At 46.8% G+C, this 115,343-nt stretch carries 92 protein-coding genes and 1 pseudogene (1 of these 93 cut by a window edge); 42 read left to right on the forward strand and 51 right to left on the reverse strand.

What is annotated here, in order from left to right:
- Nucleotides 1–405 precede the first annotated feature (405 nt).
- A complete protein-coding gene (locus HPS57_RS06045; protein WP_172181188.1) occupies nucleotides 406–1,077 on the forward strand; it encodes a helix-turn-helix domain-containing protein in 672 nt (223 codons plus the stop codon).
- Between the two features lie 196 nt (nucleotides 1,078–1,273).
- Here the strand turns inward: HPS57_RS06045 and HPS57_RS06050 are convergent, their stop codons facing one another.
- Nucleotides 1,274–1,654, reverse strand: a complete 381-nt coding sequence (locus HPS57_RS06050) for a hypothetical protein (protein ID WP_172181190.1) — start codon at nucleotides 1,652–1,654, stop codon at nucleotides 1,274–1,276.
- A gap of 148 nt (nucleotides 1,655–1,802) precedes the next feature.
- On the opposite strand from HPS57_RS06050, the gene HPS57_RS06055 reads away from it, so the two are divergent.
- Entirely contained in the window at nucleotides 1,803–2,708 is a 906-nt protein-coding gene (locus HPS57_RS06055; RefSeq protein WP_172181192.1) for an IS982 family transposase, read from the forward strand.
- Between the two features lie 16 nt (nucleotides 2,709–2,724).
- Here HPS57_RS06055 and HPS57_RS06060 read toward each other — a convergent pair whose 3' ends face one another.
- Nucleotides 2,725–3,114 carry a hypothetical protein gene (locus HPS57_RS06060; RefSeq protein WP_172181194.1) on the reverse strand — a complete coding sequence of 130 codons (390 nt, stop codon included), beginning with the start codon at nucleotides 3,112–3,114 and terminating at the stop codon, nucleotides 2,725–2,727.
- A 700-nt stretch (nucleotides 3,115–3,814) separates the two neighbouring features.
- Between HPS57_RS06060 and HPS57_RS06065 the strand changes: the two genes are divergently transcribed.
- Together HPS57_RS06065 and HPS57_RS06070 are read left to right on the forward strand one after the other, a co-directional pair.
- Complete coding sequence (locus HPS57_RS06065) at nucleotides 3,815–4,192, forward strand: CidA/LrgA family protein (RefSeq protein WP_172181196.1); 378 nt, start codon at nucleotides 3,815–3,817, stop codon at nucleotides 4,190–4,192.
- A complete protein-coding gene (locus tag HPS57_RS06070) occupies nucleotides 4,173–4,871 on the forward strand; it encodes an LrgB family protein (protein WP_172181198.1) in 699 nt (232 codons plus the stop codon). Before HPS57_RS06065 ends, HPS57_RS06070 begins: the two co-directional genes overlap by 20 nt.
- A gap of 151 nt (nucleotides 4,872–5,022) precedes the next feature.
- Here the strand turns inward: HPS57_RS06070 and HPS57_RS06075 are convergent, their stop codons facing one another.
- The 16 genes from HPS57_RS06075 to HPS57_RS06150 form a co-directional block, all read right to left on the reverse strand.
- A complete protein-coding gene (locus tag HPS57_RS06075; RefSeq protein ID WP_172181200.1) occupies nucleotides 5,023–6,444 on the reverse strand; it encodes an aldo/keto reductase in 1,422 nt (473 codons plus the stop codon).
- A gap of 24 nt (nucleotides 6,445–6,468) precedes the next feature.
- Complete coding sequence (locus HPS57_RS06080) at nucleotides 6,469–8,001, reverse strand: 4Fe-4S binding protein (RefSeq protein WP_172181202.1); 1,533 nt, start codon at nucleotides 7,999–8,001, stop codon at nucleotides 6,469–6,471.
- Between the two features lie 27 nt (nucleotides 8,002–8,028).
- Nucleotides 8,029–8,790, reverse strand: coding sequence for a twin-arginine translocase subunit TatC (gene tatC, locus HPS57_RS06085; RefSeq protein WP_172181204.1), 762 nt, complete (start codon nucleotides 8,788–8,790; stop codon nucleotides 8,029–8,031).
- Between the two features lies 1 nt (nucleotide 8,791).
- Entirely contained in the window at nucleotides 8,792–8,983 is a 192-nt protein-coding gene (locus tag HPS57_RS06090; RefSeq protein ID WP_172181206.1) for a Sec-independent protein translocase subunit TatA/TatB, read from the reverse strand.
- A gap of 175 nt (nucleotides 8,984–9,158) precedes the next feature.
- Nucleotides 9,159–10,460 carry an acetylxylan esterase gene (locus HPS57_RS06095; RefSeq protein ID WP_172181208.1) on the reverse strand — a complete coding sequence of 434 codons (1,302 nt, stop codon included), beginning with the start codon at nucleotides 10,458–10,460 and terminating at the stop codon, nucleotides 9,159–9,161.
- Between the two features lie 39 nt (nucleotides 10,461–10,499).
- Complete coding sequence (locus tag HPS57_RS06100) at nucleotides 10,500–11,363, reverse strand: 4-hydroxy-3-methylbut-2-enyl diphosphate reductase (RefSeq protein WP_369811464.1); 864 nt, start codon at nucleotides 11,361–11,363, stop codon at nucleotides 10,500–10,502.
- 44 nt (nucleotides 11,364–11,407) lie between these two features.
- Nucleotides 11,408–12,505: a methylmalonyl Co-A mutase-associated GTPase MeaB gene (meaB, locus tag HPS57_RS06105; RefSeq protein WP_172181212.1), complete on the reverse strand. Its 1,098-nt coding sequence runs from the start codon at nucleotides 12,503–12,505 to the stop codon at nucleotides 11,408–11,410.
- Between the two features lie 64 nt (nucleotides 12,506–12,569).
- Nucleotides 12,570–13,640, reverse strand: coding sequence for a DUF1573 domain-containing protein (locus tag HPS57_RS06110; protein ID WP_172181214.1), 1,071 nt, complete (start codon nucleotides 13,638–13,640; stop codon nucleotides 12,570–12,572).
- Nucleotides 13,641–13,685: 45 nt separating this feature from the next.
- Nucleotides 13,686–14,630, reverse strand: coding sequence for a ribose-phosphate pyrophosphokinase (locus HPS57_RS06115; RefSeq protein WP_172181216.1), 945 nt, complete (start codon nucleotides 14,628–14,630; stop codon nucleotides 13,686–13,688).
- A gap of 120 nt (nucleotides 14,631–14,750) precedes the next feature.
- Nucleotides 14,751–15,359 (reverse strand): thiamine phosphate synthase, encoded by a 609-nt coding sequence (locus HPS57_RS06120; protein WP_172181218.1) that lies wholly within the window; start codon nucleotides 15,357–15,359, stop codon nucleotides 14,751–14,753.
- 164 nt (nucleotides 15,360–15,523) lie between these two features.
- Nucleotides 15,524–17,395, reverse strand: coding sequence for a YgiQ family radical SAM protein (locus HPS57_RS06125; RefSeq protein WP_172181220.1), 1,872 nt, complete (start codon nucleotides 17,393–17,395; stop codon nucleotides 15,524–15,526).
- The gene (locus HPS57_RS06130; protein ID WP_172181418.1) at nucleotides 17,343–17,666 is read right to left on the reverse strand and encodes a DUF8442 family protein; all 324 of its coding nucleotides are present in this window, start codon (nucleotides 17,664–17,666) and stop codon (nucleotides 17,343–17,345) included. The genes HPS57_RS06125 and HPS57_RS06130 overlap by 53 nt, the downstream gene beginning before the upstream one ends.
- A 101-nt stretch (nucleotides 17,667–17,767) precedes the next feature.
- Nucleotides 17,768–18,220, reverse strand: coding sequence for a type II toxin-antitoxin system VapC family toxin (locus HPS57_RS06135; protein WP_172181222.1), 453 nt, complete (start codon nucleotides 18,218–18,220; stop codon nucleotides 17,768–17,770).
- Complete coding sequence (locus HPS57_RS06140; protein ID WP_172181224.1) at nucleotides 18,207–18,482, reverse strand: hypothetical protein; 276 nt, start codon at nucleotides 18,480–18,482, stop codon at nucleotides 18,207–18,209. Before HPS57_RS06140 ends, HPS57_RS06135 begins: the two co-directional genes overlap by 14 nt.
- A 159-nt stretch (nucleotides 18,483–18,641) precedes the next feature.
- Nucleotides 18,642–21,455, reverse strand: coding sequence for a golvesin C-terminal-like domain-containing protein (locus tag HPS57_RS06145; RefSeq protein WP_172181226.1), 2,814 nt, complete (start codon nucleotides 21,453–21,455; stop codon nucleotides 18,642–18,644).
- A gap of 130 nt (nucleotides 21,456–21,585) precedes the next feature.
- On the reverse strand, nucleotides 21,586–22,128 hold the full coding sequence (locus tag HPS57_RS06150; RefSeq protein ID WP_172181228.1) for a 1-acyl-sn-glycerol-3-phosphate acyltransferase: 543 nt from the start codon (nucleotides 22,126–22,128) through the stop codon (nucleotides 21,586–21,588).
- Nucleotides 22,129–22,425: 297 nt separating this feature from the next.
- Here HPS57_RS06150 and HPS57_RS06155 point away from each other — a divergent pair, with 297 nt between their 5' ends.
- From HPS57_RS06155 to HPS57_RS06220, 14 genes are all read left to right on the forward strand, one after another.
- On the forward strand, nucleotides 22,426–24,069 hold the full coding sequence (locus tag HPS57_RS06155; protein WP_172181230.1) for a diphosphate--fructose-6-phosphate 1-phosphotransferase: 1,644 nt from the start codon (nucleotides 22,426–22,428) through the stop codon (nucleotides 24,067–24,069).
- Between the two features lie 102 nt (nucleotides 24,070–24,171).
- On the forward strand, nucleotides 24,172–24,978 hold the full coding sequence (locus HPS57_RS06160; protein WP_172181232.1) for a glycoside hydrolase family 25 protein: 807 nt from the start codon (nucleotides 24,172–24,174) through the stop codon (nucleotides 24,976–24,978).
- Entirely contained in the window at nucleotides 24,971–26,347 is a 1,377-nt protein-coding gene (gene mtaB, locus HPS57_RS06165; protein WP_172181234.1) for a tRNA (N(6)-L-threonylcarbamoyladenosine(37)-C(2))-methylthiotransferase MtaB, read from the forward strand. The genes HPS57_RS06160 and mtaB overlap by 8 nt, the downstream gene beginning before the upstream one ends.
- A gap of 39 nt (nucleotides 26,348–26,386) precedes the next feature.
- Nucleotides 26,387–27,403, forward strand: a complete 1,017-nt coding sequence (locus HPS57_RS06170) for a glycosyltransferase family 2 protein (RefSeq protein ID WP_172181420.1) — start codon at nucleotides 26,387–26,389, stop codon at nucleotides 27,401–27,403.
- 2 nt (nucleotides 27,404–27,405) lie between these two features.
- Nucleotides 27,406–28,284, forward strand: a complete 879-nt coding sequence (locus HPS57_RS06175) for an ABC transporter substrate-binding protein (protein ID WP_172181236.1) — start codon at nucleotides 27,406–27,408, stop codon at nucleotides 28,282–28,284.
- A 170-nt stretch (nucleotides 28,285–28,454) separates the two neighbouring features.
- A complete protein-coding gene (atpD, locus tag HPS57_RS06180; protein WP_172181238.1) occupies nucleotides 28,455–29,963 on the forward strand; it encodes a F0F1 ATP synthase subunit beta in 1,509 nt (502 codons plus the stop codon).
- Between the two features lie 12 nt (nucleotides 29,964–29,975).
- The gene (atpC, locus tag HPS57_RS06185; protein ID WP_172181240.1) at nucleotides 29,976–30,215 is read left to right on the forward strand and encodes an ATP synthase F1 subunit epsilon; all 240 of its coding nucleotides are present in this window, start codon (nucleotides 29,976–29,978) and stop codon (nucleotides 30,213–30,215) included.
- Between the two features lie 70 nt (nucleotides 30,216–30,285).
- Nucleotides 30,286–30,687, forward strand: coding sequence for a hypothetical protein (locus HPS57_RS06190; protein ID WP_172181242.1), 402 nt, complete (start codon nucleotides 30,286–30,288; stop codon nucleotides 30,685–30,687).
- Nucleotides 30,688–30,690: 3 nt separating this feature from the next.
- Nucleotides 30,691–31,731: a F0F1 ATP synthase subunit A gene (gene atpB / locus HPS57_RS06195; RefSeq protein WP_172181244.1), complete on the forward strand. Its 1,041-nt coding sequence runs from the start codon at nucleotides 30,691–30,693 to the stop codon at nucleotides 31,729–31,731.
- 146 nt (nucleotides 31,732–31,877) lie between these two features.
- Nucleotides 31,878–32,114, forward strand: coding sequence for an ATP synthase F0 subunit C (gene atpE / locus HPS57_RS06200; protein WP_172181246.1), 237 nt, complete (start codon nucleotides 31,878–31,880; stop codon nucleotides 32,112–32,114).
- Nucleotides 32,115–32,141: 27 nt separating this feature from the next.
- On the forward strand, nucleotides 32,142–32,663 hold the full coding sequence (gene atpF, locus HPS57_RS06205) for a F0F1 ATP synthase subunit B (protein ID WP_172181248.1): 522 nt from the start codon (nucleotides 32,142–32,144) through the stop codon (nucleotides 32,661–32,663).
- 10 nt (nucleotides 32,664–32,673) lie between these two features.
- Nucleotides 32,674–33,207, forward strand: a complete 534-nt coding sequence (locus HPS57_RS06210; RefSeq protein ID WP_172181250.1) for a F0F1 ATP synthase subunit delta — start codon at nucleotides 32,674–32,676, stop codon at nucleotides 33,205–33,207.
- Nucleotide 33,208: 1 nt separating this feature from the next.
- The gene (gene atpA / locus HPS57_RS06215; RefSeq protein ID WP_172181422.1) at nucleotides 33,209–34,792 is read left to right on the forward strand and encodes a F0F1 ATP synthase subunit alpha; all 1,584 of its coding nucleotides are present in this window, start codon (nucleotides 33,209–33,211) and stop codon (nucleotides 34,790–34,792) included.
- Nucleotides 34,793–34,838: 46 nt separating this feature from the next.
- Nucleotides 34,839–35,807 carry a F0F1 ATP synthase subunit gamma gene (locus HPS57_RS06220; RefSeq protein WP_172181252.1) on the forward strand — a complete coding sequence of 323 codons (969 nt, stop codon included), beginning with the start codon at nucleotides 34,839–34,841 and terminating at the stop codon, nucleotides 35,805–35,807.
- A 201-nt stretch (nucleotides 35,808–36,008) separates the two neighbouring features.
- Here the strand turns inward: HPS57_RS06220 and HPS57_RS06225 are convergent, their stop codons facing one another.
- From HPS57_RS06225 to HPS57_RS06240, 4 genes are all read right to left on the reverse strand, one after another.
- Nucleotides 36,009–38,648: a nucleoside hydrolase-like domain-containing protein gene (locus tag HPS57_RS06225; protein WP_172181254.1), complete on the reverse strand. Its 2,640-nt coding sequence runs from the start codon at nucleotides 38,646–38,648 to the stop codon at nucleotides 36,009–36,011.
- 47 nt (nucleotides 38,649–38,695) lie between these two features.
- The gene (locus HPS57_RS06230) at nucleotides 38,696–40,021 is read right to left on the reverse strand and encodes a DUF1593 domain-containing protein (protein ID WP_172181256.1); all 1,326 of its coding nucleotides are present in this window, start codon (nucleotides 40,019–40,021) and stop codon (nucleotides 38,696–38,698) included.
- An 8-nt stretch (nucleotides 40,022–40,029) separates the two neighbouring features.
- On the reverse strand, nucleotides 40,030–41,439 hold the full coding sequence (locus HPS57_RS06235; protein ID WP_172181258.1) for a DUF1593 domain-containing protein: 1,410 nt from the start codon (nucleotides 41,437–41,439) through the stop codon (nucleotides 40,030–40,032).
- Between the two features lie 250 nt (nucleotides 41,440–41,689).
- Nucleotides 41,690–42,064 (reverse strand): winged helix-turn-helix transcriptional regulator, encoded by a 375-nt coding sequence (locus tag HPS57_RS06240; RefSeq protein WP_172181260.1) that lies wholly within the window; start codon nucleotides 42,062–42,064, stop codon nucleotides 41,690–41,692.
- Between the two features lie 274 nt (nucleotides 42,065–42,338).
- On the opposite strand from HPS57_RS06240, the gene HPS57_RS06245 reads away from it, so the two are divergent.
- The 7 genes from HPS57_RS06245 (at nucleotide 42,339) to HPS57_RS06275 (ending at nucleotide 52,402) form a co-directional block, all read left to right on the forward strand.
- Nucleotides 42,339–42,749, forward strand: a complete 411-nt coding sequence (locus HPS57_RS06245; RefSeq protein WP_172181262.1) for a cupin domain-containing protein — start codon at nucleotides 42,339–42,341, stop codon at nucleotides 42,747–42,749.
- A gap of 409 nt (nucleotides 42,750–43,158) precedes the next feature.
- A complete protein-coding gene (gene galE / locus HPS57_RS06250) occupies nucleotides 43,159–44,175 on the forward strand; it encodes a UDP-glucose 4-epimerase GalE (protein WP_172181264.1) in 1,017 nt (338 codons plus the stop codon).
- A gap of 22 nt (nucleotides 44,176–44,197) precedes the next feature.
- The gene (tsaA, locus tag HPS57_RS06255) at nucleotides 44,198–44,911 is read left to right on the forward strand and encodes a tRNA (N6-threonylcarbamoyladenosine(37)-N6)-methyltransferase TrmO (RefSeq protein WP_369811457.1); all 714 of its coding nucleotides are present in this window, start codon (nucleotides 44,198–44,200) and stop codon (nucleotides 44,909–44,911) included.
- 40 nt (nucleotides 44,912–44,951) lie between these two features.
- On the forward strand, nucleotides 44,952–47,072 hold the full coding sequence (locus tag HPS57_RS06260) for a glycoside hydrolase family 127 protein (RefSeq protein ID WP_172181266.1): 2,121 nt from the start codon (nucleotides 44,952–44,954) through the stop codon (nucleotides 47,070–47,072).
- An 81-nt stretch (nucleotides 47,073–47,153) separates the two neighbouring features.
- Nucleotides 47,154–49,091, forward strand: a complete 1,938-nt coding sequence (locus tag HPS57_RS06265) for a right-handed parallel beta-helix repeat-containing protein (protein WP_172181268.1) — start codon at nucleotides 47,154–47,156, stop codon at nucleotides 49,089–49,091.
- Nucleotides 49,092–49,146: 55 nt separating this feature from the next.
- Entirely contained in the window at nucleotides 49,147–51,174 is a 2,028-nt protein-coding gene (locus tag HPS57_RS06270) for an alpha-L-rhamnosidase-related protein (protein ID WP_172181270.1), read from the forward strand.
- Nucleotides 51,161–52,402: a methyltransferase RsmF C-terminal domain-like protein gene (locus HPS57_RS06275; protein ID WP_172181272.1), complete on the forward strand. Its 1,242-nt coding sequence runs from the start codon at nucleotides 51,161–51,163 to the stop codon at nucleotides 52,400–52,402. The genes HPS57_RS06270 and HPS57_RS06275 overlap by 14 nt, the downstream gene beginning before the upstream one ends.
- Before the next feature lie 326 nt (nucleotides 52,403–52,728).
- Here HPS57_RS06275 and HPS57_RS06280 read toward each other — a convergent pair whose 3' ends face one another.
- The 8 genes from HPS57_RS06280 to HPS57_RS06315 form a co-directional block, all read right to left on the reverse strand.
- Nucleotides 52,729–53,166: a hypothetical protein gene (locus HPS57_RS06280; RefSeq protein ID WP_172181274.1), complete on the reverse strand. Its 438-nt coding sequence runs from the start codon at nucleotides 53,164–53,166 to the stop codon at nucleotides 52,729–52,731.
- 39 nt (nucleotides 53,167–53,205) lie between these two features.
- The gene (locus HPS57_RS06285) at nucleotides 53,206–53,460 is read right to left on the reverse strand and encodes a DUF2442 domain-containing protein (protein ID WP_172181276.1); all 255 of its coding nucleotides are present in this window, start codon (nucleotides 53,458–53,460) and stop codon (nucleotides 53,206–53,208) included.
- A 248-nt stretch (nucleotides 53,461–53,708) separates the two neighbouring features.
- Entirely contained in the window at nucleotides 53,709–54,251 is a 543-nt protein-coding gene (locus tag HPS57_RS06290; RefSeq protein ID WP_172181278.1) for a 2-oxoacid:ferredoxin oxidoreductase subunit gamma family protein, read from the reverse strand.
- A gap of 28 nt (nucleotides 54,252–54,279) precedes the next feature.
- Nucleotides 54,280–55,035: a thiamine pyrophosphate-dependent enzyme gene (locus tag HPS57_RS06295; protein ID WP_172181280.1), complete on the reverse strand. Its 756-nt coding sequence runs from the start codon at nucleotides 55,033–55,035 to the stop codon at nucleotides 54,280–54,282.
- 26 nt (nucleotides 55,036–55,061) lie between these two features.
- On the reverse strand, nucleotides 55,062–56,186 hold the full coding sequence (locus tag HPS57_RS06300) for a 3-methyl-2-oxobutanoate dehydrogenase subunit VorB (protein WP_172181282.1): 1,125 nt from the start codon (nucleotides 56,184–56,186) through the stop codon (nucleotides 55,062–55,064).
- 17 nt (nucleotides 56,187–56,203) lie between these two features.
- Complete coding sequence (locus HPS57_RS06305) at nucleotides 56,204–56,431, reverse strand: 4Fe-4S binding protein (protein WP_172181284.1); 228 nt, start codon at nucleotides 56,429–56,431, stop codon at nucleotides 56,204–56,206.
- Between the two features lie 33 nt (nucleotides 56,432–56,464).
- The gene (locus HPS57_RS06310) at nucleotides 56,465–56,644 is read right to left on the reverse strand and encodes a tetratricopeptide repeat protein (protein ID WP_172181286.1); all 180 of its coding nucleotides are present in this window, start codon (nucleotides 56,642–56,644) and stop codon (nucleotides 56,465–56,467) included.
- Nucleotides 56,645–57,661: 1,017 nt separating this feature from the next.
- Nucleotides 57,662–58,036: a RidA family protein gene (locus HPS57_RS06315; protein WP_135938969.1), complete on the reverse strand. Its 375-nt coding sequence runs from the start codon at nucleotides 58,034–58,036 to the stop codon at nucleotides 57,662–57,664.
- Between the two features lie 180 nt (nucleotides 58,037–58,216).
- On the opposite strand from HPS57_RS06315, the gene HPS57_RS06320 reads away from it, so the two are divergent.
- Both HPS57_RS06320 and HPS57_RS06325 read left to right on the forward strand, forming a co-directional pair.
- On the forward strand, nucleotides 58,217–58,534 hold the full coding sequence (locus tag HPS57_RS06320; protein ID WP_172181288.1) for a type II toxin-antitoxin system RelE/ParE family toxin: 318 nt from the start codon (nucleotides 58,217–58,219) through the stop codon (nucleotides 58,532–58,534).
- A gap of 10 nt (nucleotides 58,535–58,544) precedes the next feature.
- Nucleotides 58,545–58,877 carry a HigA family addiction module antitoxin gene (locus HPS57_RS06325; RefSeq protein WP_172181426.1) on the forward strand — a complete coding sequence of 111 codons (333 nt, stop codon included), beginning with the start codon at nucleotides 58,545–58,547 and terminating at the stop codon, nucleotides 58,875–58,877.
- Between the two features lie 187 nt (nucleotides 58,878–59,064).
- Here HPS57_RS06325 and ilvA read toward each other — a convergent pair whose 3' ends face one another.
- The gene (gene ilvA, locus HPS57_RS06330; RefSeq protein ID WP_172181290.1) at nucleotides 59,065–60,258 is read right to left on the reverse strand and encodes a threonine ammonia-lyase; all 1,194 of its coding nucleotides are present in this window, start codon (nucleotides 60,256–60,258) and stop codon (nucleotides 59,065–59,067) included.
- Nucleotides 60,259–60,650: 392 nt separating this feature from the next.
- Here ilvA and HPS57_RS06335 point away from each other — a divergent pair, with 392 nt between their 5' ends.
- The gene (locus HPS57_RS06335; RefSeq protein WP_172181292.1) at nucleotides 60,651–61,691 is read left to right on the forward strand and encodes a DKNYY domain-containing protein; all 1,041 of its coding nucleotides are present in this window, start codon (nucleotides 60,651–60,653) and stop codon (nucleotides 61,689–61,691) included.
- A 360-nt stretch (nucleotides 61,692–62,051) separates the two neighbouring features.
- On the opposite strand, the gene HPS57_RS06340 is transcribed toward HPS57_RS06335, so the two are convergent.
- The 4 genes from HPS57_RS06340 to HPS57_RS06355 form a co-directional block, all read right to left on the reverse strand.
- On the reverse strand, nucleotides 62,052–63,740 hold the full coding sequence (locus HPS57_RS06340; RefSeq protein WP_172181294.1) for a Na/Pi cotransporter family protein: 1,689 nt from the start codon (nucleotides 63,738–63,740) through the stop codon (nucleotides 62,052–62,054).
- Between the two features lie 274 nt (nucleotides 63,741–64,014).
- A complete protein-coding gene (locus tag HPS57_RS06345) occupies nucleotides 64,015–65,262 on the reverse strand; it encodes a phosphoglycerate kinase (RefSeq protein WP_172181296.1) in 1,248 nt (415 codons plus the stop codon).
- Nucleotides 65,263–65,452: 190 nt separating this feature from the next.
- Complete coding sequence (locus tag HPS57_RS06350; protein ID WP_135938973.1) at nucleotides 65,453–66,241, reverse strand: TIGR02757 family protein; 789 nt, start codon at nucleotides 66,239–66,241, stop codon at nucleotides 65,453–65,455.
- Nucleotides 66,242–66,277: 36 nt separating this feature from the next.
- Nucleotides 66,278–67,762: a tagaturonate reductase gene (locus HPS57_RS06355; RefSeq protein ID WP_135938974.1), complete on the reverse strand. Its 1,485-nt coding sequence runs from the start codon at nucleotides 67,760–67,762 to the stop codon at nucleotides 66,278–66,280.
- Nucleotides 67,763–68,187: 425 nt separating this feature from the next.
- Here HPS57_RS06355 and HPS57_RS06360 point away from each other — a divergent pair, with 425 nt between their 5' ends.
- Genes HPS57_RS06360 through HPS57_RS06375 form a run of 4 tightly spaced genes read left to right on the forward strand, consistent with a single transcriptional unit; the run spans nucleotide 68,188 to nucleotide 74,074 of the window.
- A complete protein-coding gene (locus HPS57_RS06360) occupies nucleotides 68,188–68,673 on the forward strand; it encodes an RNA polymerase sigma factor (RefSeq protein WP_135938975.1) in 486 nt (161 codons plus the stop codon).
- Nucleotides 68,658–69,347, forward strand: coding sequence for a PG0215 family putative anti-sigma factor (locus tag HPS57_RS06365; protein ID WP_135938976.1), 690 nt, complete (start codon nucleotides 68,658–68,660; stop codon nucleotides 69,345–69,347). The genes HPS57_RS06360 and HPS57_RS06365 overlap by 16 nt, the downstream gene beginning before the upstream one ends.
- A gap of 12 nt (nucleotides 69,348–69,359) precedes the next feature.
- Entirely contained in the window at nucleotides 69,360–71,198 is a 1,839-nt protein-coding gene (locus HPS57_RS06370; protein WP_135938977.1) for a hypothetical protein, read from the forward strand.
- A gap of 17 nt (nucleotides 71,199–71,215) precedes the next feature.
- The gene (locus tag HPS57_RS06375) at nucleotides 71,216–74,074 is read left to right on the forward strand and encodes a porin family protein (protein ID WP_135938978.1); all 2,859 of its coding nucleotides are present in this window, start codon (nucleotides 71,216–71,218) and stop codon (nucleotides 74,072–74,074) included.
- 53 nt (nucleotides 74,075–74,127) lie between these two features.
- Here HPS57_RS06375 and HPS57_RS06380 read toward each other — a convergent pair whose 3' ends face one another.
- The 7 genes from HPS57_RS06380 to HPS57_RS06410 form a co-directional block, all read right to left on the reverse strand.
- Nucleotides 74,128–74,691 carry a 6-pyruvoyl trahydropterin synthase family protein gene (locus HPS57_RS06380; protein ID WP_172181298.1) on the reverse strand — a complete coding sequence of 188 codons (564 nt, stop codon included), beginning with the start codon at nucleotides 74,689–74,691 and terminating at the stop codon, nucleotides 74,128–74,130.
- A gap of 1,076 nt (nucleotides 74,692–75,767) precedes the next feature.
- Complete coding sequence (gene rpsA / locus HPS57_RS06385) at nucleotides 75,768–77,540, reverse strand: 30S ribosomal protein S1 (RefSeq protein WP_172181300.1); 1,773 nt, start codon at nucleotides 77,538–77,540, stop codon at nucleotides 75,768–75,770.
- A gap of 201 nt (nucleotides 77,541–77,741) precedes the next feature.
- Entirely contained in the window at nucleotides 77,742–78,194 is a 453-nt protein-coding gene (locus HPS57_RS06390; RefSeq protein ID WP_172181302.1) for a hypothetical protein, read from the reverse strand.
- Nucleotides 78,195–78,218: 24 nt separating this feature from the next.
- Nucleotides 78,219–79,361 (reverse strand): cytochrome d ubiquinol oxidase subunit II, encoded by a 1,143-nt coding sequence (locus HPS57_RS06395; protein ID WP_172181304.1) that lies wholly within the window; start codon nucleotides 79,359–79,361, stop codon nucleotides 78,219–78,221.
- Nucleotides 79,358–80,926 (reverse strand): cytochrome ubiquinol oxidase subunit I, encoded by a 1,569-nt coding sequence (locus HPS57_RS06400; protein ID WP_172181306.1) that lies wholly within the window; start codon nucleotides 80,924–80,926, stop codon nucleotides 79,358–79,360. Before HPS57_RS06400 ends, HPS57_RS06395 begins: the two co-directional genes overlap by 4 nt.
- Before the next feature lie 66 nt (nucleotides 80,927–80,992).
- Nucleotides 80,993–81,205: a DUF4492 domain-containing protein gene (locus HPS57_RS06405; RefSeq protein ID WP_172181308.1), complete on the reverse strand. Its 213-nt coding sequence runs from the start codon at nucleotides 81,203–81,205 to the stop codon at nucleotides 80,993–80,995.
- An 88-nt stretch (nucleotides 81,206–81,293) separates the two neighbouring features.
- Nucleotides 81,294–82,460 carry an MFS transporter gene (locus HPS57_RS06410; protein WP_172181310.1) on the reverse strand — a complete coding sequence of 389 codons (1,167 nt, stop codon included), beginning with the start codon at nucleotides 82,458–82,460 and terminating at the stop codon, nucleotides 81,294–81,296.
- Between the two features lie 265 nt (nucleotides 82,461–82,725).
- On the opposite strand from HPS57_RS06410, the gene HPS57_RS06415 reads away from it, so the two are divergent.
- The 10 genes from HPS57_RS06415 (at nucleotide 82,726) to HPS57_RS06460 (ending at nucleotide 100,992) form a co-directional block, all read left to right on the forward strand.
- Nucleotides 82,726–82,941, forward strand: a complete 216-nt coding sequence (locus tag HPS57_RS06415) for a hypothetical protein (RefSeq protein ID WP_172181312.1) — start codon at nucleotides 82,726–82,728, stop codon at nucleotides 82,939–82,941.
- Nucleotides 82,942–84,412: 1,471 nt separating this feature from the next.
- Nucleotides 84,413–85,726 (forward strand): glycoside hydrolase family 43 protein, encoded by a 1,314-nt coding sequence (locus HPS57_RS06420; RefSeq protein ID WP_253946487.1) that lies wholly within the window; start codon nucleotides 84,413–84,415, stop codon nucleotides 85,724–85,726.
- A 6-nt stretch (nucleotides 85,727–85,732) separates the two neighbouring features.
- Nucleotides 85,733–86,683: an alpha/beta hydrolase gene (locus tag HPS57_RS06425; RefSeq protein ID WP_253946477.1), complete on the forward strand. Its 951-nt coding sequence runs from the start codon at nucleotides 85,733–85,735 to the stop codon at nucleotides 86,681–86,683.
- On the forward strand, nucleotides 86,680–89,103 hold the full coding sequence (locus HPS57_RS06430) for a glycoside hydrolase family 31 protein (RefSeq protein WP_172181314.1): 2,424 nt from the start codon (nucleotides 86,680–86,682) through the stop codon (nucleotides 89,101–89,103). The genes HPS57_RS06425 and HPS57_RS06430 overlap by 4 nt, the downstream gene beginning before the upstream one ends.
- 21 nt (nucleotides 89,104–89,124) lie before the next feature.
- Nucleotides 89,125–91,092 carry a glycoside hydrolase family 97 protein gene (locus HPS57_RS06435; protein ID WP_172181316.1) on the forward strand — a complete coding sequence of 656 codons (1,968 nt, stop codon included), beginning with the start codon at nucleotides 89,125–89,127 and terminating at the stop codon, nucleotides 91,090–91,092.
- A gap of 27 nt (nucleotides 91,093–91,119) precedes the next feature.
- Entirely contained in the window at nucleotides 91,120–92,781 is a 1,662-nt protein-coding gene (locus tag HPS57_RS06440; RefSeq protein WP_253946488.1) for a glycoside hydrolase family 43 protein, read from the forward strand.
- Nucleotides 92,782–92,862: 81 nt separating this feature from the next.
- Nucleotides 92,863–95,304, forward strand: a complete 2,442-nt coding sequence (locus HPS57_RS06445) for a glycoside hydrolase family 95 protein (RefSeq protein ID WP_172181320.1) — start codon at nucleotides 92,863–92,865, stop codon at nucleotides 95,302–95,304.
- 62 nt (nucleotides 95,305–95,366) lie between these two features.
- Nucleotides 95,367–97,865 (forward strand): glycosyl hydrolase 115 family protein, encoded by a 2,499-nt coding sequence (locus HPS57_RS06450; protein WP_172181322.1) that lies wholly within the window; start codon nucleotides 95,367–95,369, stop codon nucleotides 97,863–97,865.
- Between the two features lie 575 nt (nucleotides 97,866–98,440).
- Nucleotides 98,441–99,637 (forward strand): L-serine ammonia-lyase, iron-sulfur-dependent, subunit alpha, encoded by a 1,197-nt coding sequence (locus HPS57_RS06455; protein WP_172181324.1) that lies wholly within the window; start codon nucleotides 98,441–98,443, stop codon nucleotides 99,635–99,637.
- Between the two features lie 311 nt (nucleotides 99,638–99,948).
- A complete protein-coding gene (locus tag HPS57_RS06460; RefSeq protein ID WP_253946478.1) occupies nucleotides 99,949–100,992 on the forward strand; it encodes a Fic family protein in 1,044 nt (347 codons plus the stop codon).
- Nucleotides 100,993–101,476: 484 nt separating this feature from the next.
- On the opposite strand, the gene HPS57_RS06465 is transcribed toward HPS57_RS06460, so the two are convergent.
- The 9 genes and pseudogenes from HPS57_RS06465 to HPS57_RS06500 all read right to left on the reverse strand — a co-directional run.
- Nucleotides 101,477–102,940 (reverse strand): hypothetical protein, encoded by a 1,464-nt coding sequence (locus tag HPS57_RS06465; protein ID WP_172181326.1) that lies wholly within the window; start codon nucleotides 102,938–102,940, stop codon nucleotides 101,477–101,479.
- A 10-nt stretch (nucleotides 102,941–102,950) separates the two neighbouring features.
- Complete coding sequence (locus tag HPS57_RS06470; protein WP_369811466.1) at nucleotides 102,951–103,967, reverse strand: caspase family protein; 1,017 nt, start codon at nucleotides 103,965–103,967, stop codon at nucleotides 102,951–102,953.
- A gap of 591 nt (nucleotides 103,968–104,558) precedes the next feature.
- Nucleotides 104,559–104,717: pseudogene (locus HPS57_RS14605) on the reverse strand (WG repeat-containing protein); the annotation flags it as partial.
- Nucleotides 104,714–106,270, reverse strand: a complete 1,557-nt coding sequence (locus HPS57_RS06475; RefSeq protein ID WP_172181330.1) for a WG repeat-containing protein — start codon at nucleotides 106,268–106,270, stop codon at nucleotides 104,714–104,716. The pseudogene HPS57_RS14605 and the gene HPS57_RS06475, both read right to left, overlap by 4 nt.
- A complete protein-coding gene (locus tag HPS57_RS06480) occupies nucleotides 106,267–107,085 on the reverse strand; it encodes a hypothetical protein (protein ID WP_172181332.1) in 819 nt (272 codons plus the stop codon). Before HPS57_RS06480 ends, HPS57_RS06475 begins: the two co-directional genes overlap by 4 nt.
- A 247-nt stretch (nucleotides 107,086–107,332) precedes the next feature.
- Nucleotides 107,333–108,196 (reverse strand): DUF4384 domain-containing protein, encoded by an 864-nt coding sequence (locus tag HPS57_RS06485; RefSeq protein WP_172181334.1) that lies wholly within the window; start codon nucleotides 108,194–108,196, stop codon nucleotides 107,333–107,335.
- Between the two features lie 36 nt (nucleotides 108,197–108,232).
- Nucleotides 108,233–108,907, reverse strand: coding sequence for a hypothetical protein (locus tag HPS57_RS06490; protein ID WP_172181336.1), 675 nt, complete (start codon nucleotides 108,905–108,907; stop codon nucleotides 108,233–108,235).
- A gap of 930 nt (nucleotides 108,908–109,837) precedes the next feature.
- On the reverse strand, nucleotides 109,838–112,525 hold the full coding sequence (locus tag HPS57_RS06495) for a PD-(D/E)XK nuclease family protein (RefSeq protein WP_172181338.1): 2,688 nt from the start codon (nucleotides 112,523–112,525) through the stop codon (nucleotides 109,838–109,840).
- 59 nt (nucleotides 112,526–112,584) lie between these two features.
- Nucleotides 112,585–115,343, reverse strand: partial view of a UvrD-helicase domain-containing protein gene (locus HPS57_RS06500; RefSeq protein ID WP_172181340.1) — the 3' portion only. Its footprint extends 517 nt past the window's final position; the window shows 2,759 of its 3,276 coding nt (coding positions 518–3,276); its start codon lies beyond the right edge, outside the window — the gene reads right to left on this strand; its stop codon occupies nucleotides 112,585–112,587.

Here is a 115,343-nt window from a genome sequence, read left to right on the forward strand (position 1 = left end):
AAACAACAAGTGACAGGAAAGAACTTTTTCCTGCCACTTGTTGTTTTTATAACAATGATGTCTTGTTTTTGTTTCGCAGGATAGTTGAAAATTTATCGAATTCACGTCATTTGATTGGTTATATTAAGATTAAAATCTTTGTTTTTAGTGAAATACTTGTAGAATTACTTTTTGTACATAAATTAAGATGCGAAAACAAATTAAAACTATGGTTGTGTTGTGGTTTTATAGTAGTATTGTTGTTGAATTACATTAAACATCTATTTGTTATTTTGTTTTATATTGTAAAAACAACTATCTTTGCAGTGGATTTATAAAATTAAGTGTGACAATATTGAATAAAACATTAATAATAAGAGTGGAATTTATAGAAATTATTTGTTTAACATAATAAAAACATAGAAAATGAATTATAGTTATAATTATGCTTATTTGCAAGAATTCATGCAGAGCCATCACCTTCAGAAGAAAGATTTGCTGGAAGCATTAGGCTGCTCTGATTACACGTCACTAAATAAATGGCTTAGTGGAAAAGTTCCGGTTCATGTTACTGCCATGTTGAGGTTTTGTAACTATTACAATACACCATTAGCTGATTTTTTTGTGGACGAAGATGGATTGCCATGTGATTTTGAACCACGTATGCCCTCAGATAATGCACAACTACTCCCGACCGGTGGTTATGGTATGCGTGATGGAAGAGGGCGAGGGATTGTTGAAACAAAAATCACAGATCGTTCGATAAGAAGTTTTGAGCAGCAAAATGCAGTTGAAGAAGGGATTCTCCGAAAGGATGAACAGCTAAGTAAAAGGGAGGCTCTCTTGGCTGGTGGAATGATGCAGAATGCAAGAGTAGTGGGTTCTGGTACATCCGAACATAATCCGGAACAGGCAACTTCTGAAGCTATTCTTACAGCGGAAAATGAAAACGTTGAAGAAATCAGGCGATTAGAGAAAATGCAAAGAGCGAAAGTGGATGAAATAAGGGAAAGATACGACAAAGAGCGTGAGATTTTGCTTGCAATCATTGAGCAACAGCAAAAAGACATATCATCTCTTTTGCGTCAGAGATTATAAACGGTCTATTACTCTCACGGTATTATATACAGTCAAGAAATTGCACTTCTATCTTGAATGTATAACTCTTTGCCTTTTTCTATTTCATTTTTATCTTTTATAGTCAAACAGAATTGATTTGCGAAAATAATTGAAATATTATCGTTGATATTCAAATAATTACGCCTACGGATTTTTGCAATATATTTCTGTTTGACTATAATTTATCCAATTCCAAAGGAAGATTTTTACCTTTCGCCAATACGAATTTCCCGAGATCTTTTCGGCTCAACAATTCGTTAAAACCGTTGAATTCATTCCTTAATGCCTCGAACCCTTTTTGGTAATCATCATAGAATAGAACATCTGATAAATATGGAAACTCCAAGCAGATAACCAACAGTCTTTCTGTGGAAATCTTAGTGAGAATGTTTTCCGGTATTTGCAAAGAAGCAATACGTTCTTCAACCGAACTCATCTTTTCCCATTTGTCATCTCCCGGTTTCATGGGATATGTAAAATCCGTACTGCTTACCTTTTGGCTAAACGTACAAACGCCAACCATTGAGAATAAAATGATTAATAAAAACTGTTTCATATATCATCAAAATTACTATGAATATTTCTTTTTCTTAGATAAATAACGTGAGTTCGACGAAATTAATCGTCTGAAAAATTTGGTGAATAGCGGAAATTGTTGTAACTTTATAGTGCTCAAGTACAAAGAATTACAAACAATCTCCGCAATGTTCACCGAAGACAAAATTACAGAAATTTTCTTTATGGCAGATGAATTCTGCAAGTTTTTTAACATTTATATGGAAAAACATGCCATTAACGACGGTAAAAAACGCAGATATCACCGTGCAAGCACTCTTTCCGACGCTGAAGTGATGCTGATAGTGATACTTTTCCACAACTCCGGCTACCGCTGCATGAAGCATTTCTATGTTGAGCATGTCTGCCGTCACATGAGGCACTTGTTTCCAAAAGTTGTTTCCTACAACCGTTTCGTAGAGCTGCAAAAGACGGTTGCCATCCCGCTTGCCTTCTTCATAAAGAAAGTGCTTTTGGGCAAATGTACAGGCATAAGCTTTGTTGACAGCACGCCTCTGCGTGTCTGCAGGAACCAGCGTATACACATCCATAAGGTCTTCAAGGGCATAGCCGCACGAGGGAAATGCTCGATGGGGTGGTTCTTCGGGTTCAAGCTCCATCTGATATGCAATGAGAAAGGTGAGCTCCTTAACTTTACGCTCACACCCGGAGATGTCGATGACAGGAAACCGCTTGAATGCAAGTCATTTATGGAGTTTATATATGGGAAGCTTGTCGGAGACAAAGGGTATATAAAGAAAGAGCTCTTCCAAAGGCTTTTTGTGGACGGGATACAGCTGATAACGAAGCTGAAGAGCAATATGAAAGGAGCGCTGATGAGCGTGTCCGACAAGCTGCTTCTCAGGAAAAGGGCTGTCATAGAGACCGTCAACGATGAGCTGAAGAACATTGCGCAGGTGGAGCATTCAAGGCACAGGTCGTTCGGGAACTTTGTCGTAAACATGCTTGCAGCATTGGCGGCATACTGCTTCTTTCCAAAGAAGCCGTGCATCAATGTAAAAAGGACGATTGACACACAAATTGCCATATTCTAAATTCGTCGAACTCACGTTAAATACATTTCCAGTCTGTTACCGATTCCCAAAATTTCTCGGTATCAATTTTCGACCAATCGAATTGCTCACCTTTTGAATTGAAGGTAAAGCATGCTAGACACGAGGAGAATTCATCGTACACATAATATACGTCCTCTCCTTTCCAGTTGCCTTTAATTGCTGCCAAATCTCTTATGTCGTAAGATGCCCTACTGTCTATAAATTCCGAAAGCCATACGGGAAGGTCTGCGTTTGCAATATCCTGTTGAGGGGTATTTCTAATAGCCTTACGGACTATTTCTACCGGATCTGTAACCGTATTTTCCGTTCTTTCTTCGGCAGAGCATCCGGCTAATACGAGACTCAGAAGAAGCAAGATAGTTTTTGCAAATAAATTGATTTTCATAGGCTGATTGTTTTTTAATTATTAGTAATAGTTTAGATAAATAGACAGATGTCAAACCTGTGCAGTTATACAAAGTAAACCATTTCGCTTATCAATAATATGTTATGAAATGGCTTAAGTGATAAGTTCGGGTCAACCTTTGCCCCAAATCAATACCGCTGTATCAATATTTTGCTTCAAATTTAATAAATAATTTGTAATTACCAAAAAAAATAACGCAAATTAATAATATTTTAACACATAACTATTCTGATACAGTCTCTTTCCTGACTTTGTCACTCAAAAAAGTTTCAAAATGATTTGCTCTGATTTATACGAAACACAATGTTTGCTATATGTGAATATATATCCTTGATAATCAGGTTTTTGGTGGGATTGCTGCGTGTTTGCCTGTTGAGGTCAAATCTGGACATGACAAAAGGTTACCTTTTACCGTATGAAAGGTTACCTTTTATGATGCCTATGGTAACCTTTCGCAACACGAAAGGTTACCATAGGTTTTTCAGTGTGTGACTGTGGTGGGGTGGATTGTCTGTTTTGGTGGTATATTCAGTTTTGTAGTGTTAAATGTTTTTACAAATTGCGTTGTATGGCAGAAAATCATTACCTTTGCAAACTATTTGTTACGTTGCCTGTAATCTTTGGGGTGGCAGGCGTCCATGCGGACATTATTTCAGGAACAAAATATAGATTATTGGTTATGATTACACAATGTGCGGTACTGTTTGCCTTCCTTGCTGTTGGCGAACTCATTGTATGGGCTACCGGAGTGCCTGTCCCGTCTTCCATTATCGGTATGCTTTTGCTGGCTGCTGCTTTGCGTCTGAAGGTTGTGAAGCTGCGCCATGTTGAGGGAGTAGCGGATTTTCTTGTCCGCAATCTTGGTTTCTTTTTCGTCCCGGCAGGTGTCGGTGTGATGCGCTGCATGGGCATTATCCGTGACCAGTGGCTGCCTATCGTCGGTGCTACCGTGGTCAGCACGTTTGTCATTATTGCCGTCACAGGCTGGGTGCATCAGCTTGTGCGCCGCTATTTCTCACACATATCCATTCATGGTCATGGAATTTCTTCAAAATAAATATTTCCTTTTGGCACTGACTTTTGCCGCATTCATTGGAGCGCAATGGATAAGGCGGCGCACAGGTGTGGCGCTTCTCAATCCTATTCTTGTCGCTATCATCGGCATTGTTGCGTTCCTGCTCCTTACGGGCATAGACTATGACTGTTATGCTGAGGGCGGTTCGTACATAGACTTTTGGCTGAAGCCTGCTGTTGTCGCACTTGGTGTGCCACTCTATCGTCAGCTGGAGTCCATTCGCAAGCAGCTGCTTCCACTGTTGCTGGCGGAGCTGGCAGGGTGTGTTGCAGGTCTTGTGTCGGTGGTTTTGGTGGCCCGTCTGTTGCAGGCGACACCGGAAGTTGTCCTTTCCCTTGCCCCGAAGGCTGTCACCACACCGATTGCCATGGAGGTTTCGCAGACGATTGGCGGCATACCGGCATTGACGGCTGCCGTTGTTGTTTGCACAGGAATCTTTGGAAGTATGGCAGGATTCTCCATGGTGCGCATGAACCGCATCAAGAGTCCTATTGCCGGAGGGCTGTCAATAGGCACGGCTTCCCATGCTGTTGGCACTGCTGCCGCTTTTGAGCGCAGGGGCATGCGTTATGGAGCGTACTCCTCTTTGGGACTGACACTTAATGGTTTGCTGACTGCATTGCTTTCTCCGTTTATCCTTCCGCTGCTTGGCTATTGCTGAAAAACTGTATTTGTGATAAATAAATTGCTCGAAGAAAACAAAGAATCAAAAGAAATTGCTTCGCTATAAATGCGTCACCCGCTGTATGAAGCGATTCTTTTGGTTCTTTGCTTTATTCGAGCAATATTTGTATGGAGTAGGAATCCGCCTGTTAAAGTTTGTCGGAATAGCGGCGCACTTCCTCCGTAAACTTGTCTATGCGTCGCATTTCGGCAGGGATATTAATGCGCTGCGGACAATGCTCGTTGCACACCTTGCAGCCAACACAATGGTCTGCCTGACGGAGTTTCGGCACACTGCGGTCGTAGCCGATGAGGTAGGCACGGCGGTGCTTGGCATATTCCGGGTCTTTCTCGCCGCGGTTTGGCATTATGCCGTCATTGATGCACTTGTTGAAATGGCTGAAAATGGCAGGGATGTTCAGACCGTAAGGGCACGGCATGCAGTAGTTGCATTCGTTGCATGGTATGGTTTTGAGGTTGTAAATCTCGTCAGCGATGGACATAAGCAGCTTGTCCTCCTCCTTGGTGACAGGGTCAAGGGGTGAATATGTCGCGACATTCTCCTTGAGATGCTCCATGTAAGTCATGCCACTGAGCACTGTCAGCACCCCTTCCGGTGTGCCGGCATAGCGGAAAGCCCAGCTTGCGACGCTGTCTTCAGGGCGTCTTTGCTTGAGTTTCTTTGCTATGTATGTCGGAATGTTTGCAAGTCTGCCTCCGAGAAGCGGCTCCATGATGACGGCAGGGATGTTGCGTTTCTTCAGCTCTTCATAGAGATAGGATGCGTCAGTGTTGCGTGGGTTTATCTCGTCGGCATAGCTCCAGTCGAGATAGTTCAGCTCTATCTGCACGAAATCCCAATGGTACTTGCCCTCATCGTGCCATTTGAGGAGCATATCATATATTTTCACATCGCCATGATAGGAGAATCCGAGGTTGCGGATGCGTCCTTTCTTCTTCTGTTCCACCAGCCAATCGAGTATGCCGTTATCCATATAACGGCTGTTAAAGTTTGCAAGCGAGTCATCGCCTCCACCGATAGCATGGAGCAGGAGATAGTCAATGTAGTCCGTCTGAAGATATTTCAGTGAGTCTTCAAACATCTTTATCGATACCTCGCGTGGCCATGTCTCAGGGGAAAAGTTTGACAACTTTGTGGCAATGAAGTATTTGTCACGCTTGTGTCGCTTCAGTGCGATGCCGGTAGCGGCTTCGGAACGTCCCTGGCAATAGACAGGTGATGTGTCGAAATAATTGACTCCGTGTTCGAGAGCGTAGTCTATCTGACGGTTGACCATCTCCTGGTCTATGTCTGCATCACTGTTGTCCTTGAGTTTTGCGCCGTCGACGAGTGGCAGGCGCATCATGCCATAGCCAAGGATTGAGACCTTGTCCCCGTTGTTAGGGTTAGTCCTCATTGTCATTTCTCCGCGTGGCACCATGCTCTTGTCCGATGTTTTAGCCTCTGTTGCGCTGTCATTCTTGCCTTTGCAGGCAGCCAGCAGTGATGATGAGGCTATTGCCGTGCCGGAGAATATCTTTAAGAAATCACGTCGGTTTATGGTTTTCATTGTTGCTGTTGTTCGTTTGTCGTGTTATATTTCCCTATGTACCTCATGTCCTTCTACATAGATAGCCGACAGAGGGCGTACAGGGCAGAGGTTCTCGCAAGCGCCGCATCCGATGCAGACTGCCGTGTTGACAGCAGGGATTTTCAGCGTGTTCTTGTCGTCAGGGTCATCCTCCGGGTTGAGCGGCACCATTGTTATCGCCCCTGTCGGACAGTGGCGTGCGCAGTTTCCGCAGTCAATGCCTTCGCTGACAGGCAGGCAGTTCTTGCGAATCCATACGGCATGGCCTATCTGTATGGATGATTTCAGGTCTTTGCCTATCTTTGTTATTGCGCCGGCAGGGCAGAGATCGCTGCATCGTGTGCACTCCGGACGGCAGTAGCCGCGCTCGTAGCTCATGGTCGGCTGCATCAGTGTGGACAGGTTTGTGGAAGGGCGGAGGACACCATTCGGGCATGCCGAGATGCAGAGCTGGCATGATGTGCAGTGCTGTGCCATGTTCTTTGCCGAGAGAGAGCCCGGAGGTGTTAGCGGTGTTTCACGCTTCGGAGCCTCTTTGTCCTCTATCTCCGCCAGTCCGCCGTCAAGCTTTGCCTGTGCCGATGCTGTCGCTGCGGCTGTCGTTGCCATGGCGGAAGCGAGGAGGAATGAGCGTCTTGAGGTGTCCACGGTTTCTTTTTCCGTACTCTTTTTGTTTGTGTCAGGCTGTTCCGGGGTGCTTGCAGACTTTGCCTTTTGTGCTGCTTTATGTCCGAAAGTCAGTGCGTCATGCTTGCATTTGTCTATGCAGTCGCCGCATGTCACGCATCTGCTGTAGTCTATTTCATGGTTCTTGAAATCAATGCATGCCGCTTTGCAGTTGCGTGCGCACAGTCCGCAGTTTACGCATTTGTCACTGTTGAAGTGCACTTTCATGTAGGAATGTCGTGCAAAGATGCTCAATATTGTGCCCACAGGGCATATTGTGTTGCAGTAAGTTCTGCCTCCGCGCACTGCCAAGACTATGATAATGAGGAGTGTCGCTACAGCAATCCCTACCGTGACAGTGCTGCGCATCCACACTTCCGTAGAGTAGAAAGCGTAGCTGTCATAATGTTCGGCTACCATGGCAAGGAGGTTGTTGCCCCATTGCCATACAGGAAGGAGCAGGGAAGCTACCATTCTGCCATAGCTGCTGTAAGGGGCGAGGAGGGAAACGATGATGTTCACTCCGGCTAATGCTGAAGCGATGAAGACGAGAAGCATGGCATAGCGCAGGATTTTCTTCTCCGGTGAGTAGCTGAAGCGGTTGCGCTTCATTTTGCTTCTGCCTTTGGAGATGATGTCCTGAAGGATGCCAAGTGGGCAGATTACTGAACAGTAGATGCGTCCGAACACCAATGTCAGGGCTATTATTCCAATGACAACGCCGATGTTCAGTGCGTAGAATGCCGGCCAGAACTGTATTTTCGCCATCCAGCCGAGCCATGAATGGAGCGTTCCTGTAAAGTCAAGGAACAGCAGTGTGACGCCAATGAACATCACGGTTGCGAATAGGATTCTTGTTTTTCTCAGCATAAAAGTTTGTTATTCCTGTTTCTTAGTTTATGATTTTGTCATGCTTACAATGAGGATGCTTGCCTCATACAGCAGCCATATAGGCAGGCTGACGAGCGTAAGAGTGAAGATGTCGGAAGTAGGGGTTATGGCTGCCGCCACAATCAGTATTGCCACAATGGCATGGCGTCGGAAATGGCGCATCCATTCCGGGCGCAGCAGTCCCATTACGGCAAGCACCCAGCACACCACAGGCAGTTCGAACATGATGCCGAAAGTCAGTGTCATCATCATGAATGTGTCGATGTAGGAGCTGACAGTAAGCATGTTGTCAATGTCCGTGCTGACTTGGTATGTCCCAAGAAACCTTACTGTGAGTGGGAAGATAAGGGTGTAGTTGACTGCCATGCCTATGATGAACATGGCATAGCCTGACAACACAGCCTTTACTGATGCTTTGCGCTCGTTGGCATAGAGTGCAGGGGAGATAAAGCGGAACAACACATATATTATATAAGGTGACGCCACGGCTATTCCGGCGATGGCTGCCACTTTCAGGTGTATCATGAATTGTTCCGTCAGTCCTGTGTTTATGAGATGCAGGGTGAAAGGTTCTGCACCGAGAAGTCTGTAGGTGAGGAAATCCCCGTGCGACGGTGCGAGTACAATTCCGAACAGTTGGTCTTTCATGAAGAAAGCCATGACACCGCTTATCATTACCGCTGCGACAATCTTTATCAGGCATGACCGCAGTGCATCAAGATGTTCCCAAAACGATAGGTTGTCAGCGGGAAGGTCTTGCTTGCTCATTTCATTTCCCACTGTTTGCCTTTGTCGCCGCATCTTCTTTCTTGTCAGGCTGCGGTTCCTCTATTCCGTTGACGCCGTCTTTGAAGCTGCGCACTCCTTTTCCGAGTCCGCGCATAAGCTCCGGGATTTTCTTTCCTCCGAAAAGCAGAAGGATTACCAAGGCTATAAGAATGATTTCCTGTGTTCCAATCATGATGTTCTGTAGTTTTTAGTTGATGGATAGTTTTTTAATACATGGCTGCAAGACAGCCGTTTGTGTTTGCAAATTTACAAAAAAATACCCATATTACCAAAAGAATCAGTAATATGGGCAATTTTTCCGCCATTAAGTCAATGGTTTTATGAGTTGTTTGTCTGTTGGACGGGATTTATTTCAGATGTTTCTGTATCCATTTCATGTGTCCGTATTCTGTGGCATCAGATGTCCAATGCTCATTGACAGGAGTGATGAGCGCCTCTTTCTCGCATTTCAGCACATTGTACACAGCATAGGAGGTGGTAGGAGGGCAGGTGTTGTCGTTGTATCCCCATGTCATATAAGTAGGGCAAGTGATTTGGCGTGCAAAGTTCACGACATCGTAATAAGCCATGACCTTTATCTTTTCCGGTGTCAGCATTCCTTTCGCTTTTTTGAAATGCGGATAACCGCCTGTGCGTCCCTGTTCCGCATATCCTGCCATATCGGATAGGGCAGGGTGGTTTGCCACACACAGTGTCACACGTTTGTCGATGCCTGCTGCCACCATAGCCAGTGCGCCTCCCTGGCTTCCGCCCTGGAAAGCGACATTTTTTCCGTCCCATTCAGGCAGGGATGTCATGAAGTCTGTTGCACGGATGAGTGCGAGATAGACATGGCGCATGTAGTAATTGTCGCGGTTGTCGAGTCCGTTGTCAAGGTAATTATTGCCGTCAGTCTGGAAAGCTGACTGTATTTCCTTGAAAGTCTTCTCCGGAGTGCGTGGGTCTATGCCGTGGATTTCCATTTCAAGTCGCAAGAAACCGTTCTCCGCATAGTATTTGTGGCGTAGTGGTTCCTTGATTGTCTTTATGCCTGCTCCCGGAGGACAGATGCATATCGGGTGGCTGCCCTGTTTCATGTTGCGTGGGTATGTCAGGTAAGCATAGACGCTGTGCTTGTTGTCGACCTTGAGTTTGATGAGGTCACAAAGGATTTTGTCTGTGCAATATTCCTCCGCACGCTCACGAGTATAGGAGAGAGTTTGTTTGAGTGACTGTTTCTGTGCATCCCAGAATGACATGAAATCAGACGGTTCCTTTGTGTAAGGTGTGATTTTGTTGACAGAGAATCCCACCTTTATATGATGTACATAAGTCGTTCCGTCAATGTTTACAGCAAGGTTGAGGTCGCGGAATCCCGGTGTCTTGCGTGAGCCGATGTTAATGTTGCAGCGTCCGTTCTTCAGGTTTGCCGTGCCTTGCTTGTCTGTTTGGAGCATGTCATTGGACAGTTTCCAGCTGACTTGTCCGTCACGTGGTATGCCATATTTATAGAACTGCACCTCTATTGTGGCGTTCTCTCCACATTCATACAGCCAGTCTGCATGGTTAGGCACTGTCACCCAAAGATAGTCTGCACGGTAAGGATAGTTCTCGGCAGCAACGTTCAATGTGCCCACTATCAACAGGAGTGCAAGAATAAGTTTTCTCATTGTGTTATAATTAGTTTTGATTAGTGTTGGATTTGTGCCTTATGCTCTTTTCTTTATCTCTTCCGCACACTGCTCCATAAGCCATTTCGGCGTGCTTGTCGCACCGCAGATGCCAACGGAAGATACATTTTCAAGCCATTTGTCCTGTATTTCGTCCGGACCTTCTATGAGGAATGTGTTCGGATTCACTTTCAGGCATTCGTTGTACAGGACTTTGCCATTGCTGCTTTTCCTACCGGATACGAAGAGCACAAGCCCATGTTTCTTGGCAAATTCGCGTATGTTGTCCATACGGTTTGCCACCTGTCGGCAGATTGTGTCAAAACTTTTGAATGTGCATCCGCTTGCTATATGCTGCCGGCAGTATTCTATTATTCGCCTATATTCCCCAAGCGATTTCGTCGTTTGTGAGTATAGGAAAATGTCGCGGTTAAAGTCTATGGCAGAATCCTGCAATTGCTCGTAATGCTCTATGACGATAGCTTTGCCGTCAGTCTGCCCGACAAGTCCGAGAACCTCGGCATGACCGTTCTTTCCGAAGATGACAATCTGGGCGTTTGGGTTCTCTTCATGCTGTCGGCGTATGCGCCTTTGCAAGGCAAGCACCACGGGGCAGGTGGCATCGATTATCTCCACATTGTTCTTTTCGGCAATCATGTAGGTGCGTGGCGGTTCGCCATGTGCACGCAGCAGTACCCGGGCGTTATGCAGCTCTTGCAGTTCGTCATGCCCGATGGTCACCAAGCCTTTCTCTCGCAGCCTGTCACATTCCGTGCCATTATGCACAATGTCACCAAGGCAGTAGAGCTTTGTGCCCTCTGCCAGTTTCTCTTCAGCTTTCCGGATGGCAGTCGTCACACCGAAGCAGAAGCCGCTTCCGTTGTCAATCTCTATGTTCATGATTTGTTGATAAAGTGCAAAACTTCGGGCAGATGTCGGACAGGATGTTATTTCAGAGAATTGAAATACGTGTCAAGCAAATCGTGTGCCGCCTTGAAAGATGTCTTTTTCTGTGTCAGGACAGCATCCTCCGCAAGCTGTTTCAGTGCTTTTATTTCAGGATTTTGGTAGAAAGAGCGGCGGAGATACTCGTCGATTGTCTCGTACATCCAATAGCGTGCCTGCTTTGCACGGCGGTAGTCGAAATAACCGTTGTCCTTGACAAAGTCAATATATTCGAACACCATGTCCCACACCTCCTTAACTCCATTGCCGTAGAAACCGCTGTAACAGAGCACTTGCGGTGTCCATCCTGACTCCGGCTGTGGGAAGAAATGGAGGGCGTTCCTGTAGTTTGTGGCAGCCATGTGGCAGCGGTCGACATTGTCACCGTCGCATTTGTTGATGGCAATGCCGTCAGCCATTTCCATGATGCCACGCTTTATGCCTTGGAGTTCGTCGCCTGTTCCTGTCACTTGGAGCAGGAGGAAGAAGTCCACCATGGAGTGGCAGGCTGTCTCACTCTGACCTACACCGACTGTCTCGATGAAGATTGTGTTGAAGCCTGCTGCCTCACACAGCACAATTGTCTCGCGTGTCTTGCGTGCCACACCGCCGAGAGAGCCTGCCGACGGACTGGGGCGGATGAATGCGTCCTCACGTTGTGTGAGTTTCTCCATGCGAGTCTTGTCGCCGAGAATGGAGCCTTGGGAGCGTTCCGATGACGGGTCGATGGCAAGGACGGCAAGTTTTCCGCCGCGTGTGTCAAGGATGTGACAGCCGAAGTTGTCGATTGACGTTGATTTTCCTGCTCCCGGAACACCACTTATGCCGATGCGCACAGACTTGCCGCTGTAGGGCAGGCAGCGCTCGATGACCTGTTGCGCCTTCTCCTGATGGTCAGGTGCTTGGCTTTCAACAAGTGTCACGGCTTGTGACAGCATCGTTATGTTTCCCGCCAATATGCCATTGACAAGTTCTTCTACGGTATGTTCGTGGCGCTTGAATCGTCCCTTTTTGAGATAAGGGTTGACAGATTGCGGCTTTATGATGCCGGAATTGACTTGCAGTCCTGCATATTCGCTTGCGTTTTCTGGGTGTTCCATAACATTATAATTAGGTGTAAGTTTCTGTTCTCTTCTTCTGCTTTTTGGCAGAAGACACGATTCTTTATTCCTGTACCTCAATGATAACCTTCGGTTGTTGCGGGTCATTGGTAATCATGAGTATGCGCGGACGCTGCTTAATCTGCTTCATGGCATTGCCGTTGACAGTGATTTTCAGCTTTGCAGTCTCGCCCGGAGCTATCTTAGACTTGCTCAGTGAGACATTCATTCCTGCTGTGAACATCTGCAAAGCACTTATGATGAGTTCCTGCTTGCCAACGTTTTTCAGTGTGATGTCAGTCTTCAGTTTCTCCGGCTTGCCATGCATCTCTCTTTTCTTTATGACAGTCTTCGACAGTTCAAGTTGCGGAGCGTTGGCGATTATTGCTTGGTCTTTTGTCGGGAAAGCCGGGGTGAGTATGGCTGAAACCTGCAGTTCCTTGTCTGTAGAGATTTTGTCACCCGGTTGTTTGCCGAGATAAAGGGATGTTTGTGTGAGTCCCATGTCCCTCAACTTTGACGAAAGGAGCATGAAAGTGATTTCTCCGGCTTGGTTAGGGCGGAGTCTTGTCGGCGATACGTTCGCTTCAAGATAATCAGGAAGGTGCATCACTACAGGTTCGATGGTGCTGCCTGTAGTGTTGCGTATGTGCATCGTCAGTGTCGGCTGCGAGCCTTTGCTGACATCATCAAACTCAATCTCGTTGAGGTCCGTGCTGATTCCGCCGAGCATGTAAGGGTAGGAGCCGCTGAAATCCTGCACCTCGGTCACCACAACACCTTTTACAGTAAGCACAAGAGGCTTCTTCTGCCCTTCTTCATAAATCCATATCTCTTTCTGGAAATGTCCCAATTGCTTTGCGTCGTATGTCGCATCGACAACAAGTTCCTTGCCACCGGCAACCTTTGCATGTGAGGCAATGGCAGTCGTGCATCCGCATGAAGTCTCCACTTTTTTAATGGAAATTTGCTTTGATGACTTGTTTTTCAGCACGAATTTTGTGGTGACGGGAGTTCGGAACAGTACCTGTCCGCAATCGTATGTTGGGGTTGCGGTACTAAGTTTCTGTGCCATCACTTGTGTGACGGCACAGAATGCTATGAGATATAGGATGATATGTTTCAATTGTATCAAAGAATTTTGGTGTTGTTTTCCGGTGTGTCCTGCATACAGGAATCTTTAATTCTGTATGATGTACTGGTCGGAGATGCTCTCCTTGTCAAGGATACGGCGGATTGTCTCTGCAAACATGTCAGCGACAGACAGCTGCTTGACTTTCGCACAGCGCTTTGTGTAAGGGATGGAGTCTGTGAATACTATTTCCTCCAGTGCACTGTTCTGCACGCGTTCGCTTGCCGGGCCTGACATGACACAGTGGCTTGCTGTTGCGCGCACACTGTTGGCTCCTGCTTCGAGCATGATGTTTGCCGCTGCTGTTATTGTGCCTGCGGTGTCCACCATGTCGTCAACGATTACGACATCTTTGCCTTTCACATCACCGATAATCTGCATAGACTCGATGACATTGGCGCGTGCACGTGATTTGTTGCAAAGGACGAGCGGACAGTTAAGGTATTTCGCGTAAGTCTTTGCACGCTTTGCGCCGCCGACATCAGGAGAGGCGATGACAAGGTTCTCGAGATTCAGTGACTTTATGTAGGGCAGGATGACCGCAGAGCCATAGAGGTGGTCGACAGGGCAGTTGAAGAATCCCTGAATCTGGTCAGCATGAAGGTCCATTGTCACGATACGGTCGATGCCTGCAACTGTGAGCAGGTCGGCCACGAGCTTTGCGCCGATAGAGACGCGCGGCTTGTCCTTGCGGTCCTGACGCGCCCAGCCGAAATAAGGGATCACGGCATTGATGGTCTTTGCCGATGCACGTTTTGCAGCGTCAATCATCAGGAGCAGCTCCATAAGGTTGTCGGATGAAGGGAATGTGCTTTGTACAAGGAATACGTCGCGGCCACGGATAGACTCTTCATAGCTCACTGCAAATTCTCCATCGGAGAAAGTTGTGATAACCAAGTTGCCGAGCGGACAACCGAGACTCTGACAAATCTTCTCTGCAAGGTATCTGGTCGCTGTGCCAGAGAATACCATAAAGTTTTTTGAATCAGACATTTTGATTGTATAGTCGTTATGAAATGTTAGCGTATTGTGTGTGGGTTTTGCTTTTTTATGTTGCTTTTATTTTCAGCTTTTTGTTTCCGATTGTTTTTTTGTTGACGTAGTGGGCAACAACTATCTTGCCAGTTTGCGCAATCGTTGGAAATGCTGTATGACATCGTTGTAGTCCACTTGGCTGTGGATATCGAACCTGTTCCAGATGTCACTGCACAGTACCACTCCGCCAAATCCGGCATCATGTGCCCACCGTATATTGTCAGCATTCATGCCACCGAAGGCATATACGTGCTTGTCTATGAGTCCCTGACGGCTGGCCTCATAGATGGTTGATTCGGAAAAGCTTGGTTTGGAGCTGTTGTTTTGCTGCCTGTCGAAGATGTCATGCAGGAAAATATACTGTGATTTCTTCTTTGTCTCTTTCAGTTTTGAGAGGTCTGTGCAGCTTCTGGTCACCTTTCCGCGGTAGCCTTGCGGTACATCAGCGTCAGGGTCGTCAAGGTGTATTCCTGCAAGGTCAAACTCCTGCTTCATGTAGAAGTGCTCGTGTATGACGATGTTGCTGTGGTAATCTTCCGGTATGAGAGTCAGGAGACGCTCGAAATATAGCGGTGATGAGCCCGGCTTGTAGAGGTGCAGCGAATCGAGTCCCTCATCGAAAAGGGCTGTGATGATTCTGTCCTCCTCGATGAAGAATTGCGGTTGTGTTATTATGACGAGTTTCATCTGTCTATATAATTTTCTGCAAAGGTAAAGAAAAAACGGCAAACATCCAATAAACCATTATTAAAGTTTATTAATGTTTGCCGTTTTCTGCCACGTTCCTTTCCATGTTGGAAATCCTGTTTATTTCATTGTGCCACAGGAATTGTGCTGTTTTGTGGTTATTCTTAACGTTTGCCGTGTCGTTTCGGTTTGAATGGGCGTGCCGGCGCTGTCCCTTTGTACAGTGCTGCGATGAGGTCAGGGCGCCCCATGTTGCGCAAAGCCTGCTCGATGTTACGTCGTTCCTCAGGCTTGTACCAGAAGAAGAACTGCCGTTGCTGCAACTTCTCTTTCTGCGATTTGGCAGAATAGACAGGCTCGAGAGTGTACGGGTCGTAGCCGGTGTACCATGTTTCGGTGGCTATCGTCAGCGGGGTGGGAGTGAAGTCCTGTACCTGTTCCAGTTGGAAGTCCAAGCCTTTTGTTATCACGGCAAGCTCTGCCATGTCCTCGGTGTGGCATCCCGGGTGGGAAGAGATGAAGTAAGGGATAATCTGCTGGCGCAGTCCCTCTTCACGGCAGATACGGTCGAAGATGCGCTTGAAGTCGCGGAACTGTTGGAACGATGGCTTTCTCATCAGTCGCAGCACCTTGTCGGAAGTGTGTTCCGGTGCGACTTTCAGGCGGCCTGACACATGATTCGTGATGAGTTCGCGTGTATACTGCCGTGCAGCTTCGTTGGTTTTCTCGTCTTTTGAGTGGTGCAGCAGCAAGTCGTAGCGCACTCCGGAGCCGATGAAACTCTTTTTTACGCCCGGCAAAGCATCGACCGCATGGTAAATGTCAAGCAGTTTGCTGTGGTCAGTGTCAAGGTTCGGGCACACATTCGGGTGGATGCACGAAGGCCGTTTGCACGCTTCGCATGCTTTCCTGTTCTTGCCTGCCATGCCATACATGTTTGCCGACGGCCCTCCGAGGTCAGACAAGTAGCCTTTGAAGTCTGGATGCTCCATGACCTTCTTCACCTCACGCAGGATGTTCTCCTTGGAACGGCATGTGATGAATTTCCCTTGGTGTGCCGATATGGTGCAGAATGCGCAGCCTCCGAAGCATCCACGGTGGATGTTGACAGAGAGTTTTATCATCTCATAAGCAGGAATGCGCTTGCCTTTGTACTTAGGGTGCGGCATTCGTGTGTACGGCAAGTCGTGCGAGCGGTCAAGTTCCTCAGTCGTCATGGTAGGATATGGAGGATTGACCACGACAAACTTCCCGTCCACTTCCTGCAGCATGCGCTGCGCATGAATACGGTTGGACTCTTCCTCAATGTGCCTTATGTTCTCAGCCTGTGCGCGTTTGTTCTTCAGGCACTCCTCATGCGAGTGGAGCAGGATGTCGTCTTTCGTGATGCCGTCAGGGATTTCCTCCTTCCGGCATAGCACAACAGTCTGCGGAAGGTCCTTGATTTCGCTGACAGGAGTGCCGTCGGCGACACGTTTTGCCAGTTCTGTGCTGACACGTTCTCCCATTCCGTAGGTTATCATGTCGGCATCAGAGTCGCATAAGATGCACTTCTGCAGACGGTCCTGCCAATAGTCATAGTGCGTGACGCGTCGCAGTGAAGCCTCGATGCCGCCAAGAATGACCGGTGTGTCAGGATATAACTGCTTGAGAATCTTTGTGTAGACTATCGTAGGATATTCCGGGCGGCAGTCGTGCCGTCCGTCAGGCGAGTAGGCATCCTCACTTCTCAGGCGGCGGTTTGCTGTGTATTTGTTGACCATGGAGTCCATGCAGCCCGGTGAAATGGCAAAGAAGAGGCGAGGCTTGCCCAGCTTCTTGAAGTCGCGGAAGTCGCCGTGCCAGTCCGGTTGCGGCACAATAGCGACACGATAGCCTTCCGCCTCCCATGTCCTGCCTATTACGGCAGCACCGAAAGACGGGTGGTCAACATACGCATCGCCGGAGAAGATGATTATGTCGACATAATCCCAGCCGCGCAGTTCAAGCTCCTTCTTGGTCGTTGGTAGAAAGTCCGTCAGCATCATGTTCTGCATACAGCGTGATAAGGTTAGCGAGCCCGATTGCCTTCATGTCAGGATTGTAGATGACATCAAAGCAAAGGTCCATAAGATTCTTGTCCGAAGTCCCCTCATGTTCAAGGAGTGCGCGTATGTTCAGGCGCAGTTTGCCGAGCACTGTCTCGTCGACGATGCCGTTACTGTCTATGAGGTTGCGGAAAAGACTGTACTTTCTCAGTGTCGCAAGGTGCTCCGCTGTGATTTCAATGGTGCGTGTACCTTTGGCGTTGGCTATGATTTGCATAATGTGATGATTGTTTTCTGTTGGTTATGTTTCTTCGTTGTTTTATTAATAGATTGGGGCGTTAGGTTGGGTAATTCTGTTTGCTTGCATTCACACATTGAGGATTATTTAGCTTTCAGCATCAAATCAACAAAGTTTTGTGGTGATATTACCGTTATGCTGTCTGTCTTTTCGAAATTCTTGATATTATTTGTGACAAGGAAATTGCAATTGCATTTCAATGCCGTTTGTAGTTGGAAACTGTCTTCAAGGTCATTGAAAGCCATGTCATTAATGCCGTTGCGCAAGGCGGTTTCGTCAATCCCTGCAACAGTCATAGTGTCAAGAATGTTGGTTAGGATTGTCCGTATTGCTGAAACTTTATTGTCACCGAATATCCCATTTTTCTTTAAATACCTTTCCAAATAAAAGCTTGTTGTGTAAATGGTGGAGACTGATATGACGCAATCGCTTTTGCCGAAAGAGCGCAATATGGTCTTCACATGGTCAGAACCTTCTCTTTTGAGTAAGAGGTCAAGGATTACATTCGTGTCAAGAAACAGTCTAAATTTCCCCATAACGTTCGTTCATTATGTCTTCACGTGTAACCTTATAGTCCACACCATCGTCATGCAGTACCCCACACAATTGCTCTATGCAAGCCAAACGCTTTTCTGCCGTGCTTTTCTCAACTTCCGGTTCTTGTGAATCAATATTGAGCACAAGCCTTAATAATTTGTTGGCATAAGCCTCAATGGATTGCCGCTCACTCATTGCGCGGGCACTAAGTGCGCTCATGACATTGTTGTCAAGACGAATAGTTTTGTGTTTTGTAATCATAGTGTCCTGTTTTGAGATTTTCAATTGCAAAATTAATACATTAAATCGTGAATTCCAAACAATTGCGGATGTTTTTTTGCTTGCCTGACAGGCATGAACCATGTGGCGTGAATACTCGTTTCTTTGAGTGTAACTCTATGATTAAGCAGATGCAGCCCATCATTCTTTCTTTCCTCGTCTGAGGAAAGCCAGTATCTTTTTCATCAAAAGATTCCTGTTTGCGGCATCCTTCACGCATTCAAAAGGGAAGCCAAGTGCAAAGACCCGGTACGCGTCACCATCATAAGTCACAGAAGCCTGAGAGCCGGAAGCGTAGGCAAGGTACTTTTGGTCAGAGAGTGAGTCGGTGGAAAACAGGATGTCCGATGCCACAGAGGCATAATGCTTGTCGTTCACGTGCCTGAAGACGGACATTTGCATGCCGTTCCCAGAGACGATGTCCATTGGCTCGCTCTTGCGGAAAGGCAGTGAGTCGCAGTCCGTTCCGCCGTACATTATGTGGAGATTGTCGGCAAGCCATGCCTGCTCTTCCTCTTCCTGCATGTCCGAGGCGATATAGCTTCCGCTGAGGAACAGCCCTCCTCCGCGCTCGATGAATGCTTCGATGCCTTCACGCATTTGCGGGGTGAACGTCTTGTAGGTCAGGAGCGAATAACCGTCGTCCTTCTCGTTGCCAAAGAGGATGTCAAGGACGCTCACGCCGGTGATGTCCGTCTGTTGTGAGAAGCAATTAGAAGAAAGGCTCACAACGTTATATTTTCCTGCGTTCCTTACGGCTTCCGCATGGGCAAAAGCGTAGTTGAAGTCATTGCCGGCAGTGAAGCGTCCAAGCAAATCGTTGTTTGTGAAGCCAAGTCCTGTGCCTTTTCCTGCCTGCGTTTTGTCAAAGACCTGCTGATGGCCAATCCATGCAGGAGTCTTCCCGAGCGACAGTCCTACGTCGGCATCAAGGTCAAACCCGCAGATGCTGTCAGTCTCCACGACAGCCGGTGACGACAGTCGGTGGAAGGCGTTGACAATCATCACAGTCTCTTTCGCCTCAGGAGAATAAAGCGCGACAAGCTCTTCCGTCGGAAAACTCTCACCTCCGCTGTTGGCGGCAGTGAGGCGGAAGCGGTAGAGGGTGTTCGGTGACAGGCGGATTTTATGCTCTGTGCCTTTTATTATATGACCGTTGTCGTAGCCGGTTTTGTCAGTCCCTGTGTACAACACATAGGAGTCTGGAACGGCGGACGGCTCGAGGGAGTCGGTCTGCGCGCTCCACTTTAATGTCAGTTCGTCACCTTCCAGCGTGGCAGCAGAGAAATTCTGCGGAGTGAGTGGCTGCACGACAGCCTGCCTTCCGTCCCTTTCGCAAAGCCAGCGCAGTATGGTTTTGTAGATAGCGCGTGAAAGGACAAACTTGAAGTTCGGATCATGGCCGCATTTCAGGTCAGGGAAATTCTCGTGGGACATGGTCTCGAGTATCGCCGACGGCTGTGCCGGCAGGCGCGTCTCGCTGTAATTCTTGTCCCAAACCTCACGCACCACCCATTTTCCGAATGCCTTGTTAAGGTCGTTCGACACACTTCTCAGCAGTTCGGTCGCAAAGTTTTTTGACACGGAGCGCGGCCTTCCGTCCGCTGTCTCCTTATTGTTGAAGTTTGTCGTGCATATTGTCAAAGTGCCGTAGTGCGTCGTGAAATCGCGCAGCCAGCCGGCATCGCTGTGTATGGCAAGCTGCAAATCGAGGGGCACATGCCCGAGATGAGTGTCGCCGCGCTGAAGGTTGATTTGCTGCAGCGGTGTCCCGTTGACGCTGTCAAGCACCGCCATGGCAGTCGAATCGATGACAGCTTCGGACAAACTGTCAGGGTATGCCGTGCCAAAGCTGTCGATGTTCGCCTTCGTTATGCTGTCAACGTACAGCCGTACAGCATTTTCGGCAAGCGTGAGTGAGTCGATGTCGAACACCGGATGCTGCGGAGTGGGGGATTCGATGGGGTTGGTGCACGAACCGTACGACAGCCAGTTGGAAGCCAGTGAACGGCAGTTGATGTCCTCACTGTAATCGTTTTTCCCTGTTTTTGTCATGTACATCGCCTTCGGCACTCCTGCAAACTGTGTGTAGTAGCGTGCAGCCTCCAAGGCACGCGGCAGTCCGGAAGTCTTGCCGCCACGCTGATGATCGCCCATACCGCCACCGAAGCGCACGGCGTCGGTGGTCACGACTCCCTTCTGCGCACTGCGGTTTGTCACACACACATAATTGTTTGTCGGAGCATTTGCCTCAAATTCAAAAGTGCCGAGGTACACCCATGTCGAACTGCCCATTTGCTGGTTGACACGGAACGTGGTGGCTGTCCCCCGGTGGCACACTATGTATTCGGCATCGTCTATCGACTCTTCCACCGTCTGGTAGCTGACATAGACGGCATATCGCCCCCTTTCGCGAATCTTTGGGAAATAGAAAGCTCGCGCCATGTCCGTCCCTGTCCCGGCAGTCGTCCTTGCCATTCTTGCCGTTCCTGTTGCAAAAGGGCGGTCACCGTCCTTGTAGCACATTCCCGTGGTGGCGAATCCCGGCAGCGGTGATGTCACCCAGCCTGCCTTTCCCGCACTTTCTGAGTATCCTGATTGCGGCATGTCGTTGTCGACGATGACCATGTTCGTCTGCCAGTCCCTCTCTCTCGGCACGAAAATGTTCGCTCCGGCGTTCTCGAGCATAGGGATAAGATAAGGATAGACTATGGATTGCGTGAAGACATCCTCGCATGTGCCGTAGAGCTGTGCCCTTTGCCATTCCCACCTGTCCCTGCTGATGTTGTAGTATCTGCCGTGGCTTGGCCAGACAGACAAATGTTTGCCTGCCAGACCGTTCTCGATTGTCGTCGCTTTGGATACGTTTCTGACCCACGGCTGCTGTGCGCTGACGGATAGTAATATGTTGATTAACAGTACAGTTAGTGTTATCTTTCGAAGCATTTCTGTCATGATGTCGCAAGTGCCTTTTTCCTCGGCAATGCGAAAGGTAACGTTTTATGTAGTGAAAGGTAACCTTTCGCATGGTAAAAGGTAACCTTTTGTTGGGTGAAAGGTAACCTTTTGCAAAGCCGAAGAGAAGCTATATTATGAAATTCTCGGGATGCTTGCCTTCAAAGGCAGTATAATAGCGTTTTATCTCCTCCATGTCCTTGTCGATGTCGCCCGATGGAATGATGGTTTTCGTGCATGTTATCATCCTTTTTCCGTAGTCCATGCCATAGAGGAGTATCGGCATTTTGGCTTTCAGCGCGATATAGTAAAAGCCCTTTTTCCATTCCTTTGTCGCGCTCCTTGTCCCTTCGGGAGTCACACAGAGCTTGAAGCTCTCCTTGCTTTTCGCCGTTTCGGCAAGAGTGTCGGTCATCGATGTGCTCTTCTGCCGGTAGACAGGGATGCCGCCCATGCTCCTGAACAAGATGCCGAGAGGCCAGAAGAACCACTCCTTTTTCATGAGGAAATTCGTGTGCATCCCTTCAGCCATGGCAAAAAGCTGCCCTATGATGAAGTCCCAGTTGCTTGTGTGCGGTGCGAGGCATATTATGTATTTGTCCGGATGCTCTTGGGTTATGTCCTTCTTCCAACCCATAAGTCCGTAGAGAATCCATTGGCAAAGTCTTTTCATGAGGTTACATTTTGTGCAAGTGCAAATTAGGGTTCAAAGTTATAAAAAATCTCTCAGATAGCCTAATTTGCAAATAAAAAAGTTTTATTTTGGATTTTTTTTTGCTGTTTGTTCGGTTTTTTGCCAAGAAATTGTTATCTTTGCAGGAGGAAAATGAGTATTGCGCCGGAACGCTGAGTGACGTTTTTGACGCATGGTTTTGCGCGTCGGGTGCCGGAGAAATCCTTTGCCGTTTGCTGCGCCCGACAAAGTTGTGATAAAGATTTCATACGATAACATAAACAAACAACAAGAACTATGGAAAAAAGTGCATTGCAGATTGCTCGTGCCGCTTACCAGCCAAAGCTCCCTGTGGCTTTGCGTGGCGCACTGAATGCTGTAGAAGGTGAGCCGACACAGTCAGTCGCTGACCAGGAGGAAGTAGAGAAACTTTTCCCTAACACTTACGGAATGCCATATCTTCGCTTTGAGCCTGTTGACGGCGAGATGAAGACACAGCAGATGAACGTGGGCGTTATCCTTTCAGGCGGACAGGCTCCCGGCGGTCATAATGTCATCTCCGGTCTCTTTGACGGTATCAAGAAACTGAATCCGGCAAACAAGCTCTACGGTTTCATCCTTGGTCCGAGCGGACTTGTAGAGCATAACTACATGGAACTGACTGCGGAGATTGTTGACGAGTACCGCAATACAGGTGGTTTCGATATTATTGGTTCCGGCCGTACAAAGCTCGAGAAGAAAGAGCAGTTTGACAAGGGTCTTGAAATTCTCAAGGCACTTGACATCAAGGCGCTCGTAATCATCGGTGGTGACGACTCCAACACTAACGCTTGCGTGCTCGCCGAGTACTACAAGGCTATCGATGCTGGTGTGCAGGTGATTGGCTGCCCTAAGACTATCGACGGCGACTTGAAGAACTCCGAGATTGAGACTTCATTCGGTTTCGATACAGCTACCAAGGTCTACTCAGAGGTTATCGGCAACATCATGCGCGACTGTAACTCTGCCAAGAAGTATTGGCACTTTGTCAAGCTCATGGGCCGTTCTGCTTCTCACGTCACACTTGAGTGCGCTCTTCAGACACATCCGAACATCACCCTCATCGGTGAGGAGGTTGAGGCTAAGAACCAGACTCTTGACGACGTTGTCACATACATCGCTGACGCAGTGGCTGACCGTGCCACACGCGGCATGAACTATGGCGTGGTGCTCGTGCCGGAAGGCCTTATCGAGTTTATCCCTGCCATCAAGAAGCTGATTGCGGAACTTAACGATATGCTTGCAGCAAACCAGGCAGACTTCGACCTCGTTGCCGACGATAACAAGATCAGCTACGTGCTGAAGCACCTCTCTGACGAGAACGCTGCTATCTTCAAGAGCCTGCCTCTCTCTGTTTCACGCCAGCTCGCCCTTGAGCGCGACCCACACGGAAACGTGCAGGTTTCTCTCATCGAGACAGAGCAGCTGCTCGCAGAGATGGTTGGCAAGAAGCTCGCTGAGTGGAAGAAGGAAGGTCTCTTCAACGGCAAGTTCTCTACACAGCACCACTTCTTCGGCTACGAGGGACGTTGCGCAGCTCCGTCAAACTTTGATGCTGACTACTGCTACTCTCTCGGTTTCAACGCTTCCATGCTTATCGCTGCAGGCAAGACAGGCTACATGTCTTCCGTTAAGAACACATCCAAGCCTGTTGACGAGTGGATTGCGGGAGGTATTCCTATCACCATGATGATGAACATGGAGAAGCGTAACGGCGAGATGAAGCCTGTGATACGCAAGGCTCTTGTGGAGCTTGACGGCAAGCCATACAAGTATTTCGTTTGCCACCGCACAAAGTGGGCTCGTGAGACCGACTTCGTATATCCTGGCCCGATACAGTATTTTGGTCCGGCAGAGGTGTGCGACCAGCCGACAAAGACATTGACTCTCGAGCACGAATAATCCTTTCGCTATAAGCATACATGACGCGCAGAACCCATCGTTTCGGGCTTGCGCGTCATGGGATGTGCAGTTTAGGCTGCATGAATTTCATAAACACGTTAAGTGGGAAAGAAAAGAACTACCAAAAATAAAAGAAAGCCACTCAGCCGCCATCCCAAATGGGTGTGGTGGCTGGGTGGCTTTTTGCTTGTGGCTGCCTACACCTGGGCTTTCTGGTATTTCTTCGTTTCTCCGACATCCTTCCGCTGGCAGGCGCTGTATGGTGATGCCAATTATCCGGAAGGTTATGAAATCCATGGCATAGATGTCTCCCATTATCAGGGAGACATTGACTGGGCGTTGCTCCGTACGGCGACCATCGATCGTTGTCCGGTGCGTTTTGTCCTCATAAAGGCGACGGAAGGCGCGAGCATTGTTGACGAGAACTTTGAAGAAAACTTCTTCCAGGCGCGTGAACACGGGTTCATACGTGGCGCGTACCATTTCTACAGCCTTAAGACTCCTGCCAAGCAGCAGGCGGAATTCTTTCTTGCAAACGTGCCGCTTGAAGCAGGCGACTTGCCTCCAATCCTTGATGTGGAGCATAAGGCGAAGGACCGTTCGGTGGAAGATTTCCAGCGCGATGTGCTGACATGGCTGCATACGGTGGAGAACAAATATCATGTCAAGCCCATTATATATACCTATTATAAATTTAAAGAGAAATACCTTACCGACGCGCGCTTTGACGATTATCCTTATTGGATAGCGCACTACTATGTCGACAAGATGCAGTACAAGGGCAAATGGAAATTCTGGCAGCATACAGATGCCGGCAGGCTGCCCGGAATAGAAGGTGAGGTGGATTTTGATATTTATAATGGGTCTTTTTATGACTTAAAGAAACTCTGTTTACCGGAAGATGACTGACAATAATATTTTCAAAGGAAAGAAAGCCGCATATTTCACGCTTGGATGCAAATTGAATTTTGCAGAGACATCGACATTCGCTGAGATGCTGGAGAAGAGAGGCGTCGTTACCGCCGCAAAGGGTGAGCAGGCAGACCTCTGCCTTATAAACACTTGCTCCGTGACGGAGGTTGCTGACCATAAATGCCGGCAGCAGATACATAAGATGGTGCGTAACAATCCCGGAGCTTTTGTCGTTGTGACAGGCTGCTATGCACAGCTTGAGCCGGAGCGCATAGCGGCAATAGAAGGTGTTGACCTTGTCCTTGGCTCAAACGAGAAGGCAGACCTGATGCAGTATCTTTCCGATGCGTGGACAGAGAAATCCGGTGCCGGCAGTGGTGAAGGGCGTGGCACAATTATCTCGGAGAACCTTCATCGCCACCATAGTGTTAAGACAAAGGACATCAAGTCTTTCGCTCCGTCATGCTCGCGTGGAAACAGGACACGCTATTTCCTTAAGGTTCAGGACGGATGCAACTACTATTGTACATATTGCACAATACCTTATGCACGCGGAAATTCGCGCAACCCTTCTGTAGAATCACTTGTGGCTCAGGCTCGTGAGGTTGCGGAAAGAGGAGGAAAGGAGATTGTACTGACAGGCGTTAATATCGGGGATTTCGGTCAGACAACGGGCGAGACATTCCTTGAATTGGTGAAGGCTCTTGACAAGGTTGAGGGCATTGAGCGCTACCGTATATCGTCGATAGAGCCGAATCTGCTCACTGATGAGCTGATAGAGTATTGTGCAGGCTCGCGCGCCTTCATGCCTCATTTTCACATTCCTCTGCAATCCGGAAGCGATGAAGTGCTGAGGCTTATGCACCGCCGTTATGACACGGCTCTGTTCCGTCGTAAGATAGAACTTGTAAAGTCATTGATGCCGGATGCGTTTATCGGTGTTGACGTAATGGTCGGATGCCGTGGCGAGACACCGGAATGCTTTGAGGAATGCTATGAGTTCATCAAGTCTCTTGATGTGCAGCAGCTTCATGTGTTCCCGTATTCGGAGCGTCCGGGGACTGCGGCACTGAAAATACCGTATGTCGTTGGGGATAAGGAGAAGAAAGAACGCTCACATCGTCTGCTGGAGCTGTCGGACTTGAAGACAGAGGCTTTCTATAAAGGCTTTATCGGAAGAGAGATGCATGTCCTTATGGAGAAAGCTCCGAAGGGTAGGGCAATGCACGGATTCACAGATAACTATGTCCGTGTGGAGATTCCTGCCGACTTAGCAAGGGATGAGTATGACAATGAAATCTTGAAAGTAAGGCTTGGCGGCTTTAACAGTGACAAGACTGCGCTGATGGCAGAGCTGCTTTCATGATAACAGTGTGTGTATAAATGATATGGAGGCTTTTTCATGATGAAAGTATCTGTTATAATCTTGAACTGGAACGGTGCTGCCATGATGCGCCGCTTCCTGCCTTCTGTTGTCGCTAACACCGACGGTGCGGAGATTGTTGTCGCGGACAATGGGTCGGATGACGACTCGCTTGCGATGCTTGCATCCGAGTTCCCGTCTGTGCGTGTGATTCGCCTTGACAGAAATTATGGTTTTGCGGAGGGCTATAACCGTGCTATAGATGAGGTGAATAGTGAGTATGTTGTGCTTCTCAACAGTGACGTGGAGACTCCGAAAGGCTGGCTTTCTCCTCTTGTTGAGTATATGGATGCAAATCCGGATGTGGCGGCATGTCAGCCTAAACTCTTGTCTTTCGCTGATAAAAACTCTTTTGAGTATGCCGGTGGGGCAGGCGGATTTGTTGACAGGTTTGGCTATCCTTTCTGCAGAGGAAGGCTCTTTGGTGTCGTGGAAAAAGATAATGGGCAGTATGATGATGTGTGCGACATACATTGGGCTACGGGCGCATGCATGATGGTCCGTAGAAAAGCCTATTTGGATTCAGGAGGACTTGACGCACGTTTCTTTGCGCATAACGAAGAGATTGACATTTGCTGGCGCATGCGCCTGTTCGGCTATCGTATCGTTTGCGTCCCGGGCAGCGTTGTTTATCATCTTGGAGGAGGGACACTTCCGCAAGGCAACCCGCGTAAAACATACTTGAACTTCCGCAACAATCTGACAATGCTTTACAAGAATCTGACGGACGCTTCGCTGAACAGTGTGATGAGGTGGAGGCTGTTGCTTGATTATGTTGCCATGTTGCAGTCATTGCTGAAAGGCAATATTGCGGATGTGAAGGCAATCCGCGCTGCACGCAGGGATTTCAAAGCATGGAAGAGTGACTATGCTCCTTTGCGTAAGGAAATACAGAAGCGCGCTCGCAAGAATGGCAAGGTATGTGATTCTTACACAGCTCCGTACTCTGTGATTGTGAAATATTACCTATTTGGAAAGAGATGTTTTTCTGATTTATGATAATGATGAAGATTAGTAAATTGATTATAGTGCAGAAACGTTTGCTTTATGCGCTACCATGCGTTTTAGCCTTGCTTGCCGTTTGGGGTGTTGCCAGTGTTGTTTCACAAAATGGTGAAGAAGGCGATGGCTCTGCCGTTTCCGACACTTGCATGACTGTTGCCGTTACCCCAACAATGGATTGCCTTCCGGTTTATGTTGCTGTAGAGACAGGCATTGCGGCGGAAATGGGATGTGATTTGGCTTTGCAGGAGCATACATCGATAGCCGATTGTGACACTGCGTTGGTTGGAGGTTCTGCATTCTGTGCGTCGACGGACAGTGTCAGGGCAGAAATGCTTTTGGCTGGAATGAAGAAAGGTGCGAAAGAAAAATATTCGATAGTCAGGAATCCGAACAGCTGTCTGTATCTTTTTGCAAATCGTAAGGTACGTGTGAAGAAGGCCTCTCAGCTGAAGGACAAGATGATAGCTGTGGATCGTAAAGGTGCGGATGGCATGATGGCTCAATATGTGCTTGACTCCGTGAAACTTGTTGATGATAAGGCGTTTCTTGTGAACATCCACAGTCTGAATGTACGTATGGCAATGCTTGCAAACAATACTATGGATGCTGCTGTGCTACCGGAACCACAAGCAACTGTTGCACGTAAGGTCGGGCATGTGAATCTGTATTCGGAATGCAGCCGTGGTGGAAAAGTGTATGGTGCTTTTCTTGTGAAGAAAGAGAGTAGGGAACTGTTTGCCAAAATCTATAACCGTGCTTGCGACTCCATAAACAAGAATGGAATAGCGCACTATGATTCAATACTTGTGAGAAGAATGGCAGTACCGGAAAAATTTTTGAAAGATATTCCAACAAGAATGTTTGTTAAATTATAAAAAAAAAATAATTTTATTTCTTGATTTGGATTATTTTTGGTATCTTTGCAGCGAATAAAACATATACAACACTCCCATTCAGACTTGTGGAATATTGCTTTCCTCCTGATTCTGTGCAGAGTGCGTAAGGTGAAAATAAATAATAAAAACAATAACTAAAACATTGATTTATGTCACAGGTTAATGGACGCATCTCCCAAATTATCGGTCCTGTTATTGATGTGTACTTTGACACTAAAGGGCAGGACCCGGAGAAAGTGTTGCCAAAGATTCATGACGCTTTGAAAGTGAAGCGCCCTGATGGCTCTGACTTGATTATAGAAGTTCAACAGCACATCGGCGAGGATACTGTACGCACTGTCGCCATGGACAATACTGATGGACTGCAGAGAGGGCTTGAGGCTGTGCCGACAGGTTCTCCTATTGTTATGCCTGCCGGTGAGCAGATCAAAGGTCGAATGCTGAACGTGATTGGTGCACCTATTGATGGTATGAAAGGACTTTCACAGGAAGGTGCATATCCTATTCACCGCGAGGCTCCAAAGTTTGAGGAACTCTCAACCTCAAAAGAGATGCTTGCAACGGGTATTAAGGTGATTGACCTTTTGGAACCTTATCTTAAAGGTGGTAAAATCGGTCTGTTCGGTGGTGCCGGTGTGGGTAAGACTGTGCTTATCATGGAGCTTATCAACAACATCGCCAAAGGACATAACGGTTTCTCTGTCTTTGCCGGTGTAGGTGAGCGTACTCGTGAGGGTAATGACCTTATCCGCGAGATGATTGAGTCCGGAGTTATCAAATATGGTGATAAGTTCAAAGAGGCTATGGCAGAAGGCAAATGGGATTTGTCTCTCGTTGACCCGGAAGAACTCAAGAAATCACAGGCAACACTTGTCTATGGTCAGATGAACGAACCACCTGGAGCACGTGCTTCCGTGGCTTTGTCAGGTCTTACCGTGGCAGAGGAATTCCGTGACCAAGGTGGTGACATCCTGTTCTTCATTGACAATATCTTCCGTTTCACACAGGCAGGCTCTGAGGTTTCCGCTCTTCTCGGACGTATGCCGTCAGCTGTGGGCTACCAGCCGACACTGGCATCAGAAATGGGTTCTATGCAGGAGCGTATCACATCTACAAAGACAGGTTCTATTACATCAGTACAGGCAGTGTATGTCCCTGCCGATGACCTGACTGACCCTGCACCTGCTACAACATTTACTCACCTTGATGCTACAACAGAGCTTTCACGTAGTATTGCGCAGCTTGGTATCTATCCGGCGGTAGACCCATTGGGTTCTACATCACGAATCCTTGACCCGTTGGTTGTCGGCAAGGCACATTATGATTGTGCCCAGCGTGTAAAGCAGATTCTTCAGCGTTACAAGGAACTTCAGGACATCATCGCAATTCTCGGTATGGATGAGTTGTCCGATGAAGATAAGCTGACGGTAAACCGTGCACGCCGTGTACAGCGCTTCCTCTCACAGCCGTTCACTGTTGCAGAACAGTTTACAGGAGTGAAGGGTGAGATGGTTTCTATCGAGGATACCATAAAGGGATTCAACATGATTCTTGACGGTGAGCTTGACGACTTGCCTGAACAGGCATTCCTTAATGTAGGAACTATTGAACAGGCTATAGAAAAAGGTAAGGCTCTGCTTGCGCAAGCACAGGAATAAAAACTCTTCGCTATGCTTACTCTTAATATCGTATCTCCGGAAAGGACAGTTTACAGCGGAGCGGCAGAGAAAGTCGTTGTGCCCGGAACATTGGGACAGTTTGAAATCCTTGAAAACCATGCTCCACTGATATCATCTTTGGACGAAGGCGAAATAAGGTATGTGACTGCTGATGGTGAATGTTCATTTACTGCAAAAGGAGGCTTTGTCGAAGTGAAAAAGAACAATGTGGATATCTGCGTTGAAATTTAGGAAGACGCTGTAAGGATTTCTGCATAGAATGTTCTTTTGAATGAAGACAGGTGAGAATGAAAACAAAGTGATGGATAAGAAAGATGTAGAAAAGGCATTTAAAAGATATATCGCACAACTCTTTGGCATTGTGGCTGCACTCTGTCTGCTTGCAGGAACTCTGATGTCATTAGAGGTTGTTGGTGATATTATGATGCCATTGACAGTCAGTTGCATATTCATGTTGGCTGTGGGAATTGTGATTTCTTTTGTTTGGAAGAAAGTTGCAATGTCAAGTCCGGACTCTTTGACAACATTCTTTACTGCGGTCTCAGGTTTCAGGATGCTTCTTGCCCTGATGACCCTTTTGGGATGTTACATTGCAGTCGGGCGTGACAATATGGACAAGTATGTGATTGTCTTCATGGTGTTCTACTTTGCGTCTCTTGCACATCACTCAATGTTCTTTGCGCATATTAACAATAAAAACTGAAAAATGAAACGTATCAAGTCTATACTGCTTCTTGCTTTTCTGCTTCTTTCCGTGCTGCCAATGAAGGCTAACGGAGGTGAGCAGAAAGAGGAAGGCTTGAATATTCCGGAAATTGTGCTTGAGCATCTTGCCGATGCTTACGAATGGCACGTTGCTTCTTATGAGGGAAAGCATCTGAGCATCCCATTGCCAATCATTGTGAGAAGCGAGCAAACTGGCGAATGGACGTTCTGCACAGCTCATAGTCTTCCTGAACAGTACTTTTTCAATGCTGACAGTCATGGTAAGATTTATGAAAAGCTGGCTGACGGTACAACTGTGCGCCCGATTGATTTGAGCATAACAAAGTCTGTTGCACAGATATGGATTGTCGTTATCGTACTGCTGACTGTCTTCCTCAATTGTGCAAAATGGTACAAAAAGCGGGATTGCAAAAGCGAGGCGCCACGAGGCTTCGTTGGAGCTGTGGAAATGCTTACAATGACAATACATGATGACTTGTGCAAGAGCTGTATTGGCGAGAAGCATTACAAGCCATACGCTCCATACCTCCTTACGGTCTTCTATTTCATTTTTGCAACGAACCTTATAGGGTTGATTCCTATATTCCCGGGCGGTGCCAATGTCACCGGCAACATAAATGTAACAATGTTCTTGGCATTGTGCACAATGTTGGTGATAAACGTTTTTGCTAATGCCCATTACTGGAAGGAAATCTTTTGGCCGGAAGTGCCGGGACCGTTGAAGTTGCTGATGATTCCAATAGAAATGTTCGGAGTCTTTACAAAGCCGTTCGCTTTGATGATTCGTCTTTTCGCAAACATGATGGCGGGACATGCTGTGATTCTCTCGTTCACTTGCGTCATATTCCTTGGCTGGTCAATGGGAGCGGCTTATGGTCTTGGATTGAACTTGTTCAGTGCTATGATGCTTCTGTTCATGAACTGCCTCGAAGTCCTTGTGGCATTTGTTCAGGCTTATGTGTTCACGCTTCTCTCTGCTGTGTTCATCGGGCTTGCTCATGTGGAGCACCATGAGGCGTAGTCGGTAATGTTGCCGGAAGAATAACAGTATTATCAGTATTGACAGTATTAACAATGTTGACAATACTGACATTCCTGACAATATTGACATCAATATAAAATAAGATAATAAATAAAAAACAATTAATAACTTAAAACTCAAAAACTATGATTTCATTATTAGTAGAAGGTTCTATTGCAGCTATGGGCTGCGGTATTGGTGCAGGTATAGCAACAATCGGTGCAGGTCTTGGTATTGGTAAGATCGGTGGCAGCGCAATGGATGCCATTGCACGTCAGCCGGAGGCTGCAGGAAAGATTCAGACAAACATGATTCTTACTGCTGCTTTCGTTGAGGGTTGTGCCCTTTTTGCTATCGCGGCATGTGCGTTCCTTATCAAATAATAAAGACTGATATTCAATTAGAAGAGAATGGATTTAAGTAATTTGCCTGCTATACTCACACCGGACCTTGGTCTGCTGTTCTGGATGATGCTGGCATTTCTTGTGGTCTTCTTCGTACTCGCCAAGAAAGGTTTCCCCGCCATAGTCAATATGGTAGAGGAGCGCAAGGCGTACATCGATGAGAGTCTGAAAAAGGCTCATGAGGCAAACGAGAAATTGGCAAACATCCAGGCGGAAGGCGAGAAAATATTGCTTGAGGCACGTGAGCGTCAGTCACAGATTGTGAAGGAGGCTCAGGCAACTCGCGACAATATGATAGCCCAAGCAGAAGTCAAGGCACGTGAGGAAAGCGCGCGCATTATTGCAGAAGCAAAAGCTCAGATTGAGTCAGAGAAGAAGAATGCCATCGCTGACATCCGTCAGCAGGTTTCCATTCTCAGTGTGGGCATTGCCGAGAAGATATTGCGCCAAAAACTTTCTGACGACAAGAGTCAGATGGCTTATGTTGACAAGTTGCTGGATGATGTTTCTTCTTATGCTAAACAATAAAAGATAGAGTATGGATTTAGGCGTTATTTCAATTCGCTATGCGCGTGCCCTTCATAAGAGTGCCGTGCAGACGGGCTGTGATGAGGATGTCTATAACGATATGGTGACTTTGGCCAGTGCGTATATGGACGTGCCTCAGTTGCGCCACACCATTGACAATCCTATGCTCCCACAGGAGAAAAAGGAAAGTCTGCTCAAGGCTGCTTGCGGTGCGAAACCGGCAGAATTGACAATGCGCTTTCTCAAACTCGTCTTGCAAGAGGGCAGGGAGACGGTGATGCAACTCATTGCCCAGTCATACATCACTCTATACCGCAAGCAGAAGAATATCATTCACGGACGTCTCATCACTGCCACTGCTGTCAGTCCTGAAACCGAAAACAAGGTCCGCCAAATGGTGGAGCACAGGACAAATGGCACTGTGGAATTCCTTACCGAGATTAACCCGGACATAATTGGCGGTTTCATTCTCGAGTATGATACTTACCGTATGGATGCCAGTGTGAAGTCAAGGCTTCAGAGCATCCTAAAACAATTAAAGTAAAATAATGGACAAGATAAAACCAAGCGAAGTATCTGAAATTTTGCTTCAGCAACTCAACAGCATCGGAGCCGAGCATAATTTTGACGAAGTGGGTACAGTGCTTACCGTGAATGATGGTGTTGCACGTATCTACGGACTCAACAATGCGGAGGCAAATGAGCTTCTTGAGTTTGAGAATGGTACGATGGCTATCGTGATGAACTTGGAGGAAAACAATGTAGGTTGCGTTCTTCTCGGTTCCACGAGCGGTATCAAGGAGGGAATGAAGGTAAAGCGCACAAAGCGTATTGCTTCCATTCGTGTAAACGACAATATGCTTGGTCGTGTCATCAATCCTATTGGCGAAGCCATTGACGGACTTGGTGACATTGACCTTACTGACGCTTACGAGATGCCACTTGACCGTAAGGCTCCGGGCGTTATCTATCGTCAGCCTGTGAAGCAGCCTTTGCAGACAGGTATAAAGGCTGTTGACTCGATGATTCCTATCGGCCGTGGTCAGCGAGAGCTTATCATCGGTGACCGACAGACAGGTAAGACAGCTATCGCCATTGATACAATCATCAACCAGAAGTCTTTCTATGAGGCAGGCAAGCCTGTCTATTGCATCTATGTTGCGATAGGACAGAAGGCTTCCACTGTGGCAGCACTCGTGCAGAACCTTAAGGAGAAAGGAGCGATGCCTTATACAATCATTGTTGCCGCTACAGCTTCTGATCCTGCTGCCATGCAGTACTATGCTCCTTTTGCAGGTGCTGCCATCGGAGAGTATTTCCGCGACCGTGGCGAACACGCACTTGTTGTGTATGATGACCTGTCAAAGCAGGCTGTCGCTTATCGTGAGGTGTCACTCATCCTTCGTCGTCCGTCAGGACGTGAGGCTTATCCTGGCGATGTCTTCTACCTCCACTCCCGTCTTCTTGAGCGTGCTGCGAAAATCAATGAGCAGCAGGAAGTGGCAGAGCAGATGAACGACCTTCCGGCATGCTTGAAAGGAAAGGTGAAAGGCGGTGGCTCACTCACAGCGCTTCCTATCATTGAGACGCAGGCAGGTGACGTGTCAGCATATATCCCTACCAATGTGATTTCTATCACTGACGGTCAGATTTATCTGGAGTCAGACCTCTTCAACCAAGGCTTCCGCCCTGCTATCAATGTCGGTATCTCTGTATCCCGTGTCGGTGGCTCTGCACAGATAAAGTCAATGAAGAAGGTTGCAGGCACATTGAAGATTGACCAAGCTCAGTATCGTGAGTTGGAGTCTTTCTCCAAGTTCTCAAGTGACATGGATGCCGTTACTGCCATGACTTTGGACCGTGGACGTAAGAACAACCAGCTTCTCATCCAGGCACAGTACAGTCCTATGCCTGTAGGCGAGCAGGTTGCCATACTCTATTGCGGTACACACGGCCTTATGTCACCTGTTCCGGTTGAGCGTATCCGTGAGTGCCAGGACCAGTTCCTTGAAGTAATGCGCACACAACATCAGGATGTCATAGATTTCCTTGGTGCAGGAAATATTGATGACAATGCAACTGATACTATAGAGAAGGTTATGGCAGATGTTGCCGGCTCTTTCAAATAGAATCAGGTAATGATTCCCTGATGTATAATTCTTAATTTGAAAGCGTATGGCTTCATTGAAAGAAATAAAAGACCGAATAGCATCCATCAACAGCACCCGTAAGATCACGAGTGCCATGAAGATGGTGGCAAGCTCAAAACTCCACCATGCTCAGGTGATGATAGAGAATATGCTTCCGTACGAAAGGAGGTTGGAGCATATTCTCAAGACTTTCCTTGCCAGTGAGGTTGATGCTCGTAACATCTATTCCGAGGAACGCCCGGTGAAGAAGGTTGCAATCATAGCCTTTAGCAGCAACAGCTCATTGTGTGGTGGTTTCAATGCCAATGTCATCAAGGCATTGCAGAAGGCCGTTGAGGATTATAAAGAACTCGGTCAGGAGAATATCGTCGTTTATCCCGTAGGGCGCAAGATAGCCGAAAAGGCTGTCAAGTTAGGTTTGCCTGTTGCGAACGACTTCAATAATCTCTGTGACCATCCATGTGTCAATGGATGTGTGGATATAGCCAAAGATGTTGCAGGGAAATTCCGCAATGGTGAGATTGACAAGGTGGAACTTATCTATCATCATTTCAAGAGTGCCGGCTCGCAGGTTCTGAAGCGCAAGACATATCTTCCTATTGACATCACGGAAGTGGACTTCAATGAGGAAAAGGTACGTGACCTGAAGACGCAGATTGCTACAAAGGAAACGCAGGAGTATCTTGCACGGCATGCCCGTGAAGAGGCTGAAAAGGCTAATGAGGATGTTGTGCCTCTCAATGACAACTTCATTGTAGAGCCGGACCTCTATACCGTTCTCAGCAGGCTTATTCCGCAGTATCTCAAACTGAAGGTCTATACAGCTCTTCTTGACAGCAATGCCTCAGAGCACGCTGCCCGTATGGTTGCCATGCAGACAGCGACAGACAATGCCGATGAATTGTTGCGTGTGCTTAACCTTCAGTACAACAAGTCGCGCCAGCAGGCTATCACCAACGAATTGCTTGACCTTGCCGGTGGTTCACAGAATTAACAATTTATTTGTATTCATACTGATGTTGTTGAACTTGTGCCCAATGTTTTTTACAAAAGATTCCTTTTCTAAATTATGACACAATTTCACAACTAAATATAAAAGCCGTATCAGTTCTGTTTTTAAGAGTGATACGGCTTTCATATTAACAGCTACGGTCCGGTAAGAACATATATTTTAGTTCAATTACCAATTTCATTTTCATGGGTTTTGAGGCAGTACTGTGACAATCACGCGTGCAAAGCCGGTGAGTCCCATCTTGTTGTTGTCTGTGGTCTGAAACACAAGATGCAATGTTTGTGGCTCAGTGACAGCAGGTGCGGTGAATGAAACTTGGTTCGGATTGTCCGGGTTTGTTTGCAAATCCACATGTATGGGACAGGTTCCTGCTTCATAGAACTGCCACCATGCTGTCTCGAATTTCTGCGGTCTTTTCTTTGTGTTCTCAAAGAATTTCGCTTTATCAACACCTTTCTGTTCCGATATGTATTGGCGGTGGTGCCATTGTAACTCAAGGTCAAGGAAATTATCATCTTTGACATCGGCTGTCAGTGTGACTGTCTCTCCGCTGCGTACGGTTTTGTCGAGGCCTTCGAGAATTGTTACCTCGGGAGCATGGTTCGCATCCTCATATTTCGGTGTGGCTGCCCATGCAAGCCGTGATTGGAAATCGCGCAAGACATATTCTGTCCATCGGCTGTAGCTGCCTTTGTCAGTGTCACGATAGACATTCTCCATACCTGGTACTTTATAGAACTGTCCACCCCATCCTCCGTAAGTCGGGTTCTCATGACTGCGCAGTCCATTGCTTACGGAGTAGAGGAAGGCAGGTGAGTCCCCTTCGCTGATATTTGTCTGCACATAGTCTCTCGCAAGTGCGGAAGGACTGTCGTGAAGCCATCTGCGTACAAAATCCGCTGTATAGTTCTGGGCTCCGTAATCCCATGTGGCATGGAAATGATAGGATACGAGCATTGTCACCAGTGGATGTTCTTGCTCAATGTAATTGCCTGCGGCATCCTGATACCAAATGTTGTACATCACCACTTTGCGTGCTGCCCGTTCATAATCCTCAGGGTACTCGTCTTTTATGACCTGAAGGGCTTTTGCCGCAGTGTTGCCTCCGCCCCATGCCTGAATGAACACCGGTCGCGGGTCATTGTCACGAAGGATTCTCACGATGGCGTCAGAACCTTCTGTAGAAGTCCATTCTCTTGGGTTTATCCTTGCCGGCGCTCCGATTTTTGTCGCAGAAGCCGGAGTGTCAAGGCATACATGCGCCGGGTCTTCATCTCCAACGAATATTTTGCTGCGCAGATAGTCCGGTGAAGGATAGTCTTTGCTGTGCACTTTCAGGTTCGGATAAACCTCCGCATAATGGTCAATCTGTTTTTCAAGCCAATGTTCTTTGCTCCATCCATGCCTTTGGAAGCAGGAGTTTGTCTGTATGAGGGCAGCTATCTCCACATCGTTGCTACAGAAAAGAAGGTGTACCATGGAGCATCTATCGTCAATTTCGCTGTCTGTGAGAACGATGATGCGTGGCTTTTTCTCAGTATATTCTTTCAGCCATCCAAGTCGTATCGCCCAATCGTCAAGGACTTCCCGGCGATGCTTACCTATGGTGGCAGCACCTTGCCATTTCCCTTCAAAAAGGGAAGGCTTTGTGCGGTCTGTCCACCATGACGCCCCGAGTTTATAATCGGTTGGCGATGGTGTTCCCGGCCATTGATTGTCAACAACAAGTATGCCTTTAATTGGTGTGAAAGCTGCGTTGTCGCAGGTAATCTCATAATTGAGGGTAGCGGTCTGTTTTGGGGAATATCGGACACAGTATTCACCTTTGCTCATGTAATATCCCTGCCAATTCTGTTTGTCTATCAAAAGATTGAAGCACGGAGAGCCTTTGGGGAGATTCTGTTTCTTGCCTTTGAATTTGAATTCCACTACAGAATATACCGGTACGTTTGTCTTTTGTTCTTTTTTGGGGTCAATGATTCTGCGCGATGAGTAGTTGGTCTTTTCAAAACTTCCGCCCCAAGACTCACCTTCCGGATTATCAGGATTGCCGTTCATCATATAGAGCAGTGAAGGAGTGTCACCCATTTTCACAACTCCTTTATAGTAGTTGATAAAGTCTGCACCGATGTGTCCGACTCCTTTCATGCAAGCTTCGTAATACCCTGCATGGTATTTGCTGCTATCTTTCGTGTCAGAAATCAGGCCGCGGTAAGAAGCATTGTTCTCTATCATCCATAAGTCCGGAAAATTCTCTGCGATATAGGCATAGCTGTCCACGCCCCATTTCTTGTTCGGTCCACCGATGTAATATACCCGAATTTTTGTGACAATGTCCGGTGCGTCGTGCAGAGCTTGCGCAACGTCTTCGAGGGTTCCCCATACAAGGACATATAGTGGTCTGCTGTCTTTCTTGCGGGCACAGCGTACAATCCATTCAGAGCCTTCCGTCGGTTTGTCGTAACCGGCAAATGGCGCAAGTCCGTGGCGGCCTTGTTTGCAAAGCGGACGCAGTTCTGCCGGTGTTTTCAACTCCTTGCAATGGGATTGTAGCACAGGGAAATCCTTTTCGTAAATGTCTATCATTCTCAGAATCTCTTCTTTGGAGCCATTGCCGAAGGAAGGGGAGGAGACAAGTCCCTCTATGTCGAAAAGGTCACTGTACATGAGCAAATGCAGCATTGACTGATTGTCATCGGGGTCAGTGCCACCAATGTCAGTGCTGATTAGTATGCGTGGCTTCGGTTGTTGTGCGTAACTGCCATGACAAGGCATTAAGCAGAAACAGAGTGTCAGGATGATTATTGGAATATTTCTTACCATATGATAAAATCAAAAAAATAGTTGTCGGATTTATTTTGTTGTCGGATTTATTCCGCGACTTTCACGACAAGCCTGCGATATGCCGTTATTGCCGGCTTGCCATTATCGACCGCCTCAATGATTATATGAAGAACTTTTCCATTGGCATCCTTAGGCACAGTGAATGAGAATGAGCCGTTACTGTTCCGGATGTCAATATTGTCGTTGTATTCTGATGCTTCTTTGTAAAGATAAGCACTGAATCTCAGGGAGTTCCCGTCAGGGTCGTATGAGTTTTTTATGCTGAATCTTATTGTCTCACCTGCTTTGGCTTTAATGGACATAGGTTTGCGGGTCGGCTTTGACTCTTTGTTGAGCAGAATCACAGGGTGGTGGTTTGCTGCGGAGAAGTCAGCCTTACTGCTCCATTGTATTCTGGCTGCGAAATCATTGCGTATGGCGTCTGACCATCGCTGTATGGTCTGCTCTCCGTCCGGATTCGTGTGCATGAAGTATGGGTCGTATTGCTTCTCATCCAGATTGTTCCGTTCAACCCAATCCATACCGCGCACAGCTTCAGTTCTCTTCTTGGAGAATCTGCCTCCCCAACCTCCGGCAGTGACGTCTTCCGGTATATTCAGCCCGTTGTTGACAAGGTAAAGGAACGATGGTGAGTCGCCTTCTGTTGCCCATCGGCGGGTAGGGTAGACATTGCCCATCGGCGGAAAAGCCTGTACGTTTTCCTTTGTCCAGTTGTCGTCAGGCGCCCAGTTGTAGACATCACGCGCCCGGATGTAGAGAATTTCAGGGAAATTGTGCGCAATCCATGCACCGGCATCGCATTGTCCGAGGATGTCGTAGATTCGGATTTTCCCGAGGAATTTCTTGAATTCTTTTTCACTGCGGGTGTGCTTCACTTTCCAGATGGCTTGGGCTATCGTGTTCATTCCTCCCCAAGCTGTGAGCCATACCGGTCGCGGGTCATCGCTGTCAACGGCAGCGATGATCAGTTCCGAGCCCGGAGTGTCCTTACCTTTACCTACACCACTCATTCCCACTTCTGTCTGTCCTGTGGTTGCGATGCTGCGAAGATAGTCCGCTGTCGGGAATCTTGGGTCATGCGCCTTCAGGTTCGTTTCTGCAAGTGCGTATGCGTCAATGATTTTGTTGAGGGTGGCGATACCTATCGGCGATTTGCAGAACGCCATCTGGCAGACCATCCCCTCAATGTCGATGTCGTTAGCCATCATCAGCAGGTGGACCATTGACTCCTCATCATCAGGGTCAGTGCCGCCGATGTCTGTGGTAACAATCACGCGCCGGTTCTCCTGCTGTGCAAAAGCAAGACAGCAGGAAGAGGCGGTGAGAAGCAGGGGAAAGAGAAATTTCCTCATAAGTTGGATTATTTTACATCTATAATTAAACGGTCGTATCGCGTGAGGGCAGGGATGCCATTGTCTGTGGCAGCAACAATGATATGCATTGTGCCCTTACGCTCAGTCTTGGGCACGATGAAGTATGCCTCCGCCTTGTCGGCATCCACAATCTTCAGCGGGTTTCCTGTGCGTGCGCTGGAAATGTTGAATGTTCCCGCCTCAGGATAGTAGAACCATGTATAGTTGACAGTGTTCTTGTCCGGGTCGCTTGCCTTTGCGGAGAGCCTGATGGTGTCACCAATGTGGGCAATGATGTTCTTCTCGCCCTGTATCTCAATCACTGGAGCATGGTTCGCTTTTCTGTAAGGCTTTATTGTCCAGTCCATCCGGGCTTCAAAATCATTCTGGAAAGCCTCACGCCACCGCCATATTGTCGCATGATTGGAAGTATGCCAACAGCCGTCCTTTCCGAACACCTCGTCCATGGCGTTTGTCCATATCGGTCGCGTCTCCGGCTCAAGAAACCAGCGTTCTGTGCGTGGCTGATAGAGTTCATAGCGTCCGCCCCATCCTCCCCAGTCAGGTCGCTCAGGATTGTTCAGACCGTTGTCAATAAGGCAAAGGAATGACGGAGTGTCACCCTCCATCAGGAATTTCATGAAAGGATACTGCTTGCCGAGCGGTCCTTTTGAGCGGATATGCTCATCAAGCCATGGGTTCTTCACGATTGTTGAGTCTGCGCCTGCGAAGCGTGCATGGAAGTCGTCTCCGGCGATACCGCTCCATGTTGCGTAATGGTAGCCTCCGAATTTGTGATAGCCGGGGCTGACGATGTAGAAAAGGTTCTTGAAATTATTGCGAATCCATGGGCCGCTGTCGTCTTGGTCAGAGATGGCGTATACTCGCAGTTTGCCAACAATTCTGTCCACCTCATCTTTGTGCCGTGTGGCGTTCAGTTTCCAGAGAGCCTGCGCAAGACAGTTCGGGCCGCCCCATACGAGTACCCACACCGGGCGGTCATCCTCTTTGTCCAGAACATTGATTATGAGATTCGATCCGTCGGAGTCCATTCCTTCGCCAACGGCGTTCATTCCGTAATCCGCACGTCCTTCGCAGGTTACCGCGCGTATCTCGTCCGCGGTAGGGAATCCTGCTTCATGCTTCAGCAGATTTGGCTGCACTTTTTCATACGCGTCAAGAATCTCAAGCAAGCGCCATTTTGCAGTCTTCCTCCTCTGGTGTACGGAAGTTGTGGCAACAACCCCCTCCACATCCCACTGGTTGGAATAGACCAGGAAGCGTACGAATGACATGGCGTCATCCGGTTCATTCTCAATGTCGGTAAGGACAATGATACGTGGCTTCTGGCTACGTGCAGCCTCACAGAACCCGGTGCCAAAGCATAAAATGATAAGAAATGCTAATACTTTGTTCATAATTTATGTGTGTAAAGAGTTATACATTCAAGATAGAAGTGCAATTTCTTGACTGCATATGAGTCCCCCTCCTTCTGTGCATAAGAGGTTCCGGAGTGTAGCGACAGGGTTCTCTTATACACAGAAGGAGGAACCTTCCCATTAAAGATTTCAAAGTCTTGCCGAAAGCGCAAACACTTATGGAAAGTGCTATTATGAGTAAATAAGTTCTTGTCATGGTTAGCATGATTTGTTGTTTTGTTGTCAGTTGTTATTGTTTTTCTGTTTCATATTCCTCACGGCAATCAAGTATCGTTTTCATGTTCTTTTGCGCCCATTCTGTCAGTTCGTGAATGATGGGCACAAGTGAGTGGCCGATTTCTGTCAGGCTGTATTCTACTTTTGGAGGGACGACCGGAAAAATCTTCCGTTCCACCAGACCGTCCGTTTCCAGGGTCTTGAGTGTCTCGGACAGGACTTTTGAGGAGATGTCAGGAATTAGTTTGCACAGTTCGTTGAATCGTATTGCTTCCTGTTCGCTTAATATCACGATGACAAGCAATGCCCATTTTGTTCCGAACCGTGAGACGATATTGCGTATGGGGCATATTTCTATGATAGAGTTCTTGTTTTTGTTTTTCAGCATACAATAGTGGTTAGTCGTTATGGAATTGTGTACGATGCAGTGCCGCATTTTGACAAAGTTAGTGAAAAAAACGCGATACATTGATGATTGTGCGGTGTCTTAATGTGTTTTAACATATCTCTAACAATCAAAGAAACAGCAAAAGTGAGGAAAAAGTAACTGTGTTTCTAAAAAGTAAGTTCTTGTATATGAGGACATAATGCGCTAACTTTGCACCTGTGAAAACAAAGTCCATACTTTGTAAGATACAATTTAACCATAAAAAAATAACATTATGAGTACTGTTGAAACATTGAACAAGGGCGTAAAGTATGCCCATGCATCTGTAGGAACACTTAAAGGCTACGAAGGTAAGGACTTTGTCAAGGAAATTACCGGTGCCACTTCGTGCGAAATCTCGTTTGGAACATTGCCCATAGGTGCTGCTGTTCCGTTCTTTCACAGCCACAAGGCAAACGAGGAGAACTACATCATCCTTTCCGGAAAGGGAAAGTTTCAGGTCAATGATGAGGTGTTCGACATTGCCGAAGGTTCCGTTGTCCGTGTTGCAACAGGTTGCGACCGCAATCTGAAATGCACCTCCGAAGAGCCGATGACATATATCTGCATTCAGGCAAAAGAAGGCAGTCTGGAGGGATATACGATGACCGATGCGGAGGTGACAGAGCGCGTGAATTTGCTGTAGTGTCAGGTTGTGATTCCAAAGGTAACCTTTTGTGTTGTAAAAGGTTACCTTTGGCACTGTAAAGTGTAACACTTTGCATGGTGAAAAGTAACCTTTCGCGACAGACTCCCATTCCCTTTTTATGTGTAAAAGCAAGTGCTTTGTAATCAATGAGATAGGTGGAAGGTTGCGGTTTTGTTTGTGCCTGCCGTGTTTTGCTGTCCGGTTTGTGCTCTGTGAATACAGCGTACAGCCTTGGAATGTTCCAAGCCGCATGCTCGGCCATACAGGTTGGCTGTTGACACAATCTGTTTTTTATACATCAAAAATTCTTAATTTTTTGTAATTATATGGTTTGTGATTGAACATTGTGCAAGTAATTTCCTATCTTTGCATAAATATTTCTAACTATAATAAAAACATTACTCAAATGAAAATTCTTTTGTGCGGTGGTGCCGGATTCATAGGAACCCACACCATTGTGGAACTTGACAAGGCGGGCCATGAAGTTGTTGTGGTCGACAATTTGGTGAACTCACAGGAAGAAGCACTCAAGCGTGTTGCTGAGATTATAGGAAAGAAAGTTTCGTTTTATAAGGTTGACTGCCGTGACCGCGAGGGGCTGACGAGAGTTTTTGATGAGAACAAGTTTGATGCTGTCATCCATTTTGCCGGTTTGAAGGCCGTCGGTGAGTCTGTTGCCAAGCCTTTGGAATATTATGAGAACAACATGAACGCCACGTTTGTCCTCATGGATGTCATGCGTCAGCATGGCTGCAAGAACATAATTTTCTCCTCTTCTGCGACTGTCTATGGCGATCCTGCCATAATTCCTATAACAGAGGAGTGTCCGAAGGGGCATTGCACCAACCCTTACGGTCAGACAAAATCCATGCTTGAGGAAGTCCTGATTGATGTGCAGAAGGCGGACAATGAATGGAATGTCGTCCTGTTGCGCTATTTCAATCCTATCGGCGCGCACAAGTCCGGCAAGATAGGCGAGAACCCTAACGGCATACCGAACAACCTTATGCCTTACATCACGCAGACTGCGATAGGTCTGCGTGAAGAACTTGGTGTTTTCGGCAACGACTATGACACACCGGACGGTACAGGCGTACGCGACTATATCCACGTCTGTGACCTTGCCGCAGGCCATGTTGCTGCACTTTCCGCAATAGAGCGCAAGTGCGGACTTGCTATATACAATCTCGGTACAGGCCATGGATATTCTGTCCTTGACGTTGTGAAAGCCTTTGAGAAAGCCAACGGGCTGAAAGTTCCTTATGCCATAAAGCCACGTCGTCCGGGAGACATTGCCACATGCTACTGCAATCCGGCAAAGGCAAAGGCGGAGCTGGGTTGGGAAGCACATTTCGGCATTGAGGATATGTGCCGTGATTCATGGAACTTCCAGAAGAACAACCCGAGAGGTTACGAGGAGTAACCAACTGATACAGTGTACAATAATGACAATGGAGATTAGTCCGATAGCCTTTTTTCGCTCACCTTTCACATCAAAATTCGGCGTTCCGCGTCAAAGTGGTGTCGTTGAGGAAGTTGAGGGAGAGGTGGTTTTCCATAAGCCATACGACAATCCTGATGCTGTCCGCGGCATAGAAAAATTTGACTATGTATGGCTTGTATGGGGCTTTAGCGAGAATCTTCGTAACAGACAGTCTCCTTGTGATAAGGAAAACGGAATGGCAGAGGAGGATAGGGTGGCGTCCCACCTCCTTGTGCGTCCGCCACGTTTGGGAGGGAATGAACGCGTAGGAGTGTTTGCCTCACGCTCACCTTTCCGTCCCAACGGGCTCGGGTTGTCCTGTGTGCGCCTGAAGGAAGCAACGGAAGGACGCTTGATAGTCCTTGGAGCAGACCTTATGGACGGCACACCGATATACGATGTGAAGCCTTATGTCGCCTATGCCGATGCTCATCCTGATGCACGTTCCGGCTTTGTCGACACAACGGAATGGCAGCCGCTTGCTGTTGTCTTCCCCAAAGAGTTGCAGGAAGGTCTCTCCGAGGCAGACATACGGGCTGTTTCCGGAGCGTTGAGCCAAGACCCGCGTCCGCATTACCATAAAGACCCGTCACGCGTTTACGGGATGCCTTTCAGAGGAAAGGACATCCGTTTCCGCATCAGTGACAACATTGTTGAGATAATAGACATAATCTAAGCCGTCACCGAATGATTGTGACGCCAAACTAATTACCATAATGAAAAGAATACTGACCACATTAACCTTTGCCACAGCTCTGTCCATTCCGATGATGGCGCAGCAGAGTGGGCTTGTAGACATGCACAATGCCTCACATTCAGTAATGGTGAACACTCCTTTGGGTGCCACACATTGGACGGGAGGCTTTTGGAAAGAGCGTTTTGACATATTCCACAAGAACTCCATTCCTTCCATGTTCGAGACATGGAAAAGCAAGGAAGGAAAGGGCTGGAACAATTTCCTTGTAGCATCAGGAAAGATGGAGGGTGAGCATCATGGCCCTGCTTTCCATGACGGCGACATGTACAAATGGTGCGAATCCATGGCAGCTGTCTATGCTGTCACCAAAGACCCTGAGCTTGATAAGATAATGGACGAGTTCATTTCCCTTGTCGCAGCATCGCAGCGCGAGGACGGATACATCCATACTCAGGTGAACATCGCGGAGCTTAATGCCAAGAAAAAGCGCAAGGAAGCCAAGGACAACACGGTCGTGGGTACGGCACAGGGAACTGGCGCTGACGGAGCTCTTGGCAACAAACTTAATTTTGAGACATATAATATAGGCCACCTCATCAATGCCGCCCTTGTCCATAAGCGTGCTACAGGTAAGACAAATTTCTATGACGTGGCACTCAAGGCTGCGGAATTTCTTATCAATTTTGCCAAGACAAATCCTGATGAGCTTGCCAAATGCGCTGTTTGCCCAAGCCACTATATGGCGGTTGCAGAACTGTATCGTGAGACAGGTGACAAGAAATATCTTGACCTTGCACAGACACTCATAGACATCCGTGGCAGCCAGCCTGACGGAACGGACGACAATCAGGACCGTGAGGCGTTCCGTGAGCAGTACACTGCCATCGGCCATGCTGTCCGTGCCAACTATCTTTATGCAGGTGTGGCAGACCTTTATTCCCTCACAGGTGAGGCACAGTTGATGAAAAACCTCACCTCAATATGGGATGACCAGATAAACAGGAAGATGTATATCACAGGTGGTTGTGGCGCATTGTACAATGGTGTGTCCCCTGACGGCACAGACTATAAGCCGGCAAACTGGCAGCAGGTGCATCAGGCGTTCGGCAGACCTTATCAGTTGCCGCAGTCAACGGCTCACAACGAGACTTGTGCGAACATCGGAAACATGCTCTTCAACTGGCGCATGCTTCAGACAACAGGCGACGCAAAGTATGCTGACATTGTTGAGACATGCTTGTACAACTCTGTGCTTACAGGCATCTCTCTCGACGGAACAAAGTATCTGTACACCAATCCGATGCGCCTTTCAAAGAAACTCCCTTACCAGTTGCGTTGGAGTCGCGAGCGTCAGAAGCTGATTTCCTGCTTCTGCTGCCCTCCGAACACACTGCGTACTGTCTGTGAGGCACAGGAATATGCTTACACAGTAGGTTCGGATGCGTTGTTTGTGCAGCTTTATGGCGAGAACACTCTGGCAACAACACTTGGCAAGAAAGCGCTGAAAGTGTCACAGAAAACAGACTATCCGTTTGACGGACGCATAGAACTGACTATTGATGCTGTCGGCAAGAACTGCCTGAACACAGTCAATCTGCGCATACCGGGATGGTGTGACAATGCCACCGTGACTGTCAATGGTGAGGCACAGCAGGTGAATGTCGCTCCTAATTCCTACATAGCACTTAACCGTAAGTGGAAGAAAGGCGACAAGATTGTCCTTGACATGGAGATGAGGGCGAAGCTCATTGAAAGCAATCCACTTGTCGAGGAATCACGTGGTGAGGTCGCTGTTAAGCGCGGACCGTTGGTTTACTGCCTTGAAGAGATTGACATCGACGGCAATCAGAACATGAAACCTGGTTCCGGAAAGACACCGAGCGTGTCAAGTGTCGACATTGACAACATCGTTTTGCCTATGGACATAAAGTTCTCCGTTGTCGATATGGAGATTGCCGGTTCAAAGATGAAAGCACTTGAAGGTACTGCTAAGTATGTTGAAGAGCCTGATTGGAAAGGCACACTGTACCGTGAGGTAAGCAGAAAAGAGCGTGACATAAAGGTACGCCTTATCCCTCACTATGCATACGGCAACCGCGGTTTGCAGGATTTCACAATCTTCATGCCGTTGGCACGCTGATTCTATTTATTAAAATAAAAGGCAAGTGGGTGGAAAGACCCACTTGCTTAAGTATTTATATAGACTGAAAAAATAATGTTTATGAGAAAAATACTGTTGAGTATATTTGCTTTTGCAACATTGTCTGTCTCGGCTGCGGACATATACGTGTCACCTGATGGTGCTGACACTAATGAAGGTTCTGTTGACAGCCCACTTAAAAGTCTGCGTATAGCATTGCGCAAAGCACGCAACCTGCGCCGCCTTAATGACCCGTCAGTAAGGGATGGCATAACGATTCACGTGACAAAGGGCACATATAATCTGTATGAACCGTTATATATTCGTCCTGAAGACAGTGGTACTCCATACTCTCCTACAGTGATAAAAGGTGAGGATGCCGTAATTTCCGGTGGTGTTGCTGTCACCGGATGGCGCAAGGAAGGCAAACTGTTTGTTGCTGAAACTCCGGAGTTCAATGGCAATCTGATAGATTTCCGCCAGCTTTACGTTAACGGCAAGAAGGCTGTACGTGCACGCGATGTGGAAAATTTTGACAATATGGCGCACATCCTTTCTCTTGACAAGCCAAATCAGGTGATGTATGTCCCTGTTACACCGGCTGTCAAGGCTTTGGAAAGGCAGTATAATGCAAAGAACAGACAGCATGCCCAGCCTGTGGAAATGGTTCTCCATGAAATGTGGTGTGTGGCAAACCTAAGAGTGAAGAGTATACAGATTGACGGTGACAGTGCCGCCATACGTTTCCATCAGCCTGAGTCGACAATACAGTTTGAGCACCCTTGGCCTTCACCAATGGTTAATGTGAAGCCTTTCATACAGGAGGATGGCACTGTGCTGAACCTGAATTCTGCTTTTTATCTTACAGGCTCAAAGGTTCTTCTTGACACTCCGGGAGAATGGTTCCATGATGTCCGCAACCATAAGGTTTACTACAGCCCGCGTGAAGGTGAGACGCTTGACATGCTTAACAGCGAGGAATATCCGGTGATTGCTCCTGCATTGGAGACTCTTGTGGAAGTGGAAGGCACCCTTGACCGTCCTGTGCATGATGTGAAAATTGAGGGACTTACATTCTCTTATACAACATGGATGCGTCCGACAACTGATGGGCATGTCCCTCTTCAGGCAGGAATGTTCATGTATGAAGGATACAAACTTAATCCTCAGATTCGTCGTCCGGGACGCAACAATGGACTTGATAACCAAGGATTCCTGGGTCGTCCGGCTTCCGCTGTGACGGTAAGCAATTCCGGTGATGTGGTTTTCAATGATTGTGTATTCACTCATCTTGGTTCTTCCGGTATAGACTATGAGGAAGGCATACAAGGAGGGGTGATAAGCAACAACACTTTTACTGATATTGCAGGTAGCGGCATTGTTGCCGGCTCTTTCTCACCTTCCGGTTTGGAGACCCACCTTCCTTATGACCCTTTTGACAGGCGTGTTGTTGTCGATGGGCTTGTCATTGCCAATAACTATATCAATGATGTCACCAACGAGGATTGGGGAACGCTTGGAATCAACTGCGGATATGTCGCAAACACTATCATTGCGCATAATGAAATTTGTGAGGTATCCTATTCCGGTATAAATCTCGGATGGGGATGGACACAGAGTGTTAACTGTATGCGTGGCAATGAGGTGTATAGAAACTATATCCACCATTATGCAAAGCACATGTATGACTGTGCCGGCATCTATACATTAAGCTCACAGATAAAGACCTATATCACAGAGAATGTCGTGGATGAGATTTATCATCCTATCTATGCGCATGACCCACATCATTGGTTCTATCTTTATTGCGATGAAGGTTCGTCCGGTATTACTATTCAAGATAACTGGACACCGACAGAGAAATACTTGAAGAACTCCAATGGACCTTGCAACATTTGGGAGAACAATGGACCCGGTGTTGATAAGTCTGTTAAAGAGAATGCCGGCATTCAGAAGAATCTTGATGTTGTAGGCCTGAGGGCTAAGATACAGACAAAGAAGCCAAAGAAGACCAAATGATTCATTTGTGTAATTTCATGATTTGAACAAAACATTAAAAAAAACTCACGATATTATGTGGATAACCTATCCTGGTGATTTTGAGATATGGCTTGGCAATAAGTTCAACAACCGCCGTACTGAGCGTGGTGCGATGTTCCCTCCATTCTGGAAGCAGGACTCCCACTATGTTACTGTGGAGTTCTCGACGACTGTCAACCTTGAAGAGGCAGAGGAAGTGGAGATTCTCTGTGAGGGAAAGTTCAATCTTATGCTTGACGGAAAGTTGCAGTTTGGCATGCCTGAGCATTTCACTGTACCTGCCGGAGAGCACAAACTCAACCTGAAGGTTTGGAATCAGTCAACTCCTCCTGCATTATATATAAAAGGTAAAACCATCGTTACAGACTCTTCATGGCTTGCAACCTATGAGGATAAGATCTGGATAGACGAGAATGGTGTTGCCCATGGTTCCGGAATCTATGTCCCGGCAGCAACAAGCAAGTACTTCCAAACAAAGGAGCAGCGTCCTTCCGAGTTCGCTTTGGCAACAGAGCCAATGATGCCGGTGAGCAAGGAGAGAGTGGGAGAGGGATTCCTCTACGACTTTGGCAAGGAGACAATGGGACTTCTGTCCGTAGGCAATGCAAAGGACAAAGGACTTGTAGAGGTCTATTACGGTGAGAGCCGTGAGGAAGCCTTGGACAAAGATTATTGTGAGACGCTTGACAAGTTTGAGACTAAGGATTTCACTCCTGTCATCCTTGACAGCAAGGCGTTCCGCTATGTCTATGTGGAGTGTGCCGGAGGCGTGGAAGAATTGGATGTCTACGCCTTTTACGAGTATCTTGAGCAGGACATGGAACTTAGCGGAGCGTTTGAATGCTCTGATTCCGAACTTAACAGAATATGGGAAGTGGGAGCTTATACAATGGACCTCACTACCCGTGAATTCATGATGGACGGCATAAAGCGTGACCGTTGGACATGGTCAGGCGATGCCATACAGTCCTATCTGATGAACTATTATCTCCGTTTCGATTCGGAGTGTGTCAAGCGCACCATACGGCAGTTGCGCGGAAAGGACCCTGTTACAGCCCATATCAACACGATTATGGACTACACTTTCTATTGGTTCAAGTCCGTGCTTGACTACTATGAGTACACTGCCGATACAGCCTTCGTCCGTGAGATGTGGCCGCGCATGAAGACACTCATGGACTATGTCCTTGGCAGACTTGACGAGGAGGGACTTGCTGAAGGACAGCCTGACGACTGGATTTTTGTTGACTGGGTGGACTTCCCTATGCACAAGCGTGGTGTGATGTCTTTTGAACAGATTCTGTTGGCAAAGGCTTTGGAGACAATGAAGGTCTGTGCCGGACTTGTCGGTGATGATGAGGCGGAGCGTTATGCAGAGTTGTACGACAATGTGCGCCGGAAGACCGACGAGCATTTCTGGGATGAGGACAGAAAAGCCTATCTCCACAACATTGAGGACGGTCAGTTGAATGAGATGGTTACTAAGTTCCCGAATATGTTTGCCATACTTTTCGGTTATGCCGACGGACAGCGGAGCAAGGACATCATGGAAAATGTCATGCTCAATCCTGATGTTGAGGCTATCACAACGCCTTACATGCGTTTCTACGAGTTGGAGGCTTTGTGCCAGATGGGCATGTATGATTATGTCATGGGTGAGATGAAATCCTATTGGGGCGGTATGCTGAATGAAGGTGCGACATCTTTCTGGGAGAAATATGTCCCGACAGAGACAGGCACACAGCACTTGCATATGTACGGCAGACCGTATGGCAAGAGCCTTTGCCATGCTTGGGGAGCATCACCTGTCTATCTGCTTGGCAAGTACTATCTTGGCATCAAACCGACAAAACCGGGCTATCAGGAGTGGGAATGCCGTCCTAATCTTGGTGGACTTGAATGGATGAAGGGGCGTGTGCCAACACCGTTTGGACCTATCTCGTTGGAGATGAGCAAGGAAGAAATCACTATACAAAGTCCTGTCATTGGAGGAAAACTTTATGTCGGAGACAAATGTATAGAAATCAACACTACAGAGAAGATTAAAGTTGGACTTAAGTAAAGATTTCACAGACTATACCTCACAACTTTTTGGTGAGGAGCGCTGGCAGAGATTTTTTGACTCTTTCGGTCAGGAAGTCCCTGCCAGTGTGCGTTATAATCCGTTCAAACCTGTTTCCGATGTTCCTGAAGGAGAACCGGTGCCATGGTGCAAGGATGCCTATTGGCTGAAGGAACGCCCTAAATTCACACTTGACCCATTGTTGCATGCCGGAGTCTATTATGTGCAGGAGGCAGGGTCAATGTTCCTTGACAATGTTCTTCGACAGTATGTCCAAGAACCGGTGTGCATGCTTGATCTGTGCGCTGCACCGGGAGGCAAGTCAACATTGGCGCGTGCTGCATTGCCTGAAGGCTCTTTGCTGGTAAGCAATGAACCTGACCACCACCGTGCCAACATCCTTATGGAGAATATGCAGAAACAGGGACATAAGGATGTTTATGTCACAAACAATTATGCAAAGGACTTCAAGTCTGCGAAAATGCAGTTTGATGTCATACTTGCTGATGTGCCGTGCTCCGGAGAAGGAATGTTCCGCCGTGACGAAGGAGCGATAAAGGAATGGAGCTTGCAGAACGTGCGTAAGTGTGCGGAACTGCAGCGGAGCATAGTCAGTGATATATGGGACTGTCTGCGTCCCGGCGGACTGTTTATATATAGTACCTGTACATTCAATCTACAGGAGGACGAGGAGAATGTCCGTTGGATAGCGGAAGAGCTTGGAGCAGATATTCTTCCTGTACAGACAAGTCAGGAATGGAAAATCACAGGTTCTCTTCTTGAAGGATTTGATGAGCCTGTCTATCGCTTTATACCCGGAGTTACACGCAGTGAGGGACTGTTTATGTGCGTTTTGCGCAAGCATGGGGAATCGCAGCCCTGTCGCAGACCGATAGAAAAACAGTTGAAACGCCTACGCATACTATCTGACGGCAATCCGAAAGGAGAGCAGAAAGGCAAGTACATCATCCCTGCCCATGCTGAGGCGCTGCTTGCACAATGCCATAAAGATGATGTCAGAGGTACATCATCAGCGTACCCATCTGTTGAATTGTCGCTTGAAGAGGCTCTGCGCTATCTTCATCGTGAGGCAATAACATTGCCGGCAGATACTCCAAAAGGTTATGTCATTGTAACCTACAAAGGACATAACCTCGGATTCATGAAGAACCTTGGCAATCGCGCCAACAATCTTTATCCTAAAGAATGGGCGATACGTAACTTGTAATATGTTATGGTAAATATGTCAAAGAACGCTTGCAATTTCAATTTCCATTGCTTTTCTAGTGCAAAGGTACAATATTTTGCAAGCGATTCCAAACATCAATGGGGTACACATGGGGATACACATGTGGGTACATATCCATAAAAGTAAGTTTATGGGATGATTTCATGTATATATTCAAGACATTTATTGTTTGCTGTAGCTAAAAATATTTCCCTGACCTCATCACTTATATGCCTTTAAGAAAGTGACGAAGTCAGGGAAATATAATTGCTCTGATAAATAATATAAGACGCAATCTGTTTGTTTGATGTCAGCAGATACAATCTTTATCTATGAACAAGAAGGAGTTCGTCTCCACTGTTATCAAACTTCACCCTTATGGAATTCTTCCATTTGAAACACCATGTGATTCGCATTGTAATATCTTTGTATGGTGAAACATCCGATTCTGTTTTATTTGGTGTAGCACCCAATTCTTTGATTGTAATAAAGCGTTCTTCGCCATGTTCACTGAAGCTCCACCTTCCCCACAGTTCATCACCTTGTTGCTCAATAAGACATCTGCCATTGCCCCAGAAATAAAAAGATAATTGTCCTGAATCGACCTTCTGCCCATTAATCTCTGTTGCATACCATTCCCCGTAAAAGTCCGTGTTTTCAAGATACACATATTCATCTTCTTTGTCGCAAGAGACACAGAAGAGCGCCACAAGGACACAGAAAATAATGCGCCGCAAATAAGCTGTATTGCTTTCAAGAACCATAATTCAAATTTTATGCTTAGAACGATAAAACTACATTATTTATAGTAAGATTCCTGTATGCAACTGTTCTACTGGGAACATCAAATCCCAGTTCTTTCCCCAAACGATATTACCACCTTCAATCTTGAATTTCTTGAACAATGCCGGTGTTGCATATTTGTTATACTGCGGATGAGAGTTTTTTTTGAAGAATGATGAAAAATCCAATGTCCTCTCAATGCCATCATTGAAAGTCAATTTTACAGATAAACCTCCAAGGTAATCTGCCTTTGTGATATATAATAATAGAGCCATAACTATAATTTTTTCTTAATATTAGTGCATCTGACAACTTTCTTCAAGACAAAAAAGTTAATCCATTTGGAAATAATACTCTTATGATATTTCTGAATGAAAGCTAAAGCTGTTTTTACATCTTTTGTCGACAAAGCATCCATGTTATGTGCAGCCCGCTTCTTTTTATTCTTTGGATTCTTAGAGCAATGTTTTTCTTAAAGTATTGTCACTTATGGGTGATAATATCTATTGAGAACAGTTGCGGACTAATCTTTTACGATAATTTCCATCCCTTCGTTTATAGCCTGCATGTTCAGAGGGATGAGTCCGTGATGACGTTCAGGGAGAGTCTTGTAGAGAGCCTTCTCCAGTCCTTCGAGAGTGACAAGAGGGGCGACTTTCAGCAGACCGCCCAGCACAATCATGTTGAATACTTTCGGGTTTTTAAGTTCCGCAGCTTTGTCCATGGCATTTATGCGATAAATGCTTATGTCGTCGCGTTGTGGCGGGCTGATTACTCCAAAGTTGTCATAAATGAGTATTCCGCCCGGTTTCACACGCGCTTGGAACTTGTCCAATGACGGCTGGTTAAGCACGATGGCGATGTCGTAGTTGCTCAATATAGGTGAGGCAATCTGCTTGTCAGAGATTACGACAGTGACATTTGCCGTGCCACCGCGCTGTTCCGGTCCGTAGGCCGGCATCCATGTCACCTCTTTTCCCTCCATAAGTCCGGAGTAGGCAAGTATCTTTCCCATTGATAGGACACCCTGACCTCCAAAACCTGCTATGATGATTTCCGTTTTCATGTTTTACTGTTTTTGTTTTGACAACCGTTTATGTCCTGTCTTTCAGGTCTCCTTTCGGATAGTATGGGAACATATTCTCCACCATCCATTCGTTTGCCTTTACAGGTGACATTTTCCATCCACTGCTGCATGTGGAGACAATCTCCACAAGTGAGGAGCCTTTGCCTGCCATAGAGGCCTCAAAAGCCTTGCGTATGGCAGCCTTTGCCTTACGTATTGACGGTGCAGACTCTACGGACTGTCGGCTGACATAGCATGTGCCCTCCAATGTCGCGGCAATCTCTGTGATGCGCAGAGGGTAGCCATGCATCTCAGGGTCACGGCCGTATGGGCATGTCGATGTCTTCTGTCCGATGAGTGTGGTAGGAGCCATCTGTCCTCCGGTCATGCCGTAGATGGCGTTGTTGATGAAGATTATCGTGATGTTCTCGCCACGGTTGAGAGCATGGATAGTCTCCGCTGTGCCGATGCAGGCAAGGTCACCGTCCCCCTGGTAAGTGAAGACAAGGCGATCGTTCCACAAGCGTTTGATGCCGGTGGCGACAGCCGGTGCGCGTCCGTGGGCAGCCTCCTGCCAGTCGATGTCAAGGTATTTGTATGCAAACACGGCACATCCCACAGGGCAGACCCCTATGGTCTTTTCCTCCATGTGCATCTCCTCAATCATTTCTGCGACCAGCTTATGCACCACACCGTGGGAACATCCCGGGCAATAGTGCATGGGAGTGTCGTTCATCAGTGACGGTCTCTGATATACAATGTTTTCAGAAGTCATTTCTTTCATGTGCTTGTTTTGTTCTTCTATGGCAGTCATCGGTTCAGTCCTCCAATAAAGTTCTTTAATGCTTCGGCTATCTCGTCTGGTTCAGGCACCACTCCTCCCATGCGTCCGAAATGCTTTATCGGCATGGCGTCATGTATGGCAAGGCGCACATCCTCTATCATCTGACCGCCGTTTATCTCTGCGCACAGCACACCTTTCACCATGTTTTCCCCATTTGGAGTCTGTTTTGTGCAGAGAGCTTCAAGCTCTTTGTACGGATAAGGCCACAGGGTTATCGGACGGAAAAGTCCGGCTTTGATGCCCTCTTTCCGCAGTTCGTCGATGGCGGTGACGGCAAGTCGGGCTGAGATGCCAAATGCTGCGATAATGTATTCCGCATCATCGGTCATGTATGTCTCGCATCTTGTCTCATTCTCCTGAATGGTTCGGTACTTCTCCTGCATTCTCAGGTTACGTTCCTCCATGACCTCAGGAGTCTGCTCCAGTGAGGTGATGATGTTCGGTTGCCTGTCCTTTGGCCTGCCGGTTGCAGCCCAAGGGCAACGCTCGCGTATCTCTTCTTCAGTCCAACGTGGCTGATAGGGTGGGAGAACACACTTCTCCATCATCTGTCCGATGACACCGTCGCAGAGAATCATGCCCACACAGCGGTACTTGAATGCCAAGTCAAAGATGAGCGGAACGAAGTCTGCCATCTCCTGGACGGTGGACGGTGCGAGGACGATGCATCGGTAGTCGCCGTTTCCGCCGCCGCGTGTCATCTGTGTGTAGTCCGCTTGTGACGGCTGTATGGTGCCCAGACCCGGGCCACCGCGTGAGACATCAATCACCACGCCCGGTATCTCGCAGCCTGCCATGTAGGAGATGCCCTCCTGCATGAGTGCTATGCCCGGTGACGATGAGGATGTGAATGCGCGCTTTCCTGCTCCCGCTGCACCGTAGACCATATTGATTGATGCCGTCTCTGACTCAGCCTGCACCACAGCCATGCCGGTCGTTTCCCAAGGCTTCAGCATTGCCAGTGTCTCTATGATTTCACTTTGCGGAGTGATAGGATAGCCGAAGAAACCGTCGACTCCGCAGCGTATTGCCGCGTGGGCGATAGCCTCATTACCTTTTAGGAGCATCACTTCTCCTTCTGTATGTTTCATGTCATTTGCCATAATCTTCAATCCTCAATTTTCTTTTTATAGACTGTTATACAACCGTCAGGGCAGACGATACCGCATGAGGCGCAGCCGATGCAGCTGTCGTTTATGGCTTCTGCATACGGATAGCCGCAGGCGTTGACTTTCTTGCTCATGGCGATAACTCCTTTCGGACAGGCAGCAGCGCATAGTGCGCAACCCTTGCATCTGTCCTTGTTCACCTCTATGGCACCGATAATCTTACTCATTGTTCTGTTGGTTTTAGGTTTCTGGTGTGGTGATTACGGGTTATACATATCTTTATTGTAGAACTCGATAATCTCCATCAGCATTTTTCTTGCGTGAACGGCAGGCGACTCGCTGTCAAGGTCTATGGCTTCCTGATAACAGTTGAGTGCCCCTTGCCAGTCCTGGCGCTTTCTGCGGAGGTTCCCCTCCTTATACCATTCTTCTGCATTCATGATATTGTATAATGTGTTTTTGCAGTATGTACATTGCTGTTGCTGCGGAATGCCTCATCAGCATGTACTCTATGCTTGGTTTGATTGTCACGGTGCAAAGATAAAGATTAAAACAGAAAGGACATTTGAATGTTCGTTCTATTTTAGATATTTTAAGCGTAATAAACATGAAAATGCGCACACCGCTTGGTGAGTGTGCAATGGAAAGGATGACATGGCTGTGTTCTGACTTTATGGCCGGATTGTTAGTCATGGAGAATGGTCTTTTTATTCAGGTTGGCAGGATATATGGAATTGCTGATGTGTCTCTCTTATGTGAGTTTGCCAATGTTAGTATGGTTTTAGAAAACTCGGGGCTCAAAGTGCCATATAAATTGCGTAGAAAATAAAAATAGGAAGAAACTTTCAAAAAAAACGATATTTTTTTAGTTTCATGTAATTAGTTGTAATACAGTGCTTTATAATGGGTGGTACAGGTTTTTCTATATGCCATTTTTGCGAAAGGTTACCTTTCATAAGGTCAAAGGTAATCTTTTACATTATGTAAAGTAACCTTTGACAGTGCAGATGATAGCTTTTTCCGATGTTTTTGCCATGAAAAAATGTCATAAAATGCCATGAACAGCAATTATAAATGCAGGTAATGCTGTTTTTGATGGTGTAGTGTCTCATGTTTGGACATGAAATATTAGAAAACTCATGACATGCTTTTGTAATTTTTTTTCATACTAAAGCCGGATGCAAATGGGAATGCATGCGGATTAATACAGATTCTGAAGATTTCTTTTCCGCCAAAATATTTAACATGAATTTGACGAATTACTGCTGTACATTAGTATTCCTAATCAATTGGAATTCGTTGGACTCAAGTTAATATTCATGTGGTTTGTACAGACTTTTTTGCTCCATAATATTTTTAATAGGTACGATTCGTGTTTGATTTTAGAAAGTTTGGAGCATAAAAAAACGTATAATCCGTTTGGGACTATACGTTTTTGTAGAGTTTTTTTATGCGTCTTATCGTGCGGCGATGCACTCAACCTCAACGAGTACGCCCTTAGGCAGAGCTTTCACGGCAACGGCGGAGCGTGCAGGGAACGGCTCTGTGAAGAATGTGGCATAAACCTCGTTCATTGCTGCGAAATCGTTCATGTCAGCCATGAACACTGTTGTCTTCACAACATTTGCGAGTGTCAGTCCGGCAGCCTCCATAATTGCCTTTGCGTTTGTGAGAGCCTGCTGTGTCTGCTCCTTTATGCCGCCTTCAACGACGTTGCCTGTTGCAGGGTCGAGTGGAATCTGTCCTGATGCGAAAACCATGCCGTTGACCTCAATTGCCTGGCTGTATGGACCGATGGCAGCAGGAGCTTTGTCTGTGTGTAATGCTTTCATATGTAACTTGCTTAATTTGTTGGTTGGTGTTGCAAAGATAGTACTTTTTTGGGAAAATACCAAATAAAGGACGCATGAAAGTTAGATAGTGAGAAAAAAGCACTATAAACGCAAAAAAAATGTTCGATTATTTGCGAATACGGAAAAAAGAAGTAACTTTGCAAAAAGAAACGGAAAGATATGATTATTGAATTTGACAAGGATTATTTGTACGAACTATATACGGAAGGTAAGGCAAGAGACAAGAAGCACCGCTACCAACCTGAAGTTGTAAGAGGATATCAAAAGGTTGTCTTCGTACTTTCCTCTGCAAATGCCGTTACAGACTTGTTCCGAAATAATGCACTGAATTATGAGATGCTGAGAGGAGACAAGAAGGGGATTTCATCGGTACGCATAAACAAGCAGTATCGCCTTGAGTTCACCGTCAGGGATGTTATGAACGAGCAAATAATTACTGTCTGCCGTTTGCTTGACATTAGTAACCATTACAAATAAACTTATGGATATGGAGACAAAAAAGACTTACGCACCGCATGAGCTGCGACCATCCACGCCTATACATCCGGGAGAGATATTGAGAGACGAGTTGGAGGCGCGCGATATGTCGCAAAGAAGATTTGCAGATATTATAGGTGTTTCTTATTCTGTGCTCAATGAGGTGATAAACGGCAAACGCTCTATTACTACCGAATATGCACTGAAGATAGAGGCGGCAACGGACATACCTGCTTATATTTGGGTGAATATGCAGACAGCTTACAATATGCACACTGCACGGCGTGACCGCAAGTTGTCTGTGATTCTTGATAAAATCCGTAAGTCGGTTGCGGTGCTTTAGCCGGTCAGCCGGTCAACTATGGATAATGAGCAATGTTGAAAGGACAATATTTGGCACGAAAAACAGCGAGTGGAAGGTGATTACATGCCTTTCACTCGCTGTTTTGTCTACTAATTTTATCCCTCATTTTATTTATATGCTTGGTGTCGAATATTTTAATGAGGTCGTTTTGTGATATTTTTTGTTGTTATACAATCTTGAAACCGTGTTCGCGGATGGCGTGGGTTATTTCCGCCCTGTGGGCATCGTCGCGTGTCTCGCAGACGATGCGCAGGATGCAGGCGTTGATTTTCTCACTGTCGGCGGTGCGCTCGTGGTGGACTCTTGTGATGTTTCCGCCACACTTTGCTATCACTGCCGCCACTTCGACGAGTTTGCCGGGCTGGTCGTCAAGCTCGATGTTTATGTCGCAGTAGCGTCCGCTCTTTGTGAGACCGCGCTTGATTACTCTGTTGAGGATTGTCACATCAATGTTTCCGCCGCTGACGATGCAGACGGTCTTCTTGCCTTCGACGGGGATTTTTTTGTAGAGTACAGCGGCTACGGCTGCTGCTCCGGCACCTTCGGCTACAACTTTCTCCTTTTCGAGGAGGTGGAGTATAGCTCCGCAGATTTCATCCTCGGTGACGGAAACGACTTCATCGACATAGTTCTGGCAAATCTCGTAGGTCAGTGAGCCCGGTTCTTTGACAGCTATGCCGTCGGCTATGGTGGAGACGGAGCTGAGAGCTTCCCTGCGGTTGACCTCAAGGCTGTGGACCATGCTTGCCGCTCCGGCGGCTTGTATGCCGTAGACCTTGATTGCCGGGTTGAGGGATTTCACGGCAAATGCTATTCCGCTGACCAGTCCGCCGCCACCCACCGGCACAACGATGGCTTCGACGTCAGGCAACTGTTCAAGCACTTCAAGTCCTATTGTGCCTTGTCCTGCTATGACATTCGGGTCGTCAAAAGGATGGATGAATGTGTAGCCCTTCTCTTCCTTTAGTTTCAGGGCGTACTGGTAGGCATCATCGTAGACTCCAGGCACAAGGCATACGTCAGCCCCGTAGCTTTTTGTCGCTTCCACTTTGCTCATTGGTGCGCCCTCAGGAAGACAGATGATTGAACTGATGCCGTGGGCTGTCGCACCAAGGGCGACACCTTGGGCATGATTGCCGGCAGAGCAGGCAACGACACCTTTTGCCTTCTCTTCCTCGCTGAGTTGCGAGATTTTATAATATGCGCCACGTATCTTGAAAGAGCCTGTTTCCTGCAGGTTTTCAGGTTTCAGGTACACTTCGCAATCAGTGCGTATCTTCGGCGCTTTGACCAGTTCGGTCTTGCGTATGATTTTGCTGAGCACGTAGCGTGCTTTGTAGAAATTGTCTAAGTTCAGCATAGGGAATTATGTTGTGTTCTTGTTAGAAATGTTAATGTCTTTGCATGTGTGGCTTTTCTTTACTCAAACCATTGGCAAAATTACAGAAATTTTCTGTATTGCAGATATATTTTGCAAATTTTATGACATTAAGGTATAAAAATACTACAGTCATGTGCAGACAAACCTCTTTGAGTATGGCTGAACTATAATGGCATCCCATTATCGGAGGACAAAGAACAATTTGATAGACTAAGGCGGATTCATGTTACTTGATACACCACAAAAGCAAGGAATAGAAATAGACGAGGAACTGTTTTATAATGCTGAGAAACAGCAAAATTTCTGTCAATAAATTCTTTATGTAAGGAAATTTTCCGTATCTTTGTTGATGAATTATAATTTGCAACATCATGAAAATCACTAAACATGGGCGTAGCATACCGGTCAAGCCAATTATAATTGCCATTCTGTCCTGGTGGTTTGTATCGTTTTTCTTTGGATTTCCTATTCCGAGGGGAACGCGAGTTTGTCACGACTATAGTACATACTATGAAAATTGGAGAGGAGTCTACTATATATCCGTTGAGCATGTGCTCAATCTAATAAATTTTGGTCATTGGGGATATTTGAAAGATGTGGACAGAGAGACGTTTGTCATACTGGATGACAATTGGGCAAAGGACAAAAATCATGTATGGTATCAAGACAAAATTGTGGAGACTGCAGATGCTGCTTCTTTTAATGTTGATAAAAGCGGTTTGCCAAAAGACAAGCGTCATGTCTTTGTTTATGATGCGGATATATGCAACTTTCGTCCTACGAGATGTGGCATAGATGTACCGACTGCGGAATGTTTCGTTTTTAAAAACAACGGTCAGGACTGGACTTGGATGCGCGACAAGAATTTTGTCTATTATGATGAGACGAAACTCGATGTGGATAGAAATACATTCGCCCCATTAGGTAGGACGCTTTGGTGGACGGACAAGGATTATGTCTATATGGATACTTGGAACAGTTCACTAAAGAAATGTGAACTTATAAAGGTTGATTCCTTACAATCACCTGTTGATACGCTGAACGCCGGCAGTCATTATCTGCGTAACGGGAAAAATATTATCTATCTTGGCAAAGTTGTCGCAAAGGACATCGAAGTACACCGATTTGAGGAAGTTGGCTTAAGCAAATGTATTGTCAATGATATGTTGTTTGAAAATGGAGACCGTATTTTGAAAGACTCTCTCAATGTCTCCGAAGCCAAATTCTATTTTTATGGACATATTGCTGCTGATAAAAATCATGTTTTTTATTCTCGGAAACAGCTTAATGACATAGATGCAGCAACTTTCCGTCAAATAGAAGATGAGATTTTTGAGGATAAAGATTTCATATATACTATAAAAGAGAATGTTTGGCGGGAAAAGTATCCCTTTGACCGAAAAAAGAAATGATTATTTTGAGTTCTCAAAAGGAAATGTTTGGATAGTATAATTCAGAGTATCAGTTATATATATTGCAGAAACGAAAAACGTATTGTGCAGTAATGCTGTAGTGTTATTGCAGCATTGCTGCAATAGTGATACAGTAACGCTGTAGTGGTACTACAGCAACACTGCAGCTATGTAGCAGTGATTTTGCAGTGATAGAAACAGATTATCGCGCAAATGGAGCGTCAGAATAAAATAATTTCAAATTGTTTTTCAGACCGTTGGGATATGACATAAAAACATCTTCCGCTCAGAGACAACGGGTTGTCAAGAACGGAAGATGTAAAGTAGTTCTCAGATGTAATCGAATGTGGGTCAGTGTTCCTATGTTGTCTCCACATTCACTTCTGCTTCAAGAACATTGATGACATAGTCACCGATTTTCTCGCATTCGCTGATGAAGTCATTGTAGAATGTGCTGAGATGATAGCTGTATGTGCCGGAGTTGACTGCCTCGAAGTTTGCTGTGCGGCATTCGTTGCGGAGTGTGTTTATTTTCTCCTCAATGTGTCTGCTTCGTGACATGTCAATCTTTACGTGCTCAGGACCGGTGACGATTTTGTACATCTCTTCCAGAGCCATGTTTGTGAGGTCAAGCATATGTGTGACGTTCGCCATTTGTTGCTCTGTGAAGTTCTCATTGTTATATTTGTATTTTCGGCGTATTGCACGTCCGAGATGGTACATTGAGTCACCGATACTTTCAAGTTCGTCAACCTCACGCAGCATTTGTGCTATATGGTTCTTTGAATATGCAGACAGCCTTCCTTCGCTGACCTTACGGAGATATTCGGCTATCTCAATCTCCATATTGTCGGTAATCTGCTCGTAATGTTGGATGCGTTTGAACTCTTTCTGGAAAGTTTCTTCATTCTCGGCTGTAAATGCGTTGCGGACCATTCCAAGCATCATGTGGCAGCGTTCTGCCATAACACCGATTTCCTTGCGTGCCTGATAGATGGACAGCTCGGATGTTGAGAGCAGACCGCCGGAGATGTAGCGGAGACCGTGCTCCTTTGTTTCTTCCTTCTTGTCAGGGAGCACATAGCATACGAATTTCTCTATCTGCTTGACGAATCCGATGAGGAGCAGAGTGTTGAAGATGTTGAATATTGTATGGAATGCGGACAGCTGTATGAGTTCGTCTGTTCCATAGTGCATGATATTGGCAACTACCCAGCGGATCATGTCGCAGAATGGATAGAAGCAGATAAGCACGACAACGACGCCGAAGACATTGAAGAACATGTGGGCAAGAGCGGCACGGCGTGCCTGTACTCCGGCTGTGAGTGATGCCATGACTGCGGTGATTGTTGTACCGATGTTCTGTCCCATGGCAAGTGCTGCTGCCAACTCAAGGCTGAATCCCGGGATGTGCATGTCGAAGAGCATCAAGGTGATAGCCATTGTCGCTGCTGATGCCTGCACGAGCATTGTTACGAGTGCTCCGACGAGTACGAAGAGCAGGACGGTGAAGAATCCTCCGTCGGCAAGTCCTGCAAGCATGGACGCGACGATGCCGCCAATGTTGAGGTCTGTGGCAGATTGTTGCAGGAAGCACAGACCCATGAACAGGAAAGCGAAGCCGAAAATGAATTCTCCAATACTCTTTCTCTTCTCATTGCCGCTGAAGAACAGTGGTATGCCGATGGCAATGAGTGGGAGGGCAAGGGCGGCAATGTTTACTTTGAAGCCTACTAATGATATAATCCATGCTGTCACGGTTGTGCCGACATTGGCACCCATGATGACGCCGATGGATTGGCGGAGGGTCATCAGACCGGCATTTACGAAGCTGACAACCATGACTGTCGTGGCACTTGACGACTGAATCAGTGCTGTGACAAGGATTCCGGTGAGTACGCCCATGACTCTGTTCTTTGTCATTGCGGCAAGAATGGCACGCAGACGGTCGCCGGCAAATTTCTCGAGTCCTTCACTCATTGTTTTCATTCCAAAGAGGAACAGCCCGAGTGAGCCAATCAATGAGAGTATGTTTAGTAATGTTTCCATTTATAAAAAATAATTGGTGTGTTGTTTTGTCAAGGCATTGGTTTGCATCGTGTTAATGACGCAATGTGCTCGTATTTCTCCGATAATATAAGAGTTGGAGGTTTCGGGTATGTCAGGTTTGCGTTAGTTTTTATGATATTAATCCGGAAGCATTGCGTGTATAAATGCTTTGGCAGAGCTTTGCTTGATGATGTAGGGAACAAATAATAAAAGGTGTGCCAAGTAGTTATACCTGGTACACCTTTTTCATTATCATATAGTTTTTTGCAATATCTTATTCACCTTTGATAGCTGCAACTCCCGGGAGAACCTTACCCTCGATAGCTTCGAGGAGTGCGCCACCACCTGTGGAGATATAAGAAACCTTGTCTGCAAGACCGAATTTGTTGACACAAGCGACAGAGTCACCACCACCGATGAGTGAGAATGCGCCCTCTGCTGTAGCCTCTGCGATAGCATTGCCGATAGCACGTGAGCCGTCACAGAAGTTGTCGAATTCGAACACTCCGGCAGGACCGTTCCAAAGGATTGTCTTGCAGCCCTTGATAGCGTCAGCAAAAATCTTCTGTGCCTCAGGACCGGCGTCAAGGCCTTCAAGGTCAGCAGGGATAGCGTCTACCGGGCATACAGTGCGGTTTGCGTCGTTAGAGAAGTCGTCGCCTGTCACACAGTCAGGAGCGAGCACAAGCTCTACACCGTTCTTCTTTGCAAGTTCCTCGACACCGAGAGCCACATCGAGCTTGTCCATCTCAACGATAGACTTGCCAATCTCGCCACCGTGTGCCTTTGAGAATGTGTATGTCATGCCACCACAAAGGATGATTTTGTCAACCTTGCCGAGGAGGTTCTCGATGATGCCAATCTTAGAGGAAACCTTTGAACCGCCCATGATAGCGATGAATGGACGCTTGATGTTGCCAAGCACATTGTCAACAGCCTGCACCTCTTTCTCCATGAGGAGACCGAGCATCTTGTTGTCAGCGTCAAAGTAATCAGCGATGACTGCTGTGGAAGCGTGCTTGCGGTGAGCTGTACCGAAGGCGTCCATAACGTAACAGTCAGCATAAGAAGCGAGCTTCTTGGCAAACTCCTTCTGCTTCTCCTTCATCTCTTCCTTTGCTGCCTTGTAAGCAGGATCTTCCTTGTCGATGCCGACAGGCTTGCCCTCTTCCTCTGGATAATAGCGGAGGTTCTCGAGAAGGAGGACTTCTCCCTGCTTGAGGGCAGCTGCCTCAGCCTCTGCATTAGCACAGTCCTTTGCAAACTTTACAGGTGTGCCGAGAGCTGCTGATACAGCGTCTACAATCTGACCGAGTGACAACTCCGGCTTAACCTTGCCCTTCGGCTTGCCCATATGTGACATGATGATGAGTGAACCGCCTTTCTCAAGAATCAGCTTGAGAGTAGGGAGGGCACCCTTTATACGTGTGTCGTCTGTGATTTTGCCGTCTTGGAGAGGCACATTGAAATCAACACGGACAATGGCTTTCTTGCCATTGAAATCATACTGGTTAATTGTCATGATGATAAATGATTAATTATGTTTGTACTTTTATCGTCTTTTTGTTAGGGTTTATATTGCAAAATTACAATTTTATTTTGTATGTAGAGCCTTTTCTGCATTGTTTTTTCGCATAACGCTTTGCGAAATTGATATATATTATTGCGCAATGGGCTTGTGTTTTTCTTGCATGTGTGGCAGGTGGTTGTCGTTATTTGTCTGTGTCCACTCCGAGTCCGAAAAGTGCAAAGTCTCCTTTCATGGGGTCGTCAGGGAATATTTCACACAGTCTCCTGCTAAGTTTCCTTGCGTTGGACATCGATGTGGACTTGGATGCCAGTAGTCCGAGACGCATGGCTTCCTGCACGACATGTGTGTCCATTGGGATTATAAGTGTCCTTTTGTCGATGATGTCACTCCATAGTCCGAGGTCTACCGGAGAGTTGTCGCGTACCATCCAACGGAGGAACATGCAGATTCGTTTGCAGCTTGATGTCGTGTCTTTTGGTATGACACCGGTTGAATTGTGTTCCCTGAACCATGTTGTTATAGCGTCAAGAGCTGTGAGGGTGTCAATATTTGTTTGTTTTCTGTATGCGTATGCAACAATGTAATTCTTCATTGTTCCATGTTCTTTTATCATCTCTGCAAGTGCTTTTAGGAAATTGTTGAACGTTTGGCATGTGTAGAGACGGTAAAAGCATGTTGGGGTGGGAGGCACTGCTGTTTCGTAGGCATTGCTTGTCAGCCATTTGCCGACATCACCTCCGGCATCGTTCACGATGGAGTCAAGCAATGCTTGTATTTTCGGCAAGAACTGTTTCCGTGAGCCGTAGCTCAATGCTGAGGCTATAAAGGCAAGGAGTTCCTTGTTGGCGTCTCCTTCAATCCGGTGCATAAACCGGCTTGGATCGCCAACAAGGAACTCCTTTTGTTCATATCGAAAAGCCAACGACTTAAGATGATTGTTCAATTCTGTGTTCAATGGCGTTTCGTTCATATATGTGTCATTCGTTTGTTTTGTATCGGTTCACTATTACAGGATAGACTTTACAGTCTCAAGCATACCCTTGGACTGGATGTCGTTCAGGAAGCCTGTAACCATGTCTGTGAGACCCGGGATAGTGTTGATGTCTCCGTGCTCGCCCCAGATCCAGTCTGCTGCGAGAACGCCCTCGGCAACCTTGCGTGTGTCGCCTGTTGCCCAAAGCTCTGTGAGGAGATCCATGATCTTCTGGTCGTCGTTTGGCTGGATAGGAGCACCGTCAGCGCGTGTACCACCCTTGTAGTAAGTGATGATAGCTGCCAGACCGAGTACAAGTCCCTTAGGAAGCTCGCCCTTGCGCTCAAGATAAACCTTGACTCCCGGAAGGTCGCGTGCCTGGAACTTAGGGAAAGAGTTGAGCATGATGGATGTAACCTGGTGGTCGACGTATGGGTTGTCGAAACGCTCAAGCACATCGGCAGCGAACTGCTGAAGCTCTTCCATAGGAAGGTTGAGGGTCTGCATCAGCTCGTCATACTGAACCTTCTTGATGTACGGACCGACAACTTCGTGGTGAAGTGCGTCGCGCACGATGTTGATGCCTGAAAGGTAAGCCACAGGAGAGAGAACAGTGTGAGGACCATTAAGGAGAGTAACCTTACGCTCGTGGTAAGGAGCTTCAGACTCAGCGATGAGCACGTGGAGACCTGCCTGGTCAGCAGGGAACTCGGCACGAAGCTCCTCGCATGTCATGTTCTCCGGACGCTCGATAACCCAAAGGTGGAAAATCTCAGCCTGTACGACGAGGTTGTCCTTGTAGCCAATCTTGTTCTGGATTTCTACGATGTCCTTGCGTGGGAAGCCAGGAACGATGCGGTCAACGAGTGTTGCACACACATAGTTGTACTTCTCAAACCACTCCTTGAAGCCTTCGTAGTCAGTGCCGAAGTCTTCCTTCCACAGCTCGATGTACTTGCGGATGCAGTCCTTAAGGTGGTGTCCGTTGAGGAAGATGAGCTCACAAGGCATGATGATGAGTCCCTTTGTCGGGTCGCCCTGGAATACCTGGTAACGGCGGTAGAGGAGCTGGACGAGCTTGCCCGGGTAAGATGATGCAGGTGCGTCGGAGAGCTTGCATGCAGGGTCGAATGCGATGCCCGCCTCAGTTGTGTTGGAGATGACGAAGCGGATTTCAGGCTGCTCGGCGAGTGCCATGTATGCCCAGTTCTGAGCGTATGGGTCGATGCCGCGAGAGATTACGTCGATACGGTCAAGCTGGTTGACAGGTTCACCGTTCTGACGGCCCTGAAGGTTGACATGATAGAGACAGTCCTGACCGTTGAGCCACTGTACCATGCCGCGGTCGATAGGCTGAACGACAACGACTGAGCCGTTGAAGTTTGTCTTTGCGTTCATGTTCCATACAATCCAGTCAACGAATGCGCGAAGGAAATTGCCTTCACCAAACTGGATAATCTTCTCAGGAGCAACACTCTTAGGTGCTGTCTGCTTGTTAAGTGATTTAAGCTGTGACATAAATTTATGTAAAATAGTTAATTGATGAATGCTTTACGTAATATCATTATTCTCTGCAAAGTTAATAAAAAAGTTTAATAATATAAAAATTGATATATGTAAAGTTGCTTGATTTATAACAATTTAACACAAGTGCTGTGCTTTGTGACCACTCTTTGAAGAATCAATGATATTGCGCCTATATATATATTAATGTGTGCCCTAATAATTTACTGTAAAAACGAAAGGTAACACTTGGCAAGGCAAAAGGTAACACTTGACTTGGTCAAAGGTAACACTTTGTATTGCGAAGTGTTACCTTTTGTGGCATTGCCTTTTATGCGCTGAAAAAGATATGTTTAGGTTAAAGATAGTTAAAGGGTATCGGTTTTCCCTTTCTTATTTGTTTATATGTTAAAGAAAAGCATAACTTTGGCTGTTGCAAAATGGAAAGAGCTGATTTGGAAATAATATCCGGCGCGTTGCGTTCTGACATACTGACCCTGCTGGGTCGGTACGGACTGTCCGATGCCGATAGGGAAGACTTGGCTCATGATGCTGTGGTGAAACTCTGGCTTATGCGCCACGCCATCAATGATGCGCAGCATGCCAAGGCTTTGGCTTTCCGGATCGCAAAGCATCTGGCTATCAACGAGATTAAGCGACGGCGCACACTTGGTATGGACATTGTGGCAAATGTCAGACAAGAAGGCTGCGAGACTGACAGTCAGCTCATTTGCGACGAGAACGAACGATGGCTGCAACGTCAAATGGAGCACCTCCCGCCACGAGAACGCCAGATACTCGTGTTACGGCAAGTGGAGCAGTTGACGACAGAAGAGATAGCCTCGCTGTTGGGTGTGAAGAAAGAGACAGTAATAACAGAGCTCGCAAGGGCAAGAAAAAAGTTGATGACATGGAGGAAAGGATAAGGAATTTGATAGAGATGTATATGGAAGGTCGGACTTCTTTGGAGGACGAGAAAGTGCTCCATGACTATTTCTGTGGCAATGAAGTGGCAGAGGATTTGCTCCCATACAAAGAGATGTTTGTGGTGATTGACGAGGACATCATGGCACTGCAGGACATCGCGAGAGAGCCGCACAGCCAAAAGCGTGCTGCAAAGCATGCGACATTGTTTTGGACTGTTTCGGTGGCAGCGTCGCTATTGCTGCTCTTCACTTTTGCATGGCAGAAAGGTTGCGAGTGTCCGATAGATGAAAAATCCGCCGCTGCAAAGGCTTTTGCCGAGGTGGTGAGTGCAGATTCTGTCTCTGTGCGTCAGCAGATGCCGAGGGATGAAGAAACTGTTGGTAATGAACGCCACTTGGCAAAGAGCATCATGCCTGATGCACATGTGGAAAAAGCAACGCCCCCACAGGCTGAGACGGTGGAACAGCAGCCTGAGAATGCTGACGCTGCAGAGAGGACAGAGCTTGAGGGCGTGAGCTATTGCGACTCAGGCGACGAGGAATCCGAGGCGATTCGCCGGTATGAGCTGATGCTTGTGGAGTATAGGCTGAAGGCGATGGACGAAGCGGCAGCAATCAGTATGGTTTGCAATGACGGCGTGGATAGCGGAGGATGTGAATTTTCAGAAATATAAAAAAGTAAGGATATGAAAAGAAAAGGCTTGTTACTTGTAGTGCTTGGCATAGTGTCATTGCTTGCCACTGCAAAACGGAAGGTGGTTGTTTATCCCGACTTCGGGCTTGCGCCAACAGCCGCGCACACCATTGACAGTATTGTGCTGAGTGACAAAGAGACAGTGCTCTATTGCACTTTAAGGATGTACGGCAAGGGTTCTCGAAACTGGCGTTCACAATCCCTGCCACTGTACATCCGGGCTCAGGGGAAGGTTTATGAGCTTGTGAAATATGACGGGTTTGTGCCGGACAAGCATTATCGCCATGATGACGCTCCCGACGGCTTGCACTACTCTTTGACTTTCCCACCTATTCCGAAGAACACAAAGACCATAGACTTCTTTGGCGAGAGCGGTGACAACAAGTCATGGCCGATTTTCGACCTGCGCCTTGACGGAAAGAGGAATCCGCATGTTGACCTTGTTCATGAGGCTGTGCGCAAGGAAGCCGAGACTGTCGTTGATGACAAGCAACCGTTGGAAACGCCCGTGTGGACGGCCGATTCGGCGACGGTCAACATCAGGCATTACGGCTACCGCAAAGAATTGGGCAGCAATGTGACGGTAAGTTTGGTGGACATTCTTTCGGGGAAGTTGTGTAGTGTGAAAAAAACATTGAGTGATGACGGCTGTGCCACATTTCAAGTGCCGGTGCGGACAAGCAAGGCTGTTGTTTCCGTCTATTCTTTCTACTATCGCGGGTCGATGATAGTGTCGGCAGGAGAAGAGTCAACCTTCCATATTGACATGAACAAGCGTGGGCATATCCGCAGCAATGTTGCTGTCCACCGGTGGGAGGACGGTCGCTATACATGGTGTACGGGTGCCAATGCCGAACTGAACAATCTTCTGTTGCCACAAAAGTCTGCCAAGGTTTTGGCGGAAACTCCGCTGACAACAAAGCAGCAAGAATATTTTACATTGATGGATGAGGCTGACGAGGCTGCGGCATTTTTTACGGAGACGGCAAGGACTGCGCGTCAGATACCGTTCCGCCGTATGGCTGAGCTTCCGATAAGTGACTCGCGGCTGTTGTATTTCAACAGACCACTGCGAAGGATAGCTCAATACGGAACAGTGATTGCCACAAATGGAAATCCCATGTCTGATGCTTTGGAACAGATAAAGTCCGGAACTTTCCTTGACAAATTACGCAATGCCACATGGCATGATAGTGGACCTGTTGTTGACTTGATGATGCTGTATGTTTATCAGGAACTTATCAATCAAGGGCACGTGCTGACGGAAGCCGATTTGTCCCCATTGAAGGAGCGTGCCAATCGTGTCCTTTATGATTATCTGTTGGATTATAAGCGACAGTTGGAAAAAATGAGAGAATCATACCGCACCAATGCTGCCAATCGCCACTACAATGTGCCAAACGTAAAGACGCAGAGTAGGGTGGATGCCGTACTGCGTCAGCATGAAGGGAAAAACGTCGTGCTTTGCTTCATTCCTGCCAACATCACTTCTATAAAGATGTTCAGCAAGATGAATGATTTCATTGCCAAGATGAAAGCCGGTGGCACAGAGTTTTGCCTTTTCCCAATCGGTGATATGGACAAGAAACGTTGGCTGTCACATACAAGCTGCATCGGCGCAAACTGCTATTGGCTGTCATTCAGCTCTGCTTTGTCTTTCTTGGCAGAACTGACAGGCAGTGATGATTGTCCGCCCCTTGAATTCCTGTTTGTCAGCAAGGATGGCAAGCATGCCGAGACATGGTCGGAAACTTTGGGCAAGCATCATGTTGTGAATAGAGACTTTGAAGATATGTTGAAAACCTATGTACAGAACTGCATAGATAAATAACAAATACCATTAACACCATGAAAATTAAGATATTGGCGGCAATGATTGCATTGTCGCTGGCTACAGCCGTGTCCTTTTCCCAAACACAAACGAGTCAAAGCAAGGGAGGCAAGACGCAGGCAAGCGAAGCGAAATCCTCCCAACAAAAGGAGAAAAAGGAGCGCACAGTGTATGTCAGCGGAAATCTCTACGACTCTTTTCTTCACACTCCTTTGAAGGCACGGGTGTATTTGATGAACGAGGATTCGGTTGTGACCGATTCCATGAAAACCGTTATAAACTCTTATGTCAAGACAAGTCGTTTCCATTTTCAGGTTCCACAACGTGCTGCACGGTTTATTGTGAAGGCTGTTTGCGAGGGCTACGAGGATGGGTATATAAGCTATGACTTGAAGCCTATGCGCAGGAAAGAGGGTTACTTGTTGCCCGACATCCCAATGAAACGCCGTCGGCAGGATGACATCTATAAGGATGTGGAACTGGGCGATGTGGTGGTGCATGGCACACGCATACAGATGGCATACCGTGGCGACACGATTGTGTATGATGCCGCAGCGTTCAATCTGCCTGAGGGTTCTATGCTCGACGGACTGGTGAGACTGATGCCCGGAGCTGAGTTGAAAGACAATGGCGACATATATGTCAATGGGCGTAAGGTTGATTATCTGACGCTCAATGGCAAGGATTTCTTCAAGGGAAAGAACAACATAATGCTCGAAAACCTGCCTTATTTCACTGTAAAGGAGGTGAAGGTTTACGATAAAAGCACGGAGACGAGTGAGCTTATGGGGCGTGATGTGGAGCAGAAGGACTATGTGATGGATGTGGAGCTGAAGCGGGAATATGCCATGGGATATATTGTGAACACTGAAGCGGGAGCCGGCAGCAATGACCGTTGGATGGCACGCTTGTTCGGATTGTACTATGGTGACAAGTTGCGTGTGAGCACTTTCTTCAATGCCAACAATGTGAACGAGAACAGGAAGCTGGGGCAGGAGGGTGAATGGAGTCCTAAGAAACTGTCGCGCGGACAGCTTACAACGAAACAGGCGGGCGTCAATGCTGAATACAGCGATGCAAAACTTAGTCTCAAAGAGACATTCGATGCCTCTGTGGACTGGAGCGGCACACGCACAGAGCAACGCAGTGTCTCGCAAACTTTCTCCACCGGTGGTGACATCATGCGCCGCAGCGAGTATTTGAGCAAGGACGATGATTTCTCACTGAGTATGAGAAATATGCTCAGAAATCAGAAGTTAGGGATACATTCAGGTGTGAATCTTTACTACTCCAACACTAAAACCATGGGCATGTCAGCCGACTCTACATTCAATGACTGGCTGATGAATAGTAATATAAACCGGACGATGAGGCGGTACAAGAATTTCCGTGCCAACGCCTATATCTCGTGGTATAAGCCATTGAACACAGGTGATGCCGTCATGTTTTCTGCGACGGCGTCATACGGTAGCAGCAAGCCATACGAGTCGTTCCGCATAGACCGTACCGTTTATGAGACAACTGGCGACATCGACCTGCGTCGCCGTTATACCGACAGCCATAGCATGAACTATTCTTATACGCTCTCGGCAGGATACCGATATGTCTTACCAAAGGTGTTTGACATCGAACTGCGTACCGGCTACTGTCAGGAATTCCGTAGTGCAGCCAATGGCAACTACCGTTTTGACCGCTTTGACAATGAACTGCCGGAGCAACTTGGTTGGTTGCCGTCAACACGTGACTCCATGATGATGGCACTTGATGCCGATAACTCTTATTTCCATTCCACACTTAATCGGTACATGAAAAATGAACTGGCTATCATTCGTTCAACGAAGAAAGGGTTTTTGTATTTCATCCTTCCATTGTCAACAGGGCGTGAACGCATGATATACAGTGGTACCGGACTTGACACCATAGCACGCCGCACATCACTGAAGTTAAATCCTTCGTTTCAGTATAGTACATCAGGCAAAAACCAGTTCCGCTTTGTTTATTATGGTAATTTGTCGCAGCCGAGTTTCTACAGCCTGATGCCGAGGGAAGATACTAATAATCCTTTGTACCGCAGGATTTCCAACCCTGACCTGAAGTCTGAGTTCCGCCACAAGCTTGAGGTAAGGAAAACAGTGAAATGTGACTCCATAGGCATGAGCTACTGGATTAACCTTGATGCCCAATTGGTGCAGAATGCCCGAGGCACACGTACCGCTTATAGCTCCGCAACGGGAGCTTATACTTATCGTGACGACAATGTGAATGGCAACTGGAACGCCAAATTGCGCTATGGCATGGACGGAACGTTCGACAAGAAGCGCCGGCTACGATACACTCTCAATACGACCGTGGCGTACGAACATTGCGTTGACTTTGACATTGCTTACGACTCAGAGGCATCGGCGCTCAGCAAGGTGAATACCGTAAATCTTGGTCTCGGAGGTGGTTTGAAGTACAAGATAGACAAGCTCACCGTAGGGATCAATGGAAAGATTGATTCCCGTTTCAGCCGCAGTGACCGCGAGAACTTCAATGCACTCAATGTGTATGATTTCCGATATGGTACGAATCTGCAATATCTCATTCCATGGGTGAAACTCGACATTGCCACAGACATCAATATGTTCAGTCGCCGTGGCTACGATTCAGGCGAGATGAACACCAGCGACCTTGTGTGGAACGCCCAATTGGCTCACACATTTATGAAAGGCAGAGTCACGGCGAAGGTCATGGCGTATGACATCCTTCACCAGCTGTCAAACAAACGTTATTCTGTTAATGCTCAGGGACGTACGGAAACATGGTATAACACAGTGCCGCGCTACGTTATGTTCAGCATGACATACAAACTGCATGTGAAGCCATGTAAGAGATAAACAAAAACCCCGGAGAATTCAGCGTTCCCCGGGGTGTTTATTGTTTGATATGCTTATTTCTTGTATCCGCATTTAGGACATACACCGTTTTCGTCGAGTGCTATGCCGCAGAGCGGGCAACGGTCAATGCAGTTGTTTGCTGTGTAGTCCTCTGACGCTGCATTGTCGCCGCTGGTGAATGTCAGTTTTACGATGTTCAGCTTGTCCTTCAGCAGCTCGTGGACAATCTTTATCATTCCCTCTACGGTCATCGTTTCCTTTGTCACCACCAGTCGGCAGTCAGGATACGCCTTTGCAAGTTCGGTGTCGAAGGCTTCTCCTTTCATCGTGTTTTGTGGGTGACCGTTCTTAATCCCTTGTTTCTCATAGACGTCAAGGATTGCGGGAAGCAGTGGGTCGTCTTGGCGAAGAATCAGTGCATGATCGAAGTTCTTGATGACATCCCATGCTGTTTTCTTGATTTCATTGCATGGGAAAACCATATTTACACCTTTGTTGACAGAGTCTTCCACCTCAATTGTGAGAGTGCCTGTGTGGCCGTGAAGATACTGCGCCTCTCCTTTGAATCCATAGAAACGGTGAGCGTACTGGATGTCGAATGTAGTAATGCTTCTCATAATCCTAAAAATTTTAATAGTTAATAATTACGTTACTTGTCATTTGACGGTTGCAAAGATATGCAGTATTTCTGGAATATGCAAATTGGTTTTACGGTAATTAACTATATATCATGAGGTTGCGGAAATAATTCAGATGTTTTTTTTATTGTTTGTTTTTGTTTGCTTCTGATAGTGGAGAGTTGTCTCTGTGTTGCTGGTATAATAATAGATGTTGCTTATATAATAAATAACGTGAGTTCGACGAATTTGCAACTATCCAGAAAAATGAAGAAAAACGCTATCAAAGCACCGTGAAACGGTGGCTCTTCGTTAACCCGGTATGCTGCTCAAAGCAGCATGCAGGGTAATACAGGCTCTCCGACAGAGGGTGTGTCAAAACTCAAACCGATGTTTTCAAAAGTTACAATTTGTAAGTTTAGTATTACAAACTACCGCGTAGCGGTTGAAGATAGTAGCCGTGGGTCGCAACCCACGGATTGGAATAAGAGCATCTCCAACCGACCGATTTATCGGTCGAACAATGAGCGAGTTTCCCTTTTGTTCGACCGATCAATCGGTCGTAATTAAACACTTACATTTATATTCCGTGGGTTGCGACCCACGACTACTGTCTTCAACCGCTACGCGGTAGAGGCTGAATGCTCGATTGTTTGAGAATTGTTTCTTTTCTATATTGCAGAGGCTGTACTTACAAATTGAAAGTTTGATTTTTGAAAATGGTCATTTTGACACACCCTCCTCACAGTATCTAAGCAGGCAAAATAACGACTATTCAGGGTGAGGCACCGTTTTACGGTGCAGAATCATTTGTGAGTGACATCCGCGCATGTTCGGCTACGCCTCCATACGTGGTTAACGAAGAGCCACCGTTTCACGGTGCTTTGATGACATCTTCTTGTTTCAACAGGCAAATGCAAATTTGTCGAACTCACGTTAAATAGGTGTGTAACAAAAAAATCCCACTTGTCATGAAACAAGTGGGATTGAATATTTTTTTGATAAGTCTCCTTGCTATGCTTTTTCCGCAATCAGCGGGTTGGGAGCATAGTCATGACACTTTCTCAAAGGCTTGATTATTTGCCCTCCATCTGTGCCTTGAGCTGTGCGAGAGCGTCAAGGTCGCCAAGAGTTGTTGCTGCTGCAACGTTGTTGATAGCAACAGTCTCTTCCTTCTTTGCACGTGGAGCACGTGGAGCGCGCTTCTTAGGCTCGTCAGTACCCTCCTCGAATGTACGAGAGTGGCTGAGGATGATGCGCTTAGACTCCTTAACGAACTCGATAACCTTGAACTCGAGCTCCTCGCCCTTCTGTGCCTGAGTACCATCCTGCTTCTGGAGGTGCTTAGGAGTAGCGAAGCCTTCACCGCCCTCGTTGAGAGTGATAACAGCACCCTTGTCCATCATTTCGGTAATCTTACCTGTATGAACGCTTCCAGGAGTGTAAAGTGTCTCGTATGTATCCCAAGGATTGTCCTCAAGCTGCTTGTGGCCGAGAGAGAGACGACGGTTCTCCTTGTCTATCTCGAGAACTACAACCTCGATAGGCTCACCAACCTTTGTGAACTCAGATGGGTGCTTAACCTTCTTTGTCCAAGAGAGGTCAGAGATGTGGATAAGTCCGTCAACACCTTCCTCGAGTTCAACGAAGATACCGAAGTTAGTGAAGTTGCGAACCTTAGCTGTGTGCTTAGAGCCTTCCGGATACTTAGTTGTGATAGCCTCCCATGGATCTTCCTTAAGCTGCTTTGTGCCGAGAGACATCTTGCGCTCGTTGCGGTCGAGAGTGAGGACAACAGCCTCTACCTCGTCGCCAACCTTCATGAAGTCCTGAGCAGAACGGAGGTGCTGGCTCCAAGACATCTCTGAAACGTGGATAAGTCCCTCTACGCCAGGAGCAATCTCAACGAATGCACCGTAGTCAGCGAGAACGACAACCTTACCCTTAACGTGGTCACCCACCTTGAGGTTCTCGTCAAGAGCGTCCCATGGATGTGGAGTGAGCTGCTTCAGGCCGAGAGCGATACGCTTCTTCTCGTTGTCGAAGTCAATGATAACGACATTGATCTTCTGATCGAGCTCAACAACCTCGTGTGGGTTGCTTACGCGGCCCCAAGAGAGGTCTGTGATATGGATGAGTCCGTCAACACCACCGAGGTCAACGAATACACCGTAAGAAGTGATGTTCTTGACAGTACCTTCGAGAACTTGACCCTTCTCGAGCTTGGAGATGATCTCCTGCTTCTGCTGCTCAAGCTCTGCCTCAATGAGTGCTTTGTGTGAAACGACAACGTTCTTGAATTCCTGGTTGATCTTGATAACCTTGAACTCCATTGTCTTTCCTACGAATACATCGTAGTCGCGGATAGGATGAACGTCAATCTGTGAACCAGGGAGGAATGCCTCGATGCCGAATACGTCGACAATCATACCACCCTTGGTGCGGCACTTAACGTAGCCGTTGACAACCTCCTCAGACTCGAGAGCTGCATTGACGCGGTCCCAAGACTTGGTGAGGCGTGCCTTCTTGTGAGAAAGGATAAGCTGACCCTTCTTGTCTTCCTGATTCTCAACGTACACCTCTACAGTGTCGCCGATTTTCAGGTCTGGGTTGTAACGGAACTCAGAAGCCGGAATGATACCGTCGCTCTTGTAGCCGATGTTTACGATAACCTCTTTCTTGTCTGCAGAGATTACAGTACCTTCTACAACCTGATGCTCAGAGACCTTGTTAAGAGTCTCATCATAAGCCTGTGCAAGTTCGTCCTTGCTTACATTTACGCTGCTGCCGTTCTCAAACTCTTCCCAGTTGAAGTCGTCGAGTGGCTGCACATTTTTAAAGTTAGACATGTTAATTGAAAATATAAAATTAAATGGTTAAAAATTCGGGACTTATGCTCCTGCATCATCAGCATTGCTGCTTCTGAACGGACATAGTTTCCCCTAACAGGGTGCAAAGTTATAAAGAAAAACCGACATGCGCAAGGATTTTTGCAATAAATTGCTGTTTTTCTTGCGATTATGCCGGTTTGTATGCTATAAATCAGTCCATCATATACTTTCCAAGTGCGAGAAGATGACATTCACCACCAAAACTATCGCTATGATTGCCACGAAATAAACAATTACTGCATTCTTCCAGTATCGGGGATGTGCTTTAAGTTCTTTTCTGACTTCAGTGCATATCTTTTTCCCGTCAAAGCCAAGAGGGATTACCATTCCCAACATACCACAAACGGTAAAAAAAATGATGATGATTTCTTCCCATATGTTCCTGTAATGCACATAACCATCCTCCTTGGTTGCGGCGAATAACACACCGAATATCAGGGATATGCAAGGAATGACAACTATGACATAAGTCCTATTGTCAATCCATCTGTTGTCCCATTTATTCTTTAGCATCCAATCATAAATCCTGACATAGATGATTTTTTGAATCATCACTATCGGTCTGAAAAAGTTGTGTATGCCTGAAAATAGCCTCGTATAATGCCCAAACATAATGCCTTTTGGTTAATCGGCCTGTCAGTATGACTCCTCCGTCTCAATCTCTTCGTGGGTAATCTCCCGGCTGTCGATTTTGCGCCATGCGTAGATGATATAGGCGAGGACAAACGGGACAAACAGGCTCACAACCGCCATTGTCCGCAGTGTGAACTCACTGCTGCAGCTGTTCGTTATGGTCAGGGAACTCTGCAAATCAGTGTTGGATGGGTAGTAGGCGGTGTTGTTCCAGCCTGTGGTTAGCAGGAGGGCAAGCACCGTGAGCACAGTGCCAATGCCGGCAGGCCATATACCATAGATATATGTCTTGCTCACAATGGTGCGCCCGATGCCATAAAGGACAAGCACCACACCCACAAGGAGCAGTACGGCAAGATACCACATGTCCATCAGATTGTGCAGATACTTCATCGGTTCCATGAAGATAATGCCGTTCGCAGGGTTCACTGCGTAACCGTCCTTCAAAAGAACATGGACGAGAAAGGCAACAAACAGCACAACAAACAATGCGGAAGTCCCGACAAGCCGTACACTTGCACGACACCGGATGTTCTCATCAGCGACATTGTTCATAATGTATAATATGCCAAGACATTGCGCCAGCAATGCCACAGCACCGCCGAGCACGATATTCCAAATGTCAAGCAGCGCATCGAGTCCGTGGCTTGCGTTCGCCCAAGAACTGATTACGGGCGAGAACTCACTGATGATATTGTTCTTCTCCACAATGAAATTAGAGCCGTTGAAGAAGGTCGCCACAGCACCGCCGAGGAGCAACGGGCCGACAATGCCATTGATTACAAGGCATATCTGAAATGTCCTTGCACCGAGGAAGTTGCCGAGCTTGTTCTGGAACTCATAGCTCACCGCCTGTACAACGAATGAGAAAAGGATAATCATCCACAGCCAGTAGGCGCCGCCGAAACTTGTACTGTAGAACAAAGGGAACGATGCGAAGAACGCTCCGCCAAAGGTGACAAGCGTTGTGAACGTGAACTCCCATTTGCGTCCTGTGGAGTTGACGAGCAACGCCCTTTCCTTTTCGTTGCGGCCGAGGGAGAAGAGCAGCGCATTAGCTCCCTGCACGAACATCAGGAATACAAGGAGCGCGCCGAGGAGTGATACGAGAAACCACCAATAGTGTTGCAGAAAAGCGTATGTCATAGTTCAGGTCCTTTCTTTATTTGTTTCAGCATGATGTTTATTTCCACAGCCAAAAGGGTAGTGAACAGTGCAAGGAAGATGAAGAATGTCAGCATTACGCTGCCGCTTCCCACTGCACTTACACCTGCCCATGTAGGCAGCATGTCCTGTATAGTCCACGGCTGCCTGCCCATTTCAGCGACTATCCAGCCCGCCTCGCTTGCTATGTAGCCGAGCGGAAGCAGCCCGACGGCAGTCCAAAGCAGCCAGCGGAACTTCTGCAAGTCCTTCTTGTAGGCAAGGAACATGATGATTGCGAAGAACGCAATGAACAGTGTGCCCAGCCCGACCATCACACGGAAGGCGTAGAAACATACAGGAATAAACGGCACAAGCTGCGAGCGTTCCTTCACAAAGCCGTAGCCGAAATACGGCATGTTCTCTTTCAGCGACTTGCGCAACTCTTCCGCTTCATGGCTTTTGGCAGCACTTGCGTCTTTTGCCATAAGCGTCCTGTATTCCTTCAGGTCACCGATAGCTTTCCTTCCGCGCTCCATTTTCTCCTCCGCGCTTAACGCCTTTGTGCCGTCAGGCATGGTGTAACCACCGTTGAGAATGTCATTCACGCCCGGCACATAACCGTTCGTGTCGTGCGTTGCGAGCACAGAAAGCATGTAAGGCACGGCCATTTTCATCTTTGGCTCTTCACCTTTCGCATAATCAGGCTGTGAGAACGGGTTGACGAGAGCCATTACTGTGAGCGGTTGTGCCGTCCCTCCGTCATAGAGAGCCTCCATGGCAGCGAGCTTCATCGGCTGCACCTTCGACACCATGTATGCCGAAGTGTCGCCCGTATGGACAGCGAGCAGCGTAGCCACAAGTCCCACGGCGGAAGAAATCTTTATGCTTTCAATGGCAAGCCGCTTATGACGCTTCTTCAGCAAGTACCATCCGCTAACCGCAGTGACGAACAATGCACCGATAATCCATGCCGAGGTGATGGTGTGCATGAACTTGTCAACACCTACAGGCGACAGTGCCACGCTCAGGAATGACGTCATCTCGTTGCGCATCGTGTCAGGATTGAACTCGCACCCCGTAGGGTACTGCATCCATGCGTTTGCCACAAGAATCCACCATGCGGAGATTGTCGCGCCGAGACCCGTGAGCCATGTCGAGGCAAGGTGGAAGCCTCGGCTGACCTTTGTCCAGCCGAAGAACATCACAGCAACGAAAGTGCTCTCCATGAAGAACGCCACAATACCCTCAATGGCAAGCGGAGCACCGAAGATGTCGCCCACAAACCATGAGTAGTTGCTCCAGTTTGTGCCGAACTGAAACTCAAGGATGATGCCCGTTGCCACACCTATGGCAAAGTTCACACCGAAGAGACGCTGCCAGAATTTTGCCGTCTCCTTCCAAAAATCGTCCTTCTTGACATAGTAGAGCGTCTCCGCTATGCCCATGATGACTGCCAGTCCGAGGGTCAGCGGCACAAACAGCCAATGGTAGATGGCGGTGAGTGCAAACTGCGCCCTTGCCCAATCCACCGCGGCGATGTCAAAGTTAATCAATGTGTCTGTCATAAAATCAGGTATGTTTTATTTGTTTCTTGCTCTTTTCGGCACATCGCAAATCTGTCGCAATGCTTGTCATTTCAGCACCTCTCCTGCCACAAATTCCGCTTCCTGCCCACGTGGAGCGTTCTCCTTGATGAAGTTTGGGAAGAAGAACCATTTCAGAATGGCAAAGATTATTATCAGCTTTATGATGACAAGCCCCCACAATGTCCTCCCAATGGTCATCTGCCGGAAGCCGTCAGCATAGAGTCTCCATGTCCTGTAAATGATGTTTCCGCTTTCCATGTACTTCTGTATATAGGTTTCGTCTGCAAATATAAGCAAAATTATTGGTTCTCACAAGAAAAACATGAAAAAGCTGCTGCCACATGTTTCATCTTTGCGGTCTGAGGATTCTCCATGACACCAGGGCGACAACCATACAGAAGGCGGCAATCCCGGCAAAGGAAGTGCCCAGCCCGTAATGCTTGGCTACGAAACCTATGGCTACCGGACCGAGCAATATGCCTGAATATCCGAGGGCATTGACGACACTTATGATCGATGAGACCTCCATACCTTTGATTGAACCTGCAAAGGACACAAGCTGCGGAACGATGTTTGCTGCTCCCATTCCGACCAAGGCAAAGCCTACGATTGTCGCCATAACGTGGTTGATGGTGACCACAAGGACAAAGCCGAGGGACACCAATGCTGCACCGATGGCTACGACATTCCTGCGCCCAAGGCGCTCGATTATGGTGTCGCCCGACAGGCGCACCACGGTCATCATCACGGCAAATGCGGTGTAGAAGAAGCCGGCCTGCGCCATGTCCACACCTCTCTCCTCGCTGACAAAGATTGCCGCCCAACCCATGACCGCACCTTCGGAGGCATACATGATGAAGCATAGCAGTCCTACAACGATCACCATAGGCGGGACATACAGCTTTTTCGTGCTCGGTTTTTCCACCGGTTCTTCCGCCTTAAGCTCTTCGCTTGGCAGCAAATCCCTGCATCCGAACACCATGGCTGCCATGGTGAATGCCATGCAGAGCACGACAGACCATAACGGGGCAATGCCGAGAGTGAACAGGACGCTCATTGCTCCGGCACCAATCAGTGTGCCGAGGGAATATCCGCCATGGAAACCTGACATGAGATGCCTGCCGGTTTTCCGCTCGATGGCTATGCCGTTGACGTTTGCCGCGACATCTATCGTGATTGTGCACGCACCGAACACAAGCAGCATGCAGCCTGTCAGCCATAGGTCGGCAAGCAGGCTGATGGCCAGAAGTGCGGCAACCATAAGCAATCCGGACACATGCACCACTTTCTTTGCTCCGAACCTGTTGACCGAAAGCCCTGCAAACGGCAGGGCGCATATAGAGCCGAGTCCGCTGCAAAGCATGAGAAGCCCTAACGTGCCCTCGTCTATTGCGAAGGCATTCTTGACATAAGGGACAAGAGGTGCCCACGCTGCTTCGATGATTCCTATTATCATGAAAGCCGTGCGGTTGGCTACAAGCATGTGCTTGTGCTGGTTGTGAAGTATATTCATGATTATGTGTTTATTATTAAAAGATGTGTCGTAAGATAGGATTTGTCCGCAAAGTTAATGCTTCTTTTTGTAAAAACAAGCATGGGATGTTGACAATCTTGTCTTTTCAATGCCGAATTTTGCATTTATCAAGGGTTCAACGGGAGGAAAGATGTGTCATGGTGCAGATTAGCTTTACACCGTTTTAATAATCAAACAGTGTGAAAAAAACTATTACTGTGTCCGCTAAACATATACAACACATTATCATTCATCTGTTTCAGTTGTGACAAGCCCTTATCCTCGCATACAGCAACAGGCATCCCGAACCAAAGGCATCCCGGAACATCGTTGTGACAAGTCCCTATTCTCGCAACAGCAACAGGATTTCGCTGCAAAGTGTTGCGGAGCCACAATCCTCATGGTAACCACCGGCTTCAGCCGTGTGGCTATAAACAGAATAGCTCGCCTTGTGTGGTGGAACCACACTCCTTTATTGTGAGTGTAAGGAAATTGAAACAGAAAGGAGTGTGGCGCTGCCACACAACTAATGGAGATTATCACTAATCCACACGGCTAAAGCCGGTGGTTACCATGAGGATTGTGGCTCTGCCACATTTTATGCGAAACATTTCGTATGAAAATTTGATTTCACAACAACTTGTGGAGTTTTACCGGACAGTGTGAAAAAAATGAGTCAAAAAATCCCGTTGCGCCCCGTGCGCATCCTGCTTCATGCATTGGTTGCCATGGCTTTCCGACTGTGGCAGATATGTTGTCTTTTTAGAAAACTCATGCCCATAAACCGCCAAATAAATCGCGTAGAAAAAAGAAAGTTTCAAAAAGTCCTGAAAATCGCAAAATTTTCGCATTTTGCTTAATTGGTTGTTACTTAATGGTTTATGGCAAATGTTGCTGTTCGCGTTGCCGGTTGCTTGTGTAAATGGTAACCTTTTACCAAGTGAATGGTTACCATTTATGCTGTCAATGGTAACGAAATGCAGTGTGAATAGTGGCGTTTTTCACCTCTTTTTAGCACAAAAACAGCCATGAACAGTTGTTTTGACCATGAAAAACGGTTATTTTTGGGTTGTTTGTTCTTATTATGATAAATAGAACATTAGAAAACTCATGTCATTTTTTCTTGTCTTGAAGGTATGGCTTTAGTGGCATATTTATCAATGCCGGCTCTTGTTTTTTTGCTTTTGTGTAACATATTCAAAAGTATGTGCAACATGGGTGCAAGTGGGTTTTGAAAATAAGCATTAACTTTGCAACCGTATATCAGTAACTATTGTAAATTGCTTTGTATTTGAATTATCAGAATAAGTTTTGTATTATATATAATAGGTGTATTTGTTTTTTTTAGTTGGTTTTTAAAAGGCATTGGGATACTTTTTGTGAAAAAAGTTACCAATAGCCTTTTTGTGTAACATATACTAAAGCATGTGCAACATTAGTGTAAGTGAAATTCAAAAATAAATATTACCTTTGCAACCGTATTAAAGATAGTTCTTTTAATGGATGCTGTGGTTATGGTGGTTTTGTCGGATTGTTTTACCTATGGACAAAGGAGGATGCGGAACTACCATAATATATTAAGTAAGGCCAAGGGCAAATGCCATTTCTCTTTCCTATTGGCGAATCGAGATTTGTGCCTGCATGAGGTGACAATATACAAGTTGGGAAAACGAATGATTTGATGTTCATAAAATAAGTTTTGTTTTATAATAGTTAGTTAGTGGATTTATTTTTAGTAAATCATTGTGAAAAGGCATTGGGACGCTTTTTGGGAAAAAAGCCAACAATGCCTTTTTTGTAACATATAATGATAAATATGAAACATGCGGACAAGTTTTTTTGAGAAAAAAACATTAACTTTGCAAACGTGTTAAAACTGATAAGCTATCAAACTTTTACAAACAGAATTTATGAAACCAAAAACATTTTTGCATACTGTGATTGCAGGGCTCATGGCAGTGTTGCCATTGAGTGTGTCTGCGCAGCAGATGCCTGTCGTGCAGACAAAGTACACGGCTGACCCCGCGCCTATGCTTCACAATGACACAATATTCCTTTATACCTCGCATGATGAGGACAATGCCGAGGGATTCCTGATGAAGAACTGGCTGCTGTACACCACTACCGACATGAAGAACTGGCAGGATCGTGGCATTGTGGCAGGGCTTGAGAATTTCGAATGGTACAAAGGCGACAATGGCGCTTGGGCGATACAGGTGGTGGAGCGCAACGGCAAGTTCTACCTTTATGCACCGATTCACGGACATGGGATAGGCGTTCTTGTCGCCGACTCGCCTTATGGACCGTTCAAAGACCCGCTGGGCAAGCCGCTTGTGTGGCAGAAGGAGCATTGGGAGGACATCGACCCGACGGTGTTCATAGATGACGATGGTCAGGCTTACATGTATTGGGGCAATCCTAATCTTTATATGGTGAAGCTGAACGAGGACATGATTTCCTATTCCGGGGAAATCGTGAAGCATCCGAAAATAGAGGATTATCAGGAAGGACCGTGGATGTACAAGCGCGGCAAATACTATTATCTTGCGTTTGCCTCAACGTGTTGTCCTGAGGGCATAGGCTACGCAATGAGCAAGAAGCCTACAGGGCCGTGGCAATACAAAGGACACATCATGAACCATACTGAGCGCACGCGTGGCAATCATCCGGGCATAATCGACTACAAAGGCAAGTCGTACGTGTTCGGACAGAACTCCGATTTGCTTAAGCTGGACATGCCGGAGTACAAGGAGCGCCGTAGTGTGAGCTTTGCGGAGATGCACTATAATCAGGACGGCACCATTCAGGAAGTGCCTTATTGGACGGACAACACTGTGGAGCAGGTTGGGTGGCTTGACCCTTACCGGCTCAATGAGGCGGAGAAGATGCATTGGGGCTTTGGCTTGAAGACTGTCGCCAAGAACCCTTGGTCAAGGACTGAGCGTTGGAATCAGTGGGTGACAGGCATAGATGACGGCGAGTATATCATGGTCAGCGGTGTGGATTTCGGTGACGGTGCCAAGCAGCTGGCGGTCAATGTCCGTGCCTCTTTGTTTGGCGGAACCATCGAAGTGCGTTTGGATGATGTTGACGGTGAGAAGGTAGCGGAGGTCATTGTCCCTTGCACAAAGCTGAAGCAGGAGGAACTGCGTGCCTATGTCAGTTCTTCGGCAAAGGGCGTGCATGACCTTTATTTCGTGTTCAAAGGCGGAAAGCGTCAGCAGCGCAACCTTATGGACTTTGATTCATGGCAGTTTTTCAAATAAAATAATATGAATCGGAAACTCGTTTTGATATTGTTTCTGTCGGCGATAATCATGCCGATGCGTGCGCAGTTTGGCTTCGGCGGACAGCAGAAAGAAGTGGTGAACATGCACTGCTCCAAGAAAATTGCCGATGTCAACTATGCTGATGACGGGCAGGTTTATCATACAATGGACATCTATCTGCCAGAGAAAAAGGCTAAGAAATATCCAGTTGTGATACATATCTATGGCAGCGCATGGTTCAATAACAACGGCAAGGGTAACGCCGATTTGGGTACAGTCTGCTCTGCCTTGCTCAATGCAGGCTATGCTGTTGTCTGTCCCAACCACCGTTCGAGTGGCGATGCCCATTGGCCCGCACAGATTCATGACATAAAAGCGGTGGCGCGTTACCTCCGTGGCAATGCCGGAAAGTACAGGCTTGACTCGGATTTCATAGCCGTTTCGGGTTTCTCTTCCGGCGGTCATCTGGCATCATTAATGGGAGCCACTTCAGGAACAAAGGCTGCTGTTGTCGGTGATTATAAGATAGATTTGGAAGGAAATGTGGGTAATTGCACCGGTGAGAGTAGTAGTGTAAATGCTGTTGTCTCATGGTCGGGACCGATAGATGTTGAGGCAATGGACTGTGGAGGCCGTCCGGATGGCATAAAAGGCTCACCTGAGGAAGCCTTGGTGGGCAAGCCTTTCTCCGAAGAGACATACGGACAATATGCCTCTGTCTCTTCTCCTTACTACGCAAATGCCGGTGATCCGCCGTTGCTTGGTTTCCATGGCACTGCCGATAAAGTGGTTCCTTACTGCCAGGCGGAATCATGGGCAAGTAAATATAAGGCTGCCGGTGCGACGTTTGAGTTTGTTACTGTTGAAGGTGGTGTCCACGGAGGTAACATGTACTCAGAGGAGAATCTTGCACGAATGATAGAATTTCTAAATAAACAACTAAACCTGAAATGAAGAAATATGTGTTTTATCTGCTCTTGCTGTTCAGCACAACTGCTTTTGCGCAAGAGCGAATGAGAGTGGAAAGCAATAATGGGACAGTGGCGTTGGAGTGGTATGCCGACGACATTGTGCGTGTTGTTAAGACCACAGACGGAAAGGAGTACAGCAAAAAGAGCCTTTCCGTTACGGCAACTCCTGTCGCTGTAAAGGCGAAAGTGAATAATGGCAGTGATGAGTATGCTGCCACAACATCGAGATTGAAGGTCACAGTATCAAAAGACGATGGTGTTGTCCGCTTCTATGATGCTAAGGGCAGGCTTATAGTTTCAGAGAATGGCAGTGCAAGTTTTACTCCTGCCAAGGATGGTGACCGCAAGACTTATTCCCCAAAGCAGGGTTTCGGCTTGGAGAGTGATGAGGCTGTCTATGGTTTGGGCATCCTGCAGAATGGCAAGATGTCACAGCGCGGTGTGAGGAAGGTGCTCTGTCCGGGCAACACAGAGGATGGTGTGCCTTTCATACAGTCAGTGAAAGGTTATGGAATCTATTGGGATAACTATTCCGCAACAGAGTTTGCGGATAAGGATAATGTGATGTCCTTCAAGTCTGAAGTTGGCGATGCGGTGGATTATTACTTCATGTATGGCGGTTCGGCTGACGGCGTTGTGGCAAAGATTCGTCAGTTGACAGGCGATGCGCCTATGATTCCACTTTGGGCATACGGCTTTTTCCAGAGCAAGGAGCGTTACAAGAGCCAAAGGGAAATAGTGGATGTGCTGCATCGCTATCGCAGTGCCGGCATACCTATCGACTGTATGGTACAGGACTGGCAGTATTGGGGAAACAACTATCTGTGGAACGCCATGGAGTTCATGAACGAGGAGTTCTCCAATCCACAGGCAATGATTGACGACATTCACAAGAACAATGCCCGTTGCATCATCTCTATTTGGTCTTCTTTTGGTCCTATGACCAAGCCTTACAGGCAGTTGGATGAGAAAGGACTGCTGTTCAACATAGAGACATGGCCACAGTCAGGCATAAGCCATATATGGCCTCCGCGCAAGGACTATCCGAGTGGTGTGCGTGTTTATGACTGTTATAATCCTGAGGCGCGTGACATCTATTGGAACAACCTCAAGCGTTTGTATGACCTGAAACTTGACGGTTGGTGGATGGACTCCACAGAACCTGACAATTTCTATGCAACGGAAAGTGACTGGAACCGTAAGACAGCCCTTGGAACATTCCGCAGTGTGCGCCTGGCTTATCCGTTGATGACTGTCGGCGGTGTCTATGACCATCAGCGTGCAACGTCTGACAGCACACGAGTGTTTATCCTTACTCGCTCCGGTTCTTTCGGACAGCAACGTTATGCAAGTAATGTTTGGAGCGGTGATGTTGTATCAACTTGGGAAATGCTTCGTAGCCAGGTGCCTGCCGGACTGAACTACTCGCTCACAGGAAACCCATATTTCAATTCCGACCTTGGCGGATTCTTCGCAGGTTCATATAACAGAGCATGGAAGAACAAGCCGGCATACGAGAATCCTGCTTACCATGAGCTGTATGTGCGTTGGACGCAGATGGGTGTGTTCACACCTATGATGCGCAGCCATGGTGCTGATGTTCCGCGTGAGTTCTATTACTATGGCAAGGCTGGTGAGCCGGTTTATGACGCGCTGGTTAATGCCGTAAAGCAGCGTTACCGCCTCTTACCTTATATATATAGTACCGCATGGCTGGTGAGCAAGCACCAAGGAACATTCCTTCGTGCTTTGATGATGGACTTTGCAGATGACAAGAAGGTTTGGGATATTGCCGATGAATTCATGTTTGGCGATGCGCTTCTTGCAACACCGGTGCTGAAAGCCAACTACACTCCGGAGGTCGTGCGTAAGGACAAGGACGCAAATGCCGGTTGGGACAAGAACACCGGAAAGACATCAATCGAGAACCTTGACAATGTAGACTTTACAAAGAAGTACGCACATACCGTTTACCTTCCTGCCGGAACTAAGTGGTATTATTTCCATACCGGCAAGCAATATGACGGTGGAAGTGAAGTTTCACTCGACCTGTCTTTGGCGGACAATCCGTTCTTTGTACGTGCCGGAGCGATTGTTCCGATAGGACCTGATGTGCAGTGGACTACGGAGAAGGCATGGGATGACCTTGAACTGAAAGTCTATCCGGGTGCAAACGGCAAGTTCACTCTCTATGAGGACGAAGGCGATTCTTACAACTACGAGAAGGGACAGTACACAGAGATTCCTATAACATGGAATGATAAGTCACGCACCCTGACCATAGGCAGGCGCAAAGGCTCTTATCCGGGAATGATTGCAAAGCGTTCGTTCCGCGTAGTGCTGCCGGATGGCGCGGTGAAGAAAGTTGCGTACAGTGGAAAAGCTGTCAATGTTAAGTTCTAATAATATAAAAAAAACAAGATAATGAGAAAAACATTTTTTGCGGCAGCATTAGCATCGCTGTTATCAATGCAGGCGAATGCAGAGGAGAATAAGATTACATCACCGGACGGACGGTTGGTTGTCACTGTGAACGACGATGGCGGCAAGCCGACCTATGTGGTTGATTATGATGGAGTAAGGATGATGACCCGCTCCATGTTGGGACTTGTTTCCAGTCACGGAGATTTCTCACAGGGGCTGAAACTCAAAGGAGTGGAGCGCAAGGACAAGGTCACAAAGGAATACGACCTGACACGTTCCAAGACATCACACATTAAATACGTCTCAAACAAACTTGACCTTAACTACGAGAATGCGGACGGCAAAGGCATGACAATCTCGTTCAGTGTGGCAGACAACAGCATTGCCTACCGCTACACACTGCACCGCCCGAAGAAAGACCCGATAGGTGTTTACATCAAGGAAGAGAAGTCTTCATTCAATTTCCCTGAGCAGACAACCACATTCCTTACACCGCAATGCAAGCCACGTTGGGGATTTGCGGCTTCAAAACCGTCATACGAGGAGGACTATGAGGTGGATCAGCCGATAGACAAGCCTTCACGTTTCGGTGAGGGATACACGTTCCCGGCATTGTTCAGGATAGGCAATGACGGATGGGCACTTGTCAGTGAGACCGGCACAACAAGCGAATATTGCGGTTGCCGCCTGTCAGACTACAACAAGGATGGTGGCTATCGTGTTGCATTCCCGCAGCAAGGTGAGAACAACGGCATAGGCAGTGTCGAGCCGGCATTGGGCTTGCCTGCCTCTACACCGTGGCGTACAATCACATTGGGCAAGACACTGGAGCCTATTGCGGAGACGACAGTGCAGTTTGATGTGTTAGACCCACTGTACAAAGCCAAGTACGACTACAAGCCGGGACGTTACACATGGAGCTGGATTCTGTGGGGCGACGGCGCTACACGCTACAATGAGCAGGTGCAGTTCATTGACCTTGCAGCGACCATGGGCTATGAATACTGTCTTGTGGATGCTTTGTGGGACACACAGATTGGTTATGACAAAGTGGAAGAACTTTCACGATATGCGCAGAGCAAGGGCGTTCACCTGCTTCTTTGGTATAACAGCAACGGTGCTGCAAACGATGCTCCGCAAGGACCGCGCAACATAATGAACAACCCAATCCGCCGCAAACAGGAGATGGCATGGATGCAGAAGCATGGCGTTAAAGGCATAAAGGTAGACTTCTTTGGTGGCGACAAGCAGGAGACAATGCGTCTTTATGAAGAGATACTGACCGATGCCAACGACTACGGTCTGCAGGTTATCTTCCACGGCTGCACACTGCCACGCGGCTGGGAGCGCATGTATCCGAACTTTGTTGGCAGCGAAGGCGCATTGGCATCAGAGAACCTGAACTTCATGGAGTCACATGCCAAGAGCGAGGGCTTTGAGATGTCGCTGCATCCATTCATACGAAATGCTGTCGGTGCGTTCGACTGGGGCGGCGTTTTCCTTAACAAATACTTCAGCCGTGACAACAAAAGCCGTCATCCACGCTATTCTTCTGACATCTTCGAGTTGGCTACTGCCATTACAAATCAGTGCAGTGTGAACTGTATGGCTCTTACTCCTAACAACCTGACTGACGCTCCGCAGCTGTCACTTGACCTTGCCCGCATGATGCCGACGACATGGACAAAGACAAAGTTCATCGACGGTTATCCTGGCAAATATGCCGTTATCGCACGCGAGAACTCAGGCAAATGGTATGTAGGTGGTATCAATGGCACTGACAAGAAGATAAAACTCACTCTTTCGCTCCCGATGTTTGCAGGAAAGAAGGTGACATATTACTTTGACAATCCACGCAAAGAGGGCGAGATTGTGCCTGAGCCGGCAAAGAAAACCTTGTCTGTGGACAAGAAAGGTATGGCAACTGTCACAATCCAGCCTATGGGAGGAATCATCATAACAGAATAGAACACATGTTAACCACTAATGAAAAACATGATAAGAAACCTGATTAAATCATTGGCATTGAGCGTGATTGCGGTATTTTCAACTGCTGTTTCCGCACAAGAAACATACCGCAATCCCGTCATCTTTGCCGATGCTCCCGACATGAGTGTGTGCAAGGTGGCAGACACTTACTATATGATAAGCACCACAATGCACCTGATGCCCGGCGGTCCGATAATGAAATCGAAGGACATGGTGAATTGGGAAACCATCAGCTATGTGTTCGATCGCATTGATGACGGTGACAGATACAATCTCATTGACAACCAGACCGTTTACGGACAAGGACAGTGGGCGAGCAGTCTGCGTTACCACATGGGCAAGTTTTGGGTGTGGTTCACTGCCAATGGAGCACCAGGCAAGGGCTTTGTCTACTGTGCTGACAAGGCGGAAGGTCCTTGGACGCTTGTAGCCCGTCCGCCACACATGCACGATGCTTCGCTGTTTTTCGATGAGGACGGTAAGAAATACCTATTCACAGGGTCAGGAGGCTGCACCGTAGTGGAGCTTGATGACAACTTCATGCCGAAGAAAAATGGTCTGAACAAGCATATCATTGATGGCAAAAGTGATCCGGAAGAGAACGGCGCATTGCTTGAAGGAAGCAGCGTGATAAAGCATAATGGCAAATATTACGTGTGCATGATTTCCATGAAATGGGGCGTTCCGGGGCGCGTGCGCCGTGAGGTGTGCTACCGTGCCGACAGAATTGACGGTCCTTATGAGAAGCATATAATCCTCGAAACTCCGTTTGAGTCCTATGGCGGTGTCGGTCAAGGCTGCATTGTCGGTGACGACCAAAGCGACAAAGGCTGGTGGGCTTTGATATTCCAAGACCGTGGCGGAGTGGGGCGTGTGCCTTGCGCAATGCCTGTAACATGGGTGGACGGCTGGCCGATGTGTGGCGAACTGAATGAAGGTGTGGACGCAAACGATGTCAAGGCGTGCCTTAATCCTAAGAACTACCACATCCCGAACGACATTGCAAAGCATCATCCGTCGCTCAAAGGTATCATAGGCAGCGATGAGTTTGCCAACGCAGAAAAACTCTCACTCTATTGGCAGTGGAACCACAACCCTGTCGATGAAGCATGGAGCTTGAGCGAACGTCCCGGCTTTATGCGGCTGAAAACCTCACGTGTTGTAAAGACTTTGCAGCTTGCCCCTAACACTTTGACACAGCGCATGGGCGGTCCGGAGTGCACGGGAACTGTCTGCATCGATGTGGAGAACATGAAGGACGGTGACCATTGCGGACTTGCGGCGTTGAATGGTGACAGCGGAATCCTGCGTATCGTGAAGAAAGGCAGCAGGTTTATCTTGCAGTTGGTGGAGGAAAAAGCAGTGTTCAAGGGCCGTATGATAGAGCGTTGCGATGAGGAAATCCTCATGCAGAAGACATTGACTTTCAAGAAAAAGCAAAAAATGGTCTATCTCCGTCTGCACGGTGATTTCAATCCGGGACGCGACATGGCACAGTTCGCTTACAGCCTTGACAACAACCGTTGGGAGAATGCCGGCAGAGAGATAAAGATGACATTCGACTATACGCGCCATTTCATGGGTTCAAAGTTCGCTGTCTTCAACTATGCAACAAAGAAAACCGGTGGCTATGTGGATGTAGACTGGTTCCATTACGAAGAGGAATGACAGTAAATGACTGACGGAAAATATTCAGTTGAATACAGAACGCTATAAAATAATTAGGAATAGTTTATGTATAAAAAATGTATGAATAAAACATTTGTACTCTTAATAATATTGTTTTGCTTTGGTGGGAATGCCGTTGCACAGGACAATATATTATGGTACGATGAGCCTGCCGTACACTGGGAAGAGGCGATGCCACTCGGTAATTCGCGCCTTGGTGCCATGGTTTATGGCAAGACAAGCCATGAGGAGATACAGTTGAATGAGGAGACAGTATGGTCAGGTGCGCCACATAGGAATGACGATACTAACGCTTCCTATGTCCTGCCGATAGTCCAAAAACTGATTTTCAATGGAAAGTACCGTGAAGCAGACAAACTTGTCAACGCTAATTTCTTTGGAGGACCGGACGGAATGGCATATCAGACCGCCGGAAGTGTGATGCTTGACTTTGCAGGGCATGAGAAATGTGATAAGTATTACAGGGAACTGAATCTTGACAGAGCCGTAACCACGACACGCTACACTGTCGATGGGGTGGAGTACACAAGGGAGACTTTCACCTCTTTTGCCGATGATGTGGTGGTTATGCGAATCTCTGCAAGCAAGAAAGGCATGCTGAATTTCAGGATGAGCTACACCCGTCCGGCGAAATTCAGTACATTTGCAGACTGCGGAGACCTTGTCATGGAGAGCCAAGGCACTGAGCATGAGGGTGTGAAGTCTGCCATTAAGTATCAGATACGTTCACGAGTGAATAGTGCTGACGGTGAAGTTGTTGCCAAGGATGACTGCATAGAGGTTAAGGATGCGACATGCGCAACTCTCTATATTTCCATTGCTACTAACTTCATTGACTACAAAACTGTTGGCGGAGATTATGCAGCCAAGGCAAAAACGATTATGGACAAGGCGGCAAGGAAGGACTATAAGACTGCTGTCTCTGAGCATGAAAGACTGTTCGGAAAGCAGTTTGGACGGTTCAAACTGTCGCTTGGAAAGGCAGACAGTCATGCAACCAAGAATTCTTTGTCAAAGAGCACACGCCAAAGGATTCTTGATTTCCAGACCGACCAAGACCCTGCGCTTGTCGCACTGTTGGCGCAGTTCGGACGCTATCTGCTGATTTGCTCGTCGCAGCCCGGCGGACAGCCTGCCAATCTGCAAGGAATTTGGTGTCAGTCCATGTATCCTGCGTGGGACAGCAAGTACACTTTGAACATCAATGCCGAGATGAACTATTGGCCTGCCGAGGTGACAAATCTCAGTGACTGTCACAAACCTTTCCTGCAAATGGTCAAGGAACTGTCGCAGACCGGCAGACAAACGGCACGTGACATGTACAACGCCGACGGTTGGACAGTGCACCATAATACTGACATCTGGCGCATTACTGGACCAGTTGACTTTGCTGCGGCAGGCATGTGGCCCACAGGCAACGCGTGGATTTGTCGGCATTTGTGGGAGCATTATCTTTTCACAGGCGACAAAGAGTTCCTGAGGACGGCATATCCGGTGATGAAAGGCGCATGCGATTTCTTCCTTTCGTTCCTTGTTGAGCACCCGAAATACAAGTACATGGTTGTGTGTCCGGGCTTGTCACCTGAGCAGGGAGGCATTGATGCAGGATGCACAATGGACAATCAGCTGGTGTTTGACTTGCTGACACGTACTGCAAAGGCGAACGAACTCTTAGGCGAAGATGCGCAATACCGCAAGAAACTCATGGCGATGGTGAAGCGACTCGCGCCAATGCACATCGGACAGTACAGCCAACTGCAGGAGTGGCTTGAGGACAAGGATGACAAGAACAATACGCACCGCCACGTTTCGCATCTTTACGGACTGTTCCCAAGCAACCAAATCTCACCTTACAGAAATCCGGAACTGTTCGAAGCTGCACGTAACTCACTGATTTACCGTGGCGATATGGCAACCGGATGGTCGATAGGGTGGAAGGTTAACCTTTGGGCGCGACTGCTTGACGGCAACCATGCTTATAAGATTATCAACAACATGTTGACACTTGCCGGGCGTGGCGGTGAGGAAGAGGGACGAACATACGCAAACTTGTTCACAGCACATCCGCCATTCCAGATTGACGGCAATTTCGGATTGACAGCCGGTGTGGCAGAGATGCTCGTGCAAAGTCACGACGGTGCGGTTCATCTTCTCCCTGCCATTCCCGACCAATGGGCGGAAGGAAGCGTGAAAGGCGTCAGGGCACGTGGAGGATTTGAGGTTGATATGGACTGGAAGAACGGACAACTCACAACCGCAACCGTGAAGTCCACCATCGGCGGAGTGCTTCGTCTGCGTTCCTACACTCCACTCAAAGGCAAAGGTTTGAACCCTGTCAGCACAAAGCATGAGAAGGTGGACAACCTCTATCTTGAAGAGGCGCACATCGCCAAGCCTGTAATCAGCGAGAAATCATCACTGAAAGGCATCGCGCTGAGAAAGGTTTATGAATATGATGTAGTGACAAAAGCCGGAGCGAAATATACGTTCAAAGGACTTTGACCTATTAATAAGTTGTCAAATTGGCAACTTGATGATTTGACAATAAAACGATAATCTCGATTATGAAAACTTTAGGAAAGATACTGACGGTCATTGCAGCACTATTGCTTGCAATACCAATGACAGCCGCAGAGCAGTTTGTGGATTTCAAGCAGGGCGACTTGCTGCTGAACAACGGCAACACTATCGGCATTGCCATGAGCGACAAAGAGCCGAAAGGTGTGTCAATCGCCGTGAACAATCTTGCAGAGGACCTGCGGAAAGTATGTGGTGCAAAGGTGGAGCTCTCGTCCTCCAAAGCGACAATCGCTGTTGGAACGATAGGACATTCCGCAACGATTGACCGCATGGTGAAAGCCGGACAGATAGACGGCAAACTGCTTCGTGGCAAGCGTGAGGCATACGTGATAACCGTTGTCGGCGACCAATTGGTGATTGCCGGTAGCGACCGCCGTGGCACAGTCTATGGCATTTACGAGCTGTCACGCCAGATTGGTGTGTCGCCATGGTACGATTGGGCTGACGTGCCTATCGCTCACCATGACCGTCTTTTCGTCAATAAGGGTGTGTACACCGACGGTGAGCCTGCCGTGCGTTATCGCGGACTCTTCCTTAATGATGAAGCGCCGTGCTTAACCACATGGGTGAAGAACACCTACGGCACTAACTACGGCGACCATCGCTTCTATTCCCGTGTGTTCGAACTAATCCTCCGCCTCAAAGGCAATTATCTTTGGCCTGCCATGTGGGGATGGGCGTTCTATGCAGACGACCCGGAGAACAGCAAGACGGCTGACGAAATGGGAGTGATAATGGGAACATCCCACCATGAACCTATGGCACGCAATCATCAGGAATGGGCGCGCCGCCGCAAGGATTACGGTACATGGAACTACGCAACAAACCAGGCAACCATTGACAAATTCTTCCGTGAAGGCATCGAACGCATGCGTGGAACGGAGGACATCGTCACAATCGGCATGCGTGGTGACGGTGATGAGGCCATGGATGAAGGCACAAACACCAAGCTCCTTGAAAAGGTTGTCAAGAACCAGCGCAAGATTATCCGGCAGGTGGCAGGCAGGAAAGCGAGCGAGATACCGCAGATGTGGGCACTATATAAAGAGGGGCAGGACTATTACGATGCAGGAATGCGCGTGCCGGACGATGTGACAATCCTTCTTTGTGACGACAATTGGGGCAACATACGCCGTGTGCCGAACCTCAAGGAGCGCAATCATCCCGGTGGTTGGGGCATGTACTATCATGTTGATTATGTGGGTGCTCCGAGAAACTCCAAGTGGCTGAATGTCACGCAGACACAGCAGATGCACGAGCAACTCTCCTTGGCTTATGACCACGGCATCGACCGTCTGTGGGTGCTCAATGTCGGCGACCTGAAACCTATGGAGTATCCTATAACGCTGTTCCTTGACATGGCATGGAATCCGAAGGAATATACCACACCGAATGTCACCTCCCATACACGGAAATTCTTTGCCGAGAACCTTGGCGAAGAGTATGCCGACGAGGCTGCAAGGATATACAACCTGAACTGCAAGTACATGGCGCGCGTGACACCGGAGATGCTTGACCGCACAACATACAATGTGGAGACAGGAGAGTGGGAGAAGGTCACTGCCGACTATGCACGCTTGGAGGCTGAGGCTTTGCGCCAGTTTGTCTCTCTGCCAAAGGCAAAGCACGACTTCTACCGTCAGTTGCTGCTGTTCCCTGTTCAGGCAATGGCAAATCTCTATGAGATGTACTATGCGCAGGCGATGAATCATTACTATTACGAGATGAAAAATCCTGCCTGCAACGAGTGGGCGGACAAGGTGACACAGTGCTTCAAGCGCGATTCCGTGCTTTGCCGTCAGTACAACAAGGACATCGCAGGAGGCAAATGGGACGGCATGATGATTCAGAAGCACATCGGTTACACATCGTGGAATGATGCTTTCCCTGCTGACATGATGCCGGAGGTTTTCCTAATGGATGACAATAAAATAGGCGGTTATGTGTTCAAATCGTCTGACGGTTATGTGGCTATGGAGGCGGAGCATTATTACGAATCCTCATGTCCGGAGGGCACAGAGTGGACTGTATATCCTCACTATGGGCGAACGCTGAGCGGTATTGCACTGACGCCATATACAAAGGAAGCCAAAGGTGCGTCACTCACTTACAGGTTCACACTGCCTAAACAGTGTCCAAAGGAGGTGAAAGTCATTGTCGTGACAAAGTCAACACTTGATTTCCGGAACAAGGGCGGCATGGTCTACGATGTCGCAATCGACAATGGCAAGGCTGTGGAAGTCAATTTCAACAAGACTCTTGTCGACCGCCAGCCGTACATGTATTCGGATTTCTATCCGACCATTGCGCGCCGTGTAGTGGAGAAAACGATCACTCTTCCTGTGAATGCAACCGGCGATTCCCTGCACACACTGACCTTGCGTCCGCACGATCCGGGCATCGTCTTTGAGAAGATTGTCATCGATTGGGGTGGCTACAAACCATCTTATCTCTACATGGACGAGTCGCCGACCGGCAAATGACGGCTTGCTTTCAGGCGTACAATATAATCAAAGGTGGCACTTGACTTACCAAAGACATTTCTTTGTAAAGTCAGATGCCACCTTTTGTAATTAGAAAACTCACCGTGTTTTTGCTCTCTGAGAATTGCCTGTATATTTTTTTGAACGATAAATCCCTGAAAATTGCAGGGATTTGTTGTTTTGCTTATTATGTTATAAATCAATAAGTTACCTTTATATGGGATACTTGCATGTGCAGAAAAAGGCTCGTTTCGTTACCTTTCAGTGCGCAAATCGGTACCTTTTCCACTGCCAAAGGTTAGTTTTTCCGGTGGAAAAGGTCACCTTTCGCACTGTGGAACGCCGTTTTTGACGGCAGAAAGCATGTTTTTCCGCTTAAAGAATGTCCGTTTTCCACATTATGATAAATAGAGCATTAGAAAACTCATGCAGTTTTTTCGTAGGGACATCCGTTGCCTTTTTCCTGCCAAAGACTTATGCCGAAGGATTATAATAAGTGTGAAAAAGAATCCGCTGTTTGTTGTTTCCGCAAAAATGTTGTACCTTTGTATCGGATAATAAAGTAAGCAGATATCATGAAAAGTATAAAAGAACTTTTCCGTATAGGACTCGGACCTTCGAGCAGTCACACAATGGGACCTCACAGGGCAGCGGAGATTTTTGCACAGCGGCATCCCGATGCGACGCGCACGGAAGTGACACTGTTTGGCAGTCTGGCAGCAACCGGTCGAGGACACTTGACAGATAAGGCGATAGAGAGTGTGCTGCCGGGGATAAAGATTGTTTGGGAGCCAAGGATTTTCCCTGTGTTCCATCCCAACGGCATGGAGTTCCGTGCTTATGGCGAGGAAGACAATCTTGTGGACACGTGGACGGTGTATAGTGTCGGCGGTGGTGAACTGAAAGAAGATGATGCTCAACAGGCGGATGATGCGGAGGTTTACGACAAGTCAAAGATGACCGAAATCCTGAAGTACTGTGAGTGGACGGGCAAAGGCTATTGGGAGTATGTCGAGGAATGTGAGGGAAAGGAAATCTGGGACTATCTGAGTGAAGTATGGCGTGTGATGAAAGCTGCCGTGGAACGTGGCATAGATACAGAGGGAGTTCTGCCCGGACCGTTGCATCTGAGCAGGAAAGCTCCACAATATTATATAAAGGCGACAGGCTACCGTGACAGCCTTAAGTCCCGCGGACTAGTCTTCGCCTATGCCCTTGCTGTCAGTGAGGAGAACGCTTCTGGCGGTCAGATAGTCACTGCGCCGACTTGCGGTTCGTGTGGAGTGTTGCCGGGCGTTCTTTACCATTTGTGGAAGAGCAAGGATTTCAGTGAGGCACGCATCCTCCGTGCCATAGCAACAGCAGGACTTTTCGGCAATGTGGTGAAGCACAACGCCTCCATAAGCGGTGCTGAGGTGGGCTGCCAGGGCGAGGTCGGTGTGGCGTGCGCCATGGCTTCCGCTGCTGTCAGCCAGCTGTTCGGCGGTTCTCCTGCACAGATAGAGTATTCGGCGGAGATGGGTTTGGAGCATCACCTCGGTATGACCTGTGACCCTGTTTGCGGCATGGTGCAGATACCGTGCATCGAACGCAATGCCTTTGCGGCAGCACGTGCGCTTGACTCCAATGTGTTCTCTGCCTTCTCCGACGGCACGCACAGGGTCTCTTTTGACAAGGTGGTGGATGTCATGAAGCAGACAGGCCATGACCTTCCGTCGCTTTACAAGGAGACAGCCGAGGGCGGTCTTGCCAAGGATTTCCGCCAGATGTAGGCTTGTCTCGTGCTTGTCTTGTGCGCCACAAACCGGTTCTTGAAAAGATTTGTGCGATTTCTTTTGCAAGAAATAGAATAATTATTACCTTTGCAGATAGGTAACTACTCAGCGGAGTTAAAACTTTTGTTTTAAGCACCGTGAAACGGTGCTGTGGCAGGGAAGAATTTGCCCCGCTGAGTATTTACGCAGATAGAAATATAATGTAAAATTTGCAAGAAAACGCGTTAAAAGGTAGACAGTGTATACCTTTAAGTGCGATTTCTTGCAATATTCGGAAATGTCACGATATGGATAAAGTCACAAAAATAATGGAACGATGGCACGCTCTTCAACCTCTTTCCGAGAGAGACCGAGAGCTGCTGAGCCGTCGCTTTACAATCGATTTCAACTATAACAGCAACCATATTGAGGGAAATACACTGACGTATGGTCAAACCGAGATACTGCTTCTTTTCGGAAAAGTTATAGGGGAGGCTGATGTGAAGGATGTTGAGGAAATGACAGCAAGCAATGTCGGGCTTAAAATGATGACAGAAGAGGCTTTGCTGAAAGACATCCCTATGACTCAGAATTTTATCCGTACATTGCATAAAACTCTTTTGCGTGAGGATTATGTTATATATAGAAATCTGCCCGGAGGTCAAACCACAAGCTATACTATTCATGCAGGGCAGTATAAGACTCGCCCGAACAGTGTAATAACAAGATATGGTGACAGGTTTGAATATGCCTCCCCGGAAGAGACTCCTTCGTTGATGACTGATTTGGTTGATTGGTATAACGATGCGGAACAATCAGGCAGCTACACCCCAATAGAATTGGCAGCCATGTTTCACTATCGCTATATCCGTATTCATCCCTTTGAGGATGGCAATGGGCGTATTGCACGACTGCTGGTTAACTATATCCTCACGCGCCATGGCTTCCCGATGATAGTGGTCAGGAGTAGGAAAAAGAATGAATATTTGGAAGCGTTACATAAAACAGACCTTACTGTGGGTGCTACGCCTTCGCTTGGAGCGCATGCGTCAAAACGTGATATTCAGCAGTTTCTGACCTATTTCACAAACCTTTTTGTTGAGGAAGTCACATATAACATTCGTTTTCTTACAGAGCGTGGCGAAAATGTATGGTGGTTTGATGGGGAGCGCATTAAATTCCGTTCGTCCACGACGAGCAAGATTCTTAATCTTATGTACACAACTCCTGACATCACAATTCAGTCCATGTCAGCGCAGGTGGGAGTGAATATTGCTTCCGTCAACAAGCAAATAAAGCAACTGACGACTAAAGGCTATATAGAACGTGCAGGAAACGGTGACTGGCGTCTTACCATAACTCCATCGGTATAGGGGGATATTGTGAATGTTTTTGCGTCATAATCTGCAGAGTGCACATGATTTTTCGGGAAAAGTAGTAGCTTTTGGTGATTTATATTAAGAGTTACGCCTCTGTTATGATATTTTTGCTAAAAAGATTGCTGAGTTATCGTAAATGTATGTACCTTTGCATCAGATAAAAGAACAGGATAAACAAAACGAACAGAGCCGACAGCGGTCGGCACGAGATGTAATAAAATTAAAGGATAACAAATTAAATTAGTATTGATTATGACAACATTCATGGTAGCGACATTTGCAGTTTATGCAGTTGCAATTTACAACATCTACAAAGTAGTGAAAACAGTTAACGGTATGCACAAGGGCTAATCCTAGTCATACTAAGTATTAATAAAATGTCCGCACATCTTCATTGATGTGTGGACATTTCTCTTTTTATGTGCCATGCGATTTATTCTCATGCCGCCATTTTATTACGGCTGTCCGATGATTTCTTCTAAGTATTTAGCAATATGACTTTTGCCTCTTTGTTGTCCATGTCCGGCATGGTCAGTCCTACGGGAGCACCTATGTAAGTCGGGTCACATACAACAAACTTTTTGCCGTTCAGCATAATATAGTCGCCGTCTGTATTGCTCTTGAAGCAAACAGCGGTGGCGAGATGCCCGGGATAATAGACAAGTATGACATCCAGTCCCAATAGGTCGCGGACAAGGCGTGAGAAAAGAATCGAACGGTCTTCACAGTCGCAGTAAGGGTAATAGAGTGTCTCTTCGGCAAAGAAAGCGCGGTCGTGTCCCCACACCTTGTCATCAAATTCATAGACAAAGGCTGTCTGCACAAAGTTCAAGAGCCTTTCCACTGCCTCTTTTTCACTCATGCCTTTAATCTTTTCCCTCAATGTAGGATAAAGTGTCTTCTTTGCTTCCGCCTCTATCGGTGTGTTGGCATACATAGCCCAGCGTGTCATGAAATTGCTGCCCAGTTCTGATATTGGATAAGCATCATAGAACTTGATGAGGTTTTTGTTTACACTTGTCTGCACTCTCATCTCCGGATAACGTTTCGACTGCAGTGTCCTTACTTCCGTCTTGCTGTAACTCAATTTCGGTGTCTCCATAATCAGTAATGACAAAGGCTTCTCGTCAGGCATTGATGCACCGCATATCTTCAGGTTCTGTACATTGCACTTGAAGGGATAAAACTTCTCTCCGGCAATGTTGAAATAAGCGTAATCGTATATGTTGTGTTCGCTTGCGTACAACAGATAAATGTTCTCGTTAGTGCATCCTATTCTCATTTTGTACCCTGATTGGCTGTAGATGAACGCCATGAGCATAGTTGCCTCGTTGGTCTTTCCGAGACATGCCTCTGCCATTTTGTCAAGCATATTGAGATAAGCCCAGTCGCACAGCCCCATACGTATGCGCAACTCCAGACAGTCGCGTATCGTGTTGTTGTATATTGCTCCAGACAGTCTTTCCCATGCCTCTGCCAATGCATTGCCGTTACAACCTTTAAGTGAAAATTTCTCATTTTCGTTAAACCTCACCTTGCATTCCGTGCCGAAGAACATGAATGAAACATAGCTTTCTATCGGTTTTGGTTGCTCCCTTATCGGGGACACAGGCACAGGCTGCGGTTTCGGCTGCGGTGGTGCGACCACATCCTTAATGGGCACAGCATTGTTTTCTATCGGTTTGTCCTTATCTTCCTCCGGCATCACCACAGGCTGCACATTCTCATCTTTCGGCTTGGGTATGGCAGGCAGTGTCTTATACTGCTGCCATGCCGTTTTCAGAAACTCTGCATACTCCTTGTTCGCCTTGTCACGGAACGTTTCATACTCCTGCCGAGCCTGCCGCTTGAACTCTTCATAACTTCTGCGAAACTCATCTGTCTGGGCATTGACGGTTGTACATGTGTATGCCGACAGGAAGATAAGGATAAATCGTTTCATCGTTTGTTTTTTATTTTAGTTTCATGTTTTGCCAACTGCTTGCCACAGACTGAGAAGGTATGATTGTTGGAGTCTGCTTTTTGTTGTTGATGACGACAGACTGGCGCTTGACTTGCTTTGTCACAAATTTGGAAAGTTCTCCTAATGTGACATTTCCTCCTGTCTGCTGCAGTTCCTTCAGCAGATAATATGTGAACAGACCGTGCCCTTTCTCTTCAATCTGGTGTGCAGTCTCATCACCTTGTGCTGCGGAGAATACAACCATATTGCCTTGCGGTGCTTCCTCCTTTACTTTTATGGCAACACCACGTGAGGAGGCAAGCATATTGTCTTCACGTTTCGCGCCACTGAAGCATGCATCAAGGAAGATGATTGACGATTTCAGTTTAAGTGCGGCAATGTCTTTGTACAGTTTGGCAAGGCTGTATCCGGTTGTTGTGATGTCAGAGGCATTGCCATCTACCGGCAAAAGATAAGCTGTGTTTTGCTTCTCGTCAGGGAAACCATGTCCTGCATAGTAGAATATTACACTTGCCTCACCGTCGTAGGCGTCTGCAATGCTCTTGACCTTTTCCACAGCTGTTATGATATTGCCGAATGTAGCGTCTTCATAAAGGTTTATGTTCTTCTCCGGTATGCTCAATGTCTTGTTGCAATACTCTTTGAACATTCGTCCGTCATTAAGGGAATAGGGCACAGGAGCATCAGGATAATTCTCGTTGGCTATGATAAACGCGAATGTGTTTTCATTCTTCTGATTTCCTGATGGAATATTCTTGTCTACATCAGAGTTTGGCGCCGGATAGCGTGAGACGGCAGGACCGCCAACTTTCTTTTTGCTTACGGCAACAGTGTTTTCTGCTATCTGAATTTTTGAACCGTCTTTAAGTGGATTCTTTATCAGTTTCACTTGTCCGTCCTTCTTTACTGTCGCCACATCATTTGTGAAAACCGATGCTTCATCATATTGGCATGGAATTATTTCCTTTCCATTGGCATAATATCCAAATTTACCATTCTTCTCCACAAGAAATATTCCATCGCTTGCAACAGCTGATCTTTTGCTATATCCTAAGTTAAGAGAAAGAACTTCTTGACCATTAGCATCAAGAAAGCCTCTATATTCTCCTTTTTGAACTATAAAATAATCATTATCTTTAACAAGGTAACTATATTCACTCTCAGGAATAATCACATGGCCATTCTTGTCGTAAAACCCTTTTTTCCCATCTTCAGTTTCTACTCTGAAGCCTTCTTTTCCATCCTTTCCTTTTGGTAGTACACTTTCATATTTTACAGGTATTATGACTTTGCCATTTATGTCAAAATAACCTTTTTTTCCATGTAATTTGCATTTGTAAATATTGCCATCTTTCCCAATGTAATCATATATGGCAGGTATAATAACCTTTCCGCTCTTCGCATCGTACACGCCATACTCTCTTACTTCTTTTGATTTCTCCAACCTAACTTCATACCTGTTGAGTTCTTTGTCAAAGGACATGTATATGCCTTCGTAGATGCATGGAAATATTATCTTTCCATATTTATTTACCGCCCCTTCCTTTAAATAAGTATTTTCGCTAAAAGTTCCATAGTGGTCATTTTCATGCCAAGAAGCAAGGTCATATTTGGGCGGTACTATCCACTGCCCATTTCTGTCAACAAATCCATACTTTCCATTTTCGCTTTTTTTTGCACTTGTTATTTGTGAATACGCTGTTTGAGAACAAAATAATAAGATTAATGCTGTGATTATATTTTTCGTAATTTTCATAATTTTTGAGTTTGTAATGATTGCTTTATCTGTTCTGAAATCTTTATGTCTGTTTTTTGTACATTATTAAATAGTTTTAGTGATTCCTTACCTACAGATGAAGTCATTTCATCTAATAATGATTTGATATTTGTTTTGCCTGAAGTTTTATTTAAATGATTCAAAATAGAAAAAGTAAGCAGTCCATGTCCCAAAGTCTTACTTGAATAACAGTTCCCGCTCTCACTCCCTAATATAAGTATCATATTGTTTTCTACATGAACTACATCGTTATTTTTTATATTAACTCCACGCCCTTCAGCTATGTTTTTCCCATTTTTATCCATTCCATTAAAAGGGGCGTCAATGATAGTTAAGGTATATGTTGTTTTCAACTTTCCAAGATTGCCGCACAACTGCTCTAACGAAATAGCAGTAGAAGACAAAGCGGAAAGAGATGCATCAGACGGCAATAGGTATCTTGCGTTAGTCTTAGCATCGGAGATTCCTAAACCAGAGAAATAAAATATAATCTTAGCCTCTCCATCATACACGTCAGCTATGTCTTCAATTTGTTTAATCGCTTTTTGTATATTGCCAAAAGTTGCATCTTCATAATATCTTATATTATTTACAGGAATCCCCAATGTCTTTTTACAATATTCTGTAAATATTTTTCCATCATTTACAGAATAATCAGAAGCTGGGAAACTGCTATAATTCTCATTGGAGAATATAAATGCAAATGTATTATCACTTTTGTTTTTTGTTTCTGGTATATTAGCATCAATAGCCATAGCAAGTTCGCTTCTCGTTGACATTTTGCCAACCAAAGGGTTATGTATTATTTTTGTAGTTCCTTTTTCGGTAACTTGCGCTATACCATCTTTGAAAGGAGTAGCATGTGTATATTTTGCAGGAATGATTTCCGTTCCGTCTTCACTTAAATACCCCCATTTACCACCTTTAACTATTGCACCATCTGAAGTATTACTATGGTCTATAATTTTACCGCCAATATTAAACAAAAACATTTTTTCTTTTTCTGAGAATTGATAACTAATATAGTCATAAATAAGAGGTGTTAAAAATTTCTCATTTTTAACATCATAAAGTGCCATTTTCGCATTCTTTGGATAGTCAAGATTTCCCAGAGGGGTATCGTTTTGAGGACCTTTGCCTATGAGATAAATACCTTTGTCACTGTTCACTTTTTGTATATATCTGTATTCATGTGGAAGAAGAAGCTTTCCTTTATTGTTGTAAAGCCCCATTAACCCTTTTGTCCATCCTATGTCGTGTTCTGTTTCTGCTGTGATAATTATTATACAATCTTTTTCAAACACAATACCATTAACATTTTGAATAAATGGAATAATGATTTCTCCATTATTGTCACATAAGCTTTGTGTGCGCCAATCACCTTTTTTCTGTATTACATAAAATCCTTCGCTTTGGTAAGATACATTGGTTCTTCCATATTTCGCTTCTAGTTTTGCCGTTATGGCTTCGTTTTCCTGTGCATTGCATATCAATACAGGTAATAAGAATAGAATAAATAATACTTTTTTCATGTTTCTTGTGATTTTAAATTAAGACTTTGTTTATATTTTCCTATTATACTTTTTACTAAATACACAAGGTAGGATAACAACATTGGTATTATAATCAGCAGTGCTGCTATTCTAACCTGCTGCATTTTCTCCGGTATGGGGAATGTAGCATAAAAGTTCAGACCTTTTCTGTTTATGATTTCCAGTTTGTATGGATTAGTAAAGCGTATGTAATCATATCCTTTCTCATCCGGCTCTATTGTTATGGAATAGAGGCTATATGGTCCGTTGAAATTGATTATAACTTCATTACAATTAATAAAGTCAGATTGTTCAAGTTTTAAGTCGAATTTCAGTTTTGACACATCACCCCTTGATGTCCATTTAGGAAACAAATTGTCATACGTATTTAGTAAACCGTGTCCTAAATATGCCGTATCCGCAGGATTTTCCCATGTCTTCAACTTCCGTTTCAAATAAAACCAAGACTCATCTTCTGTTGTGGATTTATCTTTGATAACTATAGGCTGATTCCAGATGGCAACTTCTCTATTGTTAGACCAACACTCACCAGTTTTTGCAAGTACAGTATCGTATAGATTTGATTTTACTGTTATTTTGCTTTTATAGACTGTTGAAATGGAATCAATAGCGGAAGCATATTTATGGCACAGAGATTCATATTCATTGTAATATCGCTTTCTTCTTGGTAGATTAGATGATGTTCCTGACATATTCCCCTTGAACAGATATGGAGAATGTTCTCTGAACGGATGATATATCTGCAAAGCGAATCCAATGGAATCATTCTCTGTTTTTTCATTTCCGTAGTTCATTAGTGCAATGATTTTACACTTCGGATTACCGATGCACCCCACAACATTTGTTGTGAATGTAACAGACTTGTGTGGTACACGATACCAAATGTAAAGCAAATGTGAACAAAAGACAATACAGCCAATGACTATGAGAAATAGTATCATTAGGTGATATTTCTTTGTCAAATAGAATACGGTGTTTATAATTGAACAAACATCATTGAATAAAATCATTATATAGTTCTTTATATAGTTCTTCATGCTATTATTTCATGATTAATATAGGAATCAGTTGTGACTGCAACTCTTTGTCCTTCGTATTGCATTTTGTAAACCATCGCTGAAACTCTTCAAAGCTCAGTTCCCGTGGGAGTGTTTCTGCCGAGGTGTTGTCGGCAGCTTTGGCAAAAGGTTGTGGTGAGAATACCACATATATCTGATTATGCTCTGACGGGCGTGAGCATGTCATAATGTATTCATCCACATACCTCCGCTCATTTGCAGGAGCTTCCTTGATGTTAAAGAACAGATAACGGCGGTTAGCCTCTATCTTATAGATGCCGTCTGTCTGGCTGCGATAGGGTAGGAGACAGTATGCCTTTTGCTCCGCGTCAACGAGATAGACAGCAAGATAGCCACTTACGGGAGAGACAAACGACAGATAGAGGTCATCGCCGTCGCGGAACTCTCCACTCTCAAACTTGTCCTCCGTGCCGTTGCGCAATATTTTTGCTTTGATGTCTATCTTTGCCGATACGATTTCTCTTGCTTTTCCTTTCACGGCAACTTTGATGACAAGCATGTCCTGTTCGTAGGATATGCCATATTGCGGTGTGCCGATAGTCTCTATCCATTCCCCCTTTACCTCGCTTCCGCCTATTGACAGGAAGTCAACTTCGGACTTGCCGTTGCGGTTTTCCATGTGTGTGGCATTTGTCTGTGACACAATAGTGCCAAAGGCATCAGCAAGAGCTTGTATCTTGGCGCGGTCGAGTGCTGTCCTCTTCGCCTCTTCGAGTGTGCTGTTTTCGGGTGCGTGATATGTATATTCGCCTTCCACCGTCCTCAGCTTTTGCGAGAACGTTGGAAGCGCGAACAGAAAGGACAAAAACAAAAGAATCAGCTTCATACAGTTTGTCAGAGAATCAAATCATTAGTGAGGAATTTACCAACCGAGAATGTCGTCAAGTTTCTTCTGTATCTCTTCTCCTGTTTTCTCAAGGTCCTTGCGCACAGCTTTCTTTGCAGCGGCTTTTGCCATATTGCCATTGTAGGCGATTCTGACAAGCACCTCTTTGTTCTTGTTTGCTTTGGTACGGTAAAGCTCTATTACGGTTATGGTGCGTCCTAAACTTTGTGAGATAAGATTTTTTGCGCCCATGACGCTTTGTGTCACGGATGCTGCTTCTTCGGCTGCAAGCTGCTTGTTGGCAACCGTGTTTTCTATCAGTGCGGTAATCTCTGTCTGTATCTGTCCGGCAAGGTTCTGCTTGGCAAGTTCAAGAGCCTGCATCTTTGCTGCGTCGTAGTTCTCGCCTATGCTCATAGCCTCACCCATAAGATATTTTGGGTACATGTCCGTGTCGTATTCCATTTGCATAAGATACGACTTGTCCAATTGTTTTTCCAAAGGCAGTGCGCCAGGTGCTGCTGTCCATCCTTCTTTTGCCAGTTTCTTAGCTTCTTTGCGTGCTGCTTTTGTGGCTTTCTCATTAAGTTCGGACTTGGATGCTTTGTGGATAGCTTCCCTCTCTTTGATTTGTTCTTTTGTGATTTGTGCTGATGTAGTGGTGAACATTCCGGCAAGCACCATGACTAAAAAAACTCTTGCTGCTTTCATATTATATACATTATTATAATATGTCCGCAGCTCCCGAACCGGACGGATTGATGATGAAGTGATTCTTATGTGTGCTATATACAAAAAAAGCGCGGGATCTGTACCTGTCACTTATCCCACACACTTGGCCTTCGCATTGCCATTCCATCAGGGATAAGCAACGCAGAGGCCCACGCCGATATGTATATACGCCCAATATGTACACCTACGAAACGTAAGCATACAATAAGGGCTGTCCAGATACATACCCATGAACATCTACTGTTGCTTTATCGTGTGACGGAATGTTGAAGTTGCGAAGTTCAGTGTGTCACAGATAAAACGTCAAGTAAACGTTTTCCTATATATAGTGCATCCCCCTCCTCACTCGCCTCTGCATTATAGACAGAATACCGGAATTGTTGGTTTGCGAGGACAAAGGTACAAAAAAATGTAGAGATTATGAATTTATATTTATGTTTTTTTCATTAATAGCCGCTTTTTTGCAAAAATGGAGGTAAAATAGGTGTAATATGCGACATTTATTGCTGTATAAATGTATTATGACGGACTTTATTTGCACAACCAATGACCTATGTTAAGAGATAGTCCATGATTATAATATTTTAGCTAAAAAGATTGCGTGGTTATGGGAAATAGATGTACCTTTGCATCAGATAACAGAACAGGATAAACAAAATGAACAAAGCCGACAGCGGTCGGCACGAGATGTAATAAAATTAAAGGATAACAATTAAATTAGTATTGATTATGACAACATTCATGGTAGCGACATTTGCAGTTTATGCAGTCGCAATTTACAACATCTACAAAGTAGTGAAAACAGTTAACGGTATGCACAAGGGCTAATCCCAGTCATACTAAGTATTAATAAAATGTCCGCACATCTTCATTGATGTGCGGACATTTCTCTTTTTATGTGGTTTATGCCTATACACCGCACATCTGCCGGAACGGACAGTATTGGCAGCGTGATGTGTCGGGTGTAGGGCGGAAATCTTGGTTGTTGTCCCTTATCTCAGCTATGAGTTGTGCGAGAAGCCCGACAAAGTCCTGTTCGAGTTCCTTGATGTCCTTGATTGGGTTGCCGGCTATTTCGAGTATTGGCGAGTAGCCTTCACGGCGTGTCCTTTGCACGAAGAGGAGGGCAGGAACGACAGGCAGATTGTCGGGATTTGCTTCTTTGGAGTTGCGCACGATGATGCTGTACAGCATTGTCTGGAGGAAATAGTCGGAGTGTTTGGAGATGTTGGCAGGGTCGAAAATATCCTCTATGCTACCCATTTCGCCTTGTTCTCTGAATCCGGTCTTGTAGTCCACGACACGGATTGTGTAGCCTTGATGTTCGTTGCCGATGATGTCAAGGCGGTCAATGTATCCTCCTATTGTTACACATGTGTCTCCTATGGTGAGTGGTGCAGAGACTTTCAGTTCGAGTCCGGCGATGCGGAACGGTGTGTTTTGCAGGTCGTGGCGCAGCAAATCCTTCAGCAGTCGTATTATGACGCGTCGGTTGATGATTTGTATACCGGTGTATTTCTCCGTTTCCCCTCCTGCCTGTTTCATGAACAGTTCTTCACGGAATGCAGTGTCGACATATCCGGCAATCTTCCTTTCGTCCTCCAATGTGCGTTTCAGTATCGGGGCATGTATGAATCCTTTGTCATCCATGATGTCCTTGTATACGAGTTCCGAGGCATGGTGGAATATGTTGCCGAAGATTCTGTTGTCAAGTTCGTCTATGTCATCGTCCTCCTGCTCACGCAGTTTAAGTATCTGCTCATAGTAGTAGCGCACCTGGCAGCGGAGATAGGTGGACAGTGATGACGGGGAAATGTAGGACATTGTGCCCGGTGCGGTGCAGTCCTGTGGTTTTCTGACAGCCTTTGGTGTGATATGTTGGTTGTCCTGTCCCGCCTGCAGCGATATTCTGCGTATAGGGATGTCGGTTTCCGCCATGAGTTGCAGCATGAAGCGTGACATCTCCCCAGTGTTTATCCCCTCCGTGGAAGAGTTGTAAGTCAGGGTGACATTGTTGGTGCGTTGGAGGAGACGGTGGAAATAGTACTCATAGATACCTACTTTGTTCTCAACAGTTGTCATGCCGTAAGCCTTGCGTACAGTGTGCGGTATGAATGAAGAGTCGTTGACTCCCTTCGGCATGTTGCCCTCATTGCATGATAGCAGCAGTACATGGTCGAAGTCAAGGCAGCGTGTCTCAAGGACACCCATTATTTGTATGCCCTCGATAGGTTCGCCGTGGTATGGCACTGTCGTGCTGTTGATGATTTGTACAAGCAACCGGCGGTAGGTGACTATGTCAACAATAAGTGTCCCGTCAAGAATCAGAGTCAGAAGACGTTGCAGGATTTGGTAGATGCGGAAGAAACTCTCCTTGTCAAGTGCGTTGGCTTCTGTTCCGTCCTGTGCCACTTGTTTTATGATGTTCTGCAGATAGATTGTCAGTTTTGCGTTAGTGTTGAGAATGTCATATCCTTCAAGGCAGATGTCATCAATGTTTTGGAAAATCAGTTTGCGGTGCTCATCGGTTAGATATTTTGTTGTCGGATGCCCCTCCACTTTCTTTATGTAGCGTTTGTTGAACCGTCCTGCTGCGGATGTCCTGCCGACAGTCTGCAGTTCGATAAGCATCTGGAGCAGTGAGACTGCCGGAGATTGTGAGAGAGGGTAGCCGGTGGTGATGTTCACTTTCGTTATTTCGTCAGGCAGTGAGCGTATGACAGTCTGCAAGAGGTGTTCGTCAGCCATTACGACAGCCGTCTTTGCCCCGTCCTTGTAGCGGTCGTTTTCGAGCAGCCAGTCATGGACATAGCGTGCCTGCATGGTCTCGGTCGGTGCAGAGATGTAGGTCACATTCTTTGGCTGGCATTCCTTGTCGTCCCATTTGAATGTAGCCTTTCCTTCAAGATTTATGCGGTCGAAGATACGCTGTTCCACCTTTTGTGTCCAGTTGAATCCGCAAAAGTAGTAGGCATCATAGTCGAATACGAGTTCCTTTTCCTCGGCGACATCGCGATAGAGCATTCCCTCATAGGCCAGTCCGTCATTGCGCAGTTCCTCGCGGAAGGTTGTGTAGATTTCATGAAGCCTGCTCCAAAGGTGCATGAATTTCTCGCGCATCTTTGATGTGCTGTCGTCAGTGAAATTCTTGAAGAAGGATTTCAGTGCTTCACGTTGTTTCTCGGAAAGATACTCATCATTGTCAAGCTGGTGAAGGTCGGTGACCACTTGGAAGACCTTCTCGGCATCAGCCATGTTTTTGTCGAGGTCGTCAAAGTCGGCAAGAAGGAGTTGCCCCCACCCATAGAAGCGGTCGAGGGTCTCGTTGCCATATCCTGTCACTCTTTGGAACACGGTGTACAGTCGGCAGACGAGCAGAATCTGGTCGGCAACTTCAAGGTTGCTGTAGTGGCGGAACAGTTCGGAGATGGTGATGTATGACGGAGACCATAGCGGAGTGCCGTTGCCGAGTTTAGCCAATGCCTCGTTGAGGAAGAGCGATGCACGTTTGTTAGGGAACACCACGGCAACTTTCGACAAGTCGTTGCCGAAACGTTGGTAGAGTTCTTGTGCGAGTTCTTCGATGTATGTCTGCATATTCGGTGGTTCTGGGTGATGGTTTTAAGGTGATAAGTTTCAGACGATGGGCTTCTGTCCTAATCCTTTATTTCAATGATTTTGTTTGGCATGACAAGCCATAGGAAACCGCTGACATTACGGTGTCCCATTTTCTTTAGCAATGCCATGTATTGTCGCACTTGGGTGATGTAGCTTTCCTTGAAGGAGTGGAGCTTGAAATCCACTACTATGGTGCGTTCACCGTCAGTCATCACACGGTCAGGACGCTGCTCAAGGTATTTCCCGGATTCTTTGTCATAGGAAAGTATGGCGCATTCATTGTAGATTTGCCATCTTCCGGAGAACCATTCTGCGATTTGCTTGTTTGTCAGCGCCGCCTCTATATGTTGTCTTAAGGCTTCCGCCGTGATGTCCTGTCCGTAGAGCAGCCCCTCCATTTCGAGGCGTAGGAGTGCGGCAGGGATGTCGTCGGCAGTACGGATTTGGGCGAACAGGCTGTGCAGGATATTACCCATTTGTATGTACTGTGAGCGTAATTGCTCAGTCTCCTGCTCGTCGGTGAGTATGAAATCCTTGCTTCTGTTGCTTTCAAGAAACACAGGGTGCCGGGTGCTTGTCTTGATGTTTATTGTCATTGGGGTGAACGGCTGCATGAACACGTTCTGTGTCTCCTTCTGTACAGTCTCCCCATGTCCTTCCCACGGCTCTCCATAGGAGAACACACCGTCGTTGTATATGCCTATACCTCTTTTTGAGAGGTTATTGATTGTCGTCTCAATCAGTTTGCCACGATAAGCACCTGACTGCTTGGAAAGGGTGGAGACATACAGACTCTCCACGGCTCTTGTGAAGGCAACGTAAAGGAGATTGAGGTTGTCCACCTCATTCTGCAAGTGCTCTTCCCAATAATAAGGTTCGTAGATAGTGTTCCCCATTTGCTTTTCACTGCTGTATATCGGGATGACTTTCAGCATGTTGAACGGTGCTGTCTGAGGCTTGCACCAAAGCAGGCTCGACAGTTCGAGTTTCCAGTCGCAGAACGGGATGATGATGTGCGTGTACTCAAGTCCCTTACTCTTGTGGATAGTAAGGATGCGTATGCCGTTGTCGGCATCGTTCTCCACTTTCTTTTTGTGCATGGTCTCGTCCCAATAGTCAATGAATGACTGGAGGTCACCCATGGACTTTTGAAGGAATTCCGTCACGCAGTCAAGGAAATAGCATACGAATGCGCTTTGGCACTCCAACTTTTCAAGGGAGAAAATGGAGTACAGCTCTTCGCATAGCTGGTAGAGTGGCATGGAAGCAAGTGTCTCAAACTCCTCGGTGTAACGTTGTGGCAAGACTTTTTCGGTAAGCATCTCGTTCTGTTCGGCAGTGCTTTCAAGCACATAACGTTGGTAATAAAGCGAAAGTCTTGCACGCGTGATTTCGTCTTGCGGAAGCAATAGCAGCCGTATGGCGTCGATTATGATGAGTGCGGCAGGCGATGCATTGAGCAGGAAAGCCTCGTTGGAAACCAGCTTCAGGCTGTTGATGATAGGGGAGGGGTGGGCACGGAACTGCTCCATGCAATGGTTCACGATGTCAGGGATATGCCCGTTTGTTCGGACAAGTATGGCTATGTCGCGTTGTTGCGCACCTCTTTCTATCAGCGAGATGACAGTGTCAGCGACATATTGCAGCGTTTCGCTCTCATAGTCCGTTTTGTCAAGAACCTTCACTTCGACATATCCGCTTGCCTCCTTGCCTTCCGGATACTCCTGCTCCACATCCTCGTAGCCATGTCGCAGGCTTCGGACATCATCCTCCTGACAATTTTCTTCCACTGATTTGCAGACATCTTCTGTCGCTGTGGTGAAAAAAGCGTTATTGAAATCAATCACTCTTGTGGCAGAACGGCGGTTGGTCTGCAGGTGCTTGACTTCTGTCTCTTCACGCATGCCAGGCGCAAACTCCTCCTTTATGTTGTTAAGAAGCCGCCAATCGCCTGAACGCCAGCGGTAGATACTCTGCTTCACATCACCCAAAATAAGGTTCTCATGTCCCTTTGCCATACAGTCGTTGAGCAGAACCTTGAAGTTCCGCCACTGTATGCGTGATGTGTCCTGAAACTCATCAATCATTATGCTTTGCAGGAGAGCACCGATTTTCTCGAAGATGAATGGCGAATCGGAATCCTCAATCATCTTTGCCAGCAAGGTTTGTGTGTCAGAAAGCAGGAAACGGTCCTGCTCGCGGTTGCTGAAGTCAATCTCTTCCTTTATGGCACGCAACAGGCGCAGTTTGGAGAGATGCTTCAATGTCAATGATGCGCTGCGTGCCTGAATCTGCAAGACAGGGAACGACTCCATTGCCTTCAGGAACATGGGGCGGAGCTTCTCACGGCAGAACTCCTGCAAATGTGCCGGACTGTTTTTCTTCAGCCATTTGCTTGCGTCAGTGTCGTCCTGGTCCAGGCATCGTTTGACATAGGAGTTCATGGCCAGTTCCGTGACAGGTTTTGTCGCCATGTTCCTGATGAATGTGCCGACACCTTTCGCACCTTGGTAGAAGACTGTCTCGTCATAACCATGGCGCTCTATCTCGTCCCACATTGCCTGTCCCTGACTGTTGACGGTCTTTGTGCCCTTTTGTATGAGGGAGCGCAGTAGGGTGGAGTATTCTGTGTAGAAATCATTCTCATTGTTGCCGAATTTCTCCATGAACTCGTCTGCATGCTCTTTGTACTCGTCACTGATAAGCGTCTCGCCGAAAGTCTTTATCTGTCCGATGATGTTCCACGCCTTTTCCTCGTCCATTGATGAGCGGACATAGTCAAGAATCCAAACCAGTT

Origin of the sequence: Palleniella intestinalis (assembly GCF_013166595.1) — a bacterium.
GTDB classification, from domain to species: Bacteria; Bacteroidota; Bacteroidia; order Bacteroidales; family Bacteroidaceae; genus Prevotella; species Prevotella intestinalis.

Coding starts and splice junctions, on each gene's coding strand:
- HPS57_RS06045 (WP_172181188.1), top strand. CDS start 406: ATGAATTATAGTTATAATTATGCTTATTTGCAAGAATTCATGCAGAGC.
- HPS57_RS06050 (WP_172181190.1), bottom strand. CDS start 1,654: ATGAAACAGTTTTTATTAATCATTTTATTCTCAATGGTTGGCGTTTGT.
- HPS57_RS06055 (WP_172181192.1), top strand. CDS start 1,803: ATGTTCACCGAAGACAAAATTACAGAAATTTTCTTTATGGCAGATGAA.
- HPS57_RS06060 (WP_172181194.1), bottom strand. CDS start 3,114: ATGAAAATCAATTTATTTGCAAAAACTATCTTGCTTCTTCTGAGTCTC.
- HPS57_RS06065 (WP_172181196.1), top strand. CDS start 3,815: ATGATTACACAATGTGCGGTACTGTTTGCCTTCCTTGCTGTTGGCGAA.
- HPS57_RS06070 (WP_172181198.1), top strand. CDS start 4,173: ATGGAATTTCTTCAAAATAAATATTTCCTTTTGGCACTGACTTTTGCC.
- HPS57_RS06075 (WP_172181200.1), bottom strand. CDS start 6,444: ATGAAAACCATAAACCGACGTGATTTCTTAAAGATATTCTCCGGCACG.
- HPS57_RS06080 (WP_172181202.1), bottom strand. CDS start 8,001: ATGCTGAGAAAAACAAGAATCCTATTCGCAACCGTGATGTTCATTGGC.
- tatC (WP_172181204.1), bottom strand. CDS start 8,790: ATGAGCAAGCAAGACCTTCCCGCTGACAACCTATCGTTTTGGGAACAT.
- HPS57_RS06090 (WP_172181206.1), bottom strand. CDS start 8,983: ATGATTGGAACACAGGAAATCATTCTTATAGCCTTGGTAATCCTTCTG.
- HPS57_RS06095 (WP_172181208.1), bottom strand. CDS start 10,460: ATGAGAAAACTTATTCTTGCACTCCTGTTGATAGTGGGCACATTGAAC.
- meaB (WP_172181212.1), bottom strand. CDS start 12,505: ATGGAACACCCAGAAAACGCAAGCGAATATGCAGGACTGCAAGTCAAT.
- HPS57_RS06115 (WP_172181216.1), bottom strand. CDS start 14,630: ATGTCTGATTCAAAAAACTTTATGGTATTCTCTGGCACAGCGACCAGA.
- HPS57_RS06120 (WP_172181218.1), bottom strand. CDS start 15,359: ATGAAACTCGTCATAATAACACAACCGCAATTCTTCATCGAGGAGGAC.
- HPS57_RS06125 (WP_172181220.1), bottom strand. CDS start 17,395: ATGCAGAACATGATGCTGACGGACTTTCTACCAACGACCAAGAAGGAG.
- HPS57_RS06135 (WP_172181222.1), bottom strand. CDS start 18,220: ATGGGGAAATTTAGACTGTTTCTTGACACGAATGTAATCCTTGACCTC.
- HPS57_RS06140 (WP_172181224.1), bottom strand. CDS start 18,482: ATGATTACAAAACACAAAACTATTCGTCTTGACAACAATGTCATGAGC.
- HPS57_RS06145 (WP_172181226.1), bottom strand. CDS start 21,455: ATGACAGAAATGCTTCGAAAGATAACACTAACTGTACTGTTAATCAAC.
- HPS57_RS06150 (WP_172181228.1), bottom strand. CDS start 22,128: ATGAAAAGACTTTGCCAATGGATTCTCTACGGACTTATGGGTTGGAAG.
- HPS57_RS06155 (WP_172181230.1), top strand. CDS start 22,426: ATGGAAAAAAGTGCATTGCAGATTGCTCGTGCCGCTTACCAGCCAAAG.
- mtaB (WP_172181234.1), top strand. CDS start 24,971: ATGACTGACAATAATATTTTCAAAGGAAAGAAAGCCGCATATTTCACG.
- HPS57_RS06170 (WP_172181420.1), top strand. CDS start 26,387: ATGAAAGTATCTGTTATAATCTTGAACTGGAACGGTGCTGCCATGATG.
- HPS57_RS06175 (WP_172181236.1), top strand. CDS start 27,406: ATGATGAAGATTAGTAAATTGATTATAGTGCAGAAACGTTTGCTTTAT.
- atpD (WP_172181238.1), top strand. CDS start 28,455: ATGTCACAGGTTAATGGACGCATCTCCCAAATTATCGGTCCTGTTATT.
- atpC (WP_172181240.1), top strand. CDS start 29,976: ATGCTTACTCTTAATATCGTATCTCCGGAAAGGACAGTTTACAGCGGA.
- HPS57_RS06190 (WP_172181242.1), top strand. CDS start 30,286: ATGGATAAGAAAGATGTAGAAAAGGCATTTAAAAGATATATCGCACAA.
- atpB (WP_172181244.1), top strand. CDS start 30,691: ATGAAACGTATCAAGTCTATACTGCTTCTTGCTTTTCTGCTTCTTTCC.
- atpE (WP_172181246.1), top strand. CDS start 31,878: ATGATTTCATTATTAGTAGAAGGTTCTATTGCAGCTATGGGCTGCGGT.
- atpF (WP_172181248.1), top strand. CDS start 32,142: ATGGATTTAAGTAATTTGCCTGCTATACTCACACCGGACCTTGGTCTG.
- HPS57_RS06210 (WP_172181250.1), top strand. CDS start 32,674: ATGGATTTAGGCGTTATTTCAATTCGCTATGCGCGTGCCCTTCATAAG.
- HPS57_RS06220 (WP_172181252.1), top strand. CDS start 34,839: ATGGCTTCATTGAAAGAAATAAAAGACCGAATAGCATCCATCAACAGC.
- HPS57_RS06225 (WP_172181254.1), bottom strand. CDS start 38,648: ATGGTAAGAAATATTCCAATAATCATCCTGACACTCTGTTTCTGCTTA.
- HPS57_RS06230 (WP_172181256.1), bottom strand. CDS start 40,021: ATGAGGAAATTTCTCTTTCCCCTGCTTCTCACCGCCTCTTCCTGCTGT.
- HPS57_RS06235 (WP_172181258.1), bottom strand. CDS start 41,439: ATGAACAAAGTATTAGCATTTCTTATCATTTTATGCTTTGGCACCGGG.
- HPS57_RS06240 (WP_172181260.1), bottom strand. CDS start 42,064: ATGCTGAAAAACAAAAACAAGAACTCTATCATAGAAATATGCCCCATA.
- HPS57_RS06245 (WP_172181262.1), top strand. CDS start 42,339: ATGAGTACTGTTGAAACATTGAACAAGGGCGTAAAGTATGCCCATGCA.
- galE (WP_172181264.1), top strand. CDS start 43,159: ATGAAAATTCTTTTGTGCGGTGGTGCCGGATTCATAGGAACCCACACC.
- tsaA (WP_369811457.1), top strand. CDS start 44,198: ATGACAATGGAGATTAGTCCGATAGCCTTTTTTCGCTCACCTTTCACA.
- HPS57_RS06260 (WP_172181266.1), top strand. CDS start 44,952: ATGAAAAGAATACTGACCACATTAACCTTTGCCACAGCTCTGTCCATT.
- HPS57_RS06265 (WP_172181268.1), top strand. CDS start 47,154: ATGAGAAAAATACTGTTGAGTATATTTGCTTTTGCAACATTGTCTGTC.
- HPS57_RS06270 (WP_172181270.1), top strand. CDS start 49,147: ATGTGGATAACCTATCCTGGTGATTTTGAGATATGGCTTGGCAATAAG.
- HPS57_RS06280 (WP_172181274.1), bottom strand. CDS start 53,166: ATGGTTCTTGAAAGCAATACAGCTTATTTGCGGCGCATTATTTTCTGT.
- HPS57_RS06285 (WP_172181276.1), bottom strand. CDS start 53,460: ATGGCTCTATTATTATATATCACAAAGGCAGATTACCTTGGAGGTTTA.
- HPS57_RS06290 (WP_172181278.1), bottom strand. CDS start 54,251: ATGAAAACGGAAATCATCATAGCAGGTTTTGGAGGTCAGGGTGTCCTA.
- HPS57_RS06295 (WP_172181280.1), bottom strand. CDS start 55,035: ATGAAAGAAATGACTTCTGAAAACATTGTATATCAGAGACCGTCACTG.
- HPS57_RS06300 (WP_172181282.1), bottom strand. CDS start 56,186: ATGAAACATACAGAAGGAGAAGTGATGCTCCTAAAAGGTAATGAGGCT.
- HPS57_RS06305 (WP_172181284.1), bottom strand. CDS start 56,431: ATGAGTAAGATTATCGGTGCCATAGAGGTGAACAAGGACAGATGCAAG.
- HPS57_RS06310 (WP_172181286.1), bottom strand. CDS start 56,644: ATGAATGCAGAAGAATGGTATAAGGAGGGGAACCTCCGCAGAAAGCGC.
- HPS57_RS06315 (WP_135938969.1), bottom strand. CDS start 58,036: ATGAAAGCATTACACACAGACAAAGCTCCTGCTGCCATCGGTCCATAC.
- HPS57_RS06320 (WP_172181288.1), top strand. CDS start 58,217: ATGATTATTGAATTTGACAAGGATTATTTGTACGAACTATATACGGAA.
- HPS57_RS06325 (WP_172181426.1), top strand. CDS start 58,545: ATGGAGACAAAAAAGACTTACGCACCGCATGAGCTGCGACCATCCACG.
- ilvA (WP_172181290.1), bottom strand. CDS start 60,258: ATGCTGAACTTAGACAATTTCTACAAAGCACGCTACGTGCTCAGCAAA.
- HPS57_RS06335 (WP_172181292.1), top strand. CDS start 60,651: ATGAAAATCACTAAACATGGGCGTAGCATACCGGTCAAGCCAATTATA.
- HPS57_RS06340 (WP_172181294.1), bottom strand. CDS start 63,740: ATGGAAACATTACTAAACATACTCTCATTGATTGGCTCACTCGGGCTG.
- HPS57_RS06345 (WP_172181296.1), bottom strand. CDS start 65,262: ATGACAATTAACCAGTATGATTTCAATGGCAAGAAAGCCATTGTCCGT.
- HPS57_RS06350 (WP_135938973.1), bottom strand. CDS start 66,241: ATGAACGAAACGCCATTGAACACAGAATTGAACAATCATCTTAAGTCG.
- HPS57_RS06355 (WP_135938974.1), bottom strand. CDS start 67,762: ATGTCACAGCTTAAATCACTTAACAAGCAGACAGCACCTAAGAGTGTT.
- HPS57_RS06360 (WP_135938975.1), top strand. CDS start 68,188: ATGGAAAGAGCTGATTTGGAAATAATATCCGGCGCGTTGCGTTCTGAC.
- HPS57_RS06365 (WP_135938976.1), top strand. CDS start 68,658: ATGGAGGAAAGGATAAGGAATTTGATAGAGATGTATATGGAAGGTCGG.
- HPS57_RS06370 (WP_135938977.1), top strand. CDS start 69,360: ATGAAAAGAAAAGGCTTGTTACTTGTAGTGCTTGGCATAGTGTCATTG.
- HPS57_RS06375 (WP_135938978.1), top strand. CDS start 71,216: ATGAAAATTAAGATATTGGCGGCAATGATTGCATTGTCGCTGGCTACA.
- HPS57_RS06380 (WP_172181298.1), bottom strand. CDS start 74,691: ATGAGAAGCATTACTACATTCGACATCCAGTACGCTCACCGTTTCTAT.
- rpsA (WP_172181300.1), bottom strand. CDS start 77,540: ATGTCTAACTTTAAAAATGTGCAGCCACTCGACGACTTCAACTGGGAA.
- HPS57_RS06390 (WP_172181302.1), bottom strand. CDS start 78,194: ATGTTTGGGCATTATACGAGGCTATTTTCAGGCATACACAACTTTTTC.
- HPS57_RS06395 (WP_172181304.1), bottom strand. CDS start 79,361: ATGACATACGCTTTTCTGCAACACTATTGGTGGTTTCTCGTATCACTC.
- HPS57_RS06400 (WP_172181306.1), bottom strand. CDS start 80,926: ATGACAGACACATTGATTAACTTTGACATCGCCGCGGTGGATTGGGCA.
- HPS57_RS06405 (WP_172181308.1), bottom strand. CDS start 81,205: ATGGAAAGCGGAAACATCATTTACAGGACATGGAGACTCTATGCTGAC.
- HPS57_RS06410 (WP_172181310.1), bottom strand. CDS start 82,460: ATGAATATACTTCACAACCAGCACAAGCACATGCTTGTAGCCAACCGC.
- HPS57_RS06420 (WP_253946487.1), top strand. CDS start 84,413: ATGGCAGTGTTGCCATTGAGTGTGTCTGCGCAGCAGATGCCTGTCGTG.
- HPS57_RS06425 (WP_253946477.1), top strand. CDS start 85,733: ATGAATCGGAAACTCGTTTTGATATTGTTTCTGTCGGCGATAATCATG.
- HPS57_RS06430 (WP_172181314.1), top strand. CDS start 86,680: ATGAAGAAATATGTGTTTTATCTGCTCTTGCTGTTCAGCACAACTGCT.
- HPS57_RS06435 (WP_172181316.1), top strand. CDS start 89,125: ATGAGAAAAACATTTTTTGCGGCAGCATTAGCATCGCTGTTATCAATG.
- HPS57_RS06440 (WP_253946488.1), top strand. CDS start 91,120: ATGATAAGAAACCTGATTAAATCATTGGCATTGAGCGTGATTGCGGTA.
- HPS57_RS06445 (WP_172181320.1), top strand. CDS start 92,863: ATGAATAAAACATTTGTACTCTTAATAATATTGTTTTGCTTTGGTGGG.
- HPS57_RS06450 (WP_172181322.1), top strand. CDS start 95,367: ATGAAAACTTTAGGAAAGATACTGACGGTCATTGCAGCACTATTGCTT.
- HPS57_RS06455 (WP_172181324.1), top strand. CDS start 98,441: ATGAAAAGTATAAAAGAACTTTTCCGTATAGGACTCGGACCTTCGAGC.
- HPS57_RS06460 (WP_253946478.1), top strand. CDS start 99,949: ATGGAACGATGGCACGCTCTTCAACCTCTTTCCGAGAGAGACCGAGAG.
- HPS57_RS06465 (WP_172181326.1), bottom strand. CDS start 102,940: ATGAAACGATTTATCCTTATCTTCCTGTCGGCATACACATGTACAACC.
- HPS57_RS06475 (WP_172181330.1), bottom strand. CDS start 106,270: ATGAAAAAAGTATTATTTATTCTATTCTTATTACCTGTATTGATATGC.
- HPS57_RS06480 (WP_172181332.1), bottom strand. CDS start 107,085: ATGAACTACGGAAATGAAAAAACAGAGAATGATTCCATTGGATTCGCT.
- HPS57_RS06485 (WP_172181334.1), bottom strand. CDS start 108,196: ATGAAGCTGATTCTTTTGTTTTTGTCCTTTCTGTTCGCGCTTCCAACG.
- HPS57_RS06490 (WP_172181336.1), bottom strand. CDS start 108,907: ATGAAAGCAGCAAGAGTTTTTTTAGTCATGGTGCTTGCCGGAATGTTC.
- HPS57_RS06495 (WP_172181338.1), bottom strand. CDS start 112,525: ATGCAGACATACATCGAAGAACTCGCACAAGAACTCTACCAACGTTTC.